At 63.2% G+C, this 115,343-nt stretch carries 92 protein-coding genes and 1 riboswitch (2 of these 93 only partly in view); of the genes, 53 read left to right on the top strand and 39 right to left on the bottom strand.

Translation table 11 applies throughout. The features are described 5' to 3' along the window. Together OQE56_RS05740 and OQE56_RS05735 are read left to right on the top strand one after the other, a co-directional pair. On the top strand, window positions 1-892 hold the 3' portion of the coding sequence (locus tag OQE56_RS05740) for an SMP-30/gluconolactonase/LRE family protein (RefSeq protein WP_267222432.1). The gene continues 104 nt to the left of window position 1, outside the view; 892 of the gene's 996 nt are visible here — the last part of the coding sequence; the start codon falls outside the window, past its left edge; the stop codon is at window positions 890-892. A gap of 707 nt (window positions 893-1,599) precedes the next feature. After that, window positions 1,600-2,787, top strand: a complete 1,188-nt coding sequence (locus OQE56_RS05735) for an aspartyl protease family protein (protein WP_267222430.1) — start codon at window positions 1,600-1,602, stop codon at window positions 2,785-2,787. Between the two features lie 10 nt (window positions 2,788-2,797). On the opposite strand, the gene OQE56_RS05730 is transcribed toward OQE56_RS05735, so the two are convergent. The 4 genes from OQE56_RS05730 to def form a co-directional block, all read right to left on the bottom strand. Continuing rightward, on the bottom strand, window positions 2,798-3,583 hold the full coding sequence (locus OQE56_RS05730; RefSeq protein ID WP_267222428.1) for an AcvB/VirJ family lysyl-phosphatidylglycerol hydrolase: 786 nt from the start codon (window positions 3,581-3,583) through the stop codon (window positions 2,798-2,800). Beyond that, window positions 3,580-6,144: a bifunctional lysylphosphatidylglycerol flippase/synthetase MprF gene (mprF, locus tag OQE56_RS05725; protein WP_267222426.1), complete on the bottom strand. Its 2,565-nt coding sequence runs from the start codon at window positions 6,142-6,144 to the stop codon at window positions 3,580-3,582. Before mprF ends, OQE56_RS05730 begins: the two co-directional genes overlap by 4 nt. 188 nt (window positions 6,145-6,332) lie before the next feature. Beyond that, on the bottom strand, window positions 6,333-8,348 hold the full coding sequence (locus OQE56_RS05720; RefSeq protein ID WP_267222424.1) for an OPT family oligopeptide transporter: 2,016 nt from the start codon (window positions 8,346-8,348) through the stop codon (window positions 6,333-6,335). Window positions 8,349-8,672: 324 nt separating this feature from the next. Then, complete coding sequence (def, locus tag OQE56_RS05715) at window positions 8,673-9,212, bottom strand: peptide deformylase (protein WP_267222423.1); 540 nt, start codon at window positions 9,210-9,212, stop codon at window positions 8,673-8,675. 204 nt (window positions 9,213-9,416) lie between these two features. Here def and OQE56_RS05710 point away from each other — a divergent pair, with 204 nt between their 5' ends. From OQE56_RS05710 to OQE56_RS05700, 3 genes are all read left to right on the top strand, one after another. After that, window positions 9,417-11,492 (top strand): carbon starvation CstA family protein, encoded by a 2,076-nt coding sequence (locus OQE56_RS05710; RefSeq protein ID WP_267222421.1) that lies wholly within the window; start codon window positions 9,417-9,419, stop codon window positions 11,490-11,492. Window positions 11,493-11,503: 11 nt separating this feature from the next. Continuing rightward, window positions 11,504-11,698 carry a YbdD/YjiX family protein gene (locus tag OQE56_RS05705; protein WP_267222419.1) on the top strand — a complete coding sequence of 65 codons (195 nt, stop codon included), beginning with the start codon at window positions 11,504-11,506 and terminating at the stop codon, window positions 11,696-11,698. A gap of 136 nt (window positions 11,699-11,834) precedes the next feature. Continuing rightward, entirely contained in the window at window positions 11,835-12,347 is a 513-nt protein-coding gene (locus OQE56_RS05700) for a DUF2127 domain-containing protein (protein ID WP_267222417.1), read from the top strand. Between the two features lie 27 nt (window positions 12,348-12,374). Here OQE56_RS05700 and OQE56_RS05695 read toward each other — a convergent pair whose 3' ends face one another. The 6 genes from OQE56_RS05695 to xerD all read right to left on the bottom strand — a co-directional run bounded on the left by OQE56_RS05695 (window position 12,375) and on the right by xerD (window position 21,181). Next, on the bottom strand, window positions 12,375-13,274 hold the full coding sequence (locus OQE56_RS05695; protein WP_267222415.1) for a DMT family transporter: 900 nt from the start codon (window positions 13,272-13,274) through the stop codon (window positions 12,375-12,377). Continuing rightward, window positions 13,271-14,149 carry a glycosyltransferase family 2 protein gene (locus OQE56_RS05690; protein ID WP_267223377.1) on the bottom strand — a complete coding sequence of 293 codons (879 nt, stop codon included), beginning with the start codon at window positions 14,147-14,149 and terminating at the stop codon, window positions 13,271-13,273. Before OQE56_RS05690 ends, OQE56_RS05695 begins: the two co-directional genes overlap by 4 nt. A 103-nt stretch (window positions 14,150-14,252) precedes the next feature. Beyond that, window positions 14,253-15,017: a hypothetical protein gene (locus OQE56_RS05685; RefSeq protein ID WP_267222414.1), complete on the bottom strand. Its 765-nt coding sequence runs from the start codon at window positions 15,015-15,017 to the stop codon at window positions 14,253-14,255. 33 nt (window positions 15,018-15,050) lie between these two features. Next, complete coding sequence (gene purL, locus OQE56_RS05680) at window positions 15,051-18,911, bottom strand: phosphoribosylformylglycinamidine synthase (RefSeq protein ID WP_267222412.1); 3,861 nt, start codon at window positions 18,909-18,911, stop codon at window positions 15,051-15,053. Window positions 18,912-19,102: 191 nt separating this feature from the next. Then, complete coding sequence (locus OQE56_RS05675) at window positions 19,103-19,855, bottom strand: disulfide isomerase DsbC N-terminal domain-containing protein (RefSeq protein ID WP_267222410.1); 753 nt, start codon at window positions 19,853-19,855, stop codon at window positions 19,103-19,105. Window positions 19,856-20,233: 378 nt separating this feature from the next. Further along, a complete protein-coding gene (xerD, locus tag OQE56_RS05670) occupies window positions 20,234-21,181 on the bottom strand; it encodes a site-specific tyrosine recombinase XerD (RefSeq protein ID WP_425601598.1) in 948 nt (315 codons plus the stop codon). A 28-nt stretch (window positions 21,182-21,209) separates the two neighbouring features. On the opposite strand from xerD, the gene OQE56_RS05665 reads away from it, so the two are divergent. From OQE56_RS05665 to OQE56_RS05635, 7 genes are all read left to right on the top strand, one after another. Continuing rightward, window positions 21,210-21,713, top strand: coding sequence for an RDD family protein (locus tag OQE56_RS05665; protein ID WP_267222406.1), 504 nt, complete (start codon window positions 21,210-21,212; stop codon window positions 21,711-21,713). 225 nt (window positions 21,714-21,938) lie between these two features. Then, window positions 21,939-23,192 (top strand): polyhydroxyalkanoate depolymerase, encoded by a 1,254-nt coding sequence (locus OQE56_RS05660; RefSeq protein ID WP_267222403.1) that lies wholly within the window; start codon window positions 21,939-21,941, stop codon window positions 23,190-23,192. A 434-nt stretch (window positions 23,193-23,626) separates the two neighbouring features. After that, the gene (locus OQE56_RS05655; RefSeq protein ID WP_267222401.1) at window positions 23,627-25,963 is read left to right on the top strand and encodes a DUF3141 domain-containing protein; all 2,337 of its coding nucleotides are present in this window, start codon (window positions 23,627-23,629) and stop codon (window positions 25,961-25,963) included. Next, complete coding sequence (locus OQE56_RS05650) at window positions 25,960-26,943, top strand: phosphate acetyltransferase (RefSeq protein WP_323748569.1); 984 nt, start codon at window positions 25,960-25,962, stop codon at window positions 26,941-26,943. The genes OQE56_RS05655 and OQE56_RS05650 overlap by 4 nt, the downstream gene beginning before the upstream one ends. A gap of 4 nt (window positions 26,944-26,947) precedes the next feature. Then, window positions 26,948-28,132, top strand: coding sequence for an acetate/propionate family kinase (locus OQE56_RS05645; RefSeq protein ID WP_267222399.1), 1,185 nt, complete (start codon window positions 26,948-26,950; stop codon window positions 28,130-28,132). A gap of 68 nt (window positions 28,133-28,200) precedes the next feature. Next, window positions 28,201-28,983 (top strand): enoyl-ACP reductase FabI, encoded by a 783-nt coding sequence (gene fabI, locus OQE56_RS05640; protein ID WP_267222396.1) that lies wholly within the window; start codon window positions 28,201-28,203, stop codon window positions 28,981-28,983. A gap of 70 nt (window positions 28,984-29,053) precedes the next feature. Then, window positions 29,054-29,599, top strand: coding sequence for a GNAT family N-acetyltransferase (locus OQE56_RS05635; RefSeq protein WP_267222394.1), 546 nt, complete (start codon window positions 29,054-29,056; stop codon window positions 29,597-29,599). Window positions 29,600-29,644: 45 nt separating this feature from the next. Here the strand turns inward: OQE56_RS05635 and ltaE are convergent, their stop codons facing one another. Further along, a complete protein-coding gene (gene ltaE / locus OQE56_RS05630) occupies window positions 29,645-30,661 on the bottom strand; it encodes a low-specificity L-threonine aldolase (protein WP_267222393.1) in 1,017 nt (338 codons plus the stop codon). Between the two features lie 143 nt (window positions 30,662-30,804). Here ltaE and OQE56_RS05625 point away from each other — a divergent pair, with 143 nt between their 5' ends. After that, window positions 30,805-32,574 (top strand): glucan ABC transporter ATP-binding protein/ permease, encoded by a 1,770-nt coding sequence (locus OQE56_RS05625; protein ID WP_267222391.1) that lies wholly within the window; start codon window positions 30,805-30,807, stop codon window positions 32,572-32,574. A 113-nt stretch (window positions 32,575-32,687) separates the two neighbouring features. Here the strand turns inward: OQE56_RS05625 and lptG are convergent, their stop codons facing one another. Then, window positions 32,688-33,788 carry an LPS export ABC transporter permease LptG gene (gene lptG / locus OQE56_RS05620; RefSeq protein WP_267222389.1) on the bottom strand — a complete coding sequence of 367 codons (1,101 nt, stop codon included), beginning with the start codon at window positions 33,786-33,788 and terminating at the stop codon, window positions 32,688-32,690. Beyond that, window positions 33,788-34,885: an LPS export ABC transporter permease LptF gene (gene lptF, locus OQE56_RS05615; protein WP_267223373.1), complete on the bottom strand. Its 1,098-nt coding sequence runs from the start codon at window positions 34,883-34,885 to the stop codon at window positions 33,788-33,790. The genes lptG and lptF overlap by 1 nt, the downstream gene beginning before the upstream one ends. 205 nt (window positions 34,886-35,090) lie before the next feature. Between lptF and OQE56_RS05610 the strand changes: the two genes are divergently transcribed. Then, on the top strand, window positions 35,091-36,578 hold the full coding sequence (locus tag OQE56_RS05610; RefSeq protein WP_267222388.1) for a leucyl aminopeptidase: 1,488 nt from the start codon (window positions 35,091-35,093) through the stop codon (window positions 36,576-36,578). Between the two features lie 160 nt (window positions 36,579-36,738). Further along, window positions 36,739-37,161 carry a DNA polymerase III subunit chi gene (locus tag OQE56_RS05605; RefSeq protein WP_267222386.1) on the top strand — a complete coding sequence of 141 codons (423 nt, stop codon included), beginning with the start codon at window positions 36,739-36,741 and terminating at the stop codon, window positions 37,159-37,161. A 28-nt stretch (window positions 37,162-37,189) separates the two neighbouring features. Here OQE56_RS05605 and OQE56_RS05600 read toward each other — a convergent pair whose 3' ends face one another. After that, window positions 37,190-40,747: a hybrid sensor histidine kinase/response regulator gene (locus OQE56_RS05600; RefSeq protein ID WP_267222385.1), complete on the bottom strand. Its 3,558-nt coding sequence runs from the start codon at window positions 40,745-40,747 to the stop codon at window positions 37,190-37,192. Window positions 40,748-40,931: 184 nt separating this feature from the next. Between OQE56_RS05600 and OQE56_RS05595 the strand changes: the two genes are divergently transcribed. Genes OQE56_RS05595 through OQE56_RS05585 form a run of 3 tightly spaced genes read left to right on the top strand, consistent with a single transcriptional unit; the run spans window position 40,932 to window position 42,684 of the window. Beyond that, window positions 40,932-41,552 (top strand): YceI family protein, encoded by a 621-nt coding sequence (locus OQE56_RS05595; protein WP_267222383.1) that lies wholly within the window; start codon window positions 40,932-40,934, stop codon window positions 41,550-41,552. Next, window positions 41,549-42,127 (top strand): cytochrome b, encoded by a 579-nt coding sequence (locus OQE56_RS05590; protein ID WP_267222381.1) that lies wholly within the window; start codon window positions 41,549-41,551, stop codon window positions 42,125-42,127. The genes OQE56_RS05595 and OQE56_RS05590 overlap by 4 nt, the downstream gene beginning before the upstream one ends. Beyond that, window positions 42,127-42,684: a YceI family protein gene (locus tag OQE56_RS05585; RefSeq protein WP_267222380.1), complete on the top strand. Its 558-nt coding sequence runs from the start codon at window positions 42,127-42,129 to the stop codon at window positions 42,682-42,684. Before OQE56_RS05590 ends, OQE56_RS05585 begins: the two co-directional genes overlap by 1 nt. 37 nt (window positions 42,685-42,721) lie before the next feature. Here the strand turns inward: OQE56_RS05585 and OQE56_RS05580 are convergent, their stop codons facing one another. Next, a complete protein-coding gene (locus tag OQE56_RS05580) occupies window positions 42,722-42,961 on the bottom strand; it encodes a glutaredoxin family protein (RefSeq protein ID WP_267222378.1) in 240 nt (79 codons plus the stop codon). Window positions 42,962-43,205: 244 nt separating this feature from the next. Between OQE56_RS05580 and OQE56_RS05575 the strand changes: the two genes are divergently transcribed. The 3 genes from OQE56_RS05575 to OQE56_RS05565 all read left to right on the top strand — a co-directional run bounded on the left by OQE56_RS05575 (window position 43,206) and on the right by OQE56_RS05565 (window position 48,865). Further along, window positions 43,206-45,380, top strand: a complete 2,175-nt coding sequence (locus tag OQE56_RS05575; protein ID WP_267222376.1) for a TonB-dependent siderophore receptor — start codon at window positions 43,206-43,208, stop codon at window positions 45,378-45,380. Window positions 45,381-45,561: 181 nt separating this feature from the next. Continuing rightward, window positions 45,562-46,944, top strand: a complete 1,383-nt coding sequence (locus OQE56_RS05570; protein WP_267222374.1) for an L-serine ammonia-lyase — start codon at window positions 45,562-45,564, stop codon at window positions 46,942-46,944. Between the two features lie 313 nt (window positions 46,945-47,257). After that, complete coding sequence (locus OQE56_RS05565; RefSeq protein WP_267222372.1) at window positions 47,258-48,865, top strand: APC family permease; 1,608 nt, start codon at window positions 47,258-47,260, stop codon at window positions 48,863-48,865. Between the two features lie 83 nt (window positions 48,866-48,948). Here the strand turns inward: OQE56_RS05565 and OQE56_RS05560 are convergent, their stop codons facing one another. Genes OQE56_RS05560 through metX form a run of 3 tightly spaced genes read right to left on the bottom strand, consistent with a single transcriptional unit; the run spans window position 48,949 to window position 52,287 of the window. After that, window positions 48,949-50,034, bottom strand: a complete 1,086-nt coding sequence (locus OQE56_RS05560) for a homoserine dehydrogenase family protein (protein WP_267222370.1) — start codon at window positions 50,032-50,034, stop codon at window positions 48,949-48,951. Beyond that, window positions 50,031-51,221 (bottom strand): cystathionine gamma-synthase, encoded by a 1,191-nt coding sequence (metB, locus tag OQE56_RS05555; protein ID WP_425601597.1) that lies wholly within the window; start codon window positions 51,219-51,221, stop codon window positions 50,031-50,033. The genes OQE56_RS05560 and metB overlap by 4 nt, the downstream gene beginning before the upstream one ends. A 37-nt stretch (window positions 51,222-51,258) precedes the next feature. Next, window positions 51,259-52,287 (bottom strand): homoserine O-succinyltransferase MetX, encoded by a 1,029-nt coding sequence (gene metX, locus OQE56_RS05550; RefSeq protein WP_267222368.1) that lies wholly within the window; start codon window positions 52,285-52,287, stop codon window positions 51,259-51,261. A gap of 84 nt (window positions 52,288-52,371) precedes the next feature. Continuing rightward, window positions 52,372-52,488: riboswitch (SAM riboswitch) on the bottom strand. A 179-nt stretch (window positions 52,489-52,667) separates the two neighbouring features. On the opposite strand from metX, the gene OQE56_RS05545 reads away from it, so the two are divergent. Beyond that, window positions 52,668-53,405: a 2OG-Fe dioxygenase family protein gene (locus OQE56_RS05545; RefSeq protein WP_267222366.1), complete on the top strand. Its 738-nt coding sequence runs from the start codon at window positions 52,668-52,670 to the stop codon at window positions 53,403-53,405. 4 nt (window positions 53,406-53,409) lie between these two features. On the opposite strand, the gene OQE56_RS05540 is transcribed toward OQE56_RS05545, so the two are convergent. Beyond that, window positions 53,410-54,201 carry a hypothetical protein gene (locus tag OQE56_RS05540; RefSeq protein WP_267222364.1) on the bottom strand — a complete coding sequence of 264 codons (792 nt, stop codon included), beginning with the start codon at window positions 54,199-54,201 and terminating at the stop codon, window positions 53,410-53,412. Window positions 54,202-54,412: 211 nt separating this feature from the next. Here OQE56_RS05540 and OQE56_RS05535 point away from each other — a divergent pair, with 211 nt between their 5' ends. The 9 genes from OQE56_RS05535 (at window position 54,413) to OQE56_RS05495 (ending at window position 64,946) form a co-directional block, all read left to right on the top strand. Continuing rightward, entirely contained in the window at window positions 54,413-54,769 is a 357-nt protein-coding gene (locus OQE56_RS05535; protein WP_267222362.1) for a DUF1304 domain-containing protein, read from the top strand. A gap of 67 nt (window positions 54,770-54,836) precedes the next feature. Then, a complete protein-coding gene (locus tag OQE56_RS05530; protein ID WP_267222361.1) occupies window positions 54,837-55,499 on the top strand; it encodes a M24 family metallopeptidase in 663 nt (220 codons plus the stop codon). A gap of 11 nt (window positions 55,500-55,510) precedes the next feature. Beyond that, window positions 55,511-56,008, top strand: a complete 498-nt coding sequence (locus OQE56_RS05525; protein WP_267222359.1) for a GFA family protein — start codon at window positions 55,511-55,513, stop codon at window positions 56,006-56,008. An 84-nt stretch (window positions 56,009-56,092) separates the two neighbouring features. Next, entirely contained in the window at window positions 56,093-57,694 is a 1,602-nt protein-coding gene (locus tag OQE56_RS05520) for a peptide chain release factor 3 (protein ID WP_267222358.1), read from the top strand. Window positions 57,695-57,856: 162 nt separating this feature from the next. Further along, window positions 57,857-58,774 carry a CPBP family intramembrane glutamic endopeptidase gene (locus tag OQE56_RS05515; protein WP_267222356.1) on the top strand — a complete coding sequence of 306 codons (918 nt, stop codon included), beginning with the start codon at window positions 57,857-57,859 and terminating at the stop codon, window positions 58,772-58,774. Window positions 58,775-58,863: 89 nt separating this feature from the next. Further along, a complete protein-coding gene (locus tag OQE56_RS05510) occupies window positions 58,864-62,517 on the top strand; it encodes a response regulator (protein ID WP_267222354.1) in 3,654 nt (1,217 codons plus the stop codon). Next, entirely contained in the window at window positions 62,514-63,383 is an 870-nt protein-coding gene (locus OQE56_RS05505) for a CheR family methyltransferase (protein WP_267222351.1), read from the top strand. Before OQE56_RS05510 ends, OQE56_RS05505 begins: the two co-directional genes overlap by 4 nt. A 1-nt stretch (window position 63,384) precedes the next feature. Continuing rightward, entirely contained in the window at window positions 63,385-63,954 is a 570-nt protein-coding gene (locus tag OQE56_RS05500) for a chemotaxis protein CheB (protein WP_267222349.1), read from the top strand. Continuing rightward, the gene (locus tag OQE56_RS05495; protein ID WP_267222347.1) at window positions 63,951-64,946 is read left to right on the top strand and encodes a diguanylate cyclase domain-containing protein; all 996 of its coding nucleotides are present in this window, start codon (window positions 63,951-63,953) and stop codon (window positions 64,944-64,946) included. Before OQE56_RS05500 ends, OQE56_RS05495 begins: the two co-directional genes overlap by 4 nt. Window positions 64,947-64,953: 7 nt before the next feature. Here the strand turns inward: OQE56_RS05495 and OQE56_RS05490 are convergent, their stop codons facing one another. The 3 genes from OQE56_RS05490 to OQE56_RS05480 all read right to left on the bottom strand — a co-directional run bounded on the left by OQE56_RS05490 (window position 64,954) and on the right by OQE56_RS05480 (window position 68,859). Continuing rightward, entirely contained in the window at window positions 64,954-65,424 is a 471-nt protein-coding gene (locus OQE56_RS05490) for a hotdog fold domain-containing protein (RefSeq protein WP_267222345.1), read from the bottom strand. Window positions 65,425-65,488: 64 nt separating this feature from the next. Next, window positions 65,489-67,960, bottom strand: coding sequence for an acyl-CoA dehydrogenase (locus OQE56_RS05485; RefSeq protein ID WP_267222343.1), 2,472 nt, complete (start codon window positions 67,958-67,960; stop codon window positions 65,489-65,491). Next, window positions 67,960-68,859 carry an alpha/beta fold hydrolase gene (locus OQE56_RS05480; protein WP_267223368.1) on the bottom strand — a complete coding sequence of 300 codons (900 nt, stop codon included), beginning with the start codon at window positions 68,857-68,859 and terminating at the stop codon, window positions 67,960-67,962. The genes OQE56_RS05485 and OQE56_RS05480 overlap by 1 nt, the downstream gene beginning before the upstream one ends. Window positions 68,860-68,982: 123 nt before the next feature. On the opposite strand from OQE56_RS05480, the gene OQE56_RS05475 reads away from it, so the two are divergent. The 5 genes from OQE56_RS05475 to OQE56_RS05455 all read left to right on the top strand — a co-directional run bounded on the left by OQE56_RS05475 (window position 68,983) and on the right by OQE56_RS05455 (window position 73,620). Continuing rightward, window positions 68,983-69,561 (top strand): TetR/AcrR family transcriptional regulator, encoded by a 579-nt coding sequence (locus OQE56_RS05475; RefSeq protein ID WP_267222341.1) that lies wholly within the window; start codon window positions 68,983-68,985, stop codon window positions 69,559-69,561. 231 nt (window positions 69,562-69,792) lie between these two features. After that, on the top strand, window positions 69,793-71,574 hold the full coding sequence (locus OQE56_RS05470; protein WP_267222340.1) for a phosphoenolpyruvate carboxykinase (GTP): 1,782 nt from the start codon (window positions 69,793-69,795) through the stop codon (window positions 71,572-71,574). Window positions 71,575-71,706: 132 nt separating this feature from the next. Further along, complete coding sequence (locus tag OQE56_RS05465; RefSeq protein ID WP_267222339.1) at window positions 71,707-72,258, top strand: RNA polymerase sigma factor; 552 nt, start codon at window positions 71,707-71,709, stop codon at window positions 72,256-72,258. Continuing rightward, a complete protein-coding gene (locus OQE56_RS05460; RefSeq protein WP_267222338.1) occupies window positions 72,255-72,695 on the top strand; it encodes a hypothetical protein in 441 nt (146 codons plus the stop codon). Before OQE56_RS05465 ends, OQE56_RS05460 begins: the two co-directional genes overlap by 4 nt. A gap of 19 nt (window positions 72,696-72,714) precedes the next feature. Further along, on the top strand, window positions 72,715-73,620 hold the full coding sequence (locus OQE56_RS05455; protein ID WP_267222336.1) for a DUF4097 family beta strand repeat-containing protein: 906 nt from the start codon (window positions 72,715-72,717) through the stop codon (window positions 73,618-73,620). Window positions 73,621-73,691: 71 nt separating this feature from the next. On the opposite strand, the gene OQE56_RS05450 is transcribed toward OQE56_RS05455, so the two are convergent. After that, complete coding sequence (locus OQE56_RS05450) at window positions 73,692-74,609, bottom strand: hypothetical protein (protein ID WP_267222334.1); 918 nt, start codon at window positions 74,607-74,609, stop codon at window positions 73,692-73,694. 266 nt (window positions 74,610-74,875) lie between these two features. Between OQE56_RS05450 and OQE56_RS05445 the strand changes: the two genes are divergently transcribed. Beyond that, a complete protein-coding gene (locus OQE56_RS05445; RefSeq protein WP_267222332.1) occupies window positions 74,876-77,776 on the top strand; it encodes a bifunctional diguanylate cyclase/phosphodiesterase in 2,901 nt (966 codons plus the stop codon). A gap of 222 nt (window positions 77,777-77,998) precedes the next feature. Here OQE56_RS05445 and hslO read toward each other — a convergent pair whose 3' ends face one another. Then, window positions 77,999-78,898, bottom strand: a complete 900-nt coding sequence (hslO, locus tag OQE56_RS05440) for an Hsp33 family molecular chaperone HslO (RefSeq protein WP_267222331.1) — start codon at window positions 78,896-78,898, stop codon at window positions 77,999-78,001. A gap of 131 nt (window positions 78,899-79,029) precedes the next feature. Here hslO and mtgA point away from each other — a divergent pair, with 131 nt between their 5' ends. From mtgA to OQE56_RS05425, 3 genes are all read left to right on the top strand, one after another. Further along, on the top strand, window positions 79,030-79,770 hold the full coding sequence (gene mtgA / locus OQE56_RS05435) for a monofunctional biosynthetic peptidoglycan transglycosylase (RefSeq protein ID WP_267222329.1): 741 nt from the start codon (window positions 79,030-79,032) through the stop codon (window positions 79,768-79,770). An 85-nt stretch (window positions 79,771-79,855) separates the two neighbouring features. Further along, entirely contained in the window at window positions 79,856-80,797 is a 942-nt protein-coding gene (locus OQE56_RS05430) for a glycosyltransferase family 2 protein (RefSeq protein ID WP_267222327.1), read from the top strand. Between the two features lie 106 nt (window positions 80,798-80,903). Beyond that, entirely contained in the window at window positions 80,904-81,332 is a 429-nt protein-coding gene (locus tag OQE56_RS05425) for a CBS domain-containing protein (protein WP_267222325.1), read from the top strand. A gap of 20 nt (window positions 81,333-81,352) precedes the next feature. Here OQE56_RS05425 and OQE56_RS05420 read toward each other — a convergent pair whose 3' ends face one another. Then, the gene (locus OQE56_RS05420; RefSeq protein ID WP_425601596.1) at window positions 81,353-82,669 is read right to left on the bottom strand and encodes an NTP/NDP exchange transporter; all 1,317 of its coding nucleotides are present in this window, start codon (window positions 82,667-82,669) and stop codon (window positions 81,353-81,355) included. A 114-nt stretch (window positions 82,670-82,783) separates the two neighbouring features. Between OQE56_RS05420 and OQE56_RS05415 the strand changes: the two genes are divergently transcribed. Together OQE56_RS05415 and OQE56_RS05410 are read left to right on the top strand one after the other, a co-directional pair. After that, on the top strand, window positions 82,784-84,382 hold the full coding sequence (locus OQE56_RS05415; RefSeq protein WP_267222323.1) for a GMC family oxidoreductase: 1,599 nt from the start codon (window positions 82,784-82,786) through the stop codon (window positions 84,380-84,382). Window positions 84,383-84,558: 176 nt separating this feature from the next. Continuing rightward, on the top strand, window positions 84,559-85,863 hold the full coding sequence (locus OQE56_RS05410) for a serine hydrolase domain-containing protein (RefSeq protein ID WP_267222321.1): 1,305 nt from the start codon (window positions 84,559-84,561) through the stop codon (window positions 85,861-85,863). Between the two features lie 103 nt (window positions 85,864-85,966). Here OQE56_RS05410 and OQE56_RS05405 read toward each other — a convergent pair whose 3' ends face one another. The 6 genes from OQE56_RS05405 to cysD form a co-directional block, all read right to left on the bottom strand. Beyond that, window positions 85,967-87,004 carry an energy transducer TonB gene (locus tag OQE56_RS05405; protein ID WP_267222320.1) on the bottom strand — a complete coding sequence of 346 codons (1,038 nt, stop codon included), beginning with the start codon at window positions 87,002-87,004 and terminating at the stop codon, window positions 85,967-85,969. 523 nt (window positions 87,005-87,527) lie between these two features. Then, window positions 87,528-88,094: a met regulon transcriptional regulator MetJ gene (metJ, locus tag OQE56_RS05400; protein ID WP_267222319.1), complete on the bottom strand. Its 567-nt coding sequence runs from the start codon at window positions 88,092-88,094 to the stop codon at window positions 87,528-87,530. 624 nt (window positions 88,095-88,718) lie between these two features. Continuing rightward, window positions 88,719-89,114, bottom strand: coding sequence for a glycine cleavage system protein GcvH (gene gcvH, locus OQE56_RS05395; RefSeq protein ID WP_114824140.1), 396 nt, complete (start codon window positions 89,112-89,114; stop codon window positions 88,719-88,721). 119 nt (window positions 89,115-89,233) lie between these two features. Beyond that, the gene (gene gcvT, locus OQE56_RS05390) at window positions 89,234-90,334 is read right to left on the bottom strand and encodes a glycine cleavage system aminomethyltransferase GcvT (RefSeq protein WP_267222315.1); all 1,101 of its coding nucleotides are present in this window, start codon (window positions 90,332-90,334) and stop codon (window positions 89,234-89,236) included. Window positions 90,335-90,540: 206 nt separating this feature from the next. Then, window positions 90,541-92,433 carry a sulfate adenylyltransferase subunit CysN gene (gene cysN, locus OQE56_RS05385; protein ID WP_267222313.1) on the bottom strand — a complete coding sequence of 631 codons (1,893 nt, stop codon included), beginning with the start codon at window positions 92,431-92,433 and terminating at the stop codon, window positions 90,541-90,543. Further along, window positions 92,433-93,335 (bottom strand): sulfate adenylyltransferase subunit CysD, encoded by a 903-nt coding sequence (gene cysD, locus OQE56_RS05380; RefSeq protein ID WP_267222311.1) that lies wholly within the window; start codon window positions 93,333-93,335, stop codon window positions 92,433-92,435. Before cysD ends, cysN begins: the two co-directional genes overlap by 1 nt. A 191-nt stretch (window positions 93,336-93,526) precedes the next feature. On the opposite strand from cysD, the gene OQE56_RS05375 reads away from it, so the two are divergent. From OQE56_RS05375 to OQE56_RS05360, 4 genes are read left to right on the top strand one after another with little or no spacing between them, the layout of a single operon-like run. Further along, window positions 93,527-94,672 (top strand): ABC transporter permease, encoded by a 1,146-nt coding sequence (locus OQE56_RS05375; protein ID WP_267222308.1) that lies wholly within the window; start codon window positions 93,527-93,529, stop codon window positions 94,670-94,672. Beyond that, window positions 94,669-95,466 (top strand): ABC transporter ATP-binding protein, encoded by a 798-nt coding sequence (locus tag OQE56_RS05370; RefSeq protein WP_267222306.1) that lies wholly within the window; start codon window positions 94,669-94,671, stop codon window positions 95,464-95,466. The genes OQE56_RS05375 and OQE56_RS05370 overlap by 4 nt, the downstream gene beginning before the upstream one ends. Before the next feature lies 1 nt (window position 95,467). After that, on the top strand, window positions 95,468-96,406 hold the full coding sequence (locus OQE56_RS05365) for an MlaD family protein (protein WP_267222304.1): 939 nt from the start codon (window positions 95,468-95,470) through the stop codon (window positions 96,404-96,406). Beyond that, on the top strand, window positions 96,403-97,026 hold the full coding sequence (locus tag OQE56_RS05360) for an ABC-type transport auxiliary lipoprotein family protein (protein WP_267222302.1): 624 nt from the start codon (window positions 96,403-96,405) through the stop codon (window positions 97,024-97,026). Before OQE56_RS05365 ends, OQE56_RS05360 begins: the two co-directional genes overlap by 4 nt. Before the next feature lie 33 nt (window positions 97,027-97,059). Here the strand turns inward: OQE56_RS05360 and OQE56_RS05355 are convergent, their stop codons facing one another. Next, a complete protein-coding gene (locus tag OQE56_RS05355; RefSeq protein ID WP_425601607.1) occupies window positions 97,060-97,686 on the bottom strand; it encodes an alpha-ketoglutarate-dependent dioxygenase AlkB family protein in 627 nt (208 codons plus the stop codon). 31 nt (window positions 97,687-97,717) lie between these two features. After that, a complete protein-coding gene (locus tag OQE56_RS05350) occupies window positions 97,718-99,118 on the bottom strand; it encodes an amidase (protein WP_267222298.1) in 1,401 nt (466 codons plus the stop codon). A gap of 172 nt (window positions 99,119-99,290) precedes the next feature. On the opposite strand from OQE56_RS05350, the gene OQE56_RS05345 reads away from it, so the two are divergent. Next, on the top strand, window positions 99,291-100,892 hold the full coding sequence (locus OQE56_RS05345) for an electron transfer flavoprotein-ubiquinone oxidoreductase (protein ID WP_267222296.1): 1,602 nt from the start codon (window positions 99,291-99,293) through the stop codon (window positions 100,890-100,892). Between the two features lie 62 nt (window positions 100,893-100,954). Here OQE56_RS05345 and OQE56_RS05340 read toward each other — a convergent pair whose 3' ends face one another. After that, window positions 100,955-101,890, bottom strand: coding sequence for a glycosyltransferase family 2 protein (locus OQE56_RS05340; protein ID WP_267222294.1), 936 nt, complete (start codon window positions 101,888-101,890; stop codon window positions 100,955-100,957). A gap of 66 nt (window positions 101,891-101,956) precedes the next feature. Then, entirely contained in the window at window positions 101,957-102,937 is a 981-nt protein-coding gene (locus OQE56_RS05335) for a glycosyltransferase family 2 protein (RefSeq protein WP_267222292.1), read from the bottom strand. Between the two features lie 308 nt (window positions 102,938-103,245). On the opposite strand from OQE56_RS05335, the gene OQE56_RS05330 reads away from it, so the two are divergent. From OQE56_RS05330 to OQE56_RS05305, 6 genes are all read left to right on the top strand, one after another. Continuing rightward, window positions 103,246-103,992 carry an electron transfer flavoprotein subunit beta/FixA family protein gene (locus tag OQE56_RS05330; RefSeq protein ID WP_267222290.1) on the top strand — a complete coding sequence of 249 codons (747 nt, stop codon included), beginning with the start codon at window positions 103,246-103,248 and terminating at the stop codon, window positions 103,990-103,992. A 21-nt stretch (window positions 103,993-104,013) separates the two neighbouring features. Then, window positions 104,014-104,958 carry an electron transfer flavoprotein subunit alpha/FixB family protein gene (locus OQE56_RS05325; protein WP_267222288.1) on the top strand — a complete coding sequence of 315 codons (945 nt, stop codon included), beginning with the start codon at window positions 104,014-104,016 and terminating at the stop codon, window positions 104,956-104,958. A 365-nt stretch (window positions 104,959-105,323) separates the two neighbouring features. After that, window positions 105,324-106,667: a phosphohexomutase domain-containing protein gene (locus OQE56_RS05320; protein ID WP_267222286.1), complete on the top strand. Its 1,344-nt coding sequence runs from the start codon at window positions 105,324-105,326 to the stop codon at window positions 106,665-106,667. A gap of 190 nt (window positions 106,668-106,857) precedes the next feature. Then, entirely contained in the window at window positions 106,858-108,306 is a 1,449-nt protein-coding gene (locus OQE56_RS05315) for a UbiA family prenyltransferase (RefSeq protein WP_267222284.1), read from the top strand. A 58-nt stretch (window positions 108,307-108,364) separates the two neighbouring features. Beyond that, a complete protein-coding gene (locus OQE56_RS05310) occupies window positions 108,365-108,727 on the top strand; it encodes a hypothetical protein (protein WP_267222282.1) in 363 nt (120 codons plus the stop codon). A gap of 4 nt (window positions 108,728-108,731) precedes the next feature. Beyond that, complete coding sequence (locus OQE56_RS05305; protein WP_267222280.1) at window positions 108,732-110,732, top strand: hypothetical protein; 2,001 nt, start codon at window positions 108,732-108,734, stop codon at window positions 110,730-110,732. 338 nt (window positions 110,733-111,070) lie between these two features. Here the strand turns inward: OQE56_RS05305 and OQE56_RS05300 are convergent, their stop codons facing one another. The 4 genes in view from OQE56_RS05300 to OQE56_RS05285 are tightly spaced (at most 55 nt apart) and all read right to left on the bottom strand, a layout consistent with a single transcriptional unit that may run on beyond the window. Next, window positions 111,071-113,107 (bottom strand): glycosyltransferase, encoded by a 2,037-nt coding sequence (locus OQE56_RS05300; protein ID WP_267222278.1) that lies wholly within the window; start codon window positions 113,105-113,107, stop codon window positions 111,071-111,073. A 55-nt stretch (window positions 113,108-113,162) separates the two neighbouring features. After that, a complete protein-coding gene (locus OQE56_RS05295; protein ID WP_267222276.1) occupies window positions 113,163-114,182 on the bottom strand; it encodes a glycosyltransferase family 4 protein in 1,020 nt (339 codons plus the stop codon). Further along, entirely contained in the window at window positions 114,179-115,156 is a 978-nt protein-coding gene (gmd, locus tag OQE56_RS05290) for a GDP-mannose 4,6-dehydratase (RefSeq protein ID WP_267222275.1), read from the bottom strand. The genes OQE56_RS05295 and gmd overlap by 4 nt, the downstream gene beginning before the upstream one ends. Next, window positions 115,153-115,343: the final stretch of a GDP-mannose 4,6-dehydratase gene (locus OQE56_RS05285; RefSeq protein WP_267222274.1), read on the bottom strand. 757 nt of this gene lie beyond the right edge of the window; 191 of the gene's 948 nt are visible here — the last part of the coding sequence; the start codon falls outside the window, past its right edge; its stop codon occupies window positions 115,153-115,155. Before OQE56_RS05285 ends, gmd begins: the two co-directional genes overlap by 4 nt.

The following is a 115,343-nucleotide window of genomic DNA, read 5'->3' as shown; positions in this document are numbered from 1 at the left end:
AGCCGACTGGTATCCGGAAAGCATCGCCGTCGGACCGGACGGCACGTTCTACGTCGGCAGCTGGCGGCAAGGCGCCGTGGCTCGCCTCCAGCCCGGCGATGACGTGCCGCAGGTGCTGGTGACGCCGGGTGCCAACGGGCTATCGAACGGTCAGGGCGTGCTGGTCGACGCGCGCCGCGGCCTGCTTTGGATCTGCTCGGGCACACTGGGCTACACCACGGTTCCCACGAATCCGAGCGCGCTCAAAAGCTACGACCTCGCCACCGGCACCCCGCGCGGCAGCTACGAGCTGCCCGACAAGGGCTATTGCAACGACCTGGCGGAAGACGAGCGCGGCAACCTCTACATCACCGATTCGTTCCAGCCACGCATCTTCCGCTGGCGTGACGGCGATGCGCAGCTCGAAGTGTGGAAGGAAGATGCAGCGTTCATCGCCGGCAGCGACGGATACAAGCTCAATGGCATCGCCATCGATGGCAACCACGTCTACGTCAGCACGGTGGCTGCCGAGCCCTACCTGCTACGCGTCAACGTTCAGCAGGACGATAGCGCGGGCAAGGTCACCCGCATCGACATGCCCCGCACACTGAAGAACGCCGATGCCATCCGTTCGGCCGGCCACAACCGGCTGGTGATCTTCGAGAGCAACGCCTTCGGCCACGACGGTCCTTACGGCGGGCAGATCTCGATGGCAACCATCACGGGCGACAAGTCCAGCGAACTCGTGACGCTCGTGGCCGGGCTCAACGACCCATCATCAGGCCTGATCGCCAACGGCCGCGTGTACTTCATAGAGTCGAAATACAACCTGCTGTTTGCGCACAAGGGCGACGACGCGGGCATTCCGCGGCACGTGCCGTTCGATGTGCAGTCGGTGCCGCTGCCGCGTTAAAGCATGCGCCGACATGGTGGGAGCGCGCCCTGCGCGCGACTCGGCCACACCGATGGTCAAAGGCGTTGCCATTCGCTCACAGGGTGCGCCCAACGGAATGAGAATAGATCTACTGCGCCGCCGGCAGGTCGCGAATCATCTGCTGCGCCAACCCTTCGATGCCGTGCGCCACCACGCCGTTCGCCAACGCTGCGCTGGCTGCCAGTGCTTTTCCATGCATCCATCGACAGCCTTCCCTGCCCCGTGGCCCGTTGCATCCGTCGCAACCGCCACCGCAACGAGCGTCCTGAAAAATCAGAAGAATCTGATTGCCACGTATCGGGCATCTCCAATTAATAGGGAGCTTGTCTCACTTGAGGGTGCGCCCGATAGGAAACACAGGGCAACGACACCCCGCCAACCCTGCGCTACAGAACACGATCGGTAACGAGCCACGCATGCCGCTGAAGATCTACTGGCAATGCGGCACTCACGGATGACAAGACAACCTGCAACACCTCGAAGGGTCGTGCTGGGCTCCCATCAAATGGCAGCTCCGCCCGGACACGCCTGGTGATGAATACGCGCTTACACCTTCCGCCGTTTTGTCGAGACATAGGTACTTGCTGTTACTTCCATCCGGGCTCGCATCTCAATCCGCACATGGAGCCCTGCAACCACTTTTGACAACGAAAGGACGCAATCACATGTCAAGGAAAACGCCTCTTGTGGCGCTACCGCTTGCCTTCGCATGGATGGTAACGGCATGCACGTCATCGCCAGGGGACCAACCATCCACGGCATCCACCGCTGCGAGTGATCCCATTCTGACAACCACCCTGCGCTCCTATGCGCAGCCCTTGGTACCCGTCACCATTGATGGCAGGCCGTACCATTTCATCCTCGACACAGGAGCGCCATACACGTTCATCGACAACCACAGCGCTGCTGCGATAACCCAGCGCGTACCCAATAAAGAGGTTCCAGAATATTTTCGCGACTATGTGGGTGGACTTAACGTCATTGACGGCTCGGCGCTGAATCAGGAGCAAGTCCTGTTCTGGCAATCCAAGCCCATCCTGGTCGGCTCACACCCCATTTCGGGCAGCGTACCGTGGATCGGCCTGGACCTTTCGACCGTTGACATGGCCTACGGCGCACATGTGGATGGCCTGCTGGGTGCAAACGCCTTTCGCCAACTCAACTGGGGCTTCGACAATATCCGCCACACGCTGACCGTGTGGAGCCAACCGCCATCCACGGCGGGATATGAGCAATGCGCTCCCTACGGTGACGCATTCGGCAGCAGCCCCTTCCTCAATATCCTGTTTGCGAACGGCAACGGCGGCCCGATGACGATCGACACCGGCAGCTCCTTCAGCGCCAGCCCACCGGAACACATCCAGACATTCAAGGAGCAAGGCGGCAACGTGCAGGAGATCGGAAAGTACGCCCGGCTTTCCGGAAACGGTGTCTACGAAGCTGCCGCGTACCTCGTCGATGGACTGCACCTGGGCAACATGCCATTGGGCCGTTTGCAAGTCTTTGGCGGCAAAGAAGGTGCAAGCAGCACCCTCGGCATGAACTTCCTTTCCCGCTTCGACAGCTACGCCTTCATACCGAGCGAGATGCTGTTCTGTTTCAGCGCGAAGCACTTTACGCGCGATGATCCCAAGCCCGTGCGACTGGTAGAGCTGAGCTATGAAAATGGCCACCTTCTGATTGGCTCAACCCATCTTTCGCGCGACGGTCTTCCTCAAGGCCTCGTATCTGACGACATTCTGCTGTCCGTCAACGGCAAGCCGGTCGAACCTGTCGATATCGAAGCTATCCGTCATCAGCTCGCCCACGCTCCGGCCGGCGAACTGACGCTGCAGGTCGAGCGTCAGGGCAAGCAGATGACAGTCAAGCTCTGAACAACGGGCGTCAATGCGCTGGTGCGGCAGGCAGGTCGCGAATCATCTGCTGCGCCAGCCCTTCGTAGTTGTAGTCGAAGTGATGGTCGCCGGTCTTCTCAATGACCTTGACCCACGATGGCAGGCCGGGGTCGGCACAGATGGTGTCGTCCTTGTCTTTGATGCCGTAGTAACACGCCACCGGCGGATGGCCACCCAGCGCCAGTAGCGGGGGCATGGCGTCGAAGTGGTGCACCGGGTTAAGCCACTGGAAGAAATCCTGCGTGTGGGTCTTCCACCAACCCTCACGCATATAGCCTTCCATTTCAATTTCGAAATTCACGTCCTTGCTCGGCGAGAGCATCACGATCTGGGCGATGCGCGCACGCCCCTCGGGACTGAGCTTATCAACGATGGAAGGCAGCACATCCGCGCCGAACGAGAAACCGATAAGCCAGATGCGCTTCTTGTCGCCGTTGGCCACCGTGCGCGCTATCAGCGCATCGAGATCGGCGGCCGAATCTTCAGCGGAACGCTCGCGCCAGTAGTACTGCAGCAAGCTGACGCCCACGACCGGAATGCCATGGTCGGCAATGATCTTGCCCAGCGACTTGTCCAGGTCGCGCCAGCCGCCATCACCGGAATAGAACACGGCGACTACATCGTCGCGCCCCTGCAGCGGGGTGACGCCTGGTTTCACCGCGACGAGGATGCTCGACTCATCCAGCGAGGCGTGGTGCCACGGCTGCCAGGCCCACAGACCCACGGCAGCGGCGATCAAAAGTACGACAGCAAACCACTTGAAGAATCGTTTCAACGGCGCACCATGCCCGAAAGTCCACCCGAAATGAGGCTCGCCACATTGGCGAACACCAGCGGCAACGCGATGCCATTAGGTACCGCGAGATAGCGCGGCTCCCACACGGGATCGAATTTATCCTTGTATTTGTGCAGCCCCCGGAAGTTGTAGAACCGCTCGCCACGACCAAACAGCATCGCACCCAGGCGGCTCCACAACGGCGCACTACGACGATTCTGCAGGCCCGAGAACGGCGCCATGCCGAGATTGAACCAGCGGTAGCCTTGCTGCCTGGACCACTGCATCAGCTCAATGAACATGAAGTCCATGACGCCGGCCGTGCCGTCAGGCACGTGACGCATCAGGTCCAGCGAGGCTTCTTCCATGTTGTCGGTGAGGAACAGGTTGGCGAATGCCACCAGCTCCTCGCCCTGCCACACCAGCGCCATCGGCGTGCGCTCGAGATAGCGCGGATCGAAAGTGCCCAGCGAGAAGCCCTTCTCGCGCACACCCTTGTCGCGCATCCACGCGTCGGAGATTTTCTTGAGCCGGGGCATCAATGCCGTTACCGATTCGGCCGACACAATCTCCAGGCGCATGCCGTCGCGGGTGAGCTTGTTGATGGTGTTGCGCAACACCTTCTTGGACTTGCCGTCGAGATTGAAGGTGGCCAGTTCCACGCGCGCTTCTTCACCGATCTTGAGCAGGTTCATACCCGCTTCGAGATAGAGGTCCAGATCCTCCGGACGCACCTGGTAGAACAGCGGCCAGCCACCCGCGCGTTCGCACTGGTCGCGGAAGGTCCACACCAGTTCGCGGCGCGCGGTTTCGTCGTCGCCCACGGGATCGCCCATCGCCACCCAGCTGCGCCCTTCGACGTCGTACATGATGAAGGCCTTGCCTTCGGTGTCGAACAACAACGTCTTGTCACCCATCAGCGCGAGATGCGCCTGTGCCGAGGTGTACTGCTTGATCAGCGGCAACGCCTTCTGCAACTCCGTCTCGCCCGGCAACTGCAGATGCGGCCGCGCCGGACGGATCAGATTGGCCAGCGCAAACAGCAACCCCACCGCTGACGCGCCTACCAGCGCTCGCAACGCGCGCGGCGCACCACCGTGGTAGAAGCTGAATTCCCACCACAGGTTGTTGCTGTATTCCACGTGCTTGTAGCTGAAGCCCACCAGCCAGCCGGCGCAGACCAGCACCGCCACGATGGCGATGATCCAGCCCCAGGAGAAGCTCGCGCTGAACAGTGAGGCGCGGCGGTAGAACAGCTGATGTGCCGGCGCCAGCGCGAGCGCGAGCAAAGACAACAGAATGGCTTCTTCGTAGTCGATGCCTTTGAGCAGCGACAGCACCGCGCCCAACACCAGCAACACCAGGGTCAGCACATAGGCCGCATCCAGACGGCGCTGCAGACCACGCGCGAGAATCAGCAGCATCATGCCGACCACGCTGGAGAGGAAGTGGGACACTTCCAGCACCGCGAGGGGCAGCACGTCGCGCAGGATCGCCATGCGCGCTGGCAGCGCCGAAGTCGCGCCGGAGAACAACAGCACCGCGCCCGACACCAACGTCAGGCCAGCAAAGAAAGGCGGCAGCAGACCCGTGAACCACGGTGCCAGCAACGCCTTGCTGCGCAGTCCGCGCGCTTCGCGTACCAGTACCACGATGGTGGCGGCGCACAGCGGCAGGAAGTAGTAGATCAGGCGATAGGCCGCCAACGCGCCAAGAATGGGCGCTTCCAGGCCCTGGTTTCCCTCGGCGCCGAAGCCGGCCAACATCACCGCCTCGAACACACCCAGCCCACCGGGCACATGGCTTACCAGACCGGCAATCTGCGCGAGCACAAAGATCGCCAGGAAATGCCCGAAACCGGTATCCACCTGGTTGGGCATCAGCAGGTACAACACGTACGCAGCCAGCCCCCAGTCCACCGCCCCCACCAGAATCTGGCGCGCAGCGACCAGCGTGGACGGCAGGCTCAAACGCCAGCGCCAGACGCGCAGCGGCCGGCGCAGCAACCGGTTGCCGACCAGCCACAACAGAGGAATCAGGGTGAACACGCTGGCTACCGGAATACGCCAGCTCGCCAGCGGCAGATAGCCGGGCACGGGTACCAGCAGCAGTGTCACGCCGGTGAGTGCAGACAAGCCCAACCAGAAGCTGAGCGTGCAATACACCACCACCTTCGCCACTTCAGCCGTGGAGAGCCCGGCCTGGATGTAGAAGCGGTAGCGAATCGAGCCGGAAATCAGCAGCGCCATGCCCAGCGCATTGCTGAAGGCGTAGCTGATAAACGAGATAAGGCTGACCTGGGGACCCGGCAGGCGCTTGCCTATGTAGGCCAGCCCGAACCAGTCGTACAGGATCATCACCCCATAACTGCCGGCCGTGAGCAGCACGGCCAGCGCAACGCGGTAATTCTCCAGGCCATGAACGTAGCGCGCGACCTCGCGGTAGCTCACCTCGCTGGCAAGGCGGTGCAGCGCCCACAGCGCCAGGCACAGCATGGCCACCGAAAGCAGCGGACCGGCGAGCCGACGCAACCTGACCATCAGGCCAGGACGAGCCAGCATGTCACCGGAAATCGGGGCCTCCGCCCCTGTCTGCTCTACCACGCGGTTACCGCCTCCACATCGACCAGCGCGCAGGACTTTCGCTGCGACCGCCTAGGATAGCCGGTCAAGGCGCATTCCTGTTCGATCGTGGCACGTGGGCATGACATTTGGTCGCGGCCGCTTCAGGTAGGCCGCGACCCTCTGCCTTAGTGCTTGTTGTTCAACCCGTTGGCCATGCGAGCCACCCAGCGGTACATCACGAACACGATGGCCGCGAAGGCGATGCCGCCGATCCACTCGGCGGCATCCGCGAAGCCCGGACCGACCAGCGACAACGGATACTGCTGATTGCTGAAGCCCAGCTTGTCGGCAAAGGCGACAAGGGCGGCAATCAGCACGCCGATGATGCTCTCGCCCACGATCAGACCCGAAGCGAGCAGCACACCGAGCTGTTTGGTCGTTTCGGGCCGGGCCGAGCGATCGGCGCGACGGTCGAAATACCAGCCGACGATGGAACCCACCACCACCATCAAGGTGCTCACGGTCGGCAAATAGATGCCCAGGCCGACGGCGAGCGGCGGCATGCTCAGGCGCTTGGTGGTACGTCGCAGGACTTCGTCGATCACGATGATCGCCACACCGATCCAGATACCCGTGATGATCAGGTTCCAGTCGATGTTGTTGGTGATCACGCCTTGAGCCAGCGCGGAGATCAGGCCGGCCTGTGGCGCCGGCAGTGCATGCGCACCGGCGCCTGCCACGCCGACGAAACCGTAGGCCTTGTTGAGCAGGTCCAGCACCGGCGGAATCACGGCGGCACCGGCCACCACGCCGATCACCAGCGCCACCTGCTGACGCCACGGCGTAGCGTCGACCAGCTGGCCGGTCTTCAGATCCTGGAGGTTGTTATTGGCGATGGCCGCCACGGTAAACACCACCGAGGTGATGAACAGCGCAAACGCCACCAGCGCTTTGCCCTCTTCCGGCCCCACGTGCGGCTTCACGAAAGCCACCAGCAGTAGCGCGGCGGCAATGACAACCAGGATGCCCACGCCCGACAGCGGGCTGTTAGATGAACCGATCAGGCCCGCCATGTAGCCGCACACGGTGGACACGAAGAAGCCCATCAGCACCACAAAGGCCACACCACCAATGGCCAGCACCGCCACGTGGTCGCCAAGACCGGCGGTGGTGCCGAAATAGCCAAGCAGCCAGCCAATCGGAATAAAGCAGGCCAGCGTGATCAGGCCAACGATGCCGATGGGAATATCGCGCTCGGTGCGCGGCAATGTGTCTGCCTTGCCGGCCTTGCGCACGCGGGAGGCGGCCATCGCGGACGTGAGTCCGCTGATGACCGGCTTCACCAGTTTGGCCAGCGTCCAGATGGCGGAAACACCAATGGCACCCGCGCCGACGAAGCGCACCTTATGGCTCCACGTGGCGTTGGCCAGATCCGCCACCGAGGCCGACATATCGCCCAGCACCGAGTAATGCGGCACGCCCCAGCCCCAGCCGATGAGCGCGCCAATAAGCATCGCGATACCCACCGAGATACCCACGAGGTGGCCGATCGCAAACAGCGCGAACGAGAGGCCGAAATCGAAACCGCTGACCCCGCCCTTGTCGTTGACCTTGAAGTTGCGCACGAAATCCGACGCGAACACCTGCGTGGCGACCACCACGGCGAATACTGCCGAGACGATGGAACCCCACAACACAGCGAGCAGGCCGGCACGACCCTCTTCCACGCTATTGGCATCCGCCTCGTCGCCACTGCCGACCTTCAGCACTTCGGCGCAGGCCAGACCTTCCGGATACGGCAGGTCGGTATCGGTCACCAGAGCGCGGCGCAGCGGGATGGAATACATCACGCCCAGGATGCCGCCCAGCGCGCACACCGCGAACGAGGTCCAGAACGGGAAATCGGCCCACCAGCCAATCATGATCATGCCGGGCAGCACAAAGATGATCGAGGACAGCGTGCCCGCCGCCGACGCGATCGTCTGCACGACGTTGTTTTCCTGGATGGTCGAGTCCTTGAACCCGCGCAGCAATGCCATCGAAATCACCGCCGCCGGAATCGACGTGGCGAAAGTGAGGCCGGCTTTGAGGCCGAAGAAGACGTTGGCCGCGGTGAACACCACCGTGATGATGACGCCCAGGATGAGACCGCGTACGGTCAACTCTTTGCGCGACTCCGTGCCGGGATGGTTGCCGCTCACGAGTTCATGCCCGTCATAGTGATGATTCCCCAGAATGGCCGCCCCGTGGGCGACGTGGATACAGCGGCCGGTGCCAGGTGCGGCAGGCCAGCGCGTAGGGTTGCTGGAAATGCGGGGATACGCAATGGTTCGGGGGCGCTTTCCGCAGTGCCCCACTTCTCCCTCTCCCCTCTGGGGAGAGGGCCGGGGTGAGGGGCGGGTGCTCGCGGTAACGCTTCTGCTCTTCACCACAGAGCAAGCCGAGGTGACGGCTCCTATGGAGCGGTGAGGCTAGATTGTCCCCTCACCCCAACCCTCTCCCCGCAGGGGAGAGGGAGCAAAAGGCTATTCATCCGCCCCTGCATCCATCCCCGGGAACAGCACCTCGGTAAACCCGAACTTGCTGAAATCCGTAATTCGCGAAGGATACAAACGCCCGATCAGGTGATCACACTCATGCTGCACCACTCGCGCATGAAACCCCTCTGCGGTGCGGTCAATGTGCGCCCCTTTCGGATCCAGCCCCTGATAGCGAATCAAGGTGTAGCGGTTCACCGCGCCACGCAGGCCGGGCACGGACAGGCACCCTTCCCAGCCCTCGTCCATGTCCTGTGACAACGGGGTAATCGCCGGATTGAGCAGGATGGTGCGCGGCACGGCGGGCGCGTCGGGATAGCGTTCCGAGGAGTCGAAGCCAAAGATCACCAGCTGCAGGTCCACGCCGATCTGCGGAGCAGCCAGACCGACGCCGCCGGCATCGTGCATGGTGTCGAACATGTCAGCGATCAGCGCGTCGAGCTCGGCCGTGCCGAACATCGCATCGGGTACCGGGGGCGCCACCCGCAGCAGCCGCGGATCACCCATCTTCAGAATTTCGCGAATCATGAAAAACCTCGCCTGTTCATCCACTTGGCGCACGTATGAGGGCGTCGCCACGCCAGCAAGTGTACGCGCGGCCGCATGTCGGGTGCGTGTGCCTCGGCCGGGCAGGTATTCGACCAATGGATAATGTTGCCCGGCGCATAATGGCATTGACCCCCGGGACGATCCGGGACGACCCTTGACCGGGACTGTCCAGGAGCCATGCGTATGCATACCGCCGTCGTCAAACCAAGTCCCGCAGGCAAGTTGCTGTGGGCTGCCATCGCCATTGTGGGTGCGTGGTGCCTGGGCGTCGTTGCCCTGCGCCGCGGCGAGCCCATCAATGCCATCTGGTTGGTCGCCGCCGCGATTGCGGTGTTTGTGATCGGCTACCGCTTCTACGGCAAGTTCATCAACGAAAGCGTGCTGCGCATGGACCCGAGCCGGGCGACGCCGGCCGTGTTGCGCAACGACGGCCTGGACTACGTACCGACTGACAAATGGGTGGTGTTCGGCCACCACTTTGCGGCTATCGCCGGCGCCGGCCCGCTGGTGGGCCCCGTGCTGGCGGCGCAGATGGGTTATCTGCCGGGTACGTTGTGGATCCTGTTCGGCGTGGTGTTTGCTGGCGCCGTCCAGGACTTCATGATTCTCGGGCTTTCGGTGCGCCGCGACGGCCGTTCGCTGGGCAACATGCTGCGCGACGAGCTGGGGCCGGTGGCTGGCGTGGTCGCCATGTTTGGCGTGTTGGTGCTGATGATGATCGTGCTGGCCGTGCTGGCGCTGGTGGTAGTCAAGGCGCTGACGCATAGCCCGTGGGGTACGTTTACGGTGGCCGCCACGATTCCGATTGCGCTGCTGATGGGCATTTATCTGCGCTGGCTGCGCCCGGGCAAGATTCTCGAAGTGTCGATCATCGGTCTGGCCCTGCTGCTGCTGTCGATCTGGGCCGGCAAGTACGTCGCCGACTCGGCCGTGTGGTCTGCCGCATTCAACTTCGACGCCAAGGCGCTGGCCTGGTTGCTGATTGCCTACGGTTTCTGCGCGTCAGTGCTGCCGGTGTGGCTGCTGCTGGCGCCGCGCGACTACCTGTCCACCTTCCTCAAGATCGGCACCATCATGTTGCTGGCGCTGGCCATCTTCCTGGCCGCGCCGACGCTGCAGATGCCTGCCGTCACCAAGTTCATCGATGGCACGGGTCCGGTCTTCCAGGGCAACCTGTTCCCCTTCCTGTTCATCACCATCGCCTGCGGCGCGGTATCGGGCTGGCACTCGATTATTGCGTCGGGCACCACACCGAAACTGCTGGCCAGCGAAGGCGAAGCACGCATGGTGGGTTACGGCGGCATGTTGATGGAGGCCTTCGTCGCCATCATGGCGCTGGTCGCTGCATCCTCGCTGCACCCGGGCGTGTACTTCGCCATGAACTCGCCTTCCGCACTGATCGGCACGACGGCGCAGGACGCTGCCACCGCCATCAGCCAGTGGGGTTTTGTGGTGACGCCCGATGAGCTGCTCAACACCGCCAAGAACATCGGTGAATCGAGCATTCTCAGTCGCGCAGGTGGCGCGCCGACCCTGGCAGTGGGCATGGCGCAGCTGCTGCACGGCATCATTCCGGGCGAAGGCATGATGGCGTTCTGGTACCACTACGCGATCTTGTTCGAAGCGCTGTTCATCCTCACGACGGTCGACGCTGGCACACGCGTGGGCCGCTTCATGATCCAGGAGATCGCTGGCCTGGTATCCAAACCGCTGCAACACACCGAGTCGTGGACTGGCAACCTGCTTGCCACCGCGATCTGCGTCGGCCTGTGGGGTTACTTCTTGTATCAGGGCGCCGTCGATCCGCTGGGTGGCATCAATACGCTATGGCCACTATTCGGTATCGCCAACCAAATGCTGGCAGCCGTGGCGCTGATGCTGGCCACCGTGGTGACGGTGAAGCTCAAGCGCGAGCGCTACGTGTGGGTGCCGGGTATCCCGGCGTGCTGGCTGGTGGTGTGTACGCTGACCGCCGGCTTTGAAAAGCTCACCGGCCCGATCAGCTTCTCCGCCGCTGCGCAGAAGTACGCGCAGGCCGCCGCCGATGGCAAGTTGCTGGCGCCTGCCAAGACCGCTGAGGAAATGCAGCGCATCATCACCAACAACTATGTGGATGCCGCACTTACCGGCATCTTCATCGTGTTGATTCTGACCATGCTGGGCTTCGCCATCCGGGCGATCGTGAGGGCATGGGGTATTAACCATCCGACCGCGCACGAGGAGCCATACGTGGCACTGGCCAATGTGAGCACCCATTGAGGGTTGTGATCATGAAAGCGAACCTGCAGGCCATACGGAAGTGGGCGGTGCAAACCGCCCGCCTCTGCTGCGGCATTCCCGACTACGACGTCTACGTGAAACATCTGCGCGAGCACCACCCGGACCGGCCGGTGCCGAGCTATAAGGAGTTCTTCCGCGAACGGCAGATCGCCCGCTATAAAGGTACGGGCGGACGCTGCTGCTGAATGCGCCGCAGGGTTCATGCAAGGCCACACCGCTGCCGGGGTGTGGCCTTTTTCATAGGTGGCCAGGGCTGGGCTTTCGGTACGGTTACCCCCATCATCTCGCAGTGCCCCCGCAGGTCCCGCTGCTCGCCTCCCCATGACCGAACACCACCATCACATCACCGAGCCCACCTCTGAGATCGAGGCGCAACACAGCCTGGGCCTTCGCATCATCGCCATCTACAAGGCGGTGAAGACGGTATGCCTCGTGCTGGTAGCGGCCTTTGCGTTTCACCTGGATCGCGAGCAGAACTTCGAGAAGCTGGTGCACTGGCTGGAGCACTTGTCGCTCACCGATAGCAACGGGCTGCGCTGGAGGCTGGTCGGTCTGCTGGAGGAACTCGGTCCGAGCAAGTTCGTGGCAATCGGACTGGTCGCGCTCGCTTATGCGGCGATCTTCGCGACGGAAGGCACCGGGCTGTGGCTACGCAAACACTGGGCGGAGTGGTTCACGGTGATTGCCACCAGCTCGCTGATTCCGCTGGAGGCGTACGAGACGCTGTTTCACTTCACCTGGCTGAAACTGGGCGCGCTGATTGCCAACATCGCCATCGTGATCTACCTGGTGCGCATTGCGTTGCAACCGCGGCCACCCAGGCAAAAGGACTGAGTTGACGCCTGTTGTGGGAGCGCACGCTCAGACTTCGTGGTGTAACCCTTCTGCCTTCACCGCCGCGCTGCGCGGCGCCAGTTCCACCAGATACATCGCAGCCAGCACGAGCGCGCCACCGGCCAGCATGCGCCAGGTCAGCGCATCATGGCCGAACGTCACCGCAAAGCCCGCAGCAAATACGGGCTCCAGCGTCATCACGATGGCGGCACGCGTGGGCGACAGATGCGCCTGTGCCCAGGTCTGCACCAGCATGGCGCCCGCGCCGGCGAACAGCGCCATGTAGAGCACCGCGGCCCATGCGCCCGCGTCGGGCGGCAGCGTGGGACCGGCGGGTAATGTCGCCAACGTGCACACGACGGCGATCACGAGCACCTGCACGGTGGAAAGCGCAAAGGCACTGCCTGGCCGCGACCACGTCCCGAGACCCACGATATGCAGGCCGTAGAGCGCCGCCGAAGCGAGCGTCAGCCACACGCCATATCCGATGCTGAGCCCATGCAAGGCGAGCAGACCAAGGCCGCCCACCGAAAGAAGAACCGCAATCCAGGTCACGGAAGGCAGCCGCTGCCGCAAAAGCACGGTCCCAAGCAGTGGCGTGAACACCACGTACATGCCAGTGACAAAACCGCTGATGCTCGCTGACGTGTGTTCGAGGCCGGTGGTTTGCAGCAGTTGGGCAATACCGAAAATGGCGCCCAGCCCGAGGCCTTGTACCCACTCGCGGCGGCTCAGGCGAAACAGCGGACGATGGAACAACACCACCATCACCAGCGCAGCGATGAGAAAGCGCACCGCCAGAAAATCGGCCACCGGCATCCGCGCCACCAGATCCTTGATCAGGAAGAAGGTGGAGCCCCAGACGGCCGTGACGGCAATTAAACCCAAGGTGGCGAAGGTGGCGGCGCGCCTGGCCGACGCACTCATGCCGAGCTCTTTTTGCTTGCGAGCTTGCGTCGGGCAAGTCGCGACAACTGGCCGGGAATCTGCAACAGAAAATGCGTCCAGATACCCAGCCACACCAGCGCTGCCACCACGGGTTTGCGCGCATCCGGATCGAACTTGCGGAACCAGCGCCACATGCCGCGATGCTTGTGGCGGCTCACGAACACCGGGCGATGACGGCTCGAGCTGCCCTTGCCATGCAGCACGCGCACGTCGCCTGCGAGCATGACCTTGTAACCGGCATCGCGCACGCGGCGACACAGGTCCAGATCTTCGCAATGCAGGAAGTAGTCTTCGTCGAAACCGGCGAGGTAGTTGAAGACGCGGCGCGGCAACAGCATCAGCGCGCCGGATACGGCTTCCGCCTCCACTAGTTCATGCGGTATCGGGCCCTCGATATTCACGCCCTCGCCTGCGCGCCCGAACATGGTATTCAGCGACCGCCTGAGCAAAGGATCGCGACGGTACGAGGCTGGATCAGGCACGCCGCTTTCGTCGCACACCACCGCGCCGATCACACCTGCGCGCGGATGCGTAGCCAGAATCTCCAGCAGGCGGCGCAACTCGGCTGTGTCGATCAGGCAGTCCGGATTGAGCACCAGCACCGACTGACCATGCGCTTGCGCAGCACCCCGGTTCACCGCCGGGCCGAAACCCAGGTTGGCGTGGTTGTAGACGACACGGAGGCGTTGATCGCTCTCGTGCCCACGCGCAATCGCCTGCGGTATGCCGTCGGCCGAAGCGTTGTCGACCAGGATCATTTCCAGCGGCACATCGCAGGCGAGCACGCGGCGCACGCAATCGCGCAGCGTCGGGCCGCTATCGGCAGCCACCACGATCACGCTGACCGGGAGCACGGCGGACAAAGAAGGGGAAGCGTCGGTAGTCACAGCATCAAGTATGCGCAAGGCATCCGTTGTCTCAAACATTCAAGGCCAAGGCATGTGACGCTGGAGTCGACTAGCGTCGCCGCCCCTGACCCAGCACCTCGTGCAAAGGCGCCGGCACGCCATCACTGCCTCGCGCCAACCACGGCTGCTCACCTTCCCAACCGCTGAGCTGCCAACCCATCAGGCGATGGAGATGATCGCTCCGCCTGTCCCATAACACTTCGCCGCGACCGCCCGGCAGACTCGCGGCAAACCATCGTCCGCCCGGACCGAAACAGCAACGCGGACTGGCCTTATCGATCACCCGCCCTTCCGCAAACACATAACGACCACGGCCGTTGCCATGGCCGTTGCCATTGCTCTCGAAGCGCACCGGATCACCCGCTGGATCCGCGAATTCGCCGGCCACCTCGCACCAGTTCACCCGCGACAACTCGATGATGTGTGCCGCAGGCCCCACGGGCGCCAATGCCAGCTCGCTCCATTCCGGCGATACGGCCGCCGCAGTGGACAGACGTACCCGGTGGTCCAGCAACGACTCCATCAACGCCACCAGCGAGAAACCCACCAGGGCACCCAGCAACGCCGCTCCCCATGCCAGCAAATCACCGCCCAGCGCGCGCTGCACGGCAAACAGCAGACCGGGCAAACCCCACCGCAGGCCGCGCCGGCAAAGTTCGGCGTAGTGCACGATGCGCCGGTCAAACGCAATCGCTCCCGCTACGAACAACAGTAATACCGACAAACCCACCCACCAGGGCAGCAGCGCGACCAGACCGGTCCACGCTGCCGCTGGCAGCACCCGCGCAAACCAGCGGGCGACGGGAGTGGCCACGCTACGGGTTAAACCCAGCGCGGCCGCACCTCATCAGCCACACCACACGCGAGCGTTGCGGAACATGCGCATCCACGGCGAATCCTCGCCCCACTTCTCCGGATGCCAGCTCATCTGCACGCTGCGGAACACACGCTCAGGGTGCGGCATCATGATCGTCACGCGACCATCAGCGGCAGTGAAGCCGGTGAGGCCGCCCGGCGAGCCGTTCGGGTTCAACGGGAAGTCTTCGGTGGGCTTGCCGCGGTTGTCCACGTAACGCAGCGCCCCGTTCGCCTTGGACGGGCTGCAGCTGTAAGGGAAGCTCACGCGGCCTTCGCCGTGCGCCACCGCCACCGGAATACGCGAGCCGGTCATGCCCTTGAAGAAGATGCTCGGCGAATCGAGCACTTCCAACGTGGCCACGCGCGCTTCGTACTGCTCGGAGGCGTTACGCAGGAACTTCGGCCAATGCTGCGCGCCAGGGATGATGTCCTTCAGCTGGCTGATCATCTGGCAGCCGTTGCAGACGCCCAGCGCGAAACGCGTGTCGTCGGCAAAGAACGTGCTGAACTCGGCACGCAGATAATCGTTGTAGAGAATCGACGTCGCCCAGCCACGACCAGCTCCCAGCACGTCGCCGTACGAGAAGCCGCCACACGCAGCAAGGCCGCGGAAATCGGCCAGCTTGATGCGGCCGCTGGCGAGGTCGGTCATATGGACGTCCACCGCCTCGAAGCCTGCGCGGGTAAACGCCGCGGCCATTTCCACCTGGCCATTGACGCCCTGCTCGCGCACCACCGCCACGCGCGGCTTGGCGCCCTTGGCGATATACGGTGCGGCGATATCGTCGGACGGCTCAAAAGTGAGCTTGGGACTGATGCCCGGATCGGCATCGTCGAGGCGCCACTCATTTTCGGCGTCAGCAGTCACCGGGTTGTCGCGCAGGCGCTGCATGGCGTAGCTGGTTTCATTCCACGCTTCGAACAGCGTGCGCCAGTTCCACTTGAACAGCGCTTCGCCGTTGTGGAACAGCTTGATACCCAGCTTTTCCTTGGGACGGCCGATGCGATACGCCATGCCGGTCAGCTCATGCTTGACCAGCAGCGCTTCGAACGCTTCGCGATTGGCCGACGCCACCTGCAGCACGGCACCGAGCTCTTCGTTGAACAGCGCGCGCAGCGCCGCCTCGGCCCAACCGTCGAGCTGAATTTCCAGGCCGCAATGGCCGGCAAAAGCCATTTCCAGCAACGTGATGATCACGCCGCCGTCGGAGCGGTCGTGATAAGCCAACAGCAAGCCGCTGGCATTGGCTTCCTGCACCAGGTTGAACAGCGACTTCAGGCGCTTGGCGTCGTCCAGATCCGGCGGCACGCCACCACCACGGTTGAACACCTGGGTCAGCGCGGAACCGCCGAGGCGATCGCGGCAGGCGCCGAGGTCGAGCAACCACAGTTCGGAATCGCCGCGATCCAGGCGCAGCTGCGGCGTGAGCGTGCGGCGCACGTCCGTGACGCGCGCGAAGCCGGTGATCACCAGCGACACCGGGGACACTGTGCGCTGCACGGTATCGCCGTCCTTCCACACGGTCTGCATGGACAGCGAGTCCTTGCCGACGGGGATGGAGATATCCAGTTCCGGGCACAGCTCCATGCCCACGGCCTTCACCGCGTCGAACAACGCAGCGTCTTCGCCGGGGAAGTTCACCGCGGCCATCCAGTTGGCCGACATGCGCACTTCGCTCAGCGAGGCAATCGGTGCAGCCGCCAGGTTGGTAATGGCTTCGCCCACGGCCAGACGCGCGGCGTCGGCACTGCTCAGCAAAGCCACCGGCGCGCGCTCAGCCATCGCCATCGCTTCGCCGGTGTAACCGTCGAAGTCGGTGATGGTGACAGCGCAATCGGCCACCGGCACCTGCCACGGACCCACCATCGGGTCGCGCGCATTGAGGCCGCCCACGGTGCGGTCGCCGATGGTGATGAGGAAGCTCTTGCTGCCCACGGTCGGCAAGCGCAGCACGCGCATCAGCGCTTCGTCCATGCTGATGCCGGCGAGATCGGGGATCAGGTCGACGCGCGGTTTCACGTGCGTGGCGTCACGATGCATGCGCGGCGCCTTGCCGAACAGCACATCCATCGGCAGATCGATCACGTTGGTGTCGGTGCGCGGATCGTGCACCACCAGGCGGCGCTCGGCGGTCGCGTCGCCCACCACGGCGTACGGGCAGCGCTCGCGTGCGCAGTACGCCTCGAACTCGGCCAGGTCTTCCGGGCCGATCGCGAGCACGTAGCGCTCCTGCGATTCGTTGCTCCAGATCTGCATGGGCGACAGCGAGGGGTCGTCGCAAGGCACGCGGGAAAGGTCGATCCGACCACCCACGCCAGCGTCATTGAGCAATTCCGGAATCGCGTTGGACAGACCGCCCGCGCCCACGTCGTGGACGCTGACGATCGGGTTTTTCTCGTTACGCGACCAGCAACTGTCGATGACCTGCTGGCAGCGGCGCTCCATCTCGGCGTTGTCGCGCTGCACGGAGGCGAAATCCAGTTCCTTGCTGGAGGTACCCGACGACACCGACGATGCCGCGCCACCACCCAGGCCGATCAGCATGGCCGGGCCGCCCAGCACGATGACCTTGTTGCCCGGCTGCACGTCGCGCTTCTGCACATCGCGCGCGCGAATGTTGGCCAGACCACCGGCGATCATGATGGGCTTGTCGTAACCACGGCGCACGCCGGCTTCACCGGTTTCGTGCTCGTAGGTGCGGAAATAGCCGCCCAGCGCCGGGCGTCCAAACTCGTTGTTGAACGCGGCGGCACCCAACGGGCCGTCGCGCATGATTTCAAATGCGGTCGCCATGTGCGGCGGCAGCGGACGATCCACTTCCCACGGACGCGGCTTGCCCGGGATGCGCAAGTCGGACACCGAGAAACCGGTCAGGCCCGCCTTGGGCTTGGCGCCACGGCCGGTGGCACCTTCGTCGCGAATCTCGCCGCCAGCGCCGGTCGCAGCACCCGGCCACGGCGCGATGGCGGTGGGATGGTTGTGCGTTTCCACCTTGATCGCGTACTCGACGCGCTCAGGATGGGCGCGCCACACGCCGTCTTCGTCGGCGAAGAAGCGATTGCCTTCATAGCCCTCGATCACGGCGGCGTTGTCCTTGTAGGCGGACAACGTATGCGCAGGCGAGTGCTGGTGGGTGTTCTTGATCATGGCGAACAGGCTCTTCTCCTGAGCCTCGCCATCCAGCGTCCAACTGGCGTTGAACACCTTGTGGCGGCAATGCTCGGAGTTGGCCTGCGCGAACATGAAGAGTTCGGCGTCCGACGGGTCGCGGCCCAGCTCGGCATAGCGTGCCGTGAGGTAGTCGATTTCGTCGTCAGCCAGCGCCAGGCCGAGTTCCTTGTTGGCCTTGTCCAGCGCCGCCTTGGCGTCACTGCCCAGCGCCACATGCACCAGCGGACCGGGCTGGCCGGCGAGGAACAAGTGCTGGGCCTGATCCAGGCTGGTGAGCACCGACTGCGTCATGGCGTCGTGCAGCACGGCCGTTACGGCGTCGTACTGTTCCGACCCGGCGGCCGGCAGGCCGGCGACTTGCCAGGCAACGGCACGCTCGACACGCCGCACATCGAAGCCGGCGCCATGAAGGATGTCAGTGGCTTTGCTCGACCAGGGCGAAATCGTGCCCAGACGCGGCACCACCCAGAGAGACGCCTGTTCTGGCCTGGCGTCCTTCGCCTCCAGTACCTCGAGCAGGCGGCGGCGCTGTTCGCCCTCCGGCACCGCATCGGCGTCAATGAAATAAACGAACCACGAAGCTTGGACGCGCGTGCCACGGTGAATGGCTTCCAGGCGGGCGTTCAGGCGTTCGAGACGAAAAGGCGAGAGGGCGCTCTGCCCGTCGAGTGCGATCATCGGGGAACGTAGGGGCTATGCGGGAAACGCGCATTGTACCCCAAGGAGCATCAAGACTGCGGCGGCGCAGCACGTTGCATGTTCGCCGATGGTCGCCGGGGCTTTAAGCCGCCAATGGGCCCAACCCCTTGTTTCCGTTACCTATAGGCAACGAAGGGAGCGCAACGGAGGCACTCCCCCCCGACCGACGATCAACCGCCGGTCTTGTTCAGCAGGCGCAGCATCTGCTCGGGCGTGACATAGCCGCCGAGCAAGGTGCCGTCTTCGGCAATGATGGTGGGCGTACCGTTCACGCCCAGCTTCACACCGAGATCAAACTCGTCTTTCACCGGATTCGGACAGTTGGTCGTCTTGGGGGTCTTGCCCAGCTTGGCGGCGGTGAAAGCCGCCTTGCGGTCGCTGGCACACCACACCGACACCATCTCGTTATAGGTCGCGGTGGTGCGGCCGGCTTCATTGGTCACGCCCTCGCGCGGCCATGCCACGTACTCGATCGCAATGCCGGCCTTGTTGAAATCGGCAATGTGCTCATGCAGCTTGCGGCAGTAGCCGCAAGTGACATCGGTAAACACGGTGACGCGATAACGCGGCTTGTCCGGCGCGAACACGATGCGGTCGCTTTCGGGCACCTTGGCCAGCTCGGTCTTGCGGAAATCCGCCCAACCGTTGTCGTTGATGTTTTTCTTCTTGGCCAGATCGATCAGGTCGCCGTTGAGCATGTATTTGCCGTCGGCAGTCACGTACACCAGCTGGCCGGAGGCGATCACTTGATAGAAACCGGCCATCGGCGCAGGCCGGATCGAATCGACGGAGATACCGGGCGCCACCGACATCACCGCCTTGCGAACGACGGCTTCCGGATTAGTGGCCGCCGTGTCAGGAGCGGCACTGGCAGTGAACGCAAGCCCGCAGACACCTAGCGCGAGCAGCCATTTCTTGAACATCGCAAACCTCTTGAACAACCGTTTCCGCCAGCGGAAACGTTGACGGGGGCGTTCATTCTCGCACAGCCGTATGAACGGCTCTGCGAGCCAATGGTCACAGGGCCCTAGAGCCTGTTCAATACCTTTGCATAGCGCGCGCCGGGAGCTGTTTGCCCGCCAGACAAGGAAGAACGAGGGCGTGTATGTCGATACACAACCGAGTGATGACGCAGGATGGTGGGCAAACAGACCCGGCCCGAAGGGTTGCTCGCCAGCGCCCACCAAGAAGCGGTGCGCGGCTTGACCTGACCACCAGTCAGGCGCTGCGCCACGCCCCACTCCTGGCGGGCGCTGGCGAGCAACGCGCGCTATGCAAAGGTATTGAACAGGCTCTTACAGTTATCCACGTGGATGATGCTGGGCATGCAGGCGCTTCAGCCCCTCTTTGGCCACCAGCGTATAAATCTGCGTCGTGCTCAAGGCGCTATGGCCCAGCAACATCTGCAGGGCACGCAAATCGGCGCCGTGGTTGAGCAGGTGGGTGGCAAAGGAATGGCGCAGGACGTGGGGGGAAATGCGCTTGGACACGATGCCCACGCTCAGCGCGTGCCGCTTTACCAGCGTCCAGAACATCTGCCGGGTCATGCCCTGCCCACGGTTGGACAGGAACAGGGCCACAGGCTGCCGCCCCTTCGCCAGCACCGGCCGGGCGGTGGCCAGATACGCCTCAACGCGCTCGGCGGCCACTTCGCCGATGGGCACCAGCCGATCCTTACCGCCCTTACCGGTCACCCGCACCACGCCCTGGCGCAGGTTGAGCGATGCCAACGGTAGTTCCACCAGCTCGGACACACGCAGGCCCGAGGCGTACATCAGCTCCAGCATGGCGCGATCGCGAAGGCCCAGTGTCGTGCCGGCATCCGGTGCATCCAGCAGGCCCTCGATCTCTCGCTCGGCCAGCGCCTTGGGCAGGCTGCGCGGCGTCTTGGGCCGTTCGATCAATAAGGTAGGGTCGTCAAACCCAGGCTCGGTCCGCGCAATGAACGCGTAGTAGCGGCGAAACGCCGATTGCCGCCGCGCCAGTGAGCGCACGGCCACCGGCTGGTGACCGTGATAAGCGGACAGATGCTGCCGCTTCGCACTGCGCAGGCTTTGCCCCTGCGCGCCCAGCCAGCGAGCCAGCCCTTCCAGGTCACGGCGATACGCGTCCAAGGTGCGATCCGCCAGTCCATCCTCCGACCACACGCGTTCGATGAAGGCCTCAATGCTGCGGCGGTCCGCTTCGGCGATACTTGGTTCTTCTTGCTGCATGGACGCGATGCTCGCTGCCGGCTTCGTTGCATGCAAGCGCCCTACTTCACCGGCTGCCTTTTCGATGACCACCCTCACCGAATCTCCCAACCTCGCCTGCCCGCTCTGGCGCCGGCTGATCGCCGTGGCCTACGACCTGTTGGCGGTGGTCGCGATCGTGATGGTGGTGGGCTACGTGTGCCAGCGGGTCACCGGCGGCACGCTGGTCACTACCGACGGCACCGCTCACATCGCTTGGTGGTACCAGCCGCTGCAGGCGCTGGTGGTGTCGGCCTATTTCATCGTGTCGTGGCTGCGCGGAGGTCAGACCCTCGGCATGCGTCCGTGGCGGATTCGCGTGACGGACGCCGATGGCAGCGCCGTCAAACCGGTGCAGGCCATCGTGCGCCTGCTGGCCGCTGCGGCACCCATGCTTTTGCTGGAACTGGCGCCCTGGCTGGGAACAGGCGGCGCGCTCTGGGCCGTCGCCATCGGCTGGGCCGTCTGGTTCGGCGTCGCGGCTTTCGATCCCCGGCGACGGGCCGTGCACGACCTGATCGCTCACACCGAAGTGCGGCAGATAGGTTGAGCTACCACATCAGGGGCATCCGCACGCGGCGCACCATGGCAGCGGCCTGTGTCATGGCATGCCGCCACCATCAGCCCTGGCGGATCGACGGCACCGGCGAAGTGCTGCTGCGCCACGATCGCCCGTAAGCGACTGATTCATCACGCATGAGACGATGCGGCAGCGCAACACAGTAGCTGCAAAACGGGTAAGATGGAGGCCACAGACGCTTCCGGTTCCACCCCCATGCTCTATCAGATTCATGAGTGGCAGCGTGCCTTCCTCGGCCCCCTGAGCCACTACGCCGAAGCCAGCGCCAAAATGCTCAGCGACACCACCAGCCCGCTCTCGCATGTGCCGGGAGCCCAAAGGCTGGCGGCCGGCTACGAGTTGCTGCATCGACTGGGCAAGGAATACGAGAAGCCCGAGTTCAACCTGCCGCAGGTGACCGCGCACGGCCAGGAAATCGCCGTGATCGAGCGCGTCGTGCTGAACAAGCCGTTCTGCCAGCTCAAGCGCTTCAAGCGCTTCAGTGACGACCCGGACACCATCGAGAAGCTGAAGAACGACCCCGTCGTGCTGGTGGTGGCTCCTCTCTCCGGCCACCACGCCACGCTGCTGCGCGATACCGTGCGCACCCTGCTGCACGACCACAAGGTGTACATCACCGACTGGGTCGACGCGCGCATGGTGCCGACCAGCGAAGGCCCGTTCCATCTCGATGACTACGTGGCGTACGTCCAGGAATTCATCCGCTTCATCGGCGCAGAAAACCTGCACGTGATTTCGGTATGCCAGCCGACCGTGCCGGTGCTGGCCGCGATCTCGCTGATGGCCTCGCGTGGCGAGCAGACGCCGCGCAGCATGACCATGATGGGTGGCCCGATCGAGCCGCGCAGCAACCCCACCGGCGTCAACAGCCTGGCCACCACCCGACCGATCAGCTGGTTCAAGGGCAACGTGATTCACACCGTGCCGCCCAGCTATCCAGGAAGCGGCCGCGAGGTGTATCCGGGCTTTCTCCAGCACGCCGGCTTCATCGCCATGAACCCGGGCCGCCACCTCAATTCGCACTGGGACTTCTACGAGAACCTGCTGCGCGGCGACCAGGACGACGCCGAAGCACACCGCAAGTTCTACGATGAGTACAACGCCGTGCTCGACATGCCGGCCGAGTACTACCTCGACACCATCGCCACTGTGTTCCAGCAGTTTTTGCTGCCGCGCGGCCTGTGGGATGTCGCCGGTGAACGCGTCAAACCCGACGCCATCACCACCACCGCCCTGCTTACCGTCGAAGGCGAACTGGACGACATCTCCGGAATCGGCCAGACCGAAGCAGCACACGACCTGTGCAGCAGCATTCCGGCGAATCGCCGCGCGCATCATGTCGTCGAGGGTGCAGGACATTACGGCATCTTCAGCGGCCGCCGCTGGCGCGAGAAGGTGTATCCGCAGGTGCGGGACTTCATTCGCAAGTTTGACGCCACGGCAAAGTGACTGGCTCGGCGTGCGGTGACGTCGCCGTCACCGCACGCTCTCACAACCGTCATGGCGGCGCAGGCCGGTATGACGATCAAGCACGACAGGCCGCATTCCGCCGATCTCTACGGTGACGGCCGTTCGTCAGTTGCAGTAAGCCCACTTGCACAGGTGGCGCTCCTCCATGGCGAAACACTCGCCTCATGCCGCGGCCGGCTGTTTCGGCGTCTCCATGACACGCAAGATGACAATTCTCTTTCCGTGTCTTCAGGTCGCACCCACTCCACGCACACGCGACTGTCATCCATTTTGTTGGACATTGGATTGCCCGACGCGCCCGATCGGTATCGGCATGACTGATACCCAGGGGCTCGCGGTCATTCCACGGAAGAGCACGACGATGCCGTCGTTCTGTTCCGGACAATTCCAGTCGCATCATGGGGTACGACGTCATGGATTCAGGAATCCAACTCGCGTCTAGCCAGGAGATCGGCGCCAAAGTCGCGCGTCTTTGGCACAAGCGCACACAGCACGCGCTGGAGCAATACCGCGATCGGATGGGCGATGCCCTGGCACCCCACTGGCGGGACGATGGCATGCTCACGTCATGGGCCGCACTGGCCAATCCACTGGAAGGCTGGCGCTATGCGGTGGATGCCGCGCAACGGTCGGTCCTTTACTGGGACACCTTGCGCGAACGCGGAACGAATTTCGTCGAAGCCGCCGCGCAAGGACTCAAGCCCGTACTGCACTTCGACTACGAGACGGTGCTGGATGCGCGTGACTTCGAACGCCCGGTCAACTACGCACTGCTGCGCATCGTGCCGCCGGACGGCGTCGTCATCGACGATCGCAGGCGTCCGTACATCATCATCGATCCGCGCGCCGGCCACGGGCCAGGCATCGGCGGTTTCAAGGACGATTCCCAGGTGGGCGTCGCCATGCGTGCCGGCCATCCGGTGTATTTCGTGGTGTTCTACCGCGACCCCGAACCGGGCCAGACCATGCTGGATGTCTGCGAGGCGGAACGACGCTTCGTCGCCAAGGTGCGCGCCTTGCACCCGGACAGCGCCAAGCCCGCGATCATCGGCAATTGCCAGGGCGGCTGGGCGGCGATGATGCTGGCGAGCTCGGATCCGGATATGACCGGGCCGATCGTCATCAACGGCTCCCCGATGTCTTACTGGAGCGGCGCGTGGAGCGAGGGCGAAGGCGACAACCCCATGCGCTACGCCGGTGGCTTGCTCGGTGGCACGTGGCTGGCGTCGTATACCGCCGATCTGGGCAACGGCAAGTTCGACGGCGCGTGGCTCGTGCAGAACTTCGAGAACCTCAATCTCGCCAACACGTTCTGGGACAAGTATTACCACCTCTACGAGAACATCGACACCGAGCCCGCGCGCTTCCTCGATTTCGAGAAATGGTGGGGTGGCTATTACCTGATGAATCGCGAAGAGATCGAATGGATTACGCGCAATCTCTTCGTAGGCAACAAGCTGTGGTCCGGCGAAGTGACCAACGGCAACGGCAAGTCGTTCGATCTGCGTGACATTCGCTCACCGATCGTCTTGTTCGCGTCGATGGGCGACAACATCACGCCGCCTCAACAGGCCTTCAACTGGGTGGCCGACCTCTATGAGAGCACGGAGGAAATCAAGGCACGCGGACAGGTCATCGTCGGCCTGATGCATGAAAGCGTGGGCCACCTCGGCATTTTCGTGTCCGGCAAGGTGGCGAAGAGAGAGCACGCACAAATCGTCAGCGTGCTGAAGACCATCGAAAGCTTCCCACCCGGCCTGTACGGCATGCGCATCGTAACAACGGCTGCCGGAGAAGGTGAGCCTGGGTATGACGTGTCTTTTACCGAGCTGCGGTTGGAGGACATCGCCGCGCGATTGAACAAGTTTGGCCGCGTGGATGAAAAGCCCTTCCAGGCCGTTGCCGAAATGTCCGAGTTCAATCAGCTTGCCTATCAACTGTTTGCCCAGCCATTCGTGCAGTCCCTGTCGAGCGAGGCGGGCGCGCGGGTGTTGCGCGGGCTTCATCCGCTGCGTGTGCAGCGATGGGCATGGTCCGATATGAATCCGTGGTTGTCGTGGCTGCCTCCGGCGGCGAAAGCGGTCAAGGACGATCGCCGGCCAACCGGCGATGGCAACCCCTGGCGTGCATTCGAGAAGGCCGGCGCTTCCATGCTCAGCGCCTCGCTCGATTGCTGCACGGCGCTGCGCGACGCAGCCACCGAGGCGTTGTTCTTCGGGGTCTACGCGAACATGTTTACGATGCATCTGGCCGACCGCCACCAGGCGCGCGAACAAGCAACGCACGAGACCGTCGATCCGCGCGAGCTGCCTTATGTGCAGGAGGCGCTGGCCGCCATCAGCCAGGGCGGATACGCCGAAGCCGTGGCGCGTGTGGCCTACCTGCTCGAGCGCAAGGGCGAACCATTGCTATTGAGCCAGCTGGCACAGCGCGAGCAACTGACCAAGGACTACGCCGACTACTTGCCGCCGCTGTCGCACGAGGAGTGGCGCCGGATTCGCGGCGAACAGGACATCATCGTTCGCTATGAACCGGAGCGAGCCGTGGCGACGCTGCCGTTGTTGCTTGCCACCCCCGCCGATCGCACGCGTCTGCTGAAACTCATCGATGCATTGCTGGCCGATGAAAGTGTGAAGAGCGAGCCTCATACGGAACAGCAGCGCCTGGCGATGACTCAAATCCGCGGCGTGCTCGTTGAGCCGTCGCTGCTGCCCAGGGATGGCCAAGGGGAAGCGCCGCCCCAGGCCTGACCCGTTCACCGATCGCTACCCACAGCCGCCAGGAGGCGTCGATGGAAGAGAAGCATGCCAAGTACCAGCGCCTGATCGAGTACTGCAAGACGCTACCGCCATTGCCCGTGGCCGTCGCCCATCCCTGCGACAGGAGTTCGCTCGAAGGGGCCGTGGAAGCCGCCAAAGCGGGGCTCATCGCGCCCGTGCTCGTCGGTCCGCTCGAACGCATCAAGGCGGTGGCCGCCGAAAACGGTATCGACATTGCCCCGTATCCGCTGGTCGACGCGCCTTACAGCCAGGCTTCCGCTGCCGCCGCGGTAGCCTGCGTGATGGAAGGCCGGGCAGAGGCGCTCATGAAGGGGAGCCTCCACACCGACGAACTGATGTCAGCCGTGGTCAAACGCGACACCGGTCTGCGCACCGCGCGCCGCATCAGTCATTGCTTCGTGATGGACGTGCCCGACCACGAGACCGCGCTGATCATCACCGACGCGGCCATCAACATCGCGCCGACGCTGGAGGAAAAAGTCGACATCCTGCAGAACGCCATCGATCTCGGCCACGCGCTCAAGCTGCCCGAAGTGCGCGTGGCGATCCTGTCGGCGATGGAGACCGTCAATCCGAAGGTGCCTTCGACGATTGAGGCTGCGGCCCTTTGCAAGATGGTCGACCGTCACCAGGTGACGGGCGCACTGGTCGACGGCCCACTCGCGTTGGATAACGCCATCGATTCCGAAGCAGCGCGCATCAAACAGATTCAGTCCCCCGTGGCCGGGCGCGCCAACGTGCTCATGGTGCCCGACCTCGAAGCGGGCAACATGCTGGCCAAGAGCTTGTCTTTCCTGGCCGGCGCCGATGCGGCGGGCATCGTGCTGGGTGCGCGCGTGCCGATCATCCTCACCAGCCGTGCCGACTCGGTTGCGACACGCCTCGCCTCATGCGCGGTGGCGTCGATGGTGGCGCAGGCCCGGCGCGAAAGCGCCAGGATCCTGGGGTGAGCGCATGACCGACGTCATCCTGGTATTGAACGCAGGTTCTTCGAGCATCAAGTTTCGCGTGTTCGAGGTCGGCACCGCGCTTCAACTTGTGCTGCGTGGACAAGTGGACGGCTTGTACACGCAGGCACGTTTCCGCGTATACGACCAGCACGGCCAGGCCCTTTCGCCGGATCCGGGCACTCCGTCTGCGCCCGGGGAGACTCTGGGGCACGAAGGTGGCATCGCCTTTATCAGCGACTTCCTGCGCGGCCATCGCGACGGCTATCAGGTGGTGGCCGTGGGGCACCGGGTGGTGCACGGCGGCGATCGCTTCACCACGGCGGTGTTGGCCACGCCCGAGGTGGTCGATGAACTGGACAAGCTGTCGCCGCTGGCACCCCTTCACCAGCCGCACAACCTGAAGACCATCCGCGTCATCCACAAGCGGCGCCCTGAGCTGCCGCAGGTGGCGTGCTTCGACACCGCCTTCCATCGTACCCAGCCGGCCGTGGCCCAGGCGTACGCGTTGCCCGCATCAATCACCGAACTTGGCGTGCGACGTTACGGATTTCACGGACTGTCCTACGAGTACATCGCCAGCGTGTTGCCTGATTACGCGCCTGCCGCCTCGAAGGGGCGAACGGTCGTCGCGCACCTGGGCAACGGCGCAAGCATGTGCGCCATGGTGGGCGGCAAGAGCATGGCCAGCACGATGGGGTTCACTGCCGTCGACGGACTGCCGATGGGCACACGCTGCGGCAACCTCGATCCCGGCGTCATCCTGTATCTCATCGATCAGCTTGGCATGGACACGCGCGCTGTCGAGGATGTGATCTATCGGCAATCCGGACTGCTTGGCGTGTCCGGCCTGTCGAGCGACATGCGGGAATTGCTGGTGAGCGCTGATCCGCGCGCCCGCGCCGCCGTCGACCTTTTCGTCTACCGCATCACCAGGGAACTCGGTTCGCTGGCGGCCGCCATGGGCGGCCTTGATGCGCTGGTGTTCACAGCCGGCATCGGCGAAAACGCGCCGCCCATTCGCAAGAGCGTCGCAGACCTGGTGGCGTGGTGCGGCATCGAACTTGACGCCGAGGCCAACAGCAAGGGCGGTCCCTGCATCAGCACCGGGCAAAGCCGGGTAGGTGTCTGGGTCATACCCACCGACGAAGAACTGATGATCGCGCGCCACACGATGGCATTGGTGAGATAGCCGTGCGCATGGCGCCGTCGTGTCCCCTTGATCCGCGCCCCGCCGCCGACGTCTGAAGGAGCCATGACATGTCCAACGAACCATCGCGACCCTTGCTGAAAGGCGCCAAGGCGCTGGTCACGGGTATCGCAAATGAGCACTCGATTGCCTACGGATGCGCGAAAGCCTTCCACGAACTGGGCGCAGACCTGGCCATCACCTATTTGAACGACAAGGCGCGGCGTTACGTCGAGCCGATCGCGACCGCCTTGCAGGCGCCACTGCTGCTGCCGCTCGACGTGGCACGCCCCGGCGAACTCGAAGCCGTGTTCGAGCGCATCGCAGAGCAATGGGGGAAGCTCGACATCGTCGTGCATTCCATCGCCTGGGCGCCCAAGGGTGATCTCGAAGGCGGCCTGCTGCAAAGTTCAAGCGAAGGCTTCAGCGCGGCAATGGACATTTCCTGCCACTCCTTTGTGCGCATGGCGAGATTGGCGGCACCGCTGATGAAGGACGGCGGCACGCTGCTCACCATGAGTTATTACGGCGCCAACAAAGTCGTGACCAATTACAGCGTGATGGGGCCGGTAAAGGCGGCGCTCGAATCCTGCGCGCGCTATCTCGCGTACGAATTGGGTCCCAAGGGCATCCGCGTGCATGCCGTGTCGCCGGGTCCGCTCAAGACCCGTGCGGCGAGCGGATTGAAGGACTTCGACCTGCTTTTGACCGAGGCATCGCAGCGCGCCCCACTGGGCGAACTGGTGGACATCATGGATGTCGGCTTCACCTGCGCCTTCCTGGCGACACCTTACGCACGACGCCTGTCAGGCGAAACACTTTATATCGACGGCGGCGTCAACATCATGGCCTGAACATGCGGTGGGTACAGAGGCCGGGGACACTCCGCAGCGAATGCCTGCCGACGGTCCGTTGAGGGCGACTATGGAAAGCAATGATCTCGCAGATTCGATCAGCCCCCGAATCCTGACCTTGCGCGATGGCCGGGCGGTCACCGTGCGATCGATACGCCCCGAAGACAAGGACATGCTGGATGACGCATTCGAGCGGCTGTGCGAGGAAGCCCGTTATTCCCGCTTCTTTGCCGTCGTGCGCGCCGTACCCAAAGACATTCTGGATCCCGCCGCGCCCGGCTCCCGCGGTCATGTGGTGGCACTCGTGGCGCTCAGTGAGAAGGGCTCCACTCAGCTGATGACCGGTGGCGCCCGCTACGTCACCGACGACGCCGGTGAAACCTGCGAATTTGCAGTAACCGTCGCCGACGACTGGCAAGGCCTCGGACTCGCCCGGCAACTGATGGAAACCCTGATCGGCATTGCGCGCGCGCGGCAAATCCGGCGGATGGATGGTGTCGTGCTATCCACCAACGCGAGCATGCGCGGGCTGGCCGCACGACTCGGCTTCAAGGACACCCCTTACCCGGACGACTACGCGCTTCGCACCATAAGCCTGGAACTGGATGACCCATGATCCCAGCGAAGGCCAGCCTGATGAGCCATAACCGAACGCGGCGCGTCAGCGGGTAAAGAACTGGCGGAACGCTTCCACCGTCCTCGCGACACCCTCATCGTTCACGTCCAGGTGCGTCACCAGCCGCAGCGTCGGCAGATAGCCAATGCTGATGCGGATCCCAGCGCTGCGCAAATGGACGTCCAATTCCCGCAGACGATCAGCGGGCACATCGATGAATACCATGTTGGTGTGATGGCCCAGCAACTTCACGCCGGAAATGTCACCCAGACTCGCGGCCAACGCCGCCGCACGCGCGTGATCCTCGGCGAGACGATGAACGTGATGGTCCAGCGCGTATTGCGCCGCAGCGGCAAGCATGCCGGCCTGTCGCCAGCCGCCGCCTGCCACCTTCTTCCAGCGGCGCGCCTTTTCGATCAGCGCGGCAGAACCCACCAACACGGAGCCCACCGGCGCGCCCAGCCCCTTGGACAGACATACCGACACACTGTCGAAGTGTTTCGCGATGTCACGCGCGGGCACGCCGCAAGCCACCGCGGCGTTGAACAGGCGTGCCCCATCCAGATGCAGCGCAAGCCCTCGCTCGCGGGCGAAATCGTGAGCGGCTTTCAGATAGTCCATCGGCAGCGCGCGCCCGTGCCAGGTGTTCTCCAGTGCCAGCAGGCGCGTGCGGGCAAAGTGTGGATCGATCGGCTTGATCGCCGCGGCCACCTTATCCAGCGGCAGGCTGCCATCCGCGTCATGGGGAATCGGCTGCGGTTGGATCGACCCAAGCACCGCCGCACCGCCGCCCTCGAACTTGTACGTATGCGCGTCCGCACCCACCAGATATTCATCGCCACGTTCGCAATGCGACATCAGCGCAATGAGGTTCGACTGCGTTCCCGTGGGCACAAACACCGCCGCCTCAAAGCCAAGGTCGGCAGCGAGGCGCTGCTGAAGCGCATTGACCGTAGGATCCTCGCCGTAGACATCATCACCCACGGCGGCATCCAGCATGGCGGCGCGCATGGCCGGGGTGGGACGGGTCACGGTATCGCTACGCAGGTCGATCAGTTCCACGGGAGGCTCTCTCTGACAAACAGATTCGCAGCTTGATCTCTCCCCCGCGTCCGGGCAAGCGCTGACGATGACCCGTTGCATGGGATAGCCTTTGGCGTCACGAAACCTGCACGATGCGGGTGTGAGACAAGCGGAGCTACGGCATGTCGTTCCTGCATCTGTACCTGCGCGTCATCGGCCTGCTGGCGCCCGAGCGCAAGCTGGCGATCACGCTCGCCCTGGCCAACCTTGCGCTGGCCGGGGTGTTTTTTCTGGAGCCGGTGCTGTTTGGCCGGGTGGTGGACGCACTCGGTGCTGCCAACGGCAGTGGCGCGCCGCGGCTGATCGCCTTGTGGGCCGGCATCGGCTTTGCCGGCGTGCTGGCCAATGTGTGGGTGTCGTTGCATGCCGACCGCCTGGCGCATCGGCGGCGCCTCGCCGCCATCGCCATGTTCTTTGAACACGCAGCAGCGATGCCACAGTCGTTCCACGGCGAATATCACACGGGACGGTTGTCGCGCATCATGAATGTCGGCGTCGGCAATCTGTTCAACCTGTGGCTGAGTTTCTTTCGCGAGCATCTCGCTACGCTGCTGTCGATTCTGGTGATGGTGCCGGTGGCGCTGTGGTTGAACTGGAAACTGGCGCTGCTGATGATCGCCCTGCTCGTCTGCTTTTCCGTGTTCAACGCCATCGCGGTGCAGCGCACGCACAAGGCACAGGGTGAGGTGGAAGAACTGCACCACGAGATTGCTACGCGGGCGGGCGACGTGTTCGGCAACGTGACCGTCGTGCAGAGTTTTACGCGACTGGCCGCCGAGTCGCGTGCCTTGCAAGAGCTGATGACGCGGACACTCAACGCGCAGTATCCGGTACTGCGCGGCTGGGCGATTCTGTCGGTGCTCAATCGCGCCGCCAGCACACTCACGATCGTGGCGATCTTTGCCGTCGGCGCGGCGCTGCACGCACGCGGCGAGATCAGCGTGGGCGGCATTGTCAGCTTCGTGGGCTTTTCCATGTTGCTGATCGGACGGCTGGAACAGTTCGCCACGTTTCTTTCGAACCTGTTTTTCCAGTCGCAATCATTGCGTGACTTTTTTGCCGTATTGGATCGCCGCTCGGAGATCGAGGATCGCCCCGGCGCGATGGCACTTCCCCGCGTGCGCGGCGAGGTGGTGTTCGATCACGTCAGCTTCGGTTATGACCCGGTGCAGCCTGCCCTGCACAACCTGCATTTTCGCGCTCCGCCCGGCAGCACCATTGCCCTGGTGGGCCCGACAGGCGCGGGCAAGAGCACCGCGCTCAGCCTGCTGTACCGGGCCTACGACCCCAGCGAAGGCCGCGTCACGGTCGATGGCCATGATGTTCGCGATGTCACGCTGGAATCGCTACGGCGGAACATCGGCGTGGTGTTTCAGGATGCGGGCATGTTCTACCGGTCCATTCTCGAGAACCTGCGCGTCGGTAATCCCGAGGCCGACACGCAAACCATTGAGGAGGCCGTGGCCGCCGCGGAAGCCGCTGCGTTCATCGCTCGCAAGCCGGAAGGCCTGGAGACACTCGTCGCCGAACGTGGCCGCTCGCTATCGGGCGGTGAACGGCAGCGTCTGGCGATTGCACGCGCCATGTTGAAGGATGCGCCCATCCTGATTCTCGATGAAGCCACCAGCGCGCTTGATAACGCGACGGAGGCAAGGATCCAGCGTGCGCTCGATCGTTTGACGGTGGGCCGCACCACCTTTGTCATTGCGCATCGATTGTCGACGGTGCGCCATGCCGACCTGATTCTGGTGCTTGATCAGGGGCGGCTGGTGGAACAGGGGCGCTTCGATGAGCTGATACGCCAGGGCGGGTTGTTCACGCGCCTGGCGGAGGACGGGAAGTTTGTGGCGGATGCGGAGCCTGCCACCGCCTCTGGCGATGGCGAGGATTGAGCGCGGGCGACTTCGTCACTGGCGTAGAAGCCGATCTGGACAGACGTCATGGCGAGCACCCGCCTCTCACCCCAACCCTCTCCCCGGAGGGGAGAGGGAGCTGGTGCGCGGTGCTATCCGTTCTTGCGGAAATATAGCCACGCAGCCAGCGCGAGAATCGTCGCCGGCAAAATGTTGGCGAGGAACGGCGGCACACCGTAAACCGTACCGAAGTTCACCATCGCCTTCTGCAGGAAGTACCAGCCAATCGCCAGCAGCATGCCGATGAACATGCGCTTGCCCAGACCACCGGAACGCAACGTACCGAACGAGAACGGCATGGCGCACAGCACCAACACCAGCACGTTGAGCGGATACAGCGCACGGGTCCAGAACGCACTGGCAAACACGGTGGTGCTCTGCCCATTGCGCTCGTTGTACTGAATGTTGCGCCACAGAGCGCGCATGGGCAGGTACTGCACCTGGATCACCGATTGCGCCAGCACCTGGGCATTGAGGTTGGTGTCCCACTGCTTGCTTGCCGCCTGCGTGCGGTGCACACCCTGCTCATCGAGCACTGTGCTCTGCACATTTTTAAGCACCCAATGGTTGCCATCGTGCAGCGCGGAAACCGCCCAGTCGAAACGGTTCAACTGGCCATCGGGCGCCATATGGAACACGCGCACGTCGTTCAACTCGACCAGGTCGATCGCGCCTTCGTGCTTGGCGGTCCAGCTTTTGACGTTAATGAGGTTGTTGCCGTCGCGCTCCCACAAACCGGAGCTGCCGACCATGCCGGCGTTATTCGATTTCAGGCGTAGCTGCATGGCCTGAGCCTGCTGATCGCCCCAGGGCGCGGCGGTTTCGCCAAGAATCACCACGGCCACCACCATGATCGCCACCACGCCCGCCGCCGACACCGCGATGCGCAGCTTGGAAAGGCCGCAAGCGCGCAAGGCGGTCAGCTCGTTGGTGGAGGCCAGGCCACCCAGGCCCAGCAGGCCGCCGATCAGCGCCGCATTGCCAAACATCTCGTACAGGCGACGCGGGAAGGTCACCAGCACGTAGACCACGGCATTGGTGATGGTGAAACCGTTCTTGCCGACGTTGCCAAGCTGGCGCAGGAACTGGAACACCGCATCGAGGCCGGTGATCACCAGCCACACCATCAGCAGCGAACCCAGGACGGTCGTGCCGACCAGCCAGTCGACGCGGCGAATACGCAACGCGGCCATCAGGCACCCGCCTTTCGCGGTTTGCGCTCGGCGTACTGGCTACGGAACATCCATACGGCAAGACCAAACACGATAAAGGTCACCATCCACATGGGTGCCGAATGGTGCCAGTGGCCCTTGATGATCTGGCCGCGGCACAAGGCCAACAGCAGGTAGTAGAAATAGAAGCTGAGCACCGCCAGCAACATACGGCCGAAACGCGGTTCGCGTGGACTCTGGCGCGACATGGGCAACGCCAGCGCGAGCAGCACCAGCGTCATGGCCGGCGCGATGGTGCGCCACGCAAACTCGGCGCGCGTATCCGGATTGTCCGTGCGCAGCAGCTGCATGGTGGTGAGCGAGTGCGCGGGATCTTCGGCGTCCTGATCGGACTGGATGTTGTCGAGCGAGGCGTCGTTGCGCTCGTACTTCATCTTGCGCCAGTTGTCTGCGCCGAGCGGAACGTCGTACTGCCAGCCATCGTGCAGTGCCAGAAAGCGGCCGTTGCCGTCGGTTTCCTGATAAAGCTGGCCATGCTTGCCCGTCACCAGCTTGATATGCGTGACGTTGTCCTTGCCGACGCGCTCGGTCGCAATAAAGGTATTGCCCAGCGTGCTGCCGTCGCGGCTGAGCTCATCCACCAGAATGACGCCACCCTTGCCCGGCAGCGGGGTGAAGCGTCCGGCGTCCAGACCCGCCGCAATCACCGACCGGTTCGCTTCGGACACCAGCTGGTCAGACGTGCGCGCGGCCCACGGCCCCAGCCAAAGCGACACCGTGCCCACCAGGATCGCGATGCCCACGGAGAGGATGGCGACCGGACGCAGCAGGCCCGACGCTCCCATGCCGGACGAGGCCAGCACGTGCATTTCGCTCTCGCGATACATGCGGCCCAGGCCATTGAGCACACCCAGGAAGGCCGACAGCGGCAGCAGCGTGGTGAGCCCGTCGAGCATGTTCAGGCCAAGCACCTGGAACATCACGCTGGCCGGAAAGCTGCCGTTGGCCACCTGCTGCAGCACGTGCGCGAACGAGGTGCCGGCCATGATGGCCAGCAGCACAATGGCGGTGGCGGCTACGGTCTGTGCCAACTCACGCAGGAAATAACGATCGAGGATGCTCAGAACCGGTCCTCACGCTCGCAAAAGCCCGCCACGCCGGGGAGCGTGCGGGATGAGAAACAACGGCGAAGTGTAACCCGGTTCTTGGGGACAGGTTCTCGACATGCGATAAGATGAAAGGCTTGGCGCCGCCCTTGCGGGGCCGGCAAACCCCAAGTCTAGCCTGTCCGGGCCTTTCCGGACCTTTTTGCAGGACATGTTCATGACTCTCCAGTTCAGCCTCGGCTCTGCCGCTCCCGAAACCGTCGAAACCCCCTGCGTGGTGGTCGGCGTCTATGAGAACGGTGTGCTCACCAGCGCCGCCGCCCGCGTGGATACCGCCGCCCATGGCGCCATCAAGCGCCAGGTGGAGAGCGGTGACATCAACGGCAAGGCCGGCACCACGGCTGTGCTGTTCGCGCCCGAGGGCGTCGCCGCCAAGCGCGTGCTGGTGGTGGGACTGGGAACGCAGAAGTCGTTCGACGGTGCACGCTACCAGAAGGTCAATATCGAAGCGGCGCGTGCCCTAGGCCGCCTGCCGATCGGCAGCGCCGTGTCCTACCTCACCGAAGTGGACGTGCCGGGTCACGACGCCGCATGGCGCGTGCGCACTGCGGTGCTCGGCGCCGACTATGCGGCGTATCGCTACACCGCCACCTTCAAGCCGCGCGAAAAGTCCGCGCAGCCGGAGCTGACGGCCGTCACCTTTGCCGCTGGCGACGATGCCAAGGCGGGCCTGCAGCAGGCCGTTGCCATCGCTGAAGGCGTGCGCTTTGCCCGCGAGCTGGCCAACCTGCCGCCCAATATCTGCAACCCCGCCTACATCGCCAGCCAGGCCGAACAGTTCGCAGCGCAGCATGACAAGGTGAGCTGCAACGTACTCGACCACGAGAAGATGGGCGAACTCGGTTTCGGTTCGCTGCTGGCCGTGGGCCGCGGCTCGGCCAACAAGCCCAAGCTGGTGATTCTGGAGTACAAGGGCGGCGCCGAAGGCGACAAGCCTTACGCGTTCGTCGGCAAGGGCATCACGTTCGATACCGGCGGCATCAGCCTCAAGCCCGGCCCGGGCATGGAAGAGATGAAGTTCGACATGGGCGGCGCCGCTGGCGTGCTCGGCAGCTTTGTGGCGACCGTGAAGCTGGGCGTACCGGTGAACCTCGTTTGCGTGGTGCCGGCGGTCGAGAACATGCCCGATGGCGACAGCTACCGCCCGAGCGACGTGCTGACCAGCCTGTCGGGCCTGACCATTGAAGTGCTCAACACCGACGCGGAAGGCCGCCTGATTCTGTGCGACGCGCTCACCTACACGGCGAAGACGTTCGAGCCGAAGGTGCTGATCGACGCCGCCACGCTGACTGGCGCCTGCGTGATCGCGCTGGGCAAGCATGCCAGCGGCCTGATGAGCAAGCACGACGACCTCGCCGCCGAGCTGATCGCCGCCGGTGAGCACACGCTGGATCGCGCATGGCGCCTGCCGCTGTGGGACGACTACCAGGTGCAGCTGGAATCGGGCTTTGCCGACGTCGCCAACATCGGTGGTAAAAACGCCGGTGCCATTACGGCTGGTTGCTTCCTGTCGCGCTTCACCGAAGGCCAGCGCTGGGCGCATCTGGACATCGCCGGCACCGCATGGGACGAAGGCCGCAAGGGCCTGGCCACCGGCCGTCCGGTGTCGCTGCTGGTGCAGTGGCTGATCGATCGGGCCGCATAACCTCCATACCGTCATTCCGGCGCAGGCCGGAATCCAGCAGCGACACGAATCGGTTTTCGCGCTATCGCAACACGACGATTGCGCTCCTCCCGAAAACCACTTGCCTTCGCCACTGGATTCCGGCCTGCGCCGGAATGACGAACCAGGAAAGCTTCCGCCTATGCCTCGCGCCGACTTCTATCTGATCGACAAGCCGCGCTTTCGCGAGCAGCCACTGCTGCTGGTGTGCGAACTCGCCAAGCGCGCGTTCGCCGCGCAGCAGCCCACGCTGATCCTCGCGCGTGACTTTGCGCAGGCCGAGGCTATCGACGAGCTGCTATGGGAGTTCGATCCGGATGGCTTCATCTCGCACCAGCTTGCGGGCGATGACGATGATGCATTCACCGCTGTACTGATCGCCCCACCCGGCATCGACACGCCAGAACGCCCGATGCTGATCAACCTGCGCGAAGACTGCGCAGAAGGCCGCTACGACCGCGTACTGGAAGTCGTGGCGGCCGACCCCGCCGAACGCGACGGTTCACGCACCCGCTGGACCGAGTACAAGCGCCGCGGATTCGAGGTCAACAAGTTCGATATGTAACTCTGCATCTCCCGAAACGGGAGATGCGCTAACCGTCCACGGATTCCGGCGGCACAGCCATCTGCTCGTTGATCGCATCCAGCAACTGCTCGCCCGTAAGCGGCTTGCGCAGAAAGCCATCCATACCCGCCTCACGCGCGCGGATTTCCTCATCACCGCCCGAACGCGCGGTAATCGCCACGATCGGTATGCGGTGCCCCGGCTCTTCGCGCTGACGAATCAGCCGCGCAATCTGGAACCCATCGATGCCCGGCAAGTCGAGGTCGAGCAGAATCATGTCGCACGGCGCCTGTGCAAGCTCGGCCAGCGCAGCAAGACCATTACCCACGTAACGCACTTCGTGTCCCACGCGTTCGAGCAGGCCACGAATCACCGCCGCCACAATGGTGTCGTCCTCCACCAGCAACACATGCAAGCGGGTCTCGGCGGTGCCGTCACTGCGCACGGCCATCGCTGCCGCAGGCTCCTGCGTCACCAGCAAAGGAAGGCGCACGTGGAACGTACTGCCAAACGCCACCTTCGACTCCAGTTCGATACTGCCGCCCATCATGGCCACCAGCTCCCGGCAAATCGCCAGACCCAGGCCGCTGCCCGCACGCCGCTGCGGCCCCGTCACCTGCTCAAAGCGCTGAAACAGACGCGCCTGGCTTGCCTCGGGAATGCCCGGACCGGTGTCGATGACACTGAAACGCAATCCTTCTTCCGTGCGCCTCACGCGCAGCGTCACGCTGCCGCGTTCGGTAAATTTCATGGCGTTGTTGGCGAGATTCAGCAGCACCTGCTTGATGCGTACGGCGTCGCCCACCATGCGATGCGGCAGGTCATCGGGCATGTCGAGTTCGAAGCGCAATCCCTTGGCGCGTGCCTGCCCCATCTCCAGTTGTGCAACGTCGGCAATCAACGCGCGCGGATCGAACGGCGCGTTGTCCAGCTCCAGCTTGCCGGCCTCGATGCGCGCCAGATCGAGCGCATCGTTGACCAGCTTGAGCAGCATGCCGCCCGAGCGCTGCATGGCCTCGGCGTAATCGCGCTGCGTAGCGCTCATCGGCGTGCTTAGCAACAGTTCCGCCATACCCATGACACCCGTCATCGGCGTGCGGATCTCGTGGCTGAGCGTGGCAAGAAACTGGGTCTTGGCCGCACTCGCCTGCTCGGCCAGACGGCTGCGCTGTTCGGCCAGCTGGATCTGATGTCGCTGCGCCAAACGGCGGCGCCATGCCTGCAACCCGAGCCATACCAGCAAGACAGCCAGCAACACATAGCCGCACCAGGCCCACCACCGGGCCCACGGCGGCGCCTGCACGTGAATCCGTACGGGCTGCCCCAACGTTGACCAGACGCCATCCGCACCCGCCGCCATGACATCCAGCGTGTAGTCGCCGTGCGGCAATCCGGTGAAATCGCGCTCGCCACGGCTACCGGTATCCACCCACGCCGTATCCAGGCCCGTCATGCGGAAGCGGTAGCGATTGGCCACCGGGTCGACATAAGAAAACACCCGCGCCTCAATACTGAGTCCGCTGTCCTTCCAGCCGATGAATAGATCGTTGGACGCCGGCACCGACAAATCCTGCACGACATCGTTGCGGCGCACGCTCACATGGGTGATCGCCACCGGCGGCGGCGCCGCATGTTCGTCCACGCGATTGGGGTTGAAGCCCATCACGCCGCCCAGGGTGGGTGCGTAAATGGTGCCGTCGGTGAGACGGCCAAAGCCGCGCATGAATTCGCCGTTGCTGAGGCCGTCCTGCAAGCCCAGTTCGTTGAACTGGCCACTGGCAGGATCGAACCGCCACAAACCGTCTCGGCCGAAGATCCACACGCGCTGGTATTTGTCCACCGCCAGATCGACGACGTTGATGGACGGCCATCCGTTCGCCGCGTTGATCTTGCGATCCAGCGCCAACGCATCGCCTTCGTAGCGGTAGTGCTCCAGACCGTCAGGACGTGCGAGCCACATGCCGCCGTCGGTAAAGTCAAAGGCATCCACCGCTTCGCCGCGGTCCACGCCGGCGACCGGCTCGAAATAGCTGTTGGTGCGATCAAGCCGCAGCAGGCCGCCATCGCTGGCGTACCAGAACACGCCGTTTTTCAGGGTGAGCTGGCTGCCCCAGCGCGCACGCTCCTGCAGGGGACGAAACGGCACCGGCGTTACCGTCAGCGTGTCCTGGTCAATGCGGAACATGCCTTCGCCAAAGGTGCGCGCGTAAAGCTTGCCGTCGGGGCCGACCTCCACCTCCAGCGGGTGCTTCATGCCGCTCGCCGTGCCCGGCACCTGATCGAGCTTGCCATCGGCGTAGCGAAACAGTTCGCCCTGCACGGCGACCCACAGACGCCCCTCCGCGTCTTCGGTCATGCCCAGCACGTCACCACGCAAACCCGATATCGCATGCTCCACCTTGCCGGTGGATGGCCACAGGCGATCTACGCGGCCACCACGCTCACCCACCCAGATCGTGTTGGCGTTGCCGCGCGCCACCGAATACGCCACCGAGTCACGCAGACTGTTGTCGTCATCAGGAATGTGGGTGAAGCGGCTGACGTTGTTCCACCCCGGCGCGAGGTAACCCACACCACCGTCGAACAAGGCGATCCACAGACCGCCTTCGTTGTCTGGATGGATCTGCCATACCCACGTGCCCGGCAGGTTGCCAAAGAGCACGGGCTGGTTGGTAACGGGTTTGACGGGGTCGCCTTCCTTCTCCTGCAAATACAGCCCGCGCTGCGTGCCTACCCACAAGCGTCCGGCGCGATCGCGCACGCTGCTGTGTATGTTGGTTTCGGGAAGCTCGCCGCGACCGATCTGCCGCGCCACGTCGTCCTTGCCCACGACGTACAAAGCGCGCGTCGAGGCAATGCGGACCTCGTCGCCTTCGCCTTCGATACGCCATGCAGCGAGCGCCTCGCCCGGTGTGGCGGACGTAATGAGATGGAACTCGCCAGCCTCATCTCGCCGGAAAATCCCGTTGTCGCTACCGACCCACAGCTGCCCGTGTGCGTCCACGTAAAGCGTACCGACCGTGCCCAGGGCTTCGGGCGTGTTGCCGGTGACGACGATATGGTCGAAACCATGACCGTCCATGCGCATGCGATCCAGGCCCATGGCGGTGCCTACCCAGATCGTGCCGTCGTCGGTGTGCGCGATGGACCAGGCCTTATCGCTGGAGAGGCTGGTCGGATCATTGGGGTCATGCCCCCAATGGCGAAAGGTTCCGGACCGATCGTCGTATCGGTTGAGCCCCGCCTCGAGACCGGCGGCCCACAGGCGCCCGCCCCGGTCGAACATCAAGGCCGAAATACCGTTGTTGTACAAAGACTGCGGATCGCCCACACCATGGCGAAATACCTTGAAGCCGACGCCGTCATAGCGGGCGATGCCGCTCTTGGTGCCAAACCACATGGCCCCGTCCGGGGCCTGCACCACGGTGTACACGCTACTGCTCGGCAGCCCTTCGGCGGTGCCATAACGGCGGAACTGGGGCGTGGGCAGCGCCATGCCACCGGGCGTCGTGAGTGGTACAGCCGCCGTCACGGGCGTCGGCAAGCCTGCGAACAGGAAGGCGCTTAGCAACAAGGACGACAGCATGATTTCCCCCAGAATCGCCCGATAATGCCAGAGCGACCGCGTCAGAACGAGCAAAACAAAGAGTCTATTTACGCCGTCCTCCCGCTTGTGCCATCGGTTTTTTGTGAAGACCCCGTCGCGGGAAACAATGCGTTCCGCCGCGGACCGCTGGCGCCTCCCGGACGGATCGTCCAGACTCTTGGGCATGCACCAGCTACGCCTCACAAGCGGCTTACTTCTCGCCCTGATGGCCGCTTGCTGGCCGTTAAGCGCCGCGCTGGCGGCACCGTCGACGTACCGCTACGACACCACGCATAGCCAGATCGTCTTCAGCATCGACCACAACGGCTTTTCGCGCCCGTTCGGCCGCTTGCATATCGCAAAGGGCTGGCTCCGTTTCGACCCGGACGACTGGAGCCAGTCGGCCACCGAGCTGGACATTGATCTGGCCAGCCTGGACATGGGTGATGCGGCGTGGAACGAGGCCGTACTGAAGCCTGCATTCCTCGACGTGGAGAAAGCGCGTTACGCGCACTTCGTCAGTACGTCAGTCGAACGTAAGGATGACACCCATGGCGTGTTACACGGAAACCTGATGCTGCGCGGCGTGACGAAACCCGTGGATCTGCCCTTCACCTTCAATCGCATGGGCACCACCATCTACGGCTTGCACACGATGGCAGGTTTTTCTGCCACCGCCATGCTTCAGCGGGACGATTTCGGCATGACGTCCAATGCCAATTCCATTGGCCACAGCGTCAGCGTATGGCTTGAGCTGGAAGCCGTTCAGGACGACCACATCAACACCACCAAGGAATCGCAATGAGTCTGCGCAGCAACGACCGTCAATGGGGTTCGGTCGCCAAGTTTTTTCACTGGACGATGGCTCTGCTGATCATTGGCAACGGCATCTTCGGGCTGTGTATGGACCTGGCCAGCAACCCGATGCAGAAGATCAACTGGTTGGCCTTGCACAAGTCGATCGGCCTGACCGTGCTCGCTCTGTTTCTGCTGCGCCTGTTGTGGCGGCTCAGCGAACGCCGCCCCGTGGAGGATCCTGCACCGCGCTGGCAGCAACGCGCTGCGCATGCCGTGCACGGCGTGCTCTACCTGCTGATCGTGGCGCTGCCCCTCACCGGCTGGTGGCTCAACTCGGTCGCGGGCAAGCCGTTGCAGTTCTTCAAACAGTTCAATCTGCCCGCGATTGCGGCAGCAAACCACGACCTGAAGGAAACCGCTGAAGGCGTGCACGAATTCCTGTTCTGGTTCCTGGTGGCGATGCTGGTGCTGCACGTTGGCGGCGCCTTGAAACACCACCTGATCGATCGCGACAACACTCTGCTGCGCATGCTGCCCTTCCGCCGCCTGCGCAACGCATCCCCCTCGCAAGGAGAACGCTGATGAAACACCTCACGCTCATCGCCCCGCTGGTGCTTGCGCTTGCCGTGCCCGGTATTGCCGGCGCCGCCGACTACGCTGTACAGCCCGCTGGCAGCAAGCTCGGTTTTACCAGCTCGTTCCAGGGCCAGTCGTTCGACGGCACCTTCAACAAGTGGACCGCGGCGATCAGCTATGACGCGGCCAAGTTGGCCACCTCGAAGTTCGATGTGGACGTGGACCTCGCCAGCGTCAAAACCGGCGACAACGACCGCGACGGCGCCCTGCCCGGGGCGGATTTCTTCAACGTGGCGAAGTTTCCGAAAGCCCATTTCGTCACCACCGGCTTCCGCCAGAACGGCGCGCAGGTAGTGGCGGACGGCAACCTCACGCTGCGTGGCGTGACCAAGCCGGTCAGCCTCAATGTGACGTTCAAGCCGCAGGGTGCGGGCGCCACGCTCGAGGTCAGCGGCTCAGTCAAGCGTCTCGATTTCGGCGTGGGCGGCGGCGACTATGCCGACACCTCGGTGATCGCCGCGGATGTGAAGATCAACGCGCACCTGGTACTTACCGCCAAGTAAGCCGCGTCTTTCCCTGTAGGAGCGCACTTTTGCGCTCCTACATCGGCGCATCCAGGAACACACGCACGGCCTCAGCGTCAAACGGCCAATCCAGTTCCCGCCCGCTCTCGCTGTCATGCAGCACGGGCACGCGCGTGCCATAGCGCGCTTCCAGCGCATCGTCGTCATCGACCCACACGCTGTCGAAATCCGGTGAGCGAGCCTCGGCCATGACCGCCAGCGCCTGATCGCACAGGTGGCAGTAGTCACGCTGGTAAAGCACATATCGCATCGACATAGGCCGCGCACGATACCCGAGCGCCTGACCTCCGGCGAGCGCGGTTTCCCCCTGCTCTCCACCTTGCCAGTCACCGGCGTTCGCCAGATCAGGCCGCCGCGGCATCTCCTCCGGCGATGGAGGCTGGCAAATTCAAATGCGAATAATTATTATTTGTGAATAAGGGCCGCCGCCGCTCCCGCCCTGGCCGCGCTTCGCGCAGCTGCTTTCCCCCTACCGACAAAATCACGTCAAGGCCCTCCCGATGCCCTTCCCAGCCTCGCAGCTTCGGCTGCGCCGTTCCCTGCCGCGTTGTATCGCCGTCGCCTTGTGCGTTGCCTGCGTCCTGCCAGCCCTCCATGCCGAGGACACGCCGGTGGCGGCCGATGCGCCGCGGGACGTAAAGAACCTGGATGGGGTACAGGCCACCGCCACCGTAACCGGCGATGGTGATGCCTACACCACCCGCTCGACGGCGGGCGCCACGCGCCTGCCACTGTCGCTGCGGGAAACACCGCAATCGGTGAGCGTGGTCACCGATCAGCAGATGAAGGATTTCAATCTCACCAATATCAACGCGGTGCTGGACACCACCACCGGCGTCAACGTCGAGCGGGTGGAAACCGATCGCACCTACTACACCGCTCGCGGCTTCGACATCACCAACTTCCTCATCGATGGCCTGGGCCTGCCGTTCGCCAATGGCCAGCAGGAAGGCGACATCGATACGGCGCCCTACCAGCGCATCGAAGTGCTGCGCGGCGCCAACGGGCTGTTGTCGTTCACCGGCAATCCTTCGGCCACGATCAACTTTGTGCGCAAGCGCCCGACAGCGGACTTCCAGGGCGATATCGGCCTTACCGTTGGAAGCTGGGACAATCGCCGGCTGGACGTCGATCTGTCTGGCCCGCTCAACGATTCGCACAGTGTGCGCGGCCGCTTCATTGCCGCCGGGCAGGACACCGATAGCTATCTGGATCGCTACAACCTGCGCAAGCAGGTGCTGTCGGGCATCGTGGACGCCGATCTTGGCAGCAGCACGCTGCTCACCGCGGGTGTCACCTATCAGAAGAACAAGACACACGGCGGCATGTGGGGCGCGCTGCCGCTGTACAACACCGACGGCACACCCACCGACTACGCCCGCGACACCAGCACCTCGGCCGACTGGTCGCGCTGGAACGTCGCGGACACGCGCAGCTTTGTCGAACTCACGCAACAACTCGGTGACGAGTGGAGCCTCAAGGCCGCGCTTAACTATCGCCGCATCGCCGAAGACAGCAACCTGTTCTACGTGTATGGCACCCCGAATGCACAAACAGGCCTGGGCCTGTATGCCTATCCGTCGGCCTATACGAGCAACGAAAAACAGTACGTCGCTGATCTCTACGCCACGGGTCCGTTCGAACTGGCCGGCCGCAAGCATGAGCTGGTATTGGGCGCGAACTGGGCGAAAGACGATGTACATCAGCTATCGAGCTACGGCGAAGGCATCGGCACACCGTTGGGGCCGCTCACGACATGGACGGGCGACTATCCGGAGCCGCCATTCGATGCCTCGTATGGCCACGGCGACTTCCACATCAAGCGCAAGACGCTGTATGCCACCGCGCGCTGGAGCGTGGCCGATCCCGTCAGGCTGATCACGGGCGCCAGCCTTGTGCATATCGAGCAATACGGCGAGAACTATGGCGTGCCGAGCAATTACAGCAAGTCGCAGTCCACGCCCTTCGTTGGCCTGGTGTATGACTTCGCGAGGCACTACTCGGCGTATGTGAGCTACGCGCAACTGTTCAATCCACAAACGCAGACCGATGCCAACAACAAAGTGCTCGATCCGGTCACCGGCGCCAATCTCGAAGTGGGCGTGAAGGGCGAGTGGTACGACGGCCGTCTGAACGCCACGTTCGCGCTGTTCCGCTCGCGCCAGGACGGCCTGGCGGAATACGCCGGTCACAACATGGCGACCAATCAGGACTACTACCAGGGCATTGATGCCACCTCGAAGGGTTACGAGTTCGATGTCGGCGGACAGATCACCGATAACTGGCAGGTAAGCGGCGGCTATACCCAGCTGGGCATCGTCGACCCGAATGGCCACAACGTGCGCACCTATGTGCCTCGCCGCATGTTCCGCCTCGCCACCAGCTACCGTTTTGATGCCCTGCCTGGTTTCAAGGTGGGAGGCACGCTGCGCTGGCAGGATCGTATCTATCGCGATCAGGGCGCCGTGGCGACCGATGGCAGCGAGATCTTTACCACACAGGGCTCGTACGCCGTGCTGGGACTCATGGCCGGCTACGACTTCGGCCAGCACTGGAGCACCACGTTCAACATCGACAACGTGACCAACCGCAAGTACATCACGAGCCTGTATTGGGCGCAGGGCTTTTACTCGGCGCCGCGCAGCTACATGGTGAACGTGCGATACGCCTTCTAAGAGTGAGTTAAGAGGAGTGAGAGAGAGCCCACCCCGCTTTCTCTCATTTCTCACTTCTCGCTCCTCTTCCCTGCTTTCCAGCTCCATACGCCCGCGCACCGTCCCCTCGCTGCGCCGCGACAACGAAGACGCACCGGCCCGCGTAGAATAGGCGTTCTCCCCGCCCACTCTGCGTGTGTCCATGGCTGTCAGCGTATTTGACCTGTTCAAGATCGGCATTGGTCCGTCCTCCTCGCATACCGTCGGCCCGATGCGCGCCGCCGCCCGTTTCGCTGAACGCTGGCTGGAAGAAAAAGGCGTGCTCGATCGCGTGGTGCGTGTGCGTGCGGAGCTGTACGGCTCGCTGGCCATGACCGGCCGCGGCCACGGTACCGACAAGGCCGTGTTGCTCGGTTTTGAGGGCGCGCATCCGGATACGGTCGACCCCGACCACATTCCCGAAACGCTGGAGCGCATTCGCACCACCCATCGCCTGCGCGTGCTCGGCAAGCATGAGATCGAATTCGAAGAGAAGCGCGACCTGGTGTTCAACAAGCGCCAGAAGCTGCCGTTCCATACCAACGGCATGCGCTTCTCTGCTTATGACGCCGAAGGCCATGAGCTGGCCACGCGCGACTACTATTCGGTCGGCGGCGGCTTCGTGGTGAACCATGACGAAGCCGCGGAAGATCGCATCGTCGCTGACACCACCGAACAGCCATATCCGTTCTCCACCGGCGACCAGATGCTGGACCTGTGCCAGAAGCACAACCTCACCATCGCCCAGCTGATGATGGAGAACGAAAAGGTCTGGCGCACCGAGCAGGAAACGCGCGCCGGCCTGCTGACCATCTGGAAGGCCATGCAGGACTGCGTGAATCGTGGACTGCGTTCGCCGGGCGTACTGCCCGGCGGGCTCAAGGTAGCGCGACGCGCGCCCGCCATGGCCGCGGACCTGCGTAACCAGCCGGAAGCCTCGCTGAAGGATCCGCTGACCATCCTCGACTGGGTGAACCTCTACGCACTCGCCGTGAACGAAGAGAACGCCGCAGGCGGTCGCGTGGTAACGGCACCGACCAATGGCGCTGCGGGCATCGTGCCGGCCGTCCTGCACTACTACCACCGCTTCATCCCGAAGGCCGACGAGAACGGCATCATCGACTTCCTGCTCACCGCCGCCGCCATCGGCATTCTCTACAAGGAGAACGCTTCGATCTCCGGCGCCGAAGTGGGCTGTCAGGGTGAAGTGGGCGTGGCCTGCTCGATGGCCGCCGGCGGCCTCACTGCCGCGCTGGGCGGCAACGTGCTGCAGGTGGAGAACGCCGCTGAAATCGGCATGGAGCACAACCTCGGCCTCACCTGCGACCCGATCGGCGGCCTCGTGCAGATTCCCTGCATCGAGCGCAATGCGATGGGTTCAGTGAAGGCCATCAACGCCAGCCGCATGGCCCTCAAGAGCGACGGCAAGCACCGCGTGTCGCTGGACAAGGTGATCGCCACCATGCGCGATACCGGTCGCGATATGAAGGACAAATACAAGGAAACGTCGCGCGGCGGGTTGGCGGTGAACGTTATCGAGTGCTGATGCACCTCACTTCTCCTTCTCCCCTTCGGGGGGAAGGCCGGGATGAGGGGCGGGTGCTCGCCGGAAGGTCGCCTAAAAGCCCGCTCTGATCTGGCGAAATCGCAAGACCGCCCCCTCACCCCAACCCTCTCCCCGCAGGGGAGAGGGAGCCGATCACAAGCACTTTCCACAACCGATTCAATCACCTGGCCCGTGTCTGTAGGCATAGGCCATGACTCCCGGCGGGCTGACAGCACCGTGAATGGTCTGTCATGATCCGGGCCTTATGTCGCCCGGGTGGCGGCTCGTCGATCTACTGACCCTGGGGACCTGCATGTCTCAATCTCCGATCCGCCGCGATGTCGGCCCCTTCGCCCTCATGCTGACCGGCCTGGGCTCGATCATCGGCTCAGGCTGGCTGTTCGGCGCCTGGAAGGCGGCAGGACTGGCCGGCCCGGGCGCCGTCTGGGCCTGGGTGCTCGGCGCCGCGATCATCATGACCATCGCGCTGACCTATGCCGAGCTGGGCGCCATGTTCCCCGAGTCCGGCGGCATGGTGCGTTACAGCCACTACTCGCACGGCTCGCTGGTCGGCTTTATCGGCGCATGGGCCAACTGGATCGCGATTGTCTCGGTGATTCCGGTAGAAGCCGAGGCCTCGGTGCAGTACATGGCCTCGTGGCCGTGGCAGTGGGCGCAGGACCTGTACATGCACATGCCGGATGGCCACGGCGAACTCTCGACGGCCGGCCTGCTCATCGCGGCGGTGCTGGTCATCATCTACTTCCTGGTCAACTTCTGGAGCGTGAAGGCATTCGCCCGCTCCAATACGCTCATCACCACCTTCAAGCTGGTGGTGCCTGCCGCTACCGGCCTGGCGCTGATTGCCAGCGGCTTCCATACCGAAAACTTCTCGGTGGGCGTGCATGGCGATGCGCATGCCATCGACTTCGCCGCCGTACTCACCGCAGTGGCCACCGCCGGCATCGTGTTCTCCTTCAACGGCTTCCAGAGCCCGGTGAACCTGGCCGGCGAAGCGCGTAACCCGGGCAAGAGCATTCCGTTCGCGGTGGTCGGCTCGATTCTGCTGGCGACGGTGGTCTACATCATCCTGCAGGTGGCCTACATTGGCGCGGTGCCGCCGGAGATGCTGGCCAAGGCTGGCTGGCATGGCATCGACTTCCGTTCGCCGTTCGCGGAACTGGCGATCATCGTCAACCTGCACTGGCTGGCGATGCTGCTGTACATCGATGCGTTCATCAGCCCCAGCGGTACCGGCATGACCTACACCGCCACCACGGCCCGCATGATCTACGGCATGGAGCGCAACGGCACCATGCCGAAGCTTCTCGGCCGCATCCATCCGAAGTGGGGCGTGCCGCGTCCGGCCATGTGGTTCAACCTGGCCGTGTCGTTCCTGTTCCTGTTCTTCTTCCGCGGCTGGGGCACGCTGGCAGCGGTGATCTCGGTAGCAACGATCATTTCCTACCTCACCGGTCCGGTGAGCGCGATGACGCTGCGCCGCACCGCGCCCAACCTGCATCGCCCGCTGCGCATCCGCGGCTTGCCGATTCTTGCGGGCGTCGCCTTCGTCATGGCGACCGAGCTGCTGTACTGGGCGCGCTGGCCGCTCACTGGCGAAATCATTCTGCTGATGGTGGTGGCGCTGCCGGTGTATCTGTTCTACCAGTTCAAGGCGAACTGGCACGACTTCGGGCGTCAGATGAAGGGCGCCTGGTGGCTGATCTTCTATCTGCCGACGCTGGCGCTGGTGTCGTGGCTGGGCAGCACGGACTTCGGTGGAAACGGTTATCTGACCTACGGCACCGACCTGGCCGTGGTCGCCGTGATCGGCCTGGTGTTCTATGTGTGGGGCGTGAAGTCGGGCTGGCGCACGCCGTCGGTGGAAGAGGCGGAAGCCAATCCGCACGCGCACGACTGATCGGTACATCCTCTGGTAGAAACGAAAAACGCGCGGTGATGAGCCGCGCGTTTTTCTTTGGACGACTCATGAAGCCTCAGGCCTCACACCAGCGCGAGCACATCTCCCAACAACGCCTGCGCCGTCACCTCCGGCCCCGCACCCGGCCCCTGAATCACCAGTGGCTGCGTGTTGTAACGCGTAGTGCTGAGCGCAAACTGGTTGTCGGTGCCATACAGGCGCGTGGCCGGATGATTGGCGGGCACCTCCACAAGGCCCACGCGTGCCCGGCCACGCTGATTGAGGCGTGCGAGGAAGCGCAATGCACCGCCGCGGGCCTTCGCCTCGGCGAAACGTGTGGCTAGCGGCTCGTCGAGTTCTTCCAGTCGCGCAAGAAAGGTTTCCACATCGACGCCACGCAAGCTTTCCGGAACGAGACTTTCCACCTCTACTTCATCCGGACGCAGGGCAAAGCCGGCGCAACGCGCCAGGATGAGCAGCTTGCGCGCCACGTCCTCGCCAGAGAGATCGCTACGCGGATCAGGCTCGGTATAACCCAGCTCACGCGCGCGACGAAGCAACGCAGAAAACGGCTGGCTACCGTCATACTGATTGAACAGGTACGAGAGCGAGCCGGAGAACACCCCCTCCAGCGTCAGCAACGCATCGCCACAATGGCGCAGGCGACGCAGCGTCGAGATGACGGGCAGACCCGCACCCACCGTCGCCGAATCGCCATAGCGACCGCCTTGCGCGAGCGCGGCCTGCAGCGTGCGCCAACCGGGCAGATCACCCCCCGCCAGCGACTTGTTCGCCGTTACAACGTGATAGCCGCGCGCCAACCATTCCGCATGGCGCGACGCCAGCGCACCACAGGCCGTGGCATCGATGATCACCTTGACCGATGCATCGTTGGCATCCAGCGCCGCCAACAGGGCTGCGTCGTTACGCGGATCACCGTGACTCTTGAGCTTTTCGCGCAGCGCGCGGTCCGCCAGCTGCTCAGTCTGGGTCTGCTGGCGCCGCGAATTGGCGGCGCCCACCAACCGGATCGATGACGCCGCCGGTGTGTTGAGCAGCTTGAGAAAGGCGCCACCGACCACACCGGTGCCGAGCAGCACCGCGGCAACGCTCGGCAAGGTCCGCTGTTGCAACGGATTTGCGGCTTCAGCCGCCAGCACCGCGCTCATGCGCTCACCCGGCGTTTGCCTTCGCCCACGGCCTCGGCGCGCAGCAGCGCAGCATCCAGATCGCGCAGCAGGTCGTCACCGTCCTCGATACCCACCGACAGGCGCAGCAGGCTGTCGGCAATGCCGGCAGCACGACGCGCTTCGGGAGCCATCGACGCATGCGTCATCGACGCGGGATGGGCGATCAGGCTTTCAACGCCACCCAGCGATTCGGCCAGCGAGAAGTAACGCAGGCCATCGACGAAGGCCTCGATGTGCGAAACATCGCCCTCCAGTTCAAAACTCAGCATTGCGCCAAAACCGAGTTGCTGACGCGCCGCCAGTGCGTGACCGGGATGACTTTCCAGGCCCGGGTAGTAAACCTTGCGCACCGCTGCATGACCATCCAGACGTTCGGCAATGCGCACGGCGCTTTCCTGATGCTGGCGCAGACGCACACTCAGCGTGCGCAGCCCACGCAGCGTGAGGAAACTATCGAACGGTGCGCCCGTAAGACCGTTGCAATTGCCCCACCACTTGAGCTGCTCGGCTACTGCGGGATCGCGTGCGACCACCGCGCCACCCACCACATCGCTGTGGCCGTTGATGTACTTGGTGGTGGAATGCACCACCACGTCCGCACCCAGCGTCAGCGGTTGCTGCAGGGCCGGCGAGAGGAAGGTGTTATCCACCACCAGCAAGGCACCCACCGCATGCGCCGCATGCGCCACGTGGCGAATGTCGGTAATGCGCAGCAGCGGGTTGGAAGGCGTCTCCACCCACACCAGCGATGGCTTCTCTGCCAACCCTTCCGCAAGCGCGTGACTGTTGGTGAGATCGGCGAACTTCACCCGGAAGCGGCCCTTCCTGGCCCAGGCATCGAGCAGGCGCCAGGTACCGCCGTAGCAGTCATGCGCCGCCAGCACCAGCGAGCCTGCAGGTACCAGCTCCAGTGCCAGCGCCACCGCCGCCATGCCGCTGGCCGTTACCACCGCACCTGCGCCCTGCTCCAGCTCGGCCAGTGCTTCGCCGAGCAGATCGCGCGTGGGGTTGCCGCTGCGCGAGTAGTCGTACGCGCGCTTGCCGCCAAGGCCATTGAACGCGTAGTTGGTCGACAGATGCAGAGGGGGCACCACAGCACCGTGCTGGGTATCCGATTCAATGCCGGCGCGCACGGCGCGGGTGCAGGGGGCGGGGGTGTCGCTCATGGTGATTCTCCGTGCGTGTAGCTTTTTTGAGATCGGGTCAACAACCGGCCAGCGCATCGCGCAGCAGCGGTGCGATGCGGTCGGTTTCCTTGAGAAAAGCGTCATGTCCGTAGGGCGACTCCACCACTTCCAGCGTGGCGGCCCCATGCAGGCGGCGCTGCAGTTCGCACAGATCGGCGAGCGGCACCAGGCGGTCGGAGGGGAAGCCAATCAGCGTGGCAGGGGCAGCCACTTGCTCGGGCGTGACATCGTGCAGATCGATCGACTCGGACAGCGCGAGGAAACGCTCCACGTCGAAACGCTCGACGAAGCGGCGGCCTGCGTGCTCGAGATAGTCCTCGACCGGAAAGTGGAAGCGGCCGTCGCGGAACTCGGGCGCAGCGTTGAAACGGCGCGCAAATTCCTCACTGCCGCGATAGGTAGTCATGGCCAACTGGCGGGCCAGCGCGAGCGCTTGTTCCGGCTGGCCGCAATCGAGGCCCAGACGCACAATCCCGCGCTGCACCGAGCGCTGCGCCGTAGCGAGCGGATGCGGACGATGCGCACCACATAGCAGCACCAGCCGGCCCAGTGCGTAGGGGTGGCGTGCAGCGAAAGCGAGCGCGGCCATGGCGCCATACGACGAACCAACAAAAGCGTGCACCCGGCCGATGCCCAGCGCTTCCACCAGCGCGGCCAGCGCGTCGGCCTGATCCTCGCTCGACACGGCCTGTACGCCGCCGAGGTCCGCTGGGGTGAGCCAGTCGATGGAGAGCACGCGGTAGCGGTCCAGATCCAGCGGCAGACCTGCGCCTATCTGCGCCTGCCACCAGCCGGGTGCCGCCTCGTCATCCAGCGCCACGACATCGCGGCTGGCGGAGATGCCGCCCTGCACGATCACCGTGGGCGCATCGGGCGCGCCACACCACAGGTAGCGCACGTCCACTTCGCACGGTGCGCTGCCGTACTTGGGCGTCAGCGTGAGGCGGCGGGTGCAGCGCTGGGTGGTGAGATCCGGCCGCATGGCGCCACTGGCCGCAACTAGAGCGGACACAGGGGGAGGAACGGGTTGCGGCTGGCTGGACATGGGTCTCTTCTCCGGTCGGCATCGAACTGCGGACCGGAGAGGAGAGCAGCGCACCACCTGCCATGACGCAGTGGTGCGAACTTGCCCTCATCTCGCGGCTTGCGCCCTAAGCGCTGCCGCAGGAATTGGCACCGTCGCGGAAATATTCCGCAGGTTGCCCCGGCTTCAAAGGGCCTGTCCCTCCGCCGGTCTCGATGAGTAGAGGGGACTTTATCGATGCTACGGCACTCATGTCAATAGACGTCTAAACGTCTACACATCCAATTGATCAAAAATCGCCGTCCACGAAGCCATCAAACCCCGCTGAAGCCGCATGGCTGCGCTGTTTGCCGGAGCCCGGCAGGCGTTATGCTTACGGCCTCTCCCCACCCCGCCCCGACATGACCAACCACCAAGCCTCCAGCCTGCCGAACCTGCAGGCCCTGATCCGCCAGGACGGGTTCGCCTTCGTCACCCACGACGTCATGGGCCAGCTGCTCGGCCCGGAGGCCGGCATGGCGGACTGGGCCGCCTTTGTCGCCAGCTGGGATCAACTGGGCCCGGACAGCTATCTGGCGGCCAAAGGGCGCCATCGGCGGCGGCGCCACGCGGTGTTCTCGGCTGGTGCCCATGGCGACATCCATCGCGAGCCGAACCAACCGCATTACCAGAGCCTCGACTACAACAGCCTGCAGGGCGGCATCGAGCGCTGGTTTGAACCCGTGTTGCCTGCCATCGCGGATGGCCCCAGCATGCAGCGCATCCTGGGCTTCAGCCGCGACTTCTTCACCGGCCTTGCACGCACGGTGCAACGTTGGCATGTCGAAGTGCACCAGTTCCGCATCGAGGCCCGTCCCGGCGCCGCTGGCGAGCCGACCCCTGAAGGGGTCCATCGCGACGGCGTGGATTACGTGCTGGTATTGCTGATCGATCGCGTCAACATCGAAAGCGGCACCACCAGCATCCACCAGCCCGATGGCGAGCTCTTGGGCAGCTTCACTCTCACGCATTCCCTCGACGCGGCCCTCGTTGACGACCATCGCGTGTGTCACGGCGTCACCGCCGTGACACCACACGATCCCACGCACCCGGCACACCGGGATGTGCTGGTGGTGACATTCCGCAAAGTGGATCAGTGATCCGTTACTGCTTCACTGCCACGTAGGACATGGAACGATCCTGCAGCTTGTTGTCGAAGACCACATTCATGCTCTTGCCGTCGGCGCTCAGAATGGACGTGATCACGGCAATGACCTTGCCATCGCGCTTGTCGGTCTCCACCAGCGAGTTCTTGCCTGTCTGTTTGACCGTCACACTGGTAATGCCGGGGTCGCCCTTGTAAGGCGTCTCGGTGCCGTCGGTCTTCGCGTTGTATGACTGGCCCGTCGGCGTGGTCATGTTGAGCATGCCGCCGGCTTCCTTATAGGTGAACAGCAGACCGTTATCGGAGAAGCCACCCAGCTCCGCGGTGACCCAGGAGCCGGAGATCGCATGCGAGCCAGCGGGACCTTTGTCGACCAGCTTCATGTCGCCACTGCCGGTGACGGGCGCGCCATTGGTATTGCTGCTATCGGTGAACTCGAAATGGGCTGTCTTTCCGTCGGCGGCAACGGTTGTCGTCGACGTGCCCACCACCTTGCCGCCCTTTTTGTCCGTTTCCTTCACAGCGTGATCGTTGACCACCTCAATGGCCATCATGTCGAAGTAAGGGTGGCCTTCGACTTTCTGGTCCTTACCGTCCGCTTTGACGCTGATCGGCGGCACACAGGTCTTGCATTGATAGGTGCCGTTCTGCAGCACGATCACGTCAGGCTTCTTGGGCATCTGCACCTTGTTCAGGTCGACCTTCCAGGTGCCGTCGAAAGCGTTCTGCGCCATCGCGCAAACGGGACAGAGAAAAGCCAGCAGCAGACAGATACGCAATGACTGTTTCATGGTTGCGAGTCCCCGAGAGTTGAGAGTTGCCGGGCCCGGCCCATGGCCCCTGGGGCCTGCCGAGCCATCGTTCCGAGCCCAGCCAATCGACCCTACGCCGGGTCACCCACCCCAGCCATCCACTGAAAGAGATACGGGTGCGCCGCTTCGATTTGCGACACCGCGGGCAGGCTGCAACACTTTGCGCACCTTCCACCTTTCAGCCTCTCCCATGCTCATCGCCGCCCAAGCCGCCGTCGCCCTGATCGCCCTGCTGCACGTGTGGTTTCTGATCCTGGAAATGTTCCTGTGGGATCGCCCCTCGGGCCGCCGCGCTTTCGGCCTGACCCAGGAGTTCGCCACGCAGTCGAAGGTGCTGGCGGCCAATCAGGGGCTCTACAACGGCTTTCTGGCCGCCGGGCTGTTTTGGGGGCTCTGGCTGGGCCGCGAAGGCACGCATATCACGGTGTTCTTCCTCGGCTGCGTGCTGATTGCAGGTCTGTTCGGCGGCCTTACCGCCAGCCGTAAAGTGCTTTGGATCCAGGCGCTGCCTGCGCTGATCGGCCTCGCGCTGGTGCTGTTGGCCTGAGCTGTCGCAGCTGCGCCGCAGGCAACGCTGTGACATGCTTTGCGCTTCACAGCGCCACAGATAGCCCATGACCACTTTAGACAAGGAAGCGGTCGGCAGCCGCTTCGATCCTCAGCTGATGCAGCATGCGCGCGAGCGTACCTGGGCGGCACTGCATGGCATCCGTCAGCGCATGCAGCCCGGTATCAGCGAAGACGAGGCGCGCGAAGCCGCGGCTGAGGTCTTCCGTGAACTGGGCATGGAGCGGCTGTGGCATCCGGTGGTCATCCGCATCGGCGCCAACACCACCAAGACGTATCGCGAGCGCTCGGATGCCGACGTGCGCCTCGGCGAAAACGATATCTACTTCATCGACCTGGGGCTGGTGTTCGCCGGCCACGAAGGTGACGCGGGCGATACATTCGTGGTCGGCCACGCGCCCGAAAAACAGGCCTGCGCCGATGCAGCGCGCGAGTTGTTCCATCGCGTGGCTGAGGCATGGCGTTCACAGGGCCTGAGCGGCGAGGCGCTTTACACCTTTGCCGAGCAACAGGCCGAAGCGATGGGCTGGCGCCTCCATCACGAGATCAAGGGGCATCGCGTCAGCGATTTTCCCCATGCGGTATTCAAGGCTGGCGATCTGGGCGAGCTCGACCAGCCGCCGTCCGGCGGCTTGTGGATTCTGGAAATCCAGATCGCCCACCCGACTGAACCCTACGGGGCGTTCTACGAGGATCTACTCACCGCCTGAGGAGGCGCGACATGATGACTGGCGACGCTGTGCTGGAAGGTGGCTGCGACTGCGGCCGGATCCGCTACCGCATGATCGGCCCGCCACTCATCGTGCACTGCTGCCACTGCCGCTGGTGCCAGCGTGAAACGGGGGCCTCGTTCGCCCTGAACGCCATGGTGGAAACCGAGCGCCTGACTCTGCTTTCCGGTATGCCGGAAGTGATCGTGACGCCCTCGCACAGCGGCAAGGGCCAGAAGATTCTCCGTTGCCCGGATTGCCGCATCGCCCTGTGGAGCCATTACCCCGGCGGCGGCAACGATGTGGCCTTTGTGCGCGTGGGCACGCTGGACGAGCCAGACCGGATCACCCCGGACATACACATCTACACCGAGTCCAAGCAGCCCTGGGTGGTGCTCCCCGAAGGGGCCCTGGCCGTTCCCCAGTTCTACGACCTGGACCAGACCTGGTCGCCGGAAAGCCTGGCGCGACGCCAGCAGTTGCGCGAGAAGCGCGCCGCCCGGACCTGACCCCGCTCCTACAGAGAAAGATGGTGCCCGGCACCCCTCCCCCACCCTTGGTACAATGGCGGGTTCGCGAGCCCAGAAACCGCCATGTCCACGCATCTCACCGAAACCCGCCGCCGCCGTACCTTCGCCATCGTCAGCCACCCTGACGCGGGCAAGACCACGCTCACCGAAAAGCTGCTGCTGTTCGGAGGCGCCATTCAGATGGCCGGCTCGGTGAAGGGCCGCAAGGCCGCCCGCCACGCCACCTCCGACTGGATGGCACTGGAAAAGGAGCGCGGCATTTCGGTGACCTCGTCGGTGATGCAGTTCCCGTACGAGGGCCGCATCGTCAATCTGCTCGACACCCCGGGCCACGCGGACTTCTCGGAAGATACCTATCGCGTGCTCACCGCCGTGGACTCGGCGCTGATGGTGATCGACTGCGCCAAGGGCGTGGAAGAACGCACCATCAAGCTGATGGAGGTGTGCCGCCTGCGCGATACGCCCATCATGACCTTCATCAACAAGCTGGACCGCGAAGGCCGTTCGCCGATCGAACTGCTGGACGAAGTGGAGTCGGTGCTCGGCATCGCCTGTGCGCCGCTCACCTGGCCCATCGGCATGGGCAAGCGCCTCAAAGGCGTGTACCACCTGCTGCTCGACGAAGTGCACGTATTCGAGCAGGGCAAGAATTTCACGCGCCAGGATTCGACCATCTTCAAGGGCCTGGACGCACCGGGCCTCGATGCGGCCATTGGCGCTGAAGCGCTGGCCGAACTGCGCGATGAACTCGAGCTGGTACAAGGCGCTTCGCATCCGTTCGACGTGGAGCAATACCTTGCCGGCAAGCTGACGCCGGTGTTTTTCGGCTCGGCGGTGAACAACTTCGGTGTGCAGCTGTTGCTGGACTTCTTCGTCGAGCACGCGCCCTCGCCGCGCTCGCGCGCCACGATGTCGCGCGACGTGAAACCCGAGGAAGGCGCGCTCACCGGCTTCGTGTTCAAGATTCAGGCGAACATGGACCCCGCACACCGCGACCGCATCGCCTTCATGCGCGTCTGCTCGGGCACCTATAGCGCCGGCATGAAGATGATGCAGACGCGCACCGGCAAGGACGTGCGCATTGCCAATGCGCTCACCTTCATGGCGAGCGACCGTGAGATTGTCGAGAACGCTTATCCCGGCGACGTGATCGGCCTGCACAACCACGGCACCATCGGCATCGGCGATACCTTCACCGAAGGCGAGATGGTGAGCTTCACCGGTATCCCCAACTTCGCACCGGAACTGTTCCGCCGCGCGCGTCTGCGCGATCCGCTGAAGATGAAGGCGCTGCAGAAAGGTCTGGCCCAGCTGTCGGAAGAAGGCGCCACACAGTTCTTCCGCCCGATGATGAGCAACGACCTCATCCTCGGCGCAGTGGGCGTGCTGCAGTTCGACGTGGTTGCATATCGCCTCAAGGACGAATACGGCGTGGACGCCACCTTCGAGCCCGTCACCGTCGCCACCGCGCGCTGGATTCACTGCGACGACGCAAAAAAGCTCGAGGAATTCCGTGAGAAGAACGCCAACAACCTCGCCATCGATGCGGCGGGTGAGCTGGTTTATCTCGCACCGTCGCGAGTAAACCTGCAGCTGGCGCAAGAGCGTTCACCTGCCGTGCGCTTCTCGGCCACGCGCGAGCACGCAACGTCGCTCGATTTGTAAGACACATGATCATCGCCCCGGTACTGACCGGGGCGACGCGGCTGCGGGCCTTGCGCAGGTAATTACGCAACAGCCCGGCCTGCAACAGGGTGACTACATGGCTATGTTTCGCCGATGTCGCCGCTGCTAGCCTACCCCCTCCACAAGGGGAGCCCGCAGCGCATGCCTGCCGATCAGATCGCTTTTACCACGCCCGTTTCGGCCATTCGCTGGCAACGTTGGATGGTGTTTTCGCCTATCGCACGCATCGCTTTCTTCATAGCGCTGACCATCGTGCTGAGCAGACTCATCGGGCCGGTCGTCGCCGCGGCCGGATGGATGGATAAAGGCGCCTCGCACCTGACTCAATCACTGGCCAGACTGGCCACCATGCCCTTGCCGGGTTTCATCAGCTATCTGGTGCTGGTCAAAGCGATCGAGCGGCGCAAACTGAGCGAACTCGCGCCGCGCGACATCCCCACCCTGGGCACAGCCGGCCTGTTGCTCGGCGCGGTGCTTTTCAGCGCCGTCGTGCTGGTGCTCTGGCTGGCGGGCAGCTATCACGTCACGGGTGCGAATCCTGATGTGGATTGGCTTCCCGCCGTGCTGGGCGTCGGCCTCGGCGCAGGCATCTTCGAGGAAATTGTTACCCGCGGCGTCCTGTACCGCATTGTGGAGGAAGGCCTTGGCACCTGGTGGGCGCTGGTGATTTCCGCCCTGTTCTTTGGCGCTGCCCATATCTTCAACCCTGGCGCTACGTTGTGGAGCTCGCTGGCCATCGCCATCGAGGCCGGCGTGCTGCTGGCCCTGCTCTATCACGTCACCCGTTCGCTGTGGGCGTGTGTCGGCCTGCACGCGGCATGGAACGTCATGCAGGGCACGGTGTACGGCATTCCCGTGTCGGGCACGGCAGCCCACGGCTGGCTGATCTCCAACCGCACCGGGCCCGACTGGCTGAGTGGCGGCGTGTTCGGCGCCGAGGCCTCGGTGGTGGCGCTGATCCTCTGCTCAAGCGTGTCCGCCGTGTTGCTTATCGTGGCCATCCGGCGCGGCACCATCATTTCGCCAAGCTGGCGCCGACGCGCTGCCGCAACGGCCTGATGCCGCTTTTGCCTTCACGAAGTTGCGGATAACCTGATAAGAACCGCCCGGCCCGGCAGGACGCCCAGGCCAAGACAACGTGAAGACGCATGGCCACCCCCAAAAATCGCTATACCTGGCTGGCGCATCAGCCCATGCAGGTGAAGATCCTGCTTGCCATCGGCACGCTGATGCTGCTGTTCGTGATCTGCAGCATCGTCACCCTGCAATCGCTGGCCAGGCAGGATGTCAGCGCGCACTGGTCCAGGCACACCTATGACGTGCGTGCCAAGATCGACGACGTCTTCGAGCACCTGCAGGCCAGCCAGATCGCCGTGCGCGGCTACCTGCTCGATTCGCAGAGCGGCGAGCTGGGGAGCTATCAAAAGGCAAATACCAGTCTGGCCAAGGACATTGCTGAGCTACGCAACCTGACCAGCGACAACCCGGTGCAGCAAACACGCATCGACCGTCTCCAGACGATGGTCGATCAATGGCAGAAGGAAGCGCAGGCCAACGGCATCGACGCCATTCAGGCCATCCACGTCAATGACCCTGCCGAAGCGGCGAGCGAGCACATCCGCGCGCAGTCCCAGTTTCTCGCCCGTCGCACCGTCAGCGTCCAGGATATTCTCGGCCTCCTGGACAACATGGACGATACGGAGCGCAGCCTGCTCGATCAGCGGGAAGCGACGCAACGGCGCGACATCACCGAAGTACGCGCGGCGATCTGGATCACCATGTTGCTCAGCCTTCTGCTGGGTAGCTCGGTGGTCTACATGACGTATCGCCTGATCACCCGGCCAATCCGGCGCATGACGGACCTGATGACGCGCCTGGCCAACCACGATCACACCGTGGAAATCCGCCAGATCGAACGCCGCGACGAGATCGGCGAGATCGCCCGCGCGTTGCAAGTGTTCAAGCAGATGGCGATCGAGACGGCCGCCCAGACCTGGGTGAAGACGCAGGTCTCGGAGATCGCCAGTGACCTCCAAAAAATGGAGAACGAACGCGAGTTTGCCGGGCAACTCACCAGCTCGCTGGTGCCGCTGCTCGAATGCGGCGTCGGCATGTTCTATCGCTTCGACGAAGAACAGCAACGGCTGCGCCTGCAGGGCAGCTACGGCTACCAGCAGCGCCGTCACCTGAGCACCGAGTACGCCTTGGGCGAAGGCCTCGTGGGCCAGTCTGCGCTGGAACAGAAGCCCATCACCCTACAGGACGTGCCCAGCGACTATGTGCGCATCCACTCAGGCACCGGCGAGGCATCGCCACGCAGTGTCACGGTGTTGCCGCTGACCCTGCGCGGCAAATTGCTCGGCGTGCTGGAACTGGCCAGCTTCCATCACTTCACCGACCCTCAGCAGCGCCTGCTCGCCGAACTGCTGCCGATCGCCTCGCTGTCGCTTGAGAACCTCGGCCGGGCCATCCGCACCCAAGACCTGCTCCGGCGCACCAGCGAGCAGGCCGACGAACTGCGCGCCTCCGAAGAAACCCTGCGTCGCCAGCAACAGGACCTGCAGGTTACCAACGAAGAACTCAGCGCCAAGACGCATGAACTGCAGGAGCAGTCGCAACGCCTGCTCGCATCGGAAGAAGAGCTGCGCGTGCAGACCGAGGAGCTGCAGGCCTCCAACGAAGAATTGCGCCAGAAGACCGAGACGCTCAACCAGCAGAAGCTGGTGCTCGAAACGCTGCAACACGAAACGGAAGAGAAGGCTGAGGAACTGGCACGCGCCAGCCAGTACAAATCCGAATTCCTGGCCAATATGTCGCACGAGCTGCGCACGCCGCTAAACAGCCTGCTTATCCTGTCGCGCAGCCTTGCCGACAATCGCGAAGGCAACCTCGATGCGGAACAGATCGAGTCGGCGCGCATCATCCACGACTCGGGCAGCAGTCTGCTGCGGCTCATCAATGACATCCTCGACCTCTCCAAGGTCGAGGCCGGCAAGATGGACGTGGTGCTGGACGATTTCCCGCTGGCCGATCTGGAGCGCGCGCTCAGGCGCACCTTCAACCATGTCGCCCAGGAGAAGCAGCTGGGCTTCAACATCGATATCGAGCCCGGCCTGCCCATCGCCCTGCGCACTGACGCCACCAAACTCGAACAGATCGCCAACAACCTGATCGGCAATGCTTTCAAGTTCACGCATCACGGTTCGGTGAACGTGCACATCGGCAGGCCGTCAGCGGCATTGGCGTTACCGCCCTCGATGCAGGGCAAAGAGATGATCGCCATTGCGGTCAGCGATACCGGCATCGGCATTCCGCCCGAGAAAGCCCAGAAGATTTTCCACGCATTCGAGCAGGTGGACGCCAGCACGAGCCGGCAGTACGGCGGCACCGGCCTGGGCCTGACCATTTCCAGGCGCATCGCACAATTGCTGGACGGCGACATCGTGATGCACAGCGACGTCGGGCACGGCAGTACGTTTACCATCCTGTTGCCTCAACATGGCCCGGTGGCGGACGGCGTGGTGACGGTCACGTCCGCTGCCACTCCGGCACCCAACGCGCCTCGTCTCGCAACGACGGCGGCGTTGCTGCCGGAAACCATTGAAGACGACCGCGAGCTCGTCGCGCCTGGCGAGACCGTGATCCTCATCATTGAGGACGACCCTGTATTTGCGCGCATCCTGGCCGACATGGTCCGGCGCAAGGGTTATCGCGCGCTGGCCGCCGCCGATGGCGAATCGGGCCTGCAACTCGCCCTGCGTTACCGGCCGACCGGCATCCTGCTCGACGTGATGCTGCCCGGCATGGACGGCTGGACGGTGATCTCCAAGCTGAAAGAAAACCAGGCGACACGCCATGTGCCGGTGCATTTCATCTCCGCCGTCGACGAAGCCAATCGCGGCCGCGAACTGGGCGCGGTAGGTTTCCTGACCAAGCCGGTGAGCCGCGAAGCCATCGGCGATGCATTCGACCGCCTGCTGCACTTTGCCGAAGGCCACATGCGTCATCTGCTGATCGTCGATGACGATGCCGATTCGCGCGCTGCCCTGCGCACGCTGCTGCGCCATGACGACGTCACCATCGACGAAGTCGGTACGGCCGAAGAAGCCCTTGAGCGCAGCGCCGAGACCACCTACGACTGCATTGTGCTCGACCTGGGCCTGCCCGGCATGTCGGGCACCGAGTTCCTTGAAAAGCTGGCCGCCACCGGCCAGATACCACCCGTGGTGATCTATTCCGGACGTGAGCTGAGCCGCGAAGAAAGCCTAAAACTGCGCCAGTACACCGACAGCATTGTGATCAAGGGTGCGCGCTCGCCAGAGCGCCTGATGGATGAGGTGAGCCTGTTCCTGCACAGCATCCAGGATGGTCAGCGTCACGGCGCCAAGGTGGCGGCACCCGCCGCCAGCTCAGCCAACGGCAAAGGCCTGCGCGACCGCAAGGTGCTGCTGGTGGATGACGATATGCGCAACCTGTTTGCGCTGTCCAAGGTGCTGCGCAGCTGGGGCATGCACGTGGCCATGGCCCAGGACGGCCAGAAAGCACTCAAGGCACTGGCCGATCACGACGACATCGAGTTGGTGCTGATGGACGTGATGATGCCGGTGATGGACGGCTATGACACCATTCGCGAGGTTCGCGCCCAGCCTCGTCTGGCCAAGCTGCCGATTATCGCGCTCACCGCCAAGGCCATGCGCGGCGATCGCGAGAAATGCCTGGATGCGGGCGCCAACGATTATCTGTCCAAGCCCATCGACATCGACAAGCTGTCGTCGATGATGCATGTGTGGCTGCATCGATGAATGACACCGCCCGCGAGACCGCCGCTGCCGATGTCGCTCTGGAGGACATCGAGGTCGAGCTGTTTGTTCGCGCGCTCAAGTTGCGCCATGGCTACGACTTCAGCCAGTACGCGCCTGCCTCGCTGAAGCGCCGCATATTGCAGTTGGCGCACTCACAGCACGCCGATACGGTCAGCACGCTGACGGGTCGCCTGTTGCACGAGCCGGGTTTTCTCTCCGTGGTGCTGGAAGGGCTGTCGGTGCCGGTATCGGAAATGTTTCGCGACCCGGACGTGTTTCAGGCACTGCGCGAACAGGTGTTTCCGGTGCTGGCCTCGTATCCGCAGATCAATATCTGGCAGGCCGGCTGCGCGCACGGGCAGGAGGTGTATTCGCTGGCCATCCTGCTGGAAGAGGCGGGCCTGTACGAGCGCACGCAAATCTACGCCACCGACTTCAACCAAAGCGCGCTGAACCAGGCCCAGGAAGGCATCTACCCGGCGAAGGAGGCGCAACTGTGGTCGCGCAACTACCTCGCCGCCGGTGGCAGCCATTCGCTCGCCGACTACTACAGTGCGCGCTACGAGTTCATCAAGCTCGACCAGCGGCTGCGCCGCAACGTGATCTTCGCCAACCACAATCTGGTCACCGACGAGGTGTTCTGCGAAGCGCATCTGGTGCTGTGCCGGAATGTGCTGATCTACTTCTCCGATCCGCTGCAGGACCGCACGCTCGCGCTGTTCCGGGACAGCCTCGTTCGCGGCGGATTCCTTTGCCTCGGCACGCGCGAGAGCCTGGATTTCGCGCCATCGGCTGCAGATTTCACCCCGGTCGATCCGGCGTTGCGCATCTATCGGCTGGGGTCGCGCGCTTCCGGGCGGGGATAACATGACGACGCCGCGCGCCATCGTCATCGGTTGTTCCGCAGGCGGGCTCAACGCGCTGGAGACCTTGTTTGCTGCCCTTTCTCCGCAACTCCAACAGCCCATCGCGCTGTGCTGCCACACCGGCTCATCGACCGTGACCCTGATGTGCGAGCTGCTGGCGCAGCACGCCACCCTGCCGGTCGTCGAAGCGCGTGAACGCGCGATGATGCAGGATGGCACCATTCATGTCGCACCGAGTGGCTATCACCTGCTGGTGGAAACCAGCCATCGCTTTTCACTGTCGGTCGACGAGCGCGTGAGTTTTGCGCGTCCTTCCATCGACGTACTGTTCGACTCGGCGGCCGAAGCGTTTCGTGACGCACTTATCGGTGTCGTACTCACCGGTGCCAACCGGGATGGCGCCGAGGGCCTTCGGCACATTCGCCGCCTTGGCGGCCTGGCTATTGTGCAAGAACCCTCCGACGCCGAGGTTTCTGCCATGCCCGCCGCGGCACTGGAACTCGCGGGCGCCGACCATTGCCTGCCGCTCGCCGGTATTGCCCCACTGCTCAACCGTTTGTGCCTGCCATGACGCTACCTTCGCCCAAAATCCTTGTTGTCGACGACACGCCCGCCAATCTGGTGGCCATGCGCCACCTGCTTGCCGACAGTGGCGCGCAACTCTTTGAGGCCGACAACGGCAACGCCGCGCTGGCGCTTTGCCTGGATCACGAATTCGCGTTGATTCTGCTCGACGTGAACATGCCGGAGATGGACGGCTTCGAAGTGGCCTTTCTGATCGGCGAGGATGAAAAGCTTCGCGAAACGCCGATCATCTTCGTCACCGCCGCCTACGCCGACGACATCAATCGCGTGCGCGGTTACCACTTCGGCGCGGTGGACTACATCGCCAAGCCGATCAACGACATGATTCTGCAGTCCAAGGTGCGCGTGTTTCTTGAACTGTACCGCGCACGCGCCGAGCTGAAGGCCACGCTCGCCACGCTGGAGGAGCGCAACGCGCAGCTCAATGTAGAAATCGCCGAACGCCTGCGCGTGGAGGATCGCATTCGCTACCAGGCCACGCATGACATGCTTACCGGCCTGCCCAACCGCGTGCTGTTTCACGACCGCCTGCTCACCGCCATGCAGCGCGTGCCGCGGCACGGCACCGACTTCGCGCTGGCTTTGCTGGACATCGACGGCTTCAAGGCCGTCAATGACACGCAGGGGCACCCGGCCGGCGACGCCCTGCTGCAGGCCATTGCCGAGCGCCTGGGTGATCAGGTTCGTTCAAACGATACCGTTGCGCGGCTGGGCGGCGACGAGTTCGCGCTCATCCTGGAAGACGTCAGTGACGATGTCTCGCTACTGCGCCGTTGCCAGCAGGTGGGCGCCGCACTTGCGGCCCCCTACCTGCTCGATGGCAGCAAGGGGCCTTTCGTAGCCAACGTGAGCGCCAGCATCGGCATCGCGTTGTGGGAAGGCGAGACGCAGAGCGACGAAGACCTGATACAAGCGGCCGACCGTGCGCTCTACCGCGCCAAGGACGAAGGCAAGAACCGTTGTGTGATGGCGCCCTGAAACGCCCTCAGCGAGCGCTGCGCGGCGACACCCACATATCGATGCGGGCACGGAATACTTCCTTGTCCGCATCGTCGCGAATGCTCACCGTGACCGGCCAGGCATAACCGCTGGACGACTCAACCGCCGCAGTTTCCGGCGCCGCTACCGCATGCATGGTGCCCTTGGCCTTGGCCAGGTATTCGACGCTCATGCCCTTGGGAATCCAGCGCATGCTGGCGGGAATGGTGACATCGGTCATCATGCCGGCACTGAGTTCGGCCGTGTTGCACAACGCAATCGCGTGCACGGTACCGATATGGTTGTGCACCCGACGGCGATCGCGGATGTCGATGGCGCAACGCCCCGGCTCCAGCGCAACGAAGCGCGGCGCGATGGTGGCGAAGTAAGGCGCCTTGAAGCAGATCAGGCGGCCGTACAGCCAACGACCCATTGGCAGGGAAACCAACCGGCGATACAGCGACAACGCCTGACTCATGGCAGCACTCCTGCGAGGGCGGAGCACTTGCGTGCTCCGCCCATTCCTTGGATGACGTAAAAACTCAGGCCGCGTCGGCCAGCTTCTTGTTGCGATCGGCGCGGGTCACGGCGGCGCGCAGTTCGGCCGGATCGAAATCATCCACCGAGATGAACTCGAACACGCCCTCGCGCACGCGCTTGAGCAGTTCGAACTCGGCGGCGTTGATCACGCCGGCCTGTAGCGCCTCTACCAACTGGCCGCTGTAGTCGTGCGACTTGAACTGACCGGCCTTCTGCGCTTTACCGAACTTGCGTTCCACGGGCTCGGCGGCGATCACGTCCGGCAACAGCGCATTCATGCGGCCAATGGTGTTGTTGGCCGTGGGCGTGAGGTAAGTCCACTCGGTCAGGCGATCGCGTGCTTCGCCCGGAGCCGTGATGATGGCAGCGACGCGACGCCCCAGGCGATCCGACGGCGGCACTTCGCGGCGACCGAACGGGAACACCAGCGCACGCAGCAGCCATGCCACCGGCTTCACCGGGAAGTTGCGGATGGCGCCATCCAGCGCCATTTGCGTACGCCACATGCACTCATGGAACGCCCATGCCAGCAACGGACGATCCGCTTCCGGACGGCCGGTGTCTTCATAGCGCTTCAACATGGCGCTGGCGATATACAGGTAGCTCAGCACATCGCCGAGGCGCGCCGACAACTTCTCTTTGAACTTCAGCTTGCCGCCCAGCACACCCATGAAGGTATCTGCGCACAGTGCCAGCGCCGCAGAGTAGCGATTGAGTTTGCGGTAGTAGCGGCGCACGTAGGCATCGCCCGCCGTGTCGCCGATGCGCGAGCCGGTAACGCCCATGGCGAACGAGCGCACCGCATTGGAGATGCCGAAGCCGATGTGTCCGAACAGCGCACGGTCGAAGGACTTCAGGCGATCGCCGTAGTCGGCGATCGACAGCGCCTGCATCTCCTTCAGCACATATGGATGGCAACGGATGGCGCCCTGGCCGAAGATCATCAGGCTGCGCGTCATGATGTTGGCGCCTTCCACCGTGATGGCGATGGGCACGCCCTGCCATGCACGGCCAGCGTAGTTCTTCGGACCCAGCTGCACGCCCTTGCCGCCATGCACGTCCAGCGCGTCACCGGCGATAGTGCGGCCCCACTCGGTGGCGTGGTACTTGGCGATGGCCGAAGGCACCGCCGGCTTCTCACCGCGATCCACCGCCGCCGCCGTGGCACGCGAGAGCGCTGCCGTGGCATAGGTCAGACCACCGATGCGTGCCAGCGCTTCTTCCACGCCCTCGAAGCGGGCGATGGAAAGACCAAACTGTTTGCGCATGCGTGCATACGCGCCGGTGGCTGCCACGGCCGCGCGTACGCCACCTGTTGCGTTCGACGGCAGCGAGATCGCACGACCTACCGAGAGGCACTCCACCAGCATGCGCCAGCCGTGGCCAGCCATGTGCGGACCGCCGATCAGCACCGACATCGGCACGAAGACATCCTTGCCGTGCAGCGGGCCGTTCTGGAACGGAATGTTCAGCGGGAAATGACGGCGGCCAATTTCCAGACCGGGCGTTGAACGCGGTAGCAGCGCCAGTGTGATGCCCAGGTCTGCCTTGTCGCCCAGCAATTGCTCCGGGTCGTACAGGCGGAAGGCGAGGCCCACCACGGTCGCAATCGGCGCCAACGTGATGTAGCGCTTGTCGAAGGTGAGCTTCATGCCGAGCGTTTCGACACCGTCCACCATTTGCTTGCACACCACGCCGTAGTCGGTGATCGAGGTGGCATCGGAACCGGCATACGGACCGGTAAGCGCGAAGCACGGAATTTCTTCACCGACGGCAAGGCGTGGCAGGTAGTGGTTCTTCTGTTCATCGCTGCCGTAGTGCAGCAGCAATTCCGCCGGACCGAGCGAGTTGGGCACGGCCACCGTGGAGGCCACCGTGGCCGACATCGTCGCCAGCTTCTGCAGCACGGCCGAGTGTGCAAGGGCCGAGAAGCCCAGGCCACCGTACTGCTTGGGAATGATCATGCCGAAGAACTTGTGCTTCTTGATGAAAGCCCAGACGTCCGGCGGCAGGTCGGCCAGTTCGTGGGTGATCTGCCAGTCATCGATCATGCCGCACAGATCTTCCACCGGGCCGTCCATGAACGCCTGTTCTTCCACGTTCAATTCGGGCTTCGGCTGCTTCAGCAGTTCATGCCAGTCCGGCTTGCCAGAAAACAGCTCGCCCTCGAAACCAACCGTGCCCGCTTCCAGTGCGGTCTGCTCGGTTTCGGAGAGCTTGGGCGTCACCTTGGCAAACATCTTCAGCAGCGGCGCGCTGATCTGTTTGCGGCGAAAGCCGTCCATCAACAGCGGCACGGCGATAGCCAGTTCGATCGTCAGCAGGATGAACGTTGTCCACGGCGAGCCAGTGACAAGGCCAACCACCACCGTGGTGATTACCGTAGCGATCGCCCACGTGCGCAGACTGCTGCGATGGTAGGCACAGGCGCCGGTGGCGATGAGCGCCGCCAGCAGGGTCAGGATCACGGACATCACAATACCTCGTTACGGATGACGACTTGCGGATCGGGTGTAGACAACTTGCTTATGAATCGTGCGATTTCACGGGTGAACGCGTCGTTGGCGTCACCTGCCACCATATGCGTGGCGCGCGGCAATTCCACATGCTCGGCATGCGGCACCAGGCGAAGGAACTCATCGACATTGTCGCGGGACACGACATCGCTGCGGCCGCCCGACAGCAGCAGCACCGGTACGCGCACCTGCGCGGCGGCGGCCATCAGGCGTGGCTGATAACGCTCGCTTTCGCTCACCAGGCCGTTGAGCAACGCGGGGTCCCAGTGCCAGCGAAGACGGCCATCGGCGCCTTCGCGCAATAACGGACGCAACTGGTCTTCGGTTTTGCGCTCGGCGCGATGCGGCATATAGGCAGCGATCTGCTCGGCCGCTTCCTCGTAGCTGGCGAAGCCATCCGGATGCGCCTGCATGAAAGCGAGAATGCGTTCGACGCCCTTGGTTTCCCAACGTGGCGTGATGTCAACCAACACCAGCGCACTGAACGCGTCCGGGTCCATCTCGCCGGCTACTACCAAGCCCAGGAGGCCACCCATGGAGGCACCCACCAGAATCGGCTTGTGCTGCTCGGCGTGAGCCAGCAGGCACAAATCGTCGATGAACTGCTCCATGTGGTAGTCGCCGCCAGGGACGCGGGCACTTTCGCCATGCCCGCGGCTGTCGAAGGTGACGCATCGGTAGCCTTGGGTGGCGAGCGCGGTGGCCGTCCCCCGCCAGGCGCCGCGGGTTTGCCCGAAACCATGGGCAAACAGCAGCGCGGGGCTGCCGGCCGGGTTACGCACCTCAACGGCCAGCTCCAGGCCATCGGAGGCGCGGATCCGGGTGACTTTCTTTTCGATGGGCGTTATTGATACCATACGCTTGAGTATGGATTGCGGCATTTGGCCACGTCAATATGCGCCGCCGCATCTGGCTCTCATCGATTCAATAAGTTGCCGACGCAGCACCGATAATCACGACGACTGGGCTACCATTCGCTTATGAATGCAAGCGCCAAACCCGAACGTACCCGCCTTTCCGCCGAAGATTGGGAAGACGCCGCCCTCAAGCTGATTGCCGATCAGGGCGTCGGCGCCCTCGCCGTCGAGGCACTGGCACGCCAGCTTGGTGTCACCAAGGGCAGCTTCTACTGGCATTTCCGCACTCGCGAAGCCCTGCTTCAGGCCGCGCTGGAACGCTGGGAGCAGTACGGTGAACGCGAAGTCATCAGCCAGATCGAGGCTATGCCCGATCCGCGTGCCCGCTTGCCCGAACTGTTCCGTCGCGTCGCGCACGAGCTGGCGCCGCACCGCGTGTACGCTGCGCTGCTCAAGGCGCTGGACCACCCGCAGGTCGTGCCGGTGATGGCCCGCGTTTCCCAGCGCCGCATGGAATTTCTTACCAATATCTACCGCGAAGCCGGCCTAGTACCGGAAGAGGCGCTCAACCGCGCCCGTCTTACCTACGCGGCCTACGTGGGTTTCCTGCAGCTCAATTTCACGCTGGGTCTGCCTCGCATCAGCCACGATGAGTTCGACGCTTACGTTGAACACATGATTCGTACGCTGACGCCGGCCTGATCCCGGCTCATCGGCCGACATCGAAACGCCGCCGTCAGGCGGCGTTTTTTGTGTCTGCGGCCACTGGTAGCCAGCGGGTCAAAGTGGTCTGGTACCACTGTTCTAACTGTAGGCCACGACAGCATTTTGTGGTGAGTCCAGTTGACTTTTGCTGCAGTCCAACTTGCCATGCCAGTGTACGTAAGTTACCGTTTCTGTTCTTTTTTGGCTTAAGACCAGAGTGAGGAAACGATGTCGAGCAAGCTGGAAGCGCTGCAGCGCTGGGTTGACGAAGTAGCAAAGCTGACCCGCCCTGCGCAGATCCACTGGTGCGACGGCTCGGACGCCGAATACCAGCAGCTGGTCCAGCACATGCTGAAGACCGGTGACCTGATCGAGCTCAACCAGCAGACCCACCCGGGCTGCTACCTGCATCGCTCGAGTCCCTCCGACGTGGCACGCGTTGAGCACCTCACCTTCGTCTGCACCAAGGACGAGGAAGACGCTGGCCCGAACAATCACTGGATGGCCCCCACCGAAGCGCACGCCAAGATGGACGCGCTGTTCGAAGGCTGCATGGAAGGCCGCACCATGTACGTCATCCCGTACTGCATGGGCCCCATCGACTCGCCGCTGGCTCGTTGTGGCGTGGAGATCACGGACAGTCCGTACGTGGTCGCCAACATGCGCACGATGACGCGCATGGGCGCCGCCGCACTTGCTCGCATCGAGCGCGAAGGCAGCTTCGTAAAGGGTCTGCACTCCACCGGCGAGCTCGATCCCGAGCGCCGCTTCATCATGCACTTCCCCGAAGAGCTCACCATCAAGTCGTACGGCTCGGGCTATGGCGGCAATGCGCTGCTCGGCAAGAAATGCCACGCGCTGCGCATCGCCAGCTACCAGGCCAAGTCCGAAGGTTGGCTGGCCGAGCACATGCTGATCGTAGGCATCGAGAACCCGAAGGGCGAAACGCACTACGTCGCCGCCGCGTTCCCGTCAGCCTGCGGCAAGACCAACCTGGCCATGCTCATTCCGCCGGAGGGTTACCGCCAGGACGGCTGGAAAGTGTGGACCGTGGGCGATGACATCTGCTGGATGCGTCCGGGCGCCGATGGACGTCTATACGCCATCAATCCGGAAGCAGGCTATTTCGGCGTGGCGCCGGGCACCAGCGACAACACCAACCCGAATGCGCTGTCGACCATCGCCCGCGACACCATCTATACCAACGTCGCCATCACCGCCGACAACCAGCCGTGGTGGGAAGGCCTGCCGGGCAAGCCGGTCACCGACTGGCAGGGTCGCCCGTATGATCCGGCCAATGGCCCGGCCGCGCATCCGAACTCGCGCTTCACCGTGAGCGCCAAGCAGTGCCCGACCTGGTCGCCGCACGCGGAAGATGCGCAGGGTGTGCCGCTCAGCGCCATCGTGTTCGGTGGCCGCCGCCCGTCGCTGATCCCGCTGGTGTTCGAGGCGAAGGACTGGGCGCACGGCGTACTGATCGGCGCCGCGATGGGTTCGGAAACCACCGCCGCCGCCACCGGTGCGGTTGGCGTGCTGCGTCGTGACTCGATGGCGATGAAGCCGTTCGCCGGTTACCACTACGGCGACTATTTCCGTCACTGGCTGTCGTTCGACAAGCCGGGCGCAAAGCTGCCGAAGATCTTCCACGTCAACTGGTTCCGCAAGGGCGAGGACGGCAGCTTCCTGTGGCCGGGCTACGGCGACAACCTGCGCGTGCTGGAGTGGATGATCGACCGCGTCGAAGGCCGCGCCCCCGGCAAGCAGACGCCGATCGGTACCCTGCCCGCTCACGGCGAACTCAAGCTCGGCGACCTGAGCCTCGACAGCGCCACCGTCGACACCCTGCTCGACGTGGACCACGCTGGCTGGACCGCGGAACTGGCCGCCATCGGCGAGTACCTGCACAGCTTCGGCGCCCGCATGCCGCAGCAGCTGCACGCCGAACAGCAGCGTGTCGCCAAGGCGCTGGATGAAGCGGCCCCGGCGCCGCGCTCCGCCGTCGCCTCCTGACCTGCGTCACCCTGACACCCCGTCGGCCGCAAGGCCGGCGGGGTTTTCTTTTGCCTGTCTCTAAACCTTGTCAGACACAGACGCATCCAAGCTGGCAAGATGATTGCAGCCTGCCCCGCCACCGGAAACACGATGCCGCCGCCAGCGCCCGCCGCGGATCCTAACGACATGGACGACGTCAGGGCCGCCGCTGGCGGAGACCGGCAAGCGTTCCAGCGGCTGTACCGGCTGCACGTGGATCGCGTGTACGGCGCCGTCTACCGCCTGGCGGGCTTTGACCACGCGCGCGCCGAAGACCTCACGCAGGATGCGTTTGTGCGCGCCTGGCAAAAGCTGTCCGGTTTCCGTGGCGAGAGCTCGTTCGGTACCTGGTTGTACCGGCTGGCCGTGAATGTTGCGCTGATGGATATCCGATCGCGCAGCGCCGATCCGGTCAGCATGATGGATGAGGACCACATCCCCGATCACGGCGAAACACCCTTCTGCGCGGCGGAACGCGAAGAACTGGAACGTGCCATCAGCCAACTGCCGCCGCGCGCACGCGCCGTACTGGTGCTGCACGATGTGGAAGGCTGGCGGCATGAAGAAATCGGTGCCGAACTCGGCATGGCAATAGGCTCATCCAAGGCGCAATTGCATCGCGCACGCGGCCTGTTGCGGAAAGTACTCGGAGAAAGCTCATGAACGAATTCGAATGGCTTCGCCAGACACGCGCCTTGCGCGAACCGGTATCGCCGCGCCGCGATTTGTGGAGCGGCATCGATGCCGCCCTGGATGCCGCCACCACGACAGCACCCGTGGCTCACCGCACGACGCATCGCGTCCAGCGGTGGCTGATCGCCGCCAGCTTCGCCGGACTCTCGCTGTTTGCCGGCAGCCTTGCCGTGCATCTGCGCGAGCGTCCGGTCACCACCGCCGCCAACGCATCCCCGTCGAATGCCGATCGCTGGCGTCCCAATGATCCACGCCTCGCCGGTGCCGCCGTCGAGCTGGATGCCGCCAGCATGGAACTGCGCCAGGCGATGGAGCAGGCGCCGAACTCGCCCGCCTTGCAGCGCTTGCTATACCGCACACAAAAACAACAGTCGCAGTTGCGACAGATGGAACACCAGGCTGGTTGAGTCCAGAGGAGCCTTCACCATGAAAACCGCACGCGTCATTCCCCTGCTGCTCAGCCTGTCGATTGGCCAGGCCCTGGCCGATACGCCCATCAATCTCAACCACGACGCCACACCCACCGTGCACGTCAGCATCAGCAACGTGAAAGGCTCGGTGACCGTCACTGCCTGGGACCGCGACCAGGTGCAGGTGGGCGGCCGCCTCGGCGATGGCGCCAAGCCGCTCACCATCGATGGCAGCAACAGCGACATGACCATCAAGGTGCAGTCGGGTAGCAGCAAATCAGGCTGGTTCAACTGGAACAACGACACGTCGATGGGGGCCACCCAGCTGGATGTGCGCGTACCCAAAGGGGCTTCGCTGGATGTCGACGTGGTGAGCGCATCGCTCAGCATCGACGGCATCGACGGCGGCAAGATCAAAGCCAACGCCGTCAGCGGCAAAACACGGGTGAACGCGCGCTCACCCTCGATCGATGCCAATAGCGTGAGTGGCACCGTCGAGCTGGCTGGCAATGCCGACAAGGTATCGCTGCAAACGGTAAGCGGCGACATTCTGGCGCCGAACGTCGGCACCGATGCCGATCTGCAGACCGTATCCGGGCGCATCCGCGTCAGCGGCGGCCCATGGCGCAAACTCAGCCTCAGCACCGTTTCGGGCGATGTGCAGCTGGCTGGCGGCCTCGCGCCCAATGGCACCTACAGTGTCGACAGCATGAGTGGTGACGTGCAGGTGCAGGTACCGGCCAACCTCTCGGCCATCATCAAGGCCACCAGCTTCAGCGGCGACCTGCGCAGCGACTTCGGCACAGTGCAGAAAGCGGAACACGGACCAGGCAGCGAGCTGCACGCCACGACCGGTAACGGCAGCGGCAAGATGAGCATCGAAACCTTCAGCGGCGACCTTCGTATCCGCAAGCAGGACTAAGCGGCGGCCTCAACGAAAAACGCCGGGCAGTGCCCGGCGTTTTGCTGTCTGCGCACCGCGCCGTGCGCGGATCAGAGATCCTGGTGATATTGCACGTAAGGCGTGCGCGACTGGTCGGGCTCGGGACCTGCCGGCGTATTCACGCTGTTGCCCGACGACCACAGATTCTGCGCACCGATGCTCAACTCGCCCTGCCACGGGAGGCGCCACGTAACACCCAGGTCGATGCTATTCCAGCGGCGATCCGGGTTGTAGCCCGAGCCTGGAACACCCGCTTCCGGCGCCATGGTGCGACCGACAATGCTGCCGCTCAGCGGACCACGATCCACCCCGAAACTCACGGCCTTCTGGTCGAGCGTATTGATGCCCAGCAGATTGCCCGGCAACAGGCGCACACGGCCCACGCTGGCACCCAGGTCGATGCCGCTCTTGCTGTCCAGGGCCAAACGGCCTCGCGCATTGATCTGCGTGCTGCTATCGAAGCCCGCCAGGCCGTTGACGCCCGGCATCGCGCCCGGCAACAGGCGCGGCAGCGTCGGAGCGCCCGAAACACTGTCAGTACCCACGCTGAGACCCAGCGTGTAACGGCCCGAGTTGTACGTGGCGCCGACTTCGCTGCCAATCACACGCGGTGCGCGGTTATTCGCCCAGTTGTGCTCGCTCACACCGACGTGAGCCTGCACATTCGGGCTGAGGCCGTACTGGAAATCGCTAGAGAGCACCGATGCCGCATCCACAGCGCGGAACTGCAGCGGCGAATCAGCGCGCTGGGCTGTCGACAGCGAGCGACTATTCGCCTGCAGCGCCAGCCAGTGACCATCGGAACCACGCCACAGCGGCACGGCCACGCCCGGACCTACCTGCACCACCTGATCGGGCGCCTGGGTGAGGAGATGTCCGGCCACGTCGTACGGATCATTGGCCGCAGACTGCCCTGCCGCAACAAACGGCATCAACAGTAGTGGCAATGAAAGCAACAGACGACGCATGTACGCGAAAACCTCCGCGGTACCGTTAGGGCGGGATGGTAGTCGCCCCCTCCCAGAGACGATTTACGCCTGAAGAATACCACGTTTTACTTTTTGCTAACACCCAAATACGGCCTTTGTGACATAGGTCCGGATCCCCGGAATCACGAAATTTTGACATCGCCGTCGCCGTTCAGTTCCCGGCGGGTGAAATAGGCAGCGACAAAGCTGAACAGAGTCGCTATATAGTCGCCTTTGTCGACTACGCACGGATCAGCCTTCGACTGATGACTTCGGTGCCTTCCAGCAACACGCCTGCGCCCTGGCCTGCAGACAGCCATGTCGCGGCCATGCATGCGGCCGTAGAGCGCCTTTTCCGCGCGACGGATGCTGCCAGCGTGCTTGAAATCTGCGAGGCGATGCTGGGCGACATGGGCATCGGCGGCCGCTTGCACTGGCACCTGCTGGGCGACGAGGTCCCATCTAACGCCCATTGCGTGCAATGGGATCTGGCCGAAGATCCACAGGGGCTCCGCTCTTTAATACTTGAGCTCCCCGCCGACACGGCCACTGAGGCACTGCAAAGCCAGCTGGCCTGGCTGGGCCGTCTCGCGGCGTCTCGTCTGCGTCAGCTGGCAGAGACATCACGCTTGTACGAAGCCATCTCGCGCCTTGCGCTGGCCGAGCGCCTGCAGCGCGCGCTCTACGCCATCGCCGATCAGGCCGGCGCCGAGCACAACATGACCGAGATGATGCACTCGCTGCACGCGATTCTCGGCAGCCTGATGTACGCGGAAAATTTCTATATCGCGCTGTACGACGCCGCCACCGATACGGTGCGCTTCCCGTACTACGTCGACACCATGGACAAGGAACCGCCGTCGCCCGACGAGGCGGTGCCGTTACAGGAGATGCGTCACAGCCTCACCTGGAACCTGCTGCAGTCCGGCCAGGCCATCATGGGTTCGGTCGCCGAACTGACCGAACAGTTCAAGGGCCGTTTCGTGCTGCTGGGGCCGGTGTGCGAGCACTGGCTCGGCGTGCCGCTGTTGCGCGACGGCCGCGTGGTGGGCGGCATCGTGATGCAGAGCTATCGCGAAGACACGCACTACACCCAGCATGATCGTGAATTGCTGAGCTATGTCGCCAAACACGTGCAGACCGCGCTGGAACGGCGCGAGGCGCACGAAGAACTGGAACGTCGCGTCTCCAGCCGCACCGCCGCGTTGCGCGAGGCCAATCGCGTACTGCGCCAGCAGGTGCTGCAGCGCCAGCGCGGCGAGCGCTTGCAGGCGGCCCTGTTCCGCATCGCCGAGTTGGCCAATGCCTCGGAGAGTCTGGATAACTTCTATGCCGCCGTTCACCGCGTCATTGGCGGCCTGCTCTACGCGCGCAACTTCTACATCGCGCTGCTGGATGAAGAGCAGAAGACGCTGAGCTTCCCCTACTCCGTCGACGAGTTCGATACCGTGCGCCTGCCACGCGCGCACGGCCGCGGCGTCACCGAGTACGTGCTGCGTCATGCCAAGCCGTTGCTGGCAGACCCGGATGAGTTCGACCGGCTGCAGCTGCAGGGTGAAGTCACGCATCGTGGCTCGCGCTCGGTGTGCTGGCTGGGCGTGCCGCTGATCTGGGGCGACCGCGCCATGGGTGTGTTGGCGGTACAGAGCTATTCGCCCGAGCACACCTATGACGTGCGCGACCAGGAGCTGCTGACCTTCGTCGGCTATCACGTAGCCAACGCGCTGCAACGCAAGCACACCACCGAATCGCTGAAGCAGGCCTATGCCAGCCTCGAACGCCGCGTTACCGAGCGCACGCGCGCACTGGCGCTGGCCAACCGCGACCTGCGCGAGCAGATTGCCGAGCGCGAACGTGTGGAACGCCGGCTCAAGTACGAAACCCTGCACGACTCACTGACCGGCCTGCCTAACCGCACCCTGCTGCTGCAACGTCTGGAACAGGCGCTGCAGCGCTATCACGGTGATGCGCAGGAACTGTTCGCCGTGCTGTTCATCGATCTGGACCGTTTCAAAGTCATCAACGACTCGGTGGGCCATCTGGTCGGCGACGACCTGCTGTTCCAGGTCGGCGGGCGTATTCGCGCCTGCCTGAAAACTCGCGACGTGGTGGCGCGCCTTGGCGGCGACGAATTTGCGGTGCTGGCCGAAGGCATCACCGATCCAAAGATGGCGCTGTTGATCGCCGAACGCATCATCGACGAGCTGCAGACGCCGTTCCGGCTCGGTGCCAAGGAGATCTTCACTTCCGCATCGATTGGCATCGCCCTGCCGAGTCCGCATTACCAGCGCCCGGAAGAGTTGCTGCGTGACGCCGATGCCGCCATGTACCGCGCAAAGGACGAAGGCCGCCACCGTGCTGCAGTGTTCGACGATCGCCTGCGCCGCGAAGCGCTGTCCTTGCTGGAGATGGAAGGCGATCTGCGCCGCGCGCTGAGCCGCAACGAGTTCGTGCCGTTCTACCAGCCCATCGTGGCGCTGCAGACGGGCCGAACCGTCGGCTATGAAGCCCTGCTGCGCTGGCGCCACCCCGATCGCGGCCTGCTGACGCCTGCCGACTTCCTTGCCGTGGCCGAGGAAAGCGGCTGTTCGGAAAGCATCGACTGGCAGATTTTCGACCAGGTCTGCGCGCAAGCGGAGGCTTTGGCGGGTAGCGATGGCTTCGTCAGTATCAACGTGTCAGGCCGCCACTTCCGCTCGCCGGATCTGGACAAGCGCCTGCTGGATCTCATTCAGTCCCACCGCCTGCCGCCGCGCTGTCTGCGTATCGAGGTGACCGAGCGTGCGTTGCTGGAGAACGCCATCCAGGTGAAGCGCATGCTCGACAACCTGCGCTCGCAGGGCGTTAGCATTGCGCTGGACGATTTCGGCACGGGCTACTCATCGCTGAGCTATCTGCATCAGTACCCCATCGAAACGCTGAAGATCGACCGCTCCTTCATCGTCGAACTGCCGCGCGAAGGCGGCCACGGTGCGGCCGTGGTGCGCGCTATTCAGGCCCTGGCCAATTCACTGCAGATGCAGGTGATTGCCGAAGGTATCGAGGACGAGGATCAGCGCCAGGCGCTGTTGCGCATCGGTTGCCGTTTTGGACAGGGCTTCCTGTTTGCCACGCCGAAAATGGCCGAGGTGTGGCTGCAGCGCGAGCATCACTTCGCGTTGCCCTGAGCGGGCTATCTCGCTCAAAAGAATTCCGCTTTTTGCCGTCATTCCGGCGCAGGCCGGAATCCAGTGGCGGCACGAAAGGGTTATCGCGAAAAGCGATCAGCGCTTGGTGGGTCGCGAAAACCCCATGCTGACTCAACTGGATTCCGGCCTGCGCCGGAATGACGCGCAAAAGAAAAGCCGGCCAAACTCTGGCCGGCTTCTCAAGTGCAGCGGAACGAAAGCTTACTGCGCCGTCGTCGGCGCATTCGCTGCGGCGCTCACGCTGAGCAGGTGCTCCGCGTCGATACGATCGAACGTATAGCGCTGCGCACAGAACTCGCAGATCACTTCGATCTCGCCATCACGCGCCTCCAGCGCCGCTTCGACTTCATCGCGACCCAGCGAGCGCAATACGTTCTCCACGCGCTCACGTGTACAACTGCAGCCGAACGCCAGCGGGCGCGGCTCGAACAGGCGCACGGACTCTTCGTGATAGAGCCGGAAGAGCAACTGCTCGGGCGACGTGGCCAGCAGCTCCTCATCGCCCAGCGTGGCGGTGAGGTGCTGGATGCGCGTCCAGGCATCTTCGTCCTCGACCGCGTCGTGACCACCTTCGTCGGGCAACTTCTGCAGCATCAGACCCACCGCGTGCTCGCCGTCGGCGGCCAGCACGATGCGCGCCGGCAGCTGTTCGGACTGGCTGAAGTAGTTCTCCAGTGCCGAGGCAAGGTCAGGGTGCTGCAGATCGACCAGGCCCTGGTAGCGCTGCCCGCGCTCAGCGTTGCCGATGGTGATGGCCATGATGGCTTTGGGCAGCGCCGCAAGATCGAGTGTCTCTGGCAGCGGATCGGTCCAGCGCGCCAGACCGCGCAGGCGGCCCTGGTCGGTGCATTCGGCAAACAGCAGACGCAGCGGACCACCGCTCTTCAATTCGACCGAGAGCGAGCCTTCCAGCTTGATGTTGCCGGTAAGCAACGCGCTGGCTGCCAGAGTCTGGCCGAGGACCGAGCGCAACAAGGCGGGGTACGCTGAGCGGCCGGCGACCTCGCGCCAGGCCGGCCCCAGCCGGACCAGCACGCCACGCACGCCCGCACGTTCGAGCATGAAGCGGTGCAGCACATCTTCAACAAGCACGGTTTCCACGGAATGGACCTCTCAAGAGCAATACCCCTACATGGGGTCGCCTGCACCCCGGCTCAACGACCGCCGGCACGGGGCATCGGGGGCGATGAGACCGGCACGTATACTGCCGCCAATTTCGATCACGCGCCGCCATGACCTCACGACGCCCGCTGCTTGCCCGCCTGCTGCGCCTGTTTGCCCTGTTGCTGCTGTCCTGGCTGGTGCTGAGCTGGCTGGTGGTACTCACACTGCGCTTTGTGCCGCCGCTGACCTCGGCCGTGATGATGGAACGTCAGGTCGGCGCGCTGCTGCATGGCGAGACGGGTTTCCGCTTGCAACACCGCTGGGTGCCCTGGAACCAGGTCTCGCCTTATGTACCGTTGGCGATGGTGGCTGGCGAGGACCAGAAATTTCCGTTCCACCACGGGTTCGATTTCGATTCCATCCAGGACGCCATGGACGCGGCCGACGAAGGCCGGCGCCTGCGCGGCGCCAGCACCATCAGCCAGCAGACCGCCAAGAACCTGTTCCTGTGGAACGGGCGCAGTTTTGTACGCAAGGGTCTGGAGGCGTACTTCACGGTGCTGATCGAGCTGACCTGGCCCAAGCAGCGCATTCTCGAGATGTATATGAACATCGCGGAGCTGGGCGATGGCATCTATGGCGTGGGCGCCGCCAGCGACACGTTCTTCCATGTGCCGCCCTCACGGCTGACGCCGGCCCAGGCAGCGCGATTGGCGGCAGTGCTGCCCAGCCCACGCCGTTTCCACGCGGATCGCCCCACGGCGTATGTGCAGGGGCGAGCCAACTGGATTCAGCAACAGATGGCCCAACTGGGCGGCCCAGGCTACCTGGAAAGCAATCGCCTGCCGCGCGATACCCGCCGCCGCTGACAAGGGTTCAAGCATGCTGATGCTCGCCGCAGGCTTGCGCTTGCACTAGCATTCGGCCGTTCTCCGGGGAACCCTTGCGCCGCCCATGCCACGCCTGACTGTTGTCGTGCCCGCTTACAACGAAGCCGCCGTGCTGGAGACCTTTCACGGTCGCCTGAGCCGCGTCCTCGACGAGCTGCCGCTGGATTGCGACGTTCTTTATGTCGATGACGGCAGCAGCGACGCCACCTGGGCCCTGATCGAAGCGCTGGCCGCGCGGGATGCCCGCACCGGCGCATTGAAGCTCTCGCGCAACTTCGGCAAGGAGGCCGCACTGACGGCCGGCCTCGACCACGTCGACGCGGACGCTGCGGTGGTGATCGATGCCGACCTGCAGGATCCGCCCGAGCTGATTCCTTCGCTGGTAGAACAATGGCGCGCCGGCTTTGACGTGGTGTACGCCACCCGCACGGCGCGTGCTGGCGAAACCGGTTTCAAACGGCTTACCTCAGCCTTGTTCTATCGCAGCATGGAGCGCATGTCCGATATCGCCGTGCCCCGAGACACCGGCGACTTCCGCCTGTTGTCACGACGCGCCCTGGACGCCCTGCGCCAGCTGCGTGAGCGCCAGCGCTTCATGAAGGGCCTGTTCGCCTGGATCGGTTACCGTCAAACAGCCGTCTATTACCTGCGCGAACCACGACAGGCCGGCTCGACCAAGTGGAACTACTGGCGGCTGATGCAACTGGCCATCGAGGGCTTCACGTCGTTTTCCACTGCACCGCTCAAGCTGGCGACGTGGATCGGGCTGCTGTCGTCCGTGCTGGCCTTTCTCTACGGTCTGTGGGTGTTTGGCAAGGCCGCGCTGTTTGGCGATCCCGTGCACGGCTATCCGTCGCTGATGGTGGTGATCCTGTTTCTCGGCGGCATTCAGCTGCTGGGATTGGGCGTGATCGGCGAATACCTGGGCCGCAACTACTCCGAAAGCAAGCAGCGGCCGCTGTATTTCATTGAAGAGCAACGACGGCCGCGCGGCAGCAGGCCCTGAACGGACGGCTGAAAGCGGCGCTTCACATCCGGCCAACACCACGTCGACGCGGCGGCGCTAGACTGGCCACCTGCGGCTCTTCCGCGGCCGCGTGGGAGGTTCAAGCATGCGCCAAGTCAAGCATTTGCTGGAAGGCAAGGGCAGCGACATTTTCAGCATCGCACCGGACGCGCCCGTACTCGAAGCGATCAAGCACATGGCGGAGCGCCGCGTCGGCGCGCTGCTGGTGATGCGCGGCGAACGGCTGGTAGGCATCGTTTCCGAGCGCGACTACGCGCGCAAGGTGATCCTGCAAGGCCGCTCCTCGGCACAGACCGCGGTCTCGGAGATCATGAGCAGTCCTGCCCTCACCGTGGGGCCGGATACGGATGTGTTCGACTGCATGCGCCTGTGCACCGATAGCCGCATTCGCCACCTTCCGGTGGTGACTGGCGAGCGCGTGATAGGCGTCATTTCGATTGGCGACCTGGTGAAGGAAGTGATCGACGCGCAGGCCGAGCAGATCGAACAGCTGCAACGCTACATCACCAGCTGACCATTCACCGCGAGCGGCGGTCAGGCCTCCGCGGTACCTGCCCGCCCGGCACTCGCTGACGCCACCTGCTGCTCCGGCAGCAGGTCAGGCGAACGTCCGGCGCGCGCAGCCACCCAGGCGGCCAGCACAGCGACGCCAGCGCCGATACCGGCCATGCCGGTCACGGCGACGCCCAGCGACGCCAGCAACGTGACGCCGCTGGTAACGGCCAAATCGCCAAAACGCCAGATGGCCGTCTCCACGAAGTTCTTGCCCTTGTAGCGCGTCTCGCGCGGAACGCGGGTGTAGAGCGCATCGGATACCGGCTTGGTCATGCCATAGGCAAAACCTCGCGTCCCGACCATCATGATCGCGAGCATGGGCACCGCCAGACCGAACATGTTGAGGTTGCCAATGCCAAGCACGACCACCAGCAACAACAGTGCGAGATTGACCAGCGACGGCACCACCAGCCCCCAGACCGCGCCCTTGCGCACCAGCAGCCAGCGGGTGAGCGTCAGCTGCAACAGCGCGCCCAGCAGATTGGTGGCCAGATCGAGGTTGTAATAGAAGTTGGTCCTGGCGACGCGGTCCGGATAGTGCGTGTTGGTGTAGTCCGCCATCAGCGCGTAAGCCAGCGTGCCGATGCCGTCGCCCAGCACGATCAGTATCGCCATGTAACGCAGGAAGGGGCGCGTCCACAGTTCTTTGATACCGGCCCACAGGGAACCGCCGACTGCTTCGTCGTGGGCGCCGGGAGAGCAATGGTCGTGGCGCGTAGACAAGGTGATCAGCAACCCCAGCGCGACGAGCAAAGCCACGGCTGACACGATCAACAACGCCGGCACACCGATCACACCCACCAGCAGCTTGCCGAATCCCGGGCCACAGACAGCGCCCGCCATGCCACCCAGCGCGATGATGGAAAACACCCGCCTGGCCTGCGCGCTCTGGAAGATGTCGGCCATGAGGCTCCAGAACAGCGACACCACGAACACGTTGAACACGCTCACCCAGACGAAGAACACCGCGCCGAGCAGGCGCGCCCCGATGCGATCCTGCAGGACGAACGCCGGCACGAACGCGATCAGGCAGAGAATGAAAAAGCTATAGCTCCAGCCTAGCAGCCGCTTGCGCGGAAAGCGCGCCACCATGGCGCCGAAGGCAGGTGTCATCAGAAGCATGACCACGAAGGTGATGCCGTAGAACAACGGCAGTTCCTTCGAGCCGACGGCTCCAATGAGCTGTTCGCGTACAGGCCGGATGATGTAGTACGCCATCATCACGAAGAAGAAGGCGACGATCGAAAGGATCGATGAAAGGCCTTCGTTCGCTGCGGCAGGTCGGGGGGTATTCACCGGCGTTTCCAGCGTGGGGGACAGGCCTGTTCATAGGCGCGGCGTGGCCCGGCGACTATAAACAAGCGCAAACAGACTAGCATGCTGTCATGACAGTCATGGGCAGGGGAAAGCATGACGTACGACTACATCATCGTTGGCGCAGGCTCTGCGGGCTGCGTGCTTGCCCATCGATTGAGCGCCCATCGCGGCAAGCGCGTGTTACTGCTCGAGGCAGGTCCGAGCGACTGGCATCCGCTGATCCATATGCCCGCCGGCATTGCGCGGCTGGCCAACATCCGTCATCTGAACTGGAACTACCGCACCGAACCCGAACCGCAGTTGCAGAACCGCACCCTGTGGTGGCCGCGCGGCAAGACGCTCGGCGGTTCCAGCGCCATCAACGCCATGATCTACATCCGCGGCGTGCCGGGTGACTACGACCGCTGGGCCAAAGCCACCGGTGACGTGCGCTGGTCGTGGAAGCACGTGCTGCCCTGGTTCATCCACAGCGAGGAGAACATGCGTGGCGCCAGCGCGCTGCATGGGGCGGATGGTCCGCTCTCGGTCAGCGATCTGCGCTATCACAACGAGCTGTCGAGCGCTTTTATCGATGCCGGTGTCAGCGCGGGCTTTCCACGCAATAGCGATTTCAACGGCCCGCAGCAGGAAGGCTTCGGTTTGTATCAGGTCACGCAGCGCGATGGGCGGCGCTGCTCTACTGCCGTGGCGTACCTGCAACCCGCGCGGCAACGTCCCAACCTCGAAGTGCGCACCAAGGCGGCCGTGGCCCGCGTGGTCATCCGCGACGGGCGTGCGGTGGGTGTGCAGCTTCAGGGTGACTCGACGGTGCTGGAGGCCGGGGAAGTCATCCTCGCCGGCGGCGCCATCAACACGCCGCAGCTACTGATGCTTTCCGGCGTGGGACCGGCGGATCATCTGCGCGAGCATGGCATTGCCGTGCACGCCGACCTGCCCGACGTGGGCGCTCATCTGCAGGATCATCTGGACATCTGCACGCTCGATGGCAGCACGCAGAAGGTCACTTACGATCATCTCAACGAACTGGCTGCAGGCTGGCGCTTCCTGCGCCACCACGATGGCCCGGGCAGCTCCAACGTGGCCGAAGGCGGCGGCTTCGTGCGCAGCCGTCTGGCCACGGACGAACGCTGCGACGTGCAGTTTCATTTCGTGCCGGCCCTGCTCGACGATCATGGCCGCCATCGCCTGCCCGGCTACGGCTATACCGTTCACGCGTGCTACCTGCACCCACGCAGCAGGGGACGGCTGCGCTTGCGTTCGGCGGATCCGCGCCAGCCCATCGCGATCTACGCCAACTACCTTGGCGACCCGGAGGGTCATGACCTCCAGCGCATGATCGAATGCGCGCGCCTGTCGCGCGAGATCCTTTCGCAGCCCGCGTTCAACGCCTACCGCGGCGCCCCGGTCTTTCCGGAGCGCACACTGACCACGGACGCGGAGTACGCCGACTTCATCCGCCGCAAGGCGGAGACCATCTATCACCCGGCAGGTACATGCCGAATGGGCAGCGACGCCGCAGCGCCCGTGGACAGCGAACTGCGCGTGCGCGGCGTGCAGGGTTTGCGCGTAGTGGACGCCTCCGCCATGCCAAACCTGCCGAGCGGCAATACCAATGCGCCGGTCGTGATGATCGCCGAGCGGGCCAGCGCGCTCATCCTCGGCGAAACTTTGCCCGGCGCGGGCGTGTCTTAACCTTCCATGCGAGGGCTATCCATACACCGGATGGCTACAGGGACATTCCGCACCGCCTGCGGTACTCTCGCCAGGCGTTATGGAGGGAACCAGCTCGCAATCACCTGGCCCCGCTCCCACGTGGAGCCGCTTCCGTCCACCGGCGCCCACAGGCGCCACTTACGCGCCCAAGCCGCATGACGTTTCGCACCATTTCATGGGTCATCGCCGCCGCACTGGGTCTGTCCAGCGCGCCGCTTGCCGCACGCCCGGCGGCCACGCCAGCCGATACGGTTAACCCACCCGCCGCTAATGCGGTGCTGCCGCCCGAGCGCGTCAAGGACACGCTGACGTCCTATCAGCAATGGCTGGATCGCCTGGACGAGCGCAACGCCGTAGCGGGGCTTGCTACCGCAGTAGTGGTCAATGACAAGGTGGTGTTTGAAGACACCATCGGTTACGCCGATGCGGCCACGCACGAACCGGTGACGCCGGAAACCGTGTTCCGCCTCGCTTCGCTGTCCAAGGCCTTCGCCACGGCGCTGACTGGCGTACTGGTCGATGAGGGCAAGCTCTCGTGGGATACCAAGCTCACTGCCGTGCTGCCGTTCTTCCGGCTCAAGAGCGACAGCGCTGCCGAGCAGGCCACCGTGCGCGACATCCTGGGGCAACGACTGGGTCTGCCCAAGAACACGTACGACAACATGCTCGAGGAAAATTTTTCCTACGAAGAATTGGCACGCAAACTGGATGAGGTCAGCCTCACCTGCGGGGTGGGCCAATGCTATGGCTACCAAAACATCGCCTTCAGCCTGATCGGTGATGTGGTCTACGCGCAAACCGGCGACTTCTTCAGCCGCCAGGTAGATAAGCGCCTCTTCTTCCCATTGGGCATGAAGACGGCGAGCTATGGCCGCGAAGGCCTGGAGACCAGCAAGAGCTGGGCGCGCCCGCACCGCCCCAATGGCAGCAACTGGATCCCGTTCGAGCCTAAAGAAGCCTATTACCGCGTGGCCCCGGCCGCAGGCGTCAACGCCAGCCTGCGCGATATGGAGCAATGGCTGATCGCCCAGATGGGCGGCCGGCCCGACGTGCTGTCGCGCCAGTTGCTGGACACGCTGCACGCACCGGAAGTGTCCACGCCGAACGAAGAGCGCTCCTCCCCTTGGCGGCGCGCGCGCGTGACCGACGCGGAGTATGCGCTGGGCTGGCGCGTGTTCGAGTACGGCGGCGAAACGCTGATCTTCCATGCCGGCGCGGTGCAGGGCTATCGCACCATGATCGGGTTCCTGCCCAAGTACCACGTCGGTGTGGTGACGCTGTGGAACTCCGACGGCCCGGTACCCGCCGGCCTGATGCCGATGGTGATCGACAGCCTGCTTGGGCTGCCGCACGTCGACTGGGCCGGCGTTGAAAGCGATGCACCCGCAGCGCCCCCCGCCAAGGGCAAGACGCGCAGCAAAAGCAAAACGACCGCCAGCAGCCGCACCGCCACGCGCTGACCGCGACAGCGGCTTTCGATAGCTGAAACGAAAAAGGGGCGCCGCATGTTTCCATGCGACGCCCCTTTCGTTCGCGTGCCGCGCCTCCGCGGCACGACACCGATCAGTTGAGCTTGAACACGATGCGGCGTTTTTCCTGGGCCGACACCGGCGCGCCGTCCTGAGTGGCCGGCTGGTACTTCCAGCGGGTCACCGCCTCCACAGCAGCGCGATCGAACACGTGACGCGGTTCGGCGTCCAGCACCTTCACGTCGTCCACATTGCCGTCCGGCGTGATGGTGAACGTCACTTCCACCCAGCCCTCCTGGTTGGACCGCATGGCGTTGGTCGGGTAACGCGGGCTGACGTTGCGCAACAGCACGGGGCCATGGGTCGCTGCCGAACTCGGGCTGGCATTGCTGGCAGTTGCGGTAGCGCCGCCCGTTGCCTGCTGCTGACGTGCTGCCTCGGTCACCTGTTGCTGCTGCGCCTGGCGTGCCTGCGCCGCGCGCTGATCTGCCAGCGCCTTCTGCTGAGCCTCAGCGGTCTGACGATCCGCCTCAGCCTTGTCGGCCGCCTTCTGTGCCGCCAGTTGCTGCTGCTTCTCCTTGTCCGACGCCAACTGCTGTTCGCGATCCAGCAGCTTGCGCTGGGCGTCGAGCTTGGAGCGGAGAATGGTCAGCGTGTAGTTCGCCGGATCGGCCTTGGCGAGCAGATCGATCTGACGCTGCGCGTCATTGAAGTCGCGCTGGTTGATCGCCTGCTCCGCAAGGCTCGCGCCTACCGGGAACGTTTCGCGCAGCGCATCGGAAGCCACCTGATTACCCGGCTGCTTCTCCAGCACCTTCAGATAGAACTCGAACGCGTTATTGCCAGCGGGCGCCAGCAGGCGCTGCTGGTTGACCGCCTTGCGGGCTTCGGACAAGAGCTGATTGACGCTCATGGCCGACACGTTGGCCGGCGGCGGTGGCGCCTGACTGGTGGTCACCGGCGTCGACGGGTGCGCACCCGTTTCAGCGTCGACCATCTCCTGATGGGGTCGGACGATTAGGAACCATGCGGCTGAGGCAAGTACGGCAACAACAGCAACAATGGCAATGGTGGCGGGCCGAACGACCCCGCGCGCCCGGCGGCGCGCACGATATATATATCGGGTATCCATGATCTCTCACCGAGTGGCATCAGATACCCGCGCTTTTTCCCCCTGTGAATCCAGGAGCGACGAGCCTCCCCCGGCCCGTCGCGGCGCGGATGTGAGAAAGGTAACCGTAATGCAGCACTACAGCAAATCGCGCGTCGTTTTTGCGGCGGGCATGGCATGTCGCCGGGGAAGCACTGATCTATGCCACCTACCAGTCGTCGCACGGCCGGGCCGCGCATACCGTGCGGCCCCAGCGGATGGAATGGAAAAGATGGGGTGACGGCCCGTCTGCTCAACGCCACGCGTCGCTACCGGCGGGCCTGCTGGACCTCATGCCGGGCACAGGGAATAGATCAGAGCATGCCGAGTGAGAGGGGCGCACCGCTGCGTCCGGTGCATGGCGGCCGCGGGCCGTGATTCCGTACCCCAGAAACCAAGCGTCCCGGCATGGGCCGGGACGAGTCGCTCTTTCGAATGACTCTCCCCGCGCTGGGCACCGCGGGGAGAAAAGTCGTTATTGCTTGTTACTTGTTATAGGTAAAGCTTACTTCTTGGCAGCCTTAGCAGCCTTGGGGGCCTTGGCAGCCTTGGTGGCCTTCACGACCTTGGCAGCGGCAGCCTTCTTGACTACGCGCTTGGCAGCAGCCTTCTTGACAGCCTTCTTGACTGCGGCCTTCTTGACAGCCTTCTTAGCAACGGCCTTCTTGACCGCGCGCTTCAGCACGGCCTTCACAACAGCCTTCTTGACCGCGCGCTTCACGGCGGCCTTCTTGACCGCACGCTTCACGGCGGCCTTCTTGACCGCACGCTTCGCGACGGCCTTCTTGACCGCCTTCTTGGCGGCGGGCTTCTTTGCAGCTTTCTTGGCAGTGGCCATAGTTCGTCTCAGCTCCTCATCAGTTGGCAGTGGTTGCCCAGTAAAAGCATGTAGGAACGCCTCCACAAGCAGATCGCTATTGGTGGCGTGCCGAAGATTGTTCACCTGACGACGGGTGCGTTCGTCAGATAGGGGCCTCAGAACGTGCAGTGGAATCGAGACCGTGATCTTGCGTACTGCGCCGGCCTTTTCTCCATGCTCGATATAAGGCGGGATGTATTTCGATGCTGCCATGGCACCCGTTCTCCGTGTTCCGTTGCGAAAGCTATTCCTGAAGATTTCAACTGTCAATTGATTTTAGCCATGAAATCAATTCGTTTCACCCACCCCCAGGAGGGTCTAAACCCCCGTCCGGCAAGGCTTCAGGGGGTGTCAATGCATTTTCAATCAGACGTCCATACCGCTAGACGAATACGCCTTCCTATAATCGAAATTTATATAAAAACCGCTTAAAACAAGGTATTTGAGACAGTGCGCCGCATTACTCGCTCAAAAGCGATATGTGCTTATTTCGACACACTTATCTCGCCATCGGTGAGCCGAAAAACCCGCCTCCGGGGATGAACAGAACTCGACTGAAATTTTTTTAAGGACCCACCCCACAGGGCGTCGTTCCACCCTCTCCAAACACCCTCTTCGGGTCCTCAACGACCCGAACCGAGGATGGGCACCTCATATCGACCGATGCCGTGATGGACATCTATCGGCATGGCCGCCTGTCTCTGAAGACGCACAAAAGTGACCCTGATGATCATCGCCAACGAGCCATCGAGAGCATGCCCATCGTCTTTCGATGATCCAAAAAGACGCCGGCCGCTTAAGGCGGCCGGCGTCGGGTGAAGCATCGAGCGCGAAGGCTTAGTGGTCTTCGTTCTCGACCAGTTCGGCGTAGGCGTCAGCGTCGAGCAGCTCGTTCAATTCGCCGCGATCGCTGGCGCGAACCAGGAAGATCCAGCCATCGCCGAAGGCGTCTTCGTTGATGGTTTCGGGCTTGTCGTTCAGGGCTTCGTTGACGGCAACGATCTCGCCCGACACCGGGCTGTAGATGTCGGAAGCGGCCTTGACCGACTCGACCACCGCCACGCCATGACCGGCCTGCACGCTGGCGCCAATCTCCGGCAGCTCCACGTACACCAGATCGCCGAGCTGGCCCTGGGCGTGGTCGGAGATACCCACGCGCACCAGGCCATCGTCTTCGACGCGGGCCCACTCGTGGGACTTGAGGAATTTCAGATCGCCGGGAATCTCGCTCATGATCGGATCCAGTCGTTAATGTGAGTCATGGGTGGAGCGACAATTCTAGCCGCTTCACCCGATAGGCAACACCGGCCACGCATGGACATAAGGCACGCGGCCGTGAAGGTGGTATGAAATCAGATGCCTTCGCAGGGCTTGCCGTCACGGACGAAGGGGTACTTCACCACGCGCACCGGCACTTCGCGGCCGCGGATGTCGACGCGCACATCGCCCGGCTCACCCGCCGGGATGCGCGCAAAGGCGACGGCCTTGTTGAGCGTGGGCGCAAAACTGCCCGAGAGGATTTCGCCCGCACCATGGGCGGTAAGCACCGGCTGCCCGTGACGCAGCACGCCCTTGTCGTCCAGCACCAGGCCCACCATGACGCGCTTCACGCCCTCGGCCTTCTGCGCTTCAAGCGCCTTGCGGCCGATGAAGTCGCGGCCTTCGTCGAGCGCGATGGTCCAGCCGAGATTCGCCTCCCATGGCGACACGGTTTCATCCATATCCTGGCCGTAGAGGTTCATGCCTGCTTCCAGACGAAGCGTGTCGCGTGCGCCCAGACCGGCCGGCGCCACACCCGCGGCGGCCAGCGCCTGCCACAGGGCGACGGCGTGCTCCTGCGGCACGATGATTTCGAAACCGTCCTCACCGGTGTAGCCGGTGCGAGCCACGAACAGCGGCATGCCGTGCGGACCCTGCGCGGCGGCGGCGGCGAACTTGCCGAGCTTGCCGATGCGCTCATGGTCGACTTCTGCGAGCAGGGCAATCACCTTGGCGCGGGCGTTGGGACCCTGCACGGCGATCATGGCGAAGTCAGGCCGTTCCTTTACCTGCACGCCGAAGGCCTTGGCCTGGGCTTCGATCCATGCCAGATCCTTTTCGCGGGTGGAAGCGTTCACCACCAGACGGAAGAACTCCTCGCCCAGGAAGTAGACGATGAGGTCGTCGATGACGCCGCCCTGCTCGTTGAGCATGCAGGAGTACAGCGCCTTGCCGTGCACCTTCAGCTTGTCGACGCTGTTGGCGAGCAGGTGGCGGAGGAACTCACGGGTGCGCGGCCCATGCAGGTCTACGACGGTCATGTGAGACACATCGAACATGCCGGCGTCGCGGCGCACCACGTGATGCTCCTCGATCTGCGAGCCGTAGTTGATCGGCATGTCCCAGCCGCCGAAATCGACCATGCGCGCGCCCAGCGCGCGGTGGGTGTCATTGAGTACGGTCTTCTCGGTCATCGCAGTCATGCCTTGGGGAAAGAAATATTATCGCCGGGCGCACCGTGACATTCCAAGCCAAGCGATCGCCTGGAACCGTGCGTAGCCGTATAGGTGGATAGGTCGTGCAGCGCAGCATGCACCGTCACGCGGCGCCCCGCATGGGGCATTTTCCTCGATGACGTCATCCCGGTGACGGCCGGGATGACGGCTCTGAACGCGAGGGATTACGCGCGATGACCGTGTTCGGTCATGCCCGCAAGCAATTGCTCCACCACCTGCTCGGCCAACTGCTCCGGCCGCAACCCCGACGTGTGCAGATGCAACTCTGCCCGTTCAGGCGCTTCGTAGGGCGAGTCGATGCCCGTGAAGTTGACGATCTCGCCGGCGCGCGCCTTGCGATACAGCCCCTTCGGATCGCGGCGCTCGCACTCCGCCAGCGGCGTATCGACAAACACCTCGAGAAACTCGCCCTGGTCGAAAAGATGGCGTGCGAAGCGGCGTTCGCTCTGGAACGGAGAGATCACGCAAACCAGCACAATCAGACCCGCGTCGACCATCAGATGCGCCACCTCGGCCACGCGGCGCACGTTCTCCACGCGCGCCTCCGGCGTGAAGCCCAGGTCCTTGTTCAGGCCGTGGCGCAGGTTGTCGCCGTCCAACATGTAGGTGTGATAGCCCAGAGCGTGCAGCCGGCGTTCCACCAGGTTTGCCACGGTGGATTTGCCCGCTCCCGACAGGCCGGTGAACCACAGACAGCGCGCCTGCTGACCCTTGCTGGCACTACGGGCCTCCTTGTCGAGGTCGGTGTGCTGCCAGTGCACATTGGCGGCGCGGCGCAGGGCAAAGTCGAGCATGCCGCAGCCGACGGTGGCGTTGGTCTGCCGGTCGATCAGGATGAAACCGCCCAGGGTGCGATCGTCCACGTAGGACTCGAAGGCAATCGCATGGTCCAGATCGATGTTGCAGTAGCCGACTTCGTTGAGCTCCAGACGGCGGGCCGCCAGCTCGGCCTGCGTGTTCACATCCACCTTGTGCTTGATAGTCGTAACGCGGGCGTTGACGGTACGCGAACCGATCTTGAGCCAGTAGGCGCGGTTGGGCAGCAGTGGTTCGTCACCCATCCACAGCACGTGGGCGGCGAACTGATCGGCGACCGGCGCGGGACGCGCGGCGTCGGCAATCACGTCGCCCCGGCTTACGTCGACCTCGCGATCGAGCGTCAGCGTCACCGCCTGCCCGGCCGTCGCGTGCGCCAGATCGCCGTCCGCGGTGACGATGCGCTCCACGCGGGCACGGCGCATCGCCGGCTGCACCACAATTTCGCTACCCACGGCGACGCGTCCACCACTGATGGTGCCGGCATAACCCCGGAACGAGGCATCGGGCCGGTTGACCCACTGCACCGGCATGCGGAACTCGACGGCCTGCGTTGCGGCGGTGTCGGCCGCCTCCAGTAGTTCGAGCAGACAGGGGCCCCGATACCAGGACATACGCGCCGAGCGCTCCCCGACGTTATCGCCGGCCGGTGCCACTACGGGCAGGCAATGAACGCTGCCGATGCCCAGCTGCGCGGCCAGCTCCCGGTACTCATGGGCAATGGCCGCATAGATGTCTTCGCGATGGTCGACCAGATCCATCTTGTTCACCGCCAGCACCACCTGGCGGATGCCCATCAAGGCGCAGATATAGGTATGCCGGCGCGTCTGCGGCAGCAAACCCTTTCGCGCGTCGACCAGCACCACCGCCAACTGAGTGTTGGAAGCACCCGTGGCCATGTTGCGGGTGTACTGCTCATGCCCAGGACAGTCCGCCACGATGAAGTTGCGTCGTGGCGTATGGAAATAGCGGTAGGCCACATCGATGGTGATGCCCTGCTGCCGCTCGGCGTCGAGACCATCGGTAAGCAGGGAGAAATCCAGCGCGTCCGGACTATCGGTGTGCAACTTGCGACTGTCGCGCGCCAGCGCGGCGAGCTGATCCTCCGGGACCATCCCGGCGTCGTACAGCAGCCGCCCCAACAGGGTGCTCTTGCCGTCATCGACACTGCCGCAGGTAATGAAGCGCAACAGGTTGGTGCTGTTCTGCACGGTGGCGGCCGTGTGCTCCGTCATCGCCATCAGAAGTACCCCTCCTGCTTCTTGCGCTCCATCGATGCGCTCGCATCGTGATCGATGACCCGGCCCTGGCGCTCGGAACTACGGGAGGCCGCCATCTCGTCGATGATCTTGTCCAGCGTGTCGGCAGCGGACGCCACCGCACCGGTCAAGGGGTAGCATCCCAGGGTGCGGAAACGCACGTCACGCATCTCGACGCGCTCGCCTTCACGCAGGATGAAACGCTCGTCATCGACCATGATCAACGCCCCATCACGTTCCACCACCGGCCGGGGCTTGGCGAAATACAGCGGCACCACGGGGATCTGCTCGCGACGGATGTAATGCCATACATCCATCTCGGTCCAGTTCGATAGCGGAAATACACGCACGCTTTCGCCCTTGCGGATCTGCGTGTTGTAGGTGTGCCACAGCTCCGGCCGCTGGTGCTTGGGATCCCAGCGATGCTGGGCATTGCGGAACGAGAACACGCGCTCTTTGGCCCGCGACTTCTCTTCGTCGCGACGGGCACCGCCGATGGCGGCATCGAAGCCATATTTGTCCAACGCCTGCTTCAGCGCAGCCGTTTTCATCACATCGGTATGCACTGCCGAGCCGTGGGTGAGCGGCGAAACGCCCTGCCGCACGCCCTCTTCGTTGATGTGCACCAGCACTTCCACATCGCCTGCGGCGGCCACCTGATCACGGAACGCGATCATCTCGCGGAATTTCCAGGTGGTATCCACATGCAGCAGCGGCATCGGAGGCTTCGCCGGGTAAAACGCCTTGCGCAGCAGATGCAGCAGGACCGAGGAGTCCTTGCCGATGGAATAGAGCATCACCGGCCGCTCAAAAGCAGCGGCCGTCTCGCGGAAGATGTGGATGCTTTCGGCTTCGAGCGCATCCAGATAGGACAAGGAAGACATACGTTGTTTTACTTAGCTCTTGACCGGAGAGCCCCAGAGTTCGGGCGTTATCTTTGGCAATTTAGCGGAATTCGGCGCACGGGGCACGATCGTCCGCAGCGACATCAGGGAAACGCAGCACCGCCTCCCGCGCTGACCGGCGCCTTTCATTCGTCATGTACCGTGCGCCACACTCCACTAAGATCGGCCCCATGAGCACATCGATGGCGACAGGAAGCGCACAACTCGATGCCACCCTCACACCCCCACGCCTGCGCGTGGCGGGTGACTGGACATTGGCCCACTACGCCACCCTGGAAAAAGTAGTCGCCACGACGAAGGCACTGCTGAGCGACAGCACCGCGATCGACCTGAGCGCCCTTGGCGCCCTGGACACCGCAGGTGCCTCCCTGCTGGTCAACCTGCTGGGTGCTGCCCGCTTAGGTGACCTCGCCACCGCAGAACCCACCTTGCCCACCGCCCAACGCGCCTTGCTGCAAACCATCGGCCTGGCGATGGCCGACTACCAGAGGCCGAAGCCAGTACGGCGGCAGAACTCCGCCACCGAAGTGCTCGCCCGCATCGGCGGCACCATGGAACACGTCTGGCACCAGCAGAGACGTCTGCTCGGCTTCATCGGGCTCACCCTGGAAACCTTGGCCCGGACCATCGTGCAGCCCCGCAGCTGGCGCGTCACGTCATTGGTAGCGCATGTGGAGCAAACCGGCCTCGACGCGGTGCCTATCGTGGCGCTGCTCACCTTCATGGTGGGCGCCGTAGTGGCATTTCTCGGCTCCACGGTGCTGGCCGACTTCGGCGCGACGATCTATACGGTGGACCTGGTCGCGTTTTCGTTCCTGCGCGAGTTCGGCGTGCTGCTTACCGCCATTCTGCTCGCCGGCCGCACTGCCAGCGCGTTCACCGCGCAGATCGGTTCGATGAAGGCCAACGAAGAAATCGACGCTATCCGCGCCCTGGGCCTCGACCCCATGGAACTGCTGGTGTTGCCACGCGTGCTGGCCATGCTGGCCTCGCTGCCCATGCTGACGTTCCTCGCCATGATGTCGGGCCTGGTGGGCGGCGCCCTGGTTTGCGCCCTGGTGCTCGATATTCCGCCGGTGATGTTTGTCGGCCTGGTGAAGTCGGATATCGGCGTGCGGCACTTCCTGGTGGGCATCGTCAAGGCCCCGATCTTTGCCTTCCTTATCGCTGTCATCGGTTGCCTCGAAGGCTTCAAGGTCAGCGGCAGCGCCGAGTCGGTGGGCGAGCACACGACCTCCGCCGTGGTGCAGTCGATTTTCGTGGTGATTCTGCTCGATGCGGTAGCCGCGCTGTTCTATATGGAGATGGGCTGGTGAACGCCGTACTCAAACCTTCACCGCAGGACGACGTCATCCAGGTGCGCAACCTGGTGAATCGTTTCGGCACGCAGACGGTGCACGAGCATCTCGATCTTGACGTGCGCCGTGGCGAAATCCTTGGCGTGGTCGGTGGCTCGGGCACGGGCAAGTCCGTCTTGCTGCGCAGCATTGTCGGGTTGCGCCGCCCTACTTCGGGCCAGGTGCATGTGTTTGGCCAGGACTTGCTGAGCCTTCCTCCGGAGAAGCGTTCGCAACTCGAGCGCCGCTTCGGTGTGTTGTTCCAGAACGGTGCCCTGTTCTCTTCGCTCAATATTGTGGAGAACGTGGCCATGCCGTTGATCGAGCACGGGGGGCTGACCCGTCCAGACGCGCAAACGCTCGCCGGCGTCAAATTAGCTCTGGCGGGATTGCCGGCCGGCGCGGAAACCAAGTATCCGTCCGAGCTGTCGGGCGGCATGGTCAAGCGTGCGGCGCTTGCGCGATCGCTGGCGCTCGATCCGGAGATCCTTTTTCTGGACGAACCCACGGCGGGGCTGGATCCCATCAGCGCCGCCGCTTTCGATCAGCTGATTCTGACCCTGCGCGACGCGCTGGGTCTTACGGTGTTCCTGGTCACCCACGACCTGGACACGCTCTACACCATCTGCGACCGCGTGGCCGTGCTGTCGCAGAAAAAGGTGCTGGTAGTTGGCCCACTCGACGAGGTCGCTCAGTACAACGACCCGTGGGTGCAATCGTATTTCCACGGCCCCCGCGGCCGCGCTGCCGAAGAAGCGCACGAGGTGAAGTGACATGGAAACCCGCGCCCATCACGTATTGATTGGCTTGTTCACGGTGATCGTGGTCACCGCTGCCCTGCTGTTCGCATTGTGGCTGGCCAAGTCCAGCTCCGACCGGCAGTTTGCCGATTACCAGGTCGTGTTCGACGAGGCGGTGACGGGCCTGTCAAAAGGCAGTGCGGTGCAATACAACGGCATCAAGGTGGGCGATGTCACCCAGCTGCGGCTGGACAAACAGGACCCCCGAAAAGTACTTGCCACAATTCGCCTGGCTGCCGACACACCGGTGCGACAGGACACGCACGCCAAGCTGGCACTCACCGGCGTGACCGGGCTGGCCATCATCCAGCTCAGCGGCGGCTCGCCGCAGAGCCCGATGCTGGAAGGCAAGGACGATCAGTTACCCGTCATCGTGGCCGATCCATCGCCGCTAAGCCGCCTGCTCGCCAATGGCGAGGATCTGGTGCTCAACATCAACGAAGTGGTCGCCCGCGCCAATCAGATGCTCTCGCCCGAGAACATTGACCGCATCAGCCGCACGCTCGATCACCTGGACAAGGCCACCGGTGCCATTGCGAACCAGCGCGACGACATCAAGGTGCTGCTGCAGCAACTGGCGCAGGCGAGCAAGCAGGCCAATGACACGCTGGCGCAGACGGACGAACTGGTCCGCCACGCCAATGGACTGGTCGACAATCAGGGGCGTGCCACCCTGGACAGCGCACGCAATGCGATGGCCTCGCTGGAGCGCTCCAGCGCCAATATCGATCGCCTGCTCAACAACAATAGCGCCGCCATCAGCGGCGGCATGCAGGGCTTCAGCGAACTGGGGCCCGCCGTGCGCGAACTGCGTGACGCGGCGGCGTCGCTGCGCAGCATCTCGCACCGTTTCGACGACAACCCGGCCGGCTTCCTGCTCGGCCGTGATCGCAACAAGGAGTTTGTGCCATGAGGTTGCCCGTCCGCCTTTCCCTTTGGGCAGCCGCCGCCCTGCTTGCAGCCTGTTCGGTAATACCGAAGTCGGAGCCACAGAACATCTATCGCCTGCCCGCGACGCCATTGCCGCATGCGCAGGCAGCGTCAGTGAACTGGACCCTGCGAATCGACACACCGCAAGCCGAGCGCATGCTCGATAGCGCGCGTATCGCGGTGCTCCCTCAGGGCGATGAGATCAACGTGTACAAGGGCGCGCGCTGGAGCGATAACGCCACCAAACTTTTGCGAAACCGGTGGATGGATGCGTTCCGCGATGACGGACGCGTTTCCGGGCTCAGCAGCGATGAAGACAGCCTGCAAGCGGACTACATGTTGGCCGGTGACCTGAGAGCATTCCAGTCCGAATATCAGGGCGGACAGCCTGTGGTCGTCATCCGGCTTGATGCGCGGCTGGTGCAAACCAACGGCCTGCGCATCGTGGCGACTCGACGCTTCGAGATCACTCAGGCGGTGGGCGGCGCGGCGGTGCCGCAGGTGGTGACAGCGTTTGGGCAGGCGAGTGATGCGCTCGCATCACAACTGGTGGCGTGGACGCTGCAGCAGCCGCTCGATCCTCACAGCACGCACGCAAACTAGGCTTCGCGGCTCCGCTGACCGGCCTTCGCGTGTTCACGCGCGCAGCGCGGCATCGACCCAGCGAAAGGTGAGATTGATGCGCGGCCCGATCGACGCGCTGGTCTTCGGCAGGCTGTGCAGATACAGCCGCTGAGTATCGCCTGCCATGCGCAGCAGGCTGCCGTGCCCCAATTCCATAGCGCAGACGTCGCCTGCGTTCTCCGGGCGGCGCGGCTTCAGCCGAAAGCGACGGACGGCCCCCAGGCTCAAGGAAGCAATCACGGGGTGCCTCCCCAGTTCCGGCTCATCGTCGCTGTGCCAGCCCATGGAATCCAGGCCGCTGCGATAGAGATTCGCCAGCACACTATTGAAGCGCGCGCCGCAGGCCGCTTCGATCTGCGCACGCAATGCAGTCAACGCCGGCGTCCATGGGTGGGGTTCGAAGCGCGTACGTGAATAAACGTAGGTCGCGTCGGCATCGCCCATCCAGCAACTCAGACGAGGCGAATCGACCTCACGCCCAAAGATGCGGATGCGATGGGTTTCCCAGGGTACGGTGGCGAGCAACGCTTCGAGTAGTGCATCGGCTTGCGCACCATCCAACCAATGCGGCCACAACGACAGTTCGGCACCCGGCAGCGGCAACTGCTGCCAGCCCTCACGCGACACATCATCGAACAAGCTCACATCTACCTTCCGACCGCGATGCAGATCAGTGGATGCCCGGGAACGTCGGTTCCACATCCAGCGTCGCGGCACATACCGAAGCAAGCTCAAGCAGCCGCAGATCCGACCCTCGCGCGCCCACCAGCTGCAACCCGATCGGCATCCCATCGGGCAGGTAGCCCATGGGGATGCTCACGGCGGGACATCCGGCCAGGCTGGCAAAGCTGGTCAGGTCTGCCTGCGAATCCGGCACCAGGCCGTCCAGCGGGAAAGCGCCCTGCGGCGTGGTGGGCAACACCAGCACGTCGATCTGAGCGAACAGCCGGCGCATCTTGAGCGTGGCGGCATCGAGTACGCGATCGGCACATGCGTAATCTGCGGCGCTCTTGCCGGCCGCGTAACTCAGCAGCCGACGAAAATGTTCGGACACGCGATGATCGGTGTCGGCAAGATCAGCGGCGAATGTCCCAAGCATTTCCGCTTCCATCAGCAGCAGGCCGGCGCGGCGCGTGCGGGCGAAATCCCAATCGGAAAAATCCACCGTCCGCCGCTCGCCCAACTCATGCGGCCACTTGGCCAAAGCCGCCTCAAACACGGCAATGACGTCGGGCTGCACACCGAGGGCGGCGAGATTAGGCAGGAAACCCGCGCGCAGGCGACCTGGCTCCCAGTCCGGCGGCGACAACGCCACGCGCCGGCGCCGCGAGCGCGGGTCATCGGCGTCATAACCGGCAAGCACTTGCAGCAGCACGGTCAGGTCATCGGCGCTACGTGCGAGTAGCCCCACCGTATCGAGCCGTCGCGCGGCCGGCACCATGCCGCGCGCGGAGATTTCGCCATGGGTTGGCTTCAGCGCATAGACACCACAGTAGCTGGCGGGAATACGTATCGACCCCAGGCTGTCCGAACCGACTGCTGCCACCGCCAGACCCGCAGCGATAGCGGCTGCGGCGCCACCGGACGAACCACCCGCGGTGTAGCCGTGGCGATGCGGGTTGTGCGTCGGCCCGTAGTGGGGGTTGTCTGTCACCGCACCGAGCGCGCCTTCGTCCATGTTGGTCCTGCCGACCAGCACGGCCCCGGAAGCGCGTAGACGGGCCACCACATGGGCATCCTCGGTCGCGACTTTGCGCCGCCCTGCCAGGCCGGCACGGGTTGGCCAGCCGGCGGCGTCGAAGTTGTCCTTGAGCGCCACCGGAATACCATCCAGCCGGCCGATGACCCCGTCGCGACGGCGATGCTGCGCCGCCAGCGCCTGCTCCTGCAGCATGGCCGAACTGACACCGACATAGGCATTGAGCTGCGGATTGACGCGCTCAATGGCCTCCAGATACGTCTCGGCCAGCCCCTGTGGCTGCACCCGCTCGACGGCAAGCCAATGCAATAGCTGGCACATGGTCGCCCGGCGCAGGTCGAGATCACTGATCGATGGCTGGTGGAGGTTCATCATGTCTTCCGTGGATCTTCCTGGAGGTGATTATCACCACCAGGGATGAAAGGATTGCAAGGATCTGACCGGCGTCCGTTGCCCGTCGCTGCCCGAATCCGGACAATGCCGGTTTGACCGTTCCATACGTCCGGGAACGGAAACTGCCGCATACGATCAGCTGGAGTCCGCCATGAGCGACCGCGAAACCATGGAATATGACGTTGTCGTCGTTGGCGCAGGCCCTTCCGGGCTTTCGTTTGCCATCCGCCTGAAGCAGCTCAAGCCGGAACTGAGCGTATGCGTCATCGAGAAGGCCTCGACCATCGGCGCGCAAATTCTGTCCGGCGCGGTCATTGAACCGCAGCCGCTGGACGCGCTGTTGCCAGGCTGGCGCGACAATCCGCCGCCGATTTGTGTGCCGGCCACCGAGGATGAGTTCTGGCTGCTCAGCAAGACCGGCGCGCGCAAGCTGCCGGTGCCCCCAGGCATGAATAATCACGGCAATATCATCGTGTCGCTGGGCGCGATGTGTGCCTGGATGGCACCGCAGGCCGAAGCGCTTGGCGTTGACGTATTCCCGGGCTTTGCTGCCGCCGACACCGTCTTCAACGAAGACGGCTCGGTCGCTGGCGTGCGCATCGGCGACATGGGCGTGGCCAAGGATGGTTCGCACAAGCCGAGCTACACCCAGGGTATCGACATCAAGGCCAAGGTCACCGTATTTGCCGAGGGCGCGCGTGGCAGCCTCACCAAGCAGCTGATCAAGCGTTTCGCGCTGGACAAGGACAGCGACCCGCAGGGTTACTCCATCGGCATCAAAGAGCTGTGGCAATTGCCAGCGGGTCGCGTCACGCCGGGCAAGATCGTGCACAGCTTCGGCTGGCCCGCCGACAGTCACACCTACGGCGGCAGCTTCCTGTATCACCTGGACAAAGACCGCATCGCCCTCGGCTATGTCAGCGGCCTGGATTACACCGACCCCAACTACCAGCCGTGGGAAGCCTTCCAGCAGTGGAAGAACCACCCGACGGTGAAGTCGCTGCTGGAAGGCGGCACCATCCTGTCAGCCGGCGCGCGCGCCATTGTCACCGGTGGCTACCAATCGCTGCCCAAGGTGGAAATGCCGGGCGCCCTGCTGATTGGCGACACCGCCGGCCTGCTCAACGTGCCCAAGATCAAGGGCACCCACCAGGCGATCAAGAGCGGCATGTTGGCCGCCGAACACCTGGCCGCCAACGCGCTGAACCCGGCCGGCTTCGACGCCAGGCTGCGGGCCTCGGACGTGATGGCTGAGCTGAAGAAGGTGCGCAACATCAAGCCCGCCTTCAAGAAGGGCCTGTGGTTCGGCATGCTCAATGCCGCGTGGGAAACGGCCATCGGCGGCGCCTCCCCGTGGACGCTGAAGAACAAGGCCGACTGGTCGTCGCTGCACAAGCTGGGTCAGCAGGAAGAGCCCAAGCGCGATTACGTGCAACGCGAACTGGCGCCACGCGACCGGCTGGCCGGCGTGTACTTCGCCGCCACCGAGCACGACGAAGACCAGCCCATCCACCTGCAGGTATCCGACACCAACGTGTGCGTTACCAAGTGCGCAGTGGAGTACGGCAACCCCTGCACCCGCTTCTGCCCGGCCAACGTCTACGAGATGGTCGAAGATGAAGCGGGCAAGCGCCTGCAGATCAACGCTGCCAACTGCGTACACTGCAAGACCTGCGATATCAAAGACCCGTACCAGATCATCAACTGGGTGACGCCGGAAGGTGGCTCGGGTCCGAACTACCAGAATCTCTGAGCCCGCCAGAGCATTCGACATGACGCCCCGATCAACGGGGCGTCACTGTTTTCGGACCTACATCAGAAGCGGCGCAGTGCGACCGCGACGACCATGCCCACATTGCCCGCCAGGGTCTGCCGATAGAAGCCCCCACGGACAAGCGACGACAGTCGCTTGAAGAAGCCTGTACCACGCATGCCCTTGAACAGCGCAAGCACAAGGCGGTTCTCCGGGGTGAGGCTGGCATCAAATGGCTGCAGCAGTGCCAGGTTCGCGTCATTCCACTCGCGATAGTTGCCTTCAAGCATGTGCCAGAGACGGGCGAGCCGATCACGCATACCCGCGTTCGAACCAATGAGGTTCTCGCCATGCTGCCGGTAACCAAGAGACGGCTTCGAATCGTAGTGAACACGCCCACCGCAGGCGGTCACTAACAAGTAGGCCCACCAGTCGTGCGATTGAACGCGTACGCCCGGCGGCGTACGTGCCATTAACGCGTGCCCACTGGCATTGATCAGCATCGTGTTACCGCCGGCGAGACTCTGCGTCAGGGCATTCCTGAAGCTTGGCTCCCGACCAAAAAGCGGCGAGTAGCCGATGGTCTGCTCGTCGTTGTTCATCAGACGAGTCCTGCCGCAGTAAAGCGCGGGAACATCCGCGGGCTGCAGGCGCATCCACGCCAGTGCGCGAGACAGTTTGTCCGGGTCCCAGCAGTCGTCCTGGTCGCAGAAGGCGTAGTAATGGTCGCCATCGGCCCGTTGATGCAAAAGCGACATGAAATTCGCCGCGTATCCAGCGCGCGGCCCCTGCAGAATGACCAGACGCCCACTCTCCAGCCGTTGCTGATAGCTCTGCAGAATCGAAAGCGTGCCGTCGGTCGAGCCATCATCGGAAACGTAGATGACCCAGTCCTTGTGATCCTGCGCCAGGATGGAATCCAGCTGCCTGGGCAGGTAGCGCTCACCGTTGAAAGTGCAAAGCAGGATGGCGACGCGTTCGCCTTTCACCATGGGCATGAATGGAAGCTCTTTGCTAAGTTGTTGCATGCAGGGTTCTGTGCGAATTCACCGCACAAAATGAGGCTAATCGCGTCTTAGAAAATCACGAAGTGCACCACGTGCACCGGTGTCATATCGCCGATATCTGCCATTGGCGTATTCACGCCAAATGGACATCAGCCTGCCGACCCGCACGCCACGAATCTGCTCGCGAACAAGAAGATGTGCCTGCATGTCTTTTACGCGCTCGAGCTGATGTGCCGGAAAAGGATCGATAGTACGAAGATGATCGGCGAAGCCCCCAAGCCGCGCCACTTTCCCCCCAATCTCCTTGGCACGGGGCAGCAACAGATCATCGAGTCGCTTCTTCCAGGTTCGCTTTTGGATGCCGATCTGGTTGTTGCCATGCTGCCGATAATCAATGAGCGGCTCATCGATGAAATCGACGCGACCAATAACCGAGGCAACGAGCGCCAGCCATTCGTCGTGGACCCACCCGGACGGAATCGGCAGCGCCTTCTCGACCACGATGCGACGCATGCCCGCTGTGGCACCGGTCACGATGTTTCGTCGCAGCAACACGTCGAAAGCGGCGTCTGCCCGTACCCTTTGACGCTCGATCTCACTGAGTTCAAGCGACTCGAAGAGACCGGCCCGCAAGCTGTCACCCTTCTCGTCGACCAGGCGCGCATCGCTGTGCAAAAGGACCAGCGAACGATCTTGCTGAAAGCGGCTTGCCATGACCTCCAGCTTATCCGCGCGCCAGACATCGTCCTGATCGCTCAGGAACAGCAGGTCGCCCGTGGCCTGTTGCAACATGGCCGAGAAGTTTCCAACGTAGCCCAGATTCGTCGCGTGTCGTACCAGCTTGACGTCGACACCCGAAGACTGAGCCCGCCCGGCGAATGTCTGCAGCAGGTCCCAGGTGTGGTCGAGCGAACTGTCGTCGCCGATGACGATTTCATCTGGGAGGCGTGTCTGATTGAGCAGGCTTTCAAGCTGCTGCGGCAGAAACGCAACGCCGTTATAGGTGCACAGTACAATCGATAGTCGCGGATCTGACATACACCTTTGGATGCTCGCCCCAGAAAGCGTCGGCTTTGAGAGCCTGCATGATATCGCCCTGACCCCACCCGACCAAACCGCCTGGCGAACGCGCTCAGTGCCTTGCAGGCCCGGTTCTCGGTGAGCACCACCCCCGCCCCCAATCTTCCCCCTTGGCTGGGCGGTATCCGCGCCCCTTCTGGCAACCACCCAGGCCCGGCCATCGCGGGGAACCATACGCCTGAGCACTGAGCCTGCCCACAGGTTAGAATGTGCGCTTGTACCAATTCCTGCGCCCTGTGGCGCTCGGCATTTCGAAGGAACCGCTGATGAAGATTCTGGTCGGCTACAAGCGCGTCGTGGACTACAACGTCCGCATTCAGGTGAAACCCGATGGCACTGGCGTGGTGACGGATGGCGTCAAGCTTTCTGCCAACCCGTTTGACGATATTGCCCTTGAAGAAGCTCTGCGCCTGCGCGAGAAGGGTGTAGCCGAGGAAGTGGTCGTGGTAGGTATCGGCCCGGCCGATCTCACCGCTCATTTGCGCAACGGTCTGGCCATGGGTGCCAACCGCGCCATTCACGTCGTGACCACTGATGCCGTGCAGCCGCTCACCGCAGCCCGCGTGTTCCAGAAGCTGATCGAGAAAGAGCAGCCGGGCCTGGTGATCCTGGGCAAGCAGGCGATCGACGACGATGCCAACCAGACGGGCCAGATGTTGGCTGCGCTTTGGGATCGCCCGCAGGCCACGTTTGCCAGCAAGGTCGAGATTGCCAACGGCAAAGCCACGGTGACCCGTGAAGTCGATGCCGGCCTGGAAGTGATTGAAGCCGAGCTGCCTGCGGTCATCACCACTGACCTGCGCCTCAATGAGCCGCGCTTCATCAAGCTGCCGGACATCATGAAGGCCAAGTCCAAGCCGATCGACACCATCGAGTTCGCCTCGCAGGGTGTGGCGGCCAACGACCACCTCAAGACCACGCATTACGCCGCGCCGGCCAAGCGCAGCAAGGGCGTGATGGTGAAGGATGCGGCCGAACTGGTCGCGGCGCTGAAGCAGAAGGGTCTGCTCTAAGCAGCCTCACGGAGACATGACATGAGCAAGATCCTCGTCATCGCCGAACACCTGGGCGGCAAACTCAATTCCTCCACCGCGCGCGCCGTGAGCGCCGCTGCAGCCATCAAGCCGGAAGCCATTGACGTGCTGGTGCTGGCCGATAGCGTCGACGCCATCGCCGCCGAAGCTGCAAAGATCGAAGGTGTGAGCCGCGTGCTCACCATCGCCCGCGCAGAGAACGCACATCCGCTCGCCGCCGTGCTGGCCCCGCAGATCGCCAAGGCCGCTGCCGGATACAGCCACGTGTTTGCTCCGTCCACCACGTTCGGCAAAGACGTGTTGCCGCGCGTCGCCGCACTGCTCGGCGTAGCGCAGGTCAGTGATGTCATGAGCGTCGAAGGTGCACACACCTTCAAGCGTCCCATCTACGCGGGCAACGCCATCATCACCGTCGAAGCCGACGCGGGTAGCACGGTGGTCGCCACCATCCGCACCGCGTCGTGGGCCGCTGCCGCCACTGGCGCCAACAGCGCACCGGTCGAGGCACTGAACATCGACGTCGCCCTGCCCTCACACACCCGCTTCGTCGAACTGCAGTCGGGCAAGAGCGACCGCCCGGACCTGCAGAGCGCCAGCAAGGTGGTCTCCGGCGGCCGCGGCGTGGGGTCGAAGGAGAACTTCGACATCATCTTCAAGTTCGCCGACAAGATCGGCGCCGCCGTGGGTGCCTCGCGCGCTGCGGTCGATGCAGGCTACGTGCCGAGCGACCTGCAGGTCGGCCAGACGGGCAAGATCATCGCCCCTGAGCTGTACATGGCCATCGGCATCTCCGGCGCCATCCAGCATCTGACGGGCATCAAGGATGCCGGCACGATTGTGGCAATCAACAAGGATGGCGAAGCGCCGATTTTTGAGATCGCCGATCTCGGCCTCGTGGGCGATCTGTTCAAGATTATTCCGGAGCTGGAAGCAGCCATCGGCTGATCTTCACATGGTGCCCAAGGGCGGGGAATCCACCTCCCTTGGGCACTACCCCTGAGGTCCGGCCAAGTCGCCCGGTGACGCGCCGCACCTGCGCGCCGCGTTGCAAGCCCCGCCCAGGCGCCTGCGATGCGCTTACCCCCTTGGTGAAGCGCGCGACCTCTACCGCCTTGCCGCGCATGCCCTCCCGCCGGGGAGCAGGTAAACTCTAGCCTTTGGGCTGACGTGTGCACGGCCTTTCCCCGGCCAACCTCGGGGAGCCGTGACTCCTGTCCCACGACAGGCAGTCAACACGACCAGCTCCAAAAGATGCGTTGGCCACGACGACGCCAGCCTCCCCGATGATCGCTTGTAAGGAAGTCGCTGTAATGGATCTGCGTTGCTTCAAGGCCTATGACATTCGCGGCCGGGTTCCCGATGAACTCGACGAAACACTGGCCCAGCGCATCGGCTTTGCGCTGGCCAACCAGCTCGATGCTGGCCCTGTCGTGCTTGGTCGCGATGTGCGGCTAAGCAGCCCAGGCCTTCAGTCTGCACTGGCCGAAGGTCTTCGCCGCGGCGGACGCGACGTGATCGACATCGGCGTGGGCGGTACCGAAGAAGTCTACTTTCAGACAGCTCATCTGAAGGCAGCGGGTGGTGTGATGGTAACCGCCAGCCATAACCCCATGGACTACAACGGCATGAAGCTGGTGCGTGAGGGCTCGCGCCCCATCAGCGGCGACTCCGGCCTGTTCGCGATTCGCGACGCCTGCGAGCAGCCCGTGCCCGAGCTGCCGCCGACCGGTAACGTGCGCACGCACCATGATCGGTCCGCCTTCGTTGAACACCTGCTCGGCTATCTTGAGCGGGACACACTCAAGCCACTGAAGATTGTCGTCAACGCCGGCAATGGCGGCGCTGGCCTGGTGGTCGACGCGCTGGCTCCGCACCTGCCCTTTGAATTCATCCGGGTGCACCACCAGCCGGACGGCAATTTTCCCAACGGCATCCCCAATCCGCTGCTGCCCGAATGCCGCCATGACACCGCCAAAGCGGTGATCGACAGTGGCGCCGACTTTGGTGTGGCCTGGGATGGCGATTTCGATCGTTGCTTCTTCTTCGACGCCACGGGCCGCTTCATCGAAGGCTACTACCTCGTAGGCTTGCTGGCTGCCTCCCTGCTGCGCAAGCACCCAGGCGCCAAGATCATCCACGACCCTCGCCTTACCTGGAACACCATCGAGATGGTGGAAGCCGCCGGCGGCATCCCGGTGATGAGCAAGACCGGCCATGCGTTCATCAAAGAGCGGATGCGCTCCGAAAATGCCATCTACGGTGGCGAGATGAGTGCGCATCACTATTTCCGCGACTTCGCCTATTGCGACTCCGGGATGATCCCCTGGCTTCTGATCGCCAGTCTGATTTCTTCGACGGGACAGTCTCTGGCCCAGATGGTGGAGGATCGTATGGCGGCCTTCCCGTGCAGTGGCGAAATCAATTTCAAAGTCGCTGATGCCAAAGCCGCCATTGCGAAGGTCATGGATTTCTACGCAGGCAGCCAACCCACCGTGGACTACACTGATGGTGTGAGTGCCGATTTCGGCGATTGGCGATTCAATTTGCGTAGCTCAAACACCGAGCCGCTACTAAGGCTCAATGTGGAAAGCCGTGGCGACGTGGCATTGATGGAGCGCCGCACAAAAGAGATCGGCAATTTGCTTACCTCGTGAAACACGAGGCGGCACCGGATTGAATCCAGTACGTGGCAAGACCCAGAGCGGTCCAGATGGTGGGAGGGTCTCCTGAAAGGGCGGCCCGCGACTAAAGAAAGGGGACCCGGATCACCACCCATCGCCCTCATGGGCGTAACCCGACTGCGGCATCGTTCATACGCGATCTAAATGTTCTTCTGGAGGAAGCTTGAAGACATCTCCCCATGCGCAAGAAGCGCCGGCCACTGTTCCACTATGTGTCGATCTCGATGGCACGCTGCTGCGCAGTGACCTTTTGCTTGAATCTTTATTGGCGATGCTTGGAAAAGCCCCTTGGCTATCTCTGCTGGTGCCTGTCTGGCTTATGCGCGGCAGGGCCCAGTTGAAGCGCGAAATCGCCCATCGCGTCGCCCTCGACAACGCCAACCTTCCGTACGACCAGCGCGTCCTTGAGCTTCTCCGGACAACGGACTCGCGTCCGCGCGTGCTCTGCACGGCTTCAGACAGACTCCTGGCCGACTCCGTAGCGTCCGAGCTCGGGCTGTTTGAAGAAGTCATGGCTAGTGACGGTGATCGGAATCTCGCTGGGTCACATAAGGCCGAGGCACTTGTGGCTCGCTTTGGCAGCCGAGGATTTGACTACGCTGGAAACGAGCTTCGCGACATGAAGGTCTGGAAGCACGCTCGCCAGGCCTATGTCGTCAATGCCAACAGCGATCTGGCAGCGAAAGCCGCAACGGTATGCGAGGCGGTCCATGAGCTCGAGGCGGAGCGCCCGAGCGCACTGGCATGGATCAGGGCACTTCGCCTTCATCAATGGCTTAAGAACCTGCTCGTGTTTGTACCGCTCGTGGTCGCGCACTTGTTACTCGTACCCTCTGCTGTCGTACACGCGGGCGTAGCTTTCCTTCTTTTCGGCATCTGTGCCTCCAGCGTTTATCTGGTCAATGACCTTCTTGACCTGACCGCCGATCGACGGCACCCGCGCAAGCGGAACAGACCATTCGCATCTGGCCATCTGCCCATCCTCGGCGGAATGATTGCCGCACCTCTGCTGACACTGTTGTCTCTGGGCGGCGCATGGGCACTCTCTCCGGAATTTGCCCTGACCTTGCTGATTTACTACGTACTGACGACTGCCTACTCGCTCCGGCTCAAGCAGATAGCCATGTTGGATGTGGTGGTGTTGGCTGCGCTTTACACCATTCGCATCATTGCGGGCGCCGCTGCCATTGGGGTGGCTCCGTCGTTCTGGTTGCTCGCCTTCTCGATGTTCTTTTTCCTGAGTCTGGCAATTCTGAAGCGTTACACCGAATTGAACTCTCAGCGAGAACGGGGAATAAGCCAGGCCCATGGCCGCGGCTACCTCACCACAGACTATGAGCTTCTCGCATCGCTCGGCGGAGCCAGTGGCTATCTGAGCGTGCTCGTGCTCGCCCTGTACATCAACAGTACGGCGAGTGAGGAGCTCTACAGGCACCCACAGTTTCTCTGGATGCTGTGCCCGATGCTTCTGTACTGGATCAGCCGAATCTGGATCATCGCCCATCGCGGCGCCATGCACGATGACCCGGTCATCTTCGCCGCCACGGACAGAACCAGCCGAGTGATCTTTGTTCTTGGCGCCATCGTAGCGGTACTGGCCACCATTCACTGATGTACGCCGGCGGCTAACGATGTCGCCGAATCAACACATGCAAAGCGAGCGACGCTGAATGACACCATTCACCATTATCCAGATGCTATTGGCCATTCTGGCCAATACCGGTGCGACACTCCTGCTCAGAAGCGCGTCGACCTCAGGCGACGGGGCCGCGCTGATTAATCGAAGCGCAATGACCCATGGTGGTGGCGCACTGGTTCTTTACGGCGGCTCGTTCGTGCTCTACGCAGTCATCCTGCGAAAACTGCCCCCCTTTGTCGCCTACGCGATCATTACCTTCGGCACGCAGATTCTCCTGACCTGGCTTGCGTTCTCCAACTCGGCAACGGATAGCAAGGCCACCGCACTTGACCTTATTGCGCTTGGCTTCATTGCGACTGGCCTGATCACGCTCGCCGCCTCGCATGCACGGTGACCGAATGATTGGAGGGTTGATTCACTCGAAGCCAACACGCGAGAACCCGGCCGGCTGGCTTCCGTGGATCATCCTCGTGATCTCGCTGGGTTTTGCGGCCGTCGCTACTCCCGCGATGTATGGCGATGGAAAAGAGTACTTCCTCCAACTCATGTCTTTTGCGAAAGGGCATGGTCCGGCGCTTAACCTGCGTGACCTGGCTTACCTTAATAAGATTCAGGCAGCGCCTGGACGCACTCAAGTCCTCGACAAGGCTTCGAGCGAAGAGCTGGGCAAGGTGCTCTCATCAAAGCCAACCGGACAGGCATGCCTCTATACCTCGCGCGACGGTAAAATTTATGGCTGCCACTTCTTTGGGTACGCCGCACTAAGCGCGCCCTTTTTCTGGCTATTGAAGCTGTTCGGGCTGAACCCTCTTAACGCGTTTATTGTTTTCAACACTTTTTTGTTGGTCGGTGCCGCTCTGTTTGCACAGCGCTGGCTTCGCCTGCAGCCCGCGGTATATCTCACGACGCTCGCGGTTCTGTTGCTGACGGTCGGTATCTACTACATCAACTGGCCGCACCCAGAGGTCTTTACGGCCAGCCTCGCATTCTGCTCCTTTGTAGCGATGCTTCGAGGCGCGCGCAGATTCGCGTTCGTAAGCCTGGCCATGGCCTCCTGGCAGAATCCATCGGTCATCTTCTTTATCGTGCCGTTTGGTATCTGGGATCTGGTGACCATATGGCGGTCCGGTGCGGAACGGATCCAGCAAACCGTCCGACTAGGTCTGCGTCTGCTTCCAGGCGCACTGGTTTTCGCCGCGCCATTCCTCTTCTACTTCTGGAAATTCAGAGTATTCAGCCTTATCGCTGGCGGTGGTTACCTGGATAGATCACTGATCAGCCTGTCCAGGCTTTTGTCAGTGTTTGTCGATCCCAATCAGGGGCTTTTCTTCTGGTCGCCCATCGCACTTTTTATCCCCATTCTCACGGCCTGCTATTTCTATCGGGAGAAAGGCCGCAGAAGTACGATGTTATGCGTCGCCGGAGCAATTCTGGCATGCACTTTGGCGGCCCTGCCCACACTCGCACAGATCAACTGGAACGCCGGCTCGATGGGCCCCATTCGTTATTCGACCTGGCTCATTGCTCCCTTCATTGCGCTATCGACGTTCATGATGGCGGAGCTGAGTCCAAAGTCACGGCACCTCATGAGCCTGTGCGTGGCTGCGCTTTGCTTTCAGCTGCTTTGGACGATTCGGCTCGCCGGTCTTCCGGCGAATGTCTATTATCTCCGCCTCCAGCCAGCAGCCAATTTCTTTATCCAGAATGCACCAAGGCTGATACCTTGGGACGCGGAGATCCTGTACGAAAGGATCCGGGGCACAGAAGGGTGGGATGGCCCCCAGACAGTCAGTGTCCCATCAACTGATGAATCGGGCTTCGTCATGTTGACCGTCGCCCGCCCGGGTGAGTCGATTGCATCCGTCTGCGGACTTAATGCAGCGATTGCCTTCCCGAACGGACGGCCCGCTGGGCCAGCGGCAAAGGCCGGGGCCGGCGAAGTGCTCGCGGGCAAACATCGGTGCGTCTATGGCACCCATTCATCTGTCTACCCCACAACAAGCGGTCTTGGTCAACTTGTCCTGAAGTCAGGGTTTGCACAGCCCGAGTCGTGGGGCACGTGGGCCGTAGGTCAAGAATCGTTGATAGCGATTCCCTTGAATGTCCCCAAGAGCGACCTGAGCGTCACTCTTTGGTTGAGAGCATTCGATGGTTACAAGCATTTGCCCACCAACGTGACGATCAACGACTGCCAGGCCGCGAACTTCGACGTAACAAGCGACGCCATCAAGCCCTATAAGGTGGTCGTGCCGTCTCGCTGCCTGGAAGCGACCAATGGCCAGTTGCTCATCAAGTTAACTCAGGGTAACGAGATCAAACTTCCTGCGGATCTCGGGTATCCCGCAGGCGACTCTCGTCGCCTCTCCATTTCGCTGTCGAAGGTCGACATCGGAGATTGACGACAGATTCTTGGCATCGAATGATGCCAAGAATCCCTCCGTCCTGAGCCATTTGCTCAGAAACCACCAACTGTGCGGGTACCACTGACTATTCAGATTGGCGGCGACCAGATTTTGAGCGGTGCCAGCAAGCGCCGATTGCCAAAACACATCAAATGATCAAGCGTCCCGCGAGGACACACGCGTCGTCGGATGCTCTTAGCCAAAGGATGACGATGCCGGAGCACATCGATGGTCTGACGCAGAGGTCGACTCAGTCATTCCTTCGTGATCGTTATCGACCCGTCTATGGGGCTTCCGTTATGTCGATTGGAACAGCGCCGGAGATGTAGGACAGGCTACAAGGTGGCCCGATACAGGTCCCGATACTGCATGAGCTCCTCGCCCAACTCGACGGCGTACTTGTTGGCACCGCGCTCAAAATTCTCCCAGAAGCCGGGCGTATTCTGCCAATGCCCTTCGGCCAACAGAAGTTCGATATAGCGCCCGCGGTGCTTTCGGTACAACAGAGCATCTTTCTCGAAGAACTTGTTTCGCTCGGCAGACGATTCACGAACCTGGTCTCTACGATGCGCAGGATGGAACACTCTGACGTCGTTACTGTACGGGACGTTCCCCAAAGTCTGCATACGCCAGCCAAACTCAGTGTCTTCGCGAAAATGTGGCTCGTCGAAAGCCAGGTCGAAGCCGTCGAGGGCTTGAAACACTTCATTGCGCACGAGCAGGTTCGCGGTCATGAAGCCGAGCCCGGCGAAATTGACGTTGCTGACAGAGCGCCACTCGGGATCATCCAAGTGGTCCGATTCGACTCGTCCTTCTATTCCGACCACATCGGGCTGCTCCAGGAGCCTCAATGCGTGGCGCAGCCAGTCGGGCAGCGGCTCACAATCGTCATCCGTAAATGCGATCACCGCACCGGTGGCCAGTTCTCCTCCGGTGTTACGTGACACCACTGCCCCTTTTACGGGCGAATGTACGTAGGTGAGCTGAAAGGTCCAGGGCTTAGTCGAGCCATGCCAGGGCGAGGCCGACTGATCGATCACAATGACTTCAAAGCTCCGCTCTGTCTGAGCCTCCAGGCGTTCGAACAACCTATCGAGGTGACCGGGCCTTTCATAACTGGGAATAATGACGGAAAACGACTTCCGTCCCTCGTGCTTGGCGGCATAGAAAGCGCGTAGAAGCATTCCTGTGCGAGGCGAAATGCGTTCCCATGCGTAGTGATTTTCGACAAGCTTGCGCGCATTCCCTGCCAACTCATCACGCTGCTCCGCATGAGCCAGCAGCTCCCGTAGTGCCTTAGGCGTCTGTGTACGAGACGCGAGCCGAAACGCCGCCCTTCCCGTCTGAATGATGCCGCGCGCACCCGGCGCCGTCGTAAGCACCGGAACACCAGCCGCCATGAAGTCAAACATCTTTATGCTGGTTCCCGAACCCTGGGACAACGGATTGAGCGACACATCCGCAGCCGTAAGCCATAAACGCTTTTCGGCCTCATCCAGCACACCGAGCGTCCTTACGTTCCCGGGAATCGGCACCTGCTGCAGTGCTGCATTGCACCCCCCGACAATGGCAAAGCACACGTCGGCAAACCGTGTGGCGAGCTCTGTGGCTATGTAGTGCGCGGCATCATTGTTGGGGCCGTAGTTGCTGCCCACAAAAATACATACCGACTGATCTAACCCAAGCTCGGCTTTCGCAGCTGCTCGCGTTTGTTTATTCGCCGGCGCTGCATCGAAGGCGAAAATCCCATTTGGAACGATGCGCAACTTCGACATGGGCAGATCGAAAAGTGCTGCAAATGTTTGCCGATCATCGTGCGAACACGTGAGGATCAAATCTGCCCGCCGGCAAAGGTCGTACTCAGCTTCGACTACCGTCTGCAAGACATCCGCTGCTTCAGTCAGATCGCCAAGCAGATCCGTTCGCAGAACCGCCTCGACGTTTTGCGAGTCGTACACCACCAGTTGCGCGGGAGAAAGGGAATCAGCGAGCGGGGGGAACGCCCACGGATGGGAGAAGACCACGACATCGGCTTTGGCCATGTGCTCACGCGCCACCGTGAGAAACTCAGGCGAGAGATGAACTTGTTTCGGAAAGAGGCAATCGATAACCACCCGGCCATGTATACGATCGGATGCCGCCTTGGCGGCGGCATGATGAGCATCGCTCAGCGGAACCACAATCTCCCGCAGCCCGGTAGTGAGCTGGTGTTCGCGCTTGGGCTCACCCTGCCAGTCGTAACTTCCGACATAAGTGGCAGCAATATTGGGCCCGAGGGCGTGATAAAGCCCGAGTAAGCGCTGCCGCCCGCCACCCACCGCCGGGGTGATTGGCTGCATATCGATAATGACCACATTGAGTTGCTTCGTCACGCCCTACCCCGTCCTTCCCATCAATCTTCGAGTACCACTGCCTATACCAAGCCAACTACGCTCTGGCCGCTTCCAGTAGTGTCTCCGCGATTTGAGACCACCGCAGACTGTTGACCCAATCATGTCCACGCCGCCCCATCGCCTTGCTCTCTTCCGGACGCTCATATAGCCAGTCGATCGCCGCGGCAATGGATTTCGGGTCAGGCTTGGTAATCATCCCGCCGTTTTGCTGCCGAACGATTAACGCGGCCTCTCCAGAGTCTTCGCATGTAACGACGGGCTTCCCACTGGCAAAAGCCTCGAGGGTCACGTATCCGTAGTCCTCGTTCTGAGGAGTAAACGGCACGGCCAGACAGCGTGCGTAGTGGTCCACAAGCACGTCTTCGGTCACCCTGCCAAGAAAGACAACGTTGGGCAGATCCTTCGCCAGACGCTTAAGTTCTGCCTCTGCCTCGCCCGTTCCCGCCAGTACGAGGCGAAGCGGACTTCGTACGTGCCGCATCGCCTTGACGACCAGGTCAGTCCGCTTCCAGCTATGAAGCCTTCCTGGCAAAAAGAGGAAGGGCTCGGAAGGCTCTTCGTGGAAAGGATTCTGCCAAAGCGGCGGATGCATGACGCCCGCTTCCATCCTGTTCCACACGCGCAGCCGATCTGATACTTCATGGCCTATGGAGAACACGGCTTTGCAGCCTGGGCGCTCCAATCCCTTTGTGTCGAGCAGATGAATCAGATCCTGCTGTTGTAGCAGGCCGCCCGGCGCATTGGGAAACAGGCGCGCGAACATGTCATAGAACGCGCGAATCGTGTGGACCAGATAACAAACATGCCCCGGGTGGCGAACCATCCACGTCGGCGCCTTCGTCGACACAATGACGTCGTATTCCGACAGATCCAAATCGTAAAAGTAGAGGTAGTTCTCCAGAATACGCTCGAATGTCGATTCATCCGTCCTTAGAGTCACCTCTTCGGCCTGATGACCAAGATCGGCAAACGCCTGCACCAATGCTTGGTACAGGCGCTCAGCCCCACCCTCTTCGCCAGACGATGAGCGAACGGTGACTACCGCTACCTTCATGAGCCGGAAACTTCCAGACGCCTCAGGTCGCTGTCGACCATCATGGCAATAAGCTGTTCCAGAGACGTCTTCGGCTCCCAGCCGAGGCCGGCCTTCGCCTTTGCTGGATTGCCCAACAGGATATCCACTTCAGCAGGACGGAAGAATTCAGGATCGATGACGACGTAATCCTGATAGTTGAGACCGACATGCTTGAACGCGATTTCGCACATGGCGCGGACCGTCGTCGTGGTACCCGTGGCGACGACATAGTCGCTGGCTTCGTCCTGCTGCAACATGGCCCACATGGCTTCTACATAATCGCCGGCGAAACCCCAGTCGCGCTGCGCGTCGATATTGCCGAGGCGAAGTTCCTTCTGCAGGCCCTTCTTGATGCGCGCAACGGCTTGGGTCACTTTGCGGGTGACAAATTCAGGACCGCGCAGCGGCGACTCATGATTGAAGAGAATGCCGCTGGAAGCATGCAAGCCGAAGCTTTCGCGATAGTTGACCGTTGCCCAATGGGCCATCAGCTTCGCTACACCATAGGGGCTGCGCGGATAGAAGGGCGTATTCTCATCCTGCTTTGCAGCCTGGATAAGGCCAAACATCTCGCTGGTGGACGCCTGATAGAAGCGCGCCTTGGCATCGACAATACGCACCGCCTCGAGAACATTGACGGCGCCCACGCCGGTCACCTGCGCGGTGAGAATGGGCTGCGACCACGATGTGCCGACGAAACTCTGCGCCCCGAGGTTATAGACCTCCTGGGGACGCGCCATTTCCATAGCGCGAATCAACGAGGTGACGTCAGTAAGGTCACCATCGATCAGAGATACATCGCGTTCAACGCCCAGCTCACGCAGCCGCCAAAGGCTGTCGGAGCCACGGCGCGCCATGAGGCCATGGACCTTGTAACCCTTCTCAAGCAGCAGCTTGGCGAGATAGGCGCCGTCTTGGCCGGTGATGCCGGTGATCAATGCACTTTTGCTCATTGCGTGACCTTCGTCCTAAAAGTTTCAAGAATTTGTTGAAGTGATGAATCAAGTGATATGGCTGGCCGCCAGCCCGTGTCGTCCGTCAGCTTCTTAGCGCTGGCAACCATCCGACGCTGCTCACTCGGGCGCAGTCTGGACGCGTCCTGGACAATCTCGGGCGTCACGCCAACCAGCGCACAAAGCC

This window comes from Dyella silvae, assembly GCF_026421305.1.
Classification (GTDB): domain Bacteria; phylum Pseudomonadota; class Gammaproteobacteria; order Xanthomonadales; family Rhodanobacteraceae; genus Dyella; species Dyella silvae.
Note: the sequence above shows the minus strand (reverse complement) of the source record. Positions and strands in the feature narration are given on the sequence as shown.

Excerpts from the sequence above, each read along its gene's own strand:
- mprF (WP_267222426.1), bottom strand. The coding sequence starts at position 6,144 with ATGCTGGCTCGTCCTGGCCTGATGGTCAGGTTGCGTCGGCTCGCCGGT.
- def (WP_267222423.1), bottom strand. The coding sequence starts at position 9,212 with ATGATTCGCGAAATTCTGAAGATGGGTGATCCGCGGCTGCTGCGGGTG.
- OQE56_RS05710 (WP_267222421.1), top strand. The coding sequence starts at position 9,417 with ATGCATACCGCCGTCGTCAAACCAAGTCCCGCAGGCAAGTTGCTGTGG.
- OQE56_RS05705 (WP_267222419.1), top strand. The coding sequence starts at position 11,504 with ATGAAAGCGAACCTGCAGGCCATACGGAAGTGGGCGGTGCAAACCGCC.
- OQE56_RS05700 (WP_267222417.1), top strand. The coding sequence starts at position 11,835 with ATGACCGAACACCACCATCACATCACCGAGCCCACCTCTGAGATCGAG.
- OQE56_RS05695 (WP_267222415.1), bottom strand. The coding sequence starts at position 13,274 with ATGAGTGCGTCGGCCAGGCGCGCCGCCACCTTCGCCACCTTGGGTTTA.
- purL (WP_267222412.1), bottom strand. The coding sequence starts at position 18,911 with ATGATCGCACTCGACGGGCAGAGCGCCCTCTCGCCTTTTCGTCTCGAA.
- OQE56_RS05675 (WP_267222410.1), bottom strand. The coding sequence starts at position 19,855 with ATGTTCAAGAAATGGCTGCTCGCGCTAGGTGTCTGCGGGCTTGCGTTC.
- OQE56_RS05665 (WP_267222406.1), top strand. The coding sequence starts at position 21,210 with ATGACCACCCTCACCGAATCTCCCAACCTCGCCTGCCCGCTCTGGCGC.
- OQE56_RS05660 (WP_267222403.1), top strand. The coding sequence starts at position 21,939 with ATGCTCTATCAGATTCATGAGTGGCAGCGTGCCTTCCTCGGCCCCCTG.
- OQE56_RS05655 (WP_267222401.1), top strand. The coding sequence starts at position 23,627 with ATGGATTCAGGAATCCAACTCGCGTCTAGCCAGGAGATCGGCGCCAAA.
- OQE56_RS05645 (WP_267222399.1), top strand. The coding sequence starts at position 26,948 with ATGACCGACGTCATCCTGGTATTGAACGCAGGTTCTTCGAGCATCAAG.
- fabI (WP_267222396.1), top strand. The coding sequence starts at position 28,201 with ATGTCCAACGAACCATCGCGACCCTTGCTGAAAGGCGCCAAGGCGCTG.
- OQE56_RS05635 (WP_267222394.1), top strand. The coding sequence starts at position 29,054 with ATGGAAAGCAATGATCTCGCAGATTCGATCAGCCCCCGAATCCTGACC.
- OQE56_RS05625 (WP_267222391.1), top strand. The coding sequence starts at position 30,805 with ATGTCGTTCCTGCATCTGTACCTGCGCGTCATCGGCCTGCTGGCGCCC.
- lptG (WP_267222389.1), bottom strand. The coding sequence starts at position 33,788 with ATGGCCGCGTTGCGTATTCGCCGCGTCGACTGGCTGGTCGGCACGACC.
- OQE56_RS05610 (WP_267222388.1), top strand. The coding sequence starts at position 35,091 with ATGACTCTCCAGTTCAGCCTCGGCTCTGCCGCTCCCGAAACCGTCGAA.
- OQE56_RS05605 (WP_267222386.1), top strand. The coding sequence starts at position 36,739 with ATGCCTCGCGCCGACTTCTATCTGATCGACAAGCCGCGCTTTCGCGAG.
- OQE56_RS05600 (WP_267222385.1), bottom strand. The coding sequence starts at position 40,747 with ATGCTGTCGTCCTTGTTGCTAAGCGCCTTCCTGTTCGCAGGCTTGCCG.
- OQE56_RS05595 (WP_267222383.1), top strand. The coding sequence starts at position 40,932 with ATGCACCAGCTACGCCTCACAAGCGGCTTACTTCTCGCCCTGATGGCC.
- OQE56_RS05590 (WP_267222381.1), top strand. The coding sequence starts at position 41,549 with ATGAGTCTGCGCAGCAACGACCGTCAATGGGGTTCGGTCGCCAAGTTT.
- OQE56_RS05585 (WP_267222380.1), top strand. The coding sequence starts at position 42,127 with ATGAAACACCTCACGCTCATCGCCCCGCTGGTGCTTGCGCTTGCCGTG.
- OQE56_RS05580 (WP_267222378.1), bottom strand. The coding sequence starts at position 42,961 with ATGTCGATGCGATATGTGCTTTACCAGCGTGACTACTGCCACCTGTGC.
- OQE56_RS05575 (WP_267222376.1), top strand. The coding sequence starts at position 43,206 with ATGCCCTTCCCAGCCTCGCAGCTTCGGCTGCGCCGTTCCCTGCCGCGT.
- OQE56_RS05570 (WP_267222374.1), top strand. The coding sequence starts at position 45,562 with ATGGCTGTCAGCGTATTTGACCTGTTCAAGATCGGCATTGGTCCGTCC.
- OQE56_RS05565 (WP_267222372.1), top strand. The coding sequence starts at position 47,258 with ATGTCTCAATCTCCGATCCGCCGCGATGTCGGCCCCTTCGCCCTCATG.
- OQE56_RS05560 (WP_267222370.1), bottom strand. The coding sequence starts at position 50,034 with ATGAGCGCGGTGCTGGCGGCTGAAGCCGCAAATCCGTTGCAACAGCGG.
- metB (WP_425601597.1), bottom strand. The coding sequence starts at position 51,221 with ATGAGCGACACCCCCGCCCCCTGCACCCGCGCCGTGCGCGCCGGCATT.
- metX (WP_267222368.1), bottom strand. The coding sequence starts at position 52,287 with ATGTCCAGCCAGCCGCAACCCGTTCCTCCCCCTGTGTCCGCTCTAGTT.
- OQE56_RS05545 (WP_267222366.1), top strand. The coding sequence starts at position 52,668 with ATGACCAACCACCAAGCCTCCAGCCTGCCGAACCTGCAGGCCCTGATC.
- OQE56_RS05540 (WP_267222364.1), bottom strand. The coding sequence starts at position 54,201 with ATGAAACAGTCATTGCGTATCTGTCTGCTGCTGGCTTTTCTCTGTCCC.
- OQE56_RS05535 (WP_267222362.1), top strand. The coding sequence starts at position 54,413 with ATGCTCATCGCCGCCCAAGCCGCCGTCGCCCTGATCGCCCTGCTGCAC.
- OQE56_RS05530 (WP_267222361.1), top strand. The coding sequence starts at position 54,837 with ATGACCACTTTAGACAAGGAAGCGGTCGGCAGCCGCTTCGATCCTCAG.
- OQE56_RS05525 (WP_267222359.1), top strand. The coding sequence starts at position 55,511 with ATGATGACTGGCGACGCTGTGCTGGAAGGTGGCTGCGACTGCGGCCGG.
- OQE56_RS05520 (WP_267222358.1), top strand. The coding sequence starts at position 56,093 with ATGTCCACGCATCTCACCGAAACCCGCCGCCGCCGTACCTTCGCCATC.
- OQE56_RS05515 (WP_267222356.1), top strand. The coding sequence starts at position 57,857 with ATGCCTGCCGATCAGATCGCTTTTACCACGCCCGTTTCGGCCATTCGC.
- OQE56_RS05510 (WP_267222354.1), top strand. The coding sequence starts at position 58,864 with ATGGCCACCCCCAAAAATCGCTATACCTGGCTGGCGCATCAGCCCATG.
- OQE56_RS05505 (WP_267222351.1), top strand. The coding sequence starts at position 62,514 with ATGAATGACACCGCCCGCGAGACCGCCGCTGCCGATGTCGCTCTGGAG.
- OQE56_RS05500 (WP_267222349.1), top strand. The coding sequence starts at position 63,385 with ATGACGACGCCGCGCGCCATCGTCATCGGTTGTTCCGCAGGCGGGCTC.
- OQE56_RS05495 (WP_267222347.1), top strand. The coding sequence starts at position 63,951 with ATGACGCTACCTTCGCCCAAAATCCTTGTTGTCGACGACACGCCCGCC.
- OQE56_RS05490 (WP_267222345.1), bottom strand. The coding sequence starts at position 65,424 with ATGAGTCAGGCGTTGTCGCTGTATCGCCGGTTGGTTTCCCTGCCAATG.
- OQE56_RS05485 (WP_267222343.1), bottom strand. The coding sequence starts at position 67,960 with ATGTCCGTGATCCTGACCCTGCTGGCGGCGCTCATCGCCACCGGCGCC.
- OQE56_RS05480 (WP_267223368.1), bottom strand. The coding sequence starts at position 68,859 with ATGGTATCAATAACGCCCATCGAAAAGAAAGTCACCCGGATCCGCGCC.
- OQE56_RS05475 (WP_267222341.1), top strand. The coding sequence starts at position 68,983 with ATGAATGCAAGCGCCAAACCCGAACGTACCCGCCTTTCCGCCGAAGAT.
- OQE56_RS05470 (WP_267222340.1), top strand. The coding sequence starts at position 69,793 with ATGTCGAGCAAGCTGGAAGCGCTGCAGCGCTGGGTTGACGAAGTAGCA.
- OQE56_RS05465 (WP_267222339.1), top strand. The coding sequence starts at position 71,707 with ATGCCGCCGCCAGCGCCCGCCGCGGATCCTAACGACATGGACGACGTC.
- OQE56_RS05460 (WP_267222338.1), top strand. The coding sequence starts at position 72,255 with ATGAACGAATTCGAATGGCTTCGCCAGACACGCGCCTTGCGCGAACCG.
- OQE56_RS05455 (WP_267222336.1), top strand. The coding sequence starts at position 72,715 with ATGAAAACCGCACGCGTCATTCCCCTGCTGCTCAGCCTGTCGATTGGC.
- OQE56_RS05450 (WP_267222334.1), bottom strand. The coding sequence starts at position 74,609 with ATGCGTCGTCTGTTGCTTTCATTGCCACTACTGTTGATGCCGTTTGTT.
- OQE56_RS05445 (WP_267222332.1), top strand. The coding sequence starts at position 74,876 with ATGACTTCGGTGCCTTCCAGCAACACGCCTGCGCCCTGGCCTGCAGAC.
- mtgA (WP_267222329.1), top strand. The coding sequence starts at position 79,030 with ATGACCTCACGACGCCCGCTGCTTGCCCGCCTGCTGCGCCTGTTTGCC.
- OQE56_RS05430 (WP_267222327.1), top strand. The coding sequence starts at position 79,856 with ATGCCACGCCTGACTGTTGTCGTGCCCGCTTACAACGAAGCCGCCGTG.
- OQE56_RS05425 (WP_267222325.1), top strand. The coding sequence starts at position 80,904 with ATGCGCCAAGTCAAGCATTTGCTGGAAGGCAAGGGCAGCGACATTTTC.
- OQE56_RS05415 (WP_267222323.1), top strand. The coding sequence starts at position 82,784 with ATGACGTACGACTACATCATCGTTGGCGCAGGCTCTGCGGGCTGCGTG.
- OQE56_RS05410 (WP_267222321.1), top strand. The coding sequence starts at position 84,559 with ATGACGTTTCGCACCATTTCATGGGTCATCGCCGCCGCACTGGGTCTG.
- OQE56_RS05405 (WP_267222320.1), bottom strand. The coding sequence starts at position 87,004 with ATGGATACCCGATATATATATCGTGCGCGCCGCCGGGCGCGCGGGGTC.
- metJ (WP_267222319.1), bottom strand. The coding sequence starts at position 88,094 with ATGGCAGCATCGAAATACATCCCGCCTTATATCGAGCATGGAGAAAAG.
- gcvH (WP_114824140.1), bottom strand. The coding sequence starts at position 89,114 with ATGAGCGAGATTCCCGGCGATCTGAAATTCCTCAAGTCCCACGAGTGG.
- gcvT (WP_267222315.1), bottom strand. The coding sequence starts at position 90,334 with ATGACCGAGAAGACCGTACTCAATGACACCCACCGCGCGCTGGGCGCG.
- cysN (WP_267222313.1), bottom strand. The coding sequence starts at position 92,433 with ATGGCGATGACGGAGCACACGGCCGCCACCGTGCAGAACAGCACCAAC.
- cysD (WP_267222311.1), bottom strand. The coding sequence starts at position 93,335 with ATGTCTTCCTTGTCCTATCTGGATGCGCTCGAAGCCGAAAGCATCCAC.
- OQE56_RS05375 (WP_267222308.1), top strand. The coding sequence starts at position 93,527 with ATGAGCACATCGATGGCGACAGGAAGCGCACAACTCGATGCCACCCTC.
- OQE56_RS05365 (WP_267222304.1), top strand. The coding sequence starts at position 95,468 with ATGGAAACCCGCGCCCATCACGTATTGATTGGCTTGTTCACGGTGATC.
- OQE56_RS05360 (WP_267222302.1), top strand. The coding sequence starts at position 96,403 with ATGAGGTTGCCCGTCCGCCTTTCCCTTTGGGCAGCCGCCGCCCTGCTT.
- OQE56_RS05350 (WP_267222298.1), bottom strand. The coding sequence starts at position 99,118 with ATGAACCTCCACCAGCCATCGATCAGTGATCTCGACCTGCGCCGGGCG.
- OQE56_RS05345 (WP_267222296.1), top strand. The coding sequence starts at position 99,291 with ATGAGCGACCGCGAAACCATGGAATATGACGTTGTCGTCGTTGGCGCA.
- OQE56_RS05340 (WP_267222294.1), bottom strand. The coding sequence starts at position 101,890 with ATGCCCATGGTGAAAGGCGAACGCGTCGCCATCCTGCTTTGCACTTTC.
- OQE56_RS05335 (WP_267222292.1), bottom strand. The coding sequence starts at position 102,937 with ATGTCAGATCCGCGACTATCGATTGTACTGTGCACCTATAACGGCGTT.
- OQE56_RS05330 (WP_267222290.1), top strand. The coding sequence starts at position 103,246 with ATGAAGATTCTGGTCGGCTACAAGCGCGTCGTGGACTACAACGTCCGC.
- OQE56_RS05325 (WP_267222288.1), top strand. The coding sequence starts at position 104,014 with ATGAGCAAGATCCTCGTCATCGCCGAACACCTGGGCGGCAAACTCAAT.
- OQE56_RS05320 (WP_267222286.1), top strand. The coding sequence starts at position 105,324 with ATGGATCTGCGTTGCTTCAAGGCCTATGACATTCGCGGCCGGGTTCCC.
- OQE56_RS05310 (WP_267222282.1), top strand. The coding sequence starts at position 108,365 with ATGACACCATTCACCATTATCCAGATGCTATTGGCCATTCTGGCCAAT.
- OQE56_RS05305 (WP_267222280.1), top strand. The coding sequence starts at position 108,732 with ATGATTGGAGGGTTGATTCACTCGAAGCCAACACGCGAGAACCCGGCC.
- OQE56_RS05295 (WP_267222276.1), bottom strand. The coding sequence starts at position 114,182 with ATGAAGGTAGCGGTAGTCACCGTTCGCTCATCGTCTGGCGAAGAGGGT.
- gmd (WP_267222275.1), bottom strand. The coding sequence starts at position 115,156 with ATGAGCAAAAGTGCATTGATCACCGGCATCACCGGCCAAGACGGCGCC.